Genomic DNA, 115,343 nt, shown 5'->3' with positions numbered 1-115,343 from the left:
AACCGGGATATCAAAGAGGCCAAATGGATATTGCGCGAGCCCGACTCCGGTGCCCGCCACACCTTTGACCGGGCCCTGGCGGGCCTGCTGCCGGAGATCAATATCTACCGGGAGTTCAAACACAATGAGGCGATCAAAAGTGCGGTCACTTCGGGCCTGGGCATCGGCTGCCTGTCGCGGGTGGTGCTGCAGAATGATTTTCGCAATGGCGAGCTGGTGCCCCTCAAACTCGCCCGCCGGGATATGCGCCGCCGCTTTTACATTGCCCTGCCCAAAAAGCGCCACCCCAAAGCCGCCGTCGAATTCTGGATTGAGCTGTGCCGCAAGGCCGAGGCGGAACAGCTATTGAAAGAGAAAAGCTGACCGGTCCGGCTTAGCCCGCCACCATGGCAGCGCGGCCCGCTCTCACCTCAGCGTACCAGCCGGGCGGGTCTTGCAGCTCGCCATCCTCACCCAAGGGGGGATAGGCCAACCCCCGCTGCTGACAAAAGCGGGTCAGTTCGGGGTGAGCCCACTCAAAGAACAGACGCTCATAGACATCGTCGGGCAATCGTCGCTGGTCATACATGCCCGCCTTCTGCCGCTGATACTGCGCCTCGGCCAACAATATTCCCGACGCCACCGACACATTGTACGACTGCACCATGCCCACCATGGGAATGGTGATATGGGCATCGGCCAATGCCAGCGCCTCGCTGCTTACCCCGCGCTTTTCCGCGCCCAGCAAGATGGCGGTCGGCCGGGTGTAATCCACTTCACGATAATCCACCGATACCTCACTCAGGTGGGCCGCCAGCACCTGCACACCCTCGGCCTGCAGACGGGCTATCGCCCCGCTAATATCCGGGTGCCGCCGCACCTCCACCCATTGCTGGCTACCCATCGCGGTGCCGCGAAAAGCGCGGTACTCCCGTTCTTCCAGCACGCAGTGCAAGGTACTGACCCCCGCCGCATCGGCATTGCGGATTACGGCGGACAAGTTACGCCCCTTATGGACGTTGTCGGTGATCAGACTTAAATCGGGCTGGCGCCGGTCGAGCACTGCCCGCAATCGCTGGCATCGTTCGGGGGTCATGGGCGGGGAATCACTGCCATGGTCAGACGCGATACACACACTTTCTTGCCTTCTTCATTCTCCAGGGTGATTTCCCACACCTGGGTGGTACGGCCAACATGGGCCGCGGTGGCTTTGCCATAAACCCGCCCCGTCGTCACCGCGCGGATATGGTTGGCATTAATGTCCAAGCCCACACAACCAAAGCCCGGCGCACAGCACATCGACGCCGCCACACTACCCAAGGTTTCCGCCAGCGCCACTGAGGCACCGCCATGGAGAATGCCGTAAGGCTGATGCGTGCGTTTGTCCACCACCATGGAGCCAGCGATAAAATCGTCGCCGACCTCCTCAATGCGGATATCCAGGGTTTCTGCCAGGGTATTGCGCATCTGCACATTCAACTCTTCCGCGCTGCACTCCCGCCTCCAAATAGCCATAAACACTTCCTCCAACTCACTGTTATTCAATGCGTTTTTCGCATTTTTGCCGATACTGGCAAAATAAGTTTACTCTGCTAACATAAGCCAAACGACGGCAAGTATAACCCGAAGGAGTCACTTATGATCAGCATGCCCCGCACGGTTTATCAGGAGGAGCACGAACTGCTCCGGGCTTCGGTACGCAAATTCCTGGAGACCGAGGCCGCCCCCTACCACGCACAGTGGGAGAAAGACGGCCAGGTTGATCGCCAGTTGTGGAACAAGGCCGGTGAGCAGGGCTTTTTGTGCCCCAGCATAGAGGAAGAATACGGCGGCTTCGGCGGCGACTTCCGCCATCACGGCATTGTGAATGAAGAGATCGCCCGCAGTGGTTTCACCGGCATTGGCTGGGGACTGCACTCGGATATTGCCGTACCCTACATTCAGCGCTACGGCAGCGAAGAGCAGAAACACAAGTACCTGCCAAAATGCGTCAGTGGCGAAATTGTGATGGCCATTGCCATGACCGAGCCCGCCGCCGGCTCAGACCTGCAAGGCATCAAAACCACCGCCACCAAAGACGGCGACGACTATATTCTCAACGGCTCCAAAACCTTTATCACCAATGGCCAGCACGCCGACCTGGTGATTGTAGTAGCCAAGACCGACCCCAAGGGTGGCGCCAAAGGCACCAGCCTTTTTCTGGTGGAAGCGGGCACCCCGGGGTTCAGCAAGGGCACCAATCTCGAAAAAGTGGGTATGAAGGCCCAGGACACCTCTGAGCTGTTCTTTCAGGATGTGCGCCTGCCCAAGTCCCAGCTGTTGGGGGAAGAGGGCAAGGGCTTTATCTACCTGATGCAAGACCTGCCCCAGGAGCGCCTCAGCGTCGCGATGACCGGGGTGGCCACGGCCGAATCCATACTTGAGCAGACCATTGCCTACGTAAAAGAGCGGAAGGCCTTCGGCTCGCCCATCGCCGCCTTTCAAAATACCCAGTTCAAACTGGCAGAGCTGGCTACCGAGGTACAGGTTGCCCGAGTCTATCTGGACCGCTGTCTGGAGCTGCATATCGAGCACAAATTCGATTCGGTGATGGCCGCCCAGGCCAAAATGTTGTGCACCGACATGCAGTGCAAAGTGATTGACGAGTGCCTGCAGCTTCACGGCGGCTACGGCTATATGTGGGAGTACCCGGTCGCCCGGGCCTTTGCTGACGCGCGGGTGCAGCGGATTTATGCCGGCACCAACGAAATCATGAAGCTGATTGTGGGCCGGGAGCTGCTCAAATAGGGTTGTCGCGACCAGGGCTGGTCAGTTGACCTGCCCTGGCTGAGCATCTGCCGCTAGCGCCCTTTAAATACCGGCGCGCGGCGCTGGATAAATGCCTCCACACCCTCCCGGGCGTCTTCGCTGGCGGCAGCCCGTACTAAAGCCTGGGCCTCGTCTTCAAGCTGAGCATCAAAGGGTTGGCAAAAGGCGCTTGCCATTAACTTGCGCACCATGCCGAAAGCCACCGTCGGACCGTTGGCCAGTTTATTGATGTAGTCTTCCGTCACCGTCGCCAGCTGATCGTCCTCCACCACTTCGTCCACCAGACCTGCGGCGAAGGCCTGATCCGCATCAAGTACCTCGCCCAACATCAAAAAGCGTTTGGCGCGCGATACCCCCATCCGACTGGCAAGGCCGGTTGTCGCGCCGAGATCACAGGGAAACGCCACGTGGTGATAGGCGGCGCCATATTTCACCGAGCGCCCGCTCAACACCAAGTCACAGTTGGCCAGCACGGCCACCGCACCGCCCATTGCCACACCGTGAACACTAGCAATAACGGGTACATCAAGGCGCATTAAACGGGAAATGCCAATGTGCAACCCCGTCACCGAGCTGAGAATATTGTTGGGGAGATTCGCCAGATTCTTGCTGAAGGTCTTGATATCACCGCCAAGACTGAAATATTTTCCCCTAGCAGTGATCACCACCAGGCGCAGGTCTTTGATGGTCGTCAACTCATTGGCGACAAGACCAAATTCACGGCAAAAACTCTCATCCATGGTGTTGCCAGTATCCGGCTGGTTCCAGACAAGCCGAGCGACTCCCGCTGTTACCGTCAACTCGAAACTGTGATAACCCATGACACCTCCTTATACGATTATTGTTGGCTGTATTCGGGCGCGCCCCAAACACTCAGAGGATTAGGCCACATCTCACAGCCGCCTACCAATCCTTCCAACGAACGGCAGTTGGGCGCGTCCGGTGGGCATGGCATACTGCAACACAAACAGGTTCTTTGCTGTCTCAGGAGTCCCCGCAATACATGAGTGCATACGCCCCCAAGGGCTGGCTTCGCAATCCCCATGTCCAATCGGTACTGGCCTCTACCCTGCCCCGCCGTCTGCGTATTGCGCCCATGCTGCCCGCCCTGCGCCGGGCCAGCCGGCAGGTGGTACTCGACTGTGGCGACGGCCACCAATTGCTCGGTGAGTACGCCCAGCAAGCGGGCCGTAGCAAAGGCCTGATTACCCTGATTCACGGTTGGGAGGGCAGCTCCCAGTCCAGCTATATGCTCTCGGCGGGCGCGAGTTTTTTCCGGGCGGGCTACGATGTTTTTCGGTTAAACCTGCGTGACCACGGCCCCAGCCACCACCTTAACCGGGAGCTGTTTCACTCAGCCCGGCTTGAGGAAGTGATTGGCGCGATCAGGGCGATTCAATCCACCTACCCCCACGACTGGCAGTTTCTTGCCGGCTTTTCACTCGGGGGAAACTTCTGCCTGCGGGTTGCCGCCAAAGCCAGCGAAGCGGGCCTGCACTTGAATCAGACCCTGGCCGTGTGCCCGGTGCTGGACCCAGCCAAAACCATGGCTGCGCTGGAGAATGGGTGGTGGGTTTACGAGCGCTACTTTGTGCGCAAGTGGAAGGCGTCTTTGCAGAAAAAACTCGACCTGTACCCCGAGCTCAACTACCGGGAACAGCTTCTGGGAATGAACTCATTGCAGGCAATGAACCGCTACTTTGTGCCCGCCTTTACCCCCTATGCCAATGAGGAAGACTACTTCCGCGCCTATGCCCTTACTGGCGAGGTGCTGGCGCCACTGGACACCCCCGCCCATATCATCACCAGCAAAGATGACCCGATGATTCTGGCAGAAGATCTCAACCGTCTGGCCAGCAACCCTCACCTCACTGTCGAACTCACCGATTTTGGCGGGCACTGCGGCTATTTGAGCAACTACCGGCTGGACAGCTGGCTGGACCACCACCTGGTCAATCTGACCAACGCCTGCCGTTACCCCCATCAGCAATCGGCCTGACACCCACTGGCAACAGGGCAATCAGATCAGGCCGATGGCCCGACCAATATCCATCACCCGCTGGGCCTCTTCCACGTGAAGGGACTCGACCAGTTTACCGTCCACCAGCACCACCCCTTTGCCCGCTTGGCGAGCCTGATCCCAGGCGGCAACAATTTTTTCTGCCCGGGCAAGCTGCTCAGCAGAAGGTGAGAAATACTGGTTGGCCGGGGCGATCTGCTTGGGGTGAATCAGGGTCTTGCCGTCAAAACCCAGTTCGACGCCTTGTTGGCAGGAGCGCGCAAAACCGGCTTCGTCATCCAGGTCCAAATGGACACCATCAAACACATCCAGACCTTCGGCCCGGGCCGCAGCAACGCAGCGGCTGAGGGAAAACAGCAGTCCCTCACGGCTTGGGGTATGCGGCACCCGCAGGTCTTTGGCGAGGTCAGAAGTGCCGAGCACCAACGCGGCCATTCGCGGATGGGCGGCGGCCACCTCTTCCACCCGCAGTATGCCCCGAGGGGTTTCCGCCATGGCCCACAATTTCAGCTCACTGGGCGCGCCAGCGCTCTGCAGCACCTGCACCACCGCATGCACTTCCGCCGCGCTCTCCACCTTGGGGAGACACAAGGCACTCACTGGCAGGGTTGCAAAGGCCTGAATATCCGCCCGGCCCCAGGGGGTATCAAAGCCATTCACCCGCACCACCAATTGGCGCTTGCCATAGCCACCCTCCAGCACTGCGGCTTTCACCTGCTCCCGGGCAGCCTCTTTCTGGTCCGGCGCAACGGCGTCTTCCAGGTCAAGAATCAACACGTCGGCATCCAGCGAGCGGGCTTTTTCCAGCGCCCGCGCATTGGAACCGGGCATATACAAAACGGAGCGACGTGGTGTATAGGGCATGATGGCTTTCCTGACAAAAGCGGAATACTAACACGGCGCTGATCACTGGCGAGGCGGCGGAAAAAGATGCGCCCATTAATTGCGAACAATTCTCAATAAAACTAGAATGCGGCTAACGCTTTTGCCAGTCTCGGCCACGGCCACTTCGGAGAACACTATGCCGTCAGCTTCATCCCTGTTCCGCCACCTTCGCTATATCGGGATCGCCTGTGCGGCCATCCTCTGGGGCGGACCGGTGCTTGCCGCTTCACCCGCCAAAGCGGTGCCCAGCGAGACCGCCGTCATCGAGCACTATGCCGATCTTGCGGCAGCCATTTTTGGTGATGCCCACCAGGAGGCACTTTCCCTGCAACAGGCGGTGCTGGCCTTTTTGAAGACCCCCTCCGCCGAGACCCTGACCACCGCAAAGGCCGCCTGGCGCCGGGCCCGGGTGCCCTACATGCAAACCGAGGTGTTTCGCTTTGGTAATCCGGTGGTGGACGACTGGGAGGGCCAGCTGAACGCGTGGCCACTGGACGAGGGCCTGATTGACTACGTCAGCAACGACTATACCTTCGCCCTCGGTAATATCGGCGCCACGCTGAATATTATTGCCAACCCGGTGATTGAGCTCGGCGGTGCCCGCCTGGATACCACGACCCTTTCGCCCGCGGTGATCGCCGACCTCAACGAGCTGGGCGGCTCGGAAGCCAACGTCGCCACCGGCTATCACGCCATTGAGTTTTTGCTGTGGGGCCAGGACCTGCACGGCCACGCCCTCGGCGCGGGTGAGCGACCCTACACCGATTATGTCGAAGGCGACGGCTGCACCCACGGCAACTGCGACCGGCGCCGCCAATACCTCGCCGCCGCCACCCAGTTGCTGGTCGATGATTTGCAATACATGGCCGGTCAGTGGCAGCCCGGCGACAATGACAACTATCGGGAAACCTTCCTGTCGCTGGCCCCCAGCCAGGCCCTGGCCCGCATTTTTTACGGCATGGGCTCCCTGTCATTGGGCGAGCTGGGCGGCGAGCGGATCAAAGTCGCGCTGGAGGCCAACTCCACTGAAGACGAGCACGACTGCTTTAGCGACAACACCCACTGGTCTCACTACTACAACGGCCTGGGCATTGAGAATATTTTCCTCGGCCGATACCTGCGCGCCGACAACAGCGTGCTCAGTGGCCCCTCCCTGCAGGGCCTCGTTGCTGCCAAAAATGCGGCGGCCAGTAAGGCCACCATTGCCGCATTGGCCGACTCAATGGCGGCGCTAAAGAAACTGACCGACGTGGCTGAAGCACAACAGCAACCCCAGAAATTCGACATGCTGGTTGCCGAGGGCAATGAAGAAGGCCATCAGCTGCTGGCGGATATTCTGGCCGCGCTGGTGACCCAGACCCGCAGCCTGGAACAGGCCGCCGCAGCCATCGACATCGATCCCAATCAGCTCGGTTACTAGAGCTCGCGATTTTGCCCTTGCGCCACCGTATGCCCGCCAGCGCCAAACACATTCTCCTCGTCAGCGCGCTGGCGGTGGGGTTGGTCGGCTGCAGTGGCAAGCCCCCCCCGCCCTTGCCCGAGGGCTATGGCATCGCCAGCCGGGATAGCAATGTGCTCAGTCGCCCCCGCCCCGGCTTAACGCCGGAGCAGCGCCTGGAGTGGAGTGTTGGCCGCAGCTTTGCTGTACAGCCCTGGGTTGCTCCGCCGAGCACCACCACCGCCCGCGACGGTCTGGGCCCGCTGTTTAATGCCAACAGCTGCGCCGCCTGCCATCGCCACAATGGCCAGGGTCAGCTTCCCGAGCAGGGGCCGGGGATGATCCTGGTCTTGCGCAGCCCTGCCGCCACCCCCGACACCAATCTCAACCTAGGCGATCAGTTGCAGGACCGGGCACTGCCGGGCTGGCCAACCGAGGGTGAAATCCACTGGCGGGTACAAGGCGTTACTGTGGGTGAGCAATCCCTCGAGGCCAAACACTATTTTATTACCCAACACCCTCAGCGCCCGGTGTCGGCCAGACTGGCACCGGCGCTGGTGGGAATGGGCTTACTGGACCATGTCAGTGACGACACGCTAATCGCAATGAGCGACCCCGATGACACCGACGAAGACGGCATCTCCGGCCGGGTCAACACCGTCTGGGATGTTCAGCAAAAGCGATTTCGGCCCGGCCGCTTTGGCTGGAAGGCCAGCCAGCCCAGCCTGCGCCAGCAGTCGGCCCTGGCTTTTGCCCAAGATATCGGCGTGCGCTCCTCCCTCTACCCGCACCCGCTCTGCCCCGACAATGGCAACTGCGCCGCCGAGGTCGGCGTGGAGATCAACGACAAACTCCTGGGAGCGGTGTCTGACTATATTGCCAACCTGGCCATTCCCACCCCCGGCGATCACCAAGGTGATCCGGCGCTGGCCGCCGGTCGCGCCCAGTTTGATGATCTCGGTTGCGGCCAGTGTCATCGCCCCTACCTCAGTGCCGACCTGCCGGGTCGGGGAAGCGTGGAATTTCAAGCCTTCACCGACCTGTTACTCCATGACATGGGCCCGGGCCTGGCCGACACCATAGCCGCCTTCGCCGCCGAAGGCGCCGAGTGGCGTACCGCGCCCCTGTGGGGGCTTGGCCTACGCACCAGAGAAGCAGACAATACCCGCCTGCTTCACGATGGCCGGGCCGGGTCCATCCACGAGGCCATTCTTTGGCACGACGGTGAGGCCCAGCGCAGTCGACAGCGCTACCAAGCGCTCACCGACGCCCAACAACACATCCTCCAGCAATTTCTGCAGGCGCTTTAATGACCCAAATTAATATCCGTTTTGTCACCTTCCTCGTGTTTTTAACGCTGGCGCTCAGCGCCTGTTCGCCGCCGCCCGAGGAACAATTGCTGGCAGACACCACCCGGCTGAGCATCCTGCCAGCCTATCGGGATTTCCTGGCCGCCAGCCGCCAGCTGCGCGAAGCCACCACCACCTTTTGCAGCGCAACTGAACAGTCCACCGATACCTATACCGTGGTGCGCAGTGCATGGCGCAATACCGCCACCACCTGGGCGGGCATACAAAGTCTCCAGTTTGGTCCGCTGCTGGTCGACAACCAGGCCTGGAAAGTCCAGTTCTGGCCGGACCGCAAAAATTTGATTGCCAGAAAAGTGGAAGCCCTGATCAAGGAAGACGAACCCATCGATGTCGCCCGGGTTGAAAAAGCCAGTGTAGTGGTTCAGGGACTGTCAGCGCTGGAGTACTTACTGTTTGACGATATCGCCGGACAGCTAAGCCGCTATCAGCAAGCCGACAGCCAGCGCCGCTGTGACCTGCTCATTGCCGCCAGCGCCCATCTCGAGGGGGTCGCTATTTTTCTGCACACCGCCTGGCAAAGTGACGGCGGCAACTACGCGGCTACCTTCAGCCAACCCGGCAGCAACAATCAGGAATACCCCGAAGCCAAGGTAGCGATCGGCACCTTGCTCGACAGCCTGGTATACGGTTTAGAGTTGATCAAACGAGACAAGCTGGAGCGCCCCTTGGGGCTCGCCGAGACCGGAACGCAAATATATCTGCTCGAATGGTGGCGCGCGCGTTACAGCCGGGCCGCCATTGTCGCCAACCTCAGCGCCCTGCATCAGCTGTTTAGCGCCGGCGAAGGCTTTGGCCTGGATGATTATCTACAACAGGTTGTCGATGGCACCGACCTGGCGAAGGCCATTGACCAGGGTTTCAGACACGTCATCAGCCAGGCCAGCGAGATTGAGACGCCGCTTTTTGACGCCCCCAACTCGCCAGAAACGCTGGCCCAGGCAAAAGCACTGAGCGACACGATTACCGAACTGGAAGTGCGCATCAAAAAGGAGATTCCGCCCTTGCTGGGCATCACCCTCAGCTTTAACTCCAGTGACGGCGACTAACCCCGTGGGACAGATGAAGATGAAACGCCGGGATTTTCTGTTTGCCAGCGGTATGCTGCTCGCCCTGCCTACCCCCCTATGGGGCCGCAACAGCGAGCGCTATTCGCCGGTGATCAGCGCCGCCCGACTGGGCAAAGGCGAGTACCGGATCGGCCGATGGGATCAGAATCACTGGACGGCTGCCGCCGATATTGGCCATCGGGGGCACGACAGCCAGTTCCATCGCCAGCGCAATGAGCTGCTGTTTTTCTCCCGCCGCCCCGGCCGGGAGATTTTCATTATTGATGGCGCCAGCGGTCAGTTGAAACGGCAGGTCGAGGCTAGCGAGGGTTACCACTATTACGGTCACGGCTGCCTGAGCGCCGATGGCCGTTATCTCTATACCACCGAAAATCACGTCGCCGGTGACGGCCAGGGTGCGATTGGCGTTTACGACTGCGTCAATGATTACGCGTTAGTCAGACACCTGGACTGCGCCGGCATCGGCCCTCACCAGATTGCGCTGATGCCAGATCAGCAGACCCTGGTTGTCGCAATGGGCAGCATCAAGACCTTGCCCGACAGCGGCCGGGTCACTCTGAATTTTGACGCCATGGCACCGGCGCTGCACTACATCGACCGGCACAGCGGTATTCTGCTCGAGGCGGTCCCCTCTCCTCACCAACACCTGAGCCTGCGCCACCTGGATGTCAGCCCCACAGGCACCGTGGTAGTGGGCGGCCAATTCCAGGCCGAACTGCCGACGCCGCTGCCGTTGGTGTATCAACACCGCCGCGGCGGTGAGCTCCAGGCCCTGGCGCTGGGTGACGTTCCCCTGGTCTTGGACAGCAGCTACGTTGCCAGCGTGAGTATTGATGACCAGGGAAAATTTGCTGTCACCACCTGCCCCCGGGATGATGTGGTGTGCCTGTGGAATTTGGCAGAGGGTCATCTGGCGAGCAGCTATCGCCTGCCCGACGTGGCCGGGACCGTTTATGATGCCCGCCACCAACAATTCATTCTCAGCAATGGCGGCGGCCAACTGATGGGCCTGCGCCCCGGTTCGCCCCGTTTGTTCGCCCTGGATTACGCCAGCGGCGTTCACTGGGACAACCATCTGCGGCTAGCCTAGGAGCCATCATGCGACGTCGCGACTTTGTCACTTCCGCCCTTGTGGGAGCCCTGGGCAGCGGCCTGCCACGCTTTACCCTGGCCATGAGCTCTGCCGATCAGGCCGGGCGCAACAAAACCCACTATAAACTGACCGCCGAGCTCGCCACGGGCGAGATCGTCCCGGGACAGCAGACCACCATATTTGGCTACAACGGCCAGTTTCCCGCGCCAGTGATTCGCGCGCGACAAGGCGAAGTCCTGCGGGTGGAGTTTCACAACAAGCTCACCCAGGCCACCACCATCCACTGGCATGGCATCCGCTTGCCCAATGCCATGGATGGCGTCCCCGGCTTGACCCAGGCCCCCATTGAACCCGGCGAGCGCTTTGTCTACGAGTTTACGCCGCCTGATGCCGGCACGTTTTGGTACCACCCCCACATTCACAGCATTGAACAGCTCGGCAAAGGCCTGGTCGGCGCGCTGATCGTCGAGGAGCAACAGCCCCAACCCTATCACGATGTCATCATTGGTCTTAAAGACTGGCGGCTGAACCCAGACGGTAGTTACCTGCCCCTTTCACTGCCCCGGGAGGCATTTCGGGCCGGCACACTGGGCACCGTGGCGACGGTGAACGGCCAACAACAGCCGACAATCGATGTGCCTGCAGGAAAGGTGCTGCGACTGCGCTTTTTGAATATGGATAACACTCGGGTCTTTAATTTGAGCCTCGGCAAGCAGCCCGCCCAGATCATCGCCATTGACGGCAGTCCCGTGGCTGCGCCGCGAACCTTCGACCAGTTTGCCGCCGGCGCCGGCATGCGTCTGGATCTGGCGGTGCACAGCCCCAACGAGATTGGCAAAGAGATTCCAGTGTTCGATATGAAGGGGCGCTTTGGCCGCGAGATCGCCCGCCTGCGCACCGTGGACGGCGCCACAGCGCCCACACCTAACCACTCGATACAGGCGCTGCCCACCAACCCCATCGCCAAGCCCGACCTGGCTGACGCCGAGACACTAAACTTTGTTTTTGAATGGCAGGGCGCCTTGTCGCCGAGCAACCGACATGGCGATGTCGATCACAGCTTTTGGCTGATAAACCGCCGAGCCTGGGAAGGCGAGCACGGCGCGGGACCGTTGCCCGAGCCGCTGGCGCGGCTGACACTGGGCAAGAGTTATGTGGTCAACCTGCACAACGCCACTCCTCATCATCACCCCATCCACCTGCATGGGCTGATTTTTACCGTGTTGCAATCAGACAAGCGACACATAACGCCCTATGAGACCGACACGATATTGATGGAAAAAAATGAGCGTGCGCAGATCGCTTTTGTGGCGGATAACCCGGGGAAATGGATGTTTCACTGCCATGTGATTGAGCATATGAAAACCGGGTTTATGGGCTATATCGAAATCAGCTGACGGGGCCCGTAGCACTGGGCGCTATCCGTGCAGGATACATCATCGCTTAACCCTTTTCCCCGGTACTGCCGCTCGCCCTGCTATTTGTGCATCGCCACAACATTGGCGACACTCGCGTCGGCCGTACTGGCCTGATCCACCGCGGCATCACCGCTATTGCTGCGAACTACCGACGCTGCGGCCGCTTTACGCCGACGGGCAGACTCCCCGGTCAGCACCGGCTTGGTCAGCAGGCTCATCAACTCTTTGAAGGATTTATCCAGGCAGGCTTGATACAGCTCGGGATCGGGCATGGCATCCCGGTTGGCCAACACGGTAACCGAGGCTTTGCCCTGGGCAGTGTAAATCAGGTGGTTCAGGCCGATACCTGGTGTTAATGAACCAAGGCCATAGAAGCGCGTCAGACTGGCTCCGGCGCAGAACAAGGGAAATTGCGGTCCCGTTACATGGGACACATAGGTAGCCACCCCCATCGAAAAGCGATTGCTCAGGCGACGAACATAACCCTGGCTGATCGGCCGGCCAAATACCGGCGGCAATAACCCGGGGAGATAGCGCGCTTCCGACAAGGGCGACGAGGTCGCAAAATGACGCGCCTCCAGGTGGCTTTCATGAATTTCCGCCAGGCGCTCGGCGGGATCGCCAATTTCGGTGTGCAGGGCCATCAAGGCCATGCCCCCCCGGCCACCCTGGGAGCGAAAGCGGCGCCCGGCCGATGAAGCAGGCACCAGGGTTGTCAGGCTTTCATCCGGCAGCTCCTCGTGCACGGTTAAATAATGCCGCAATGCGCCAGAGACCAGTGCCAGTAAGACATCATCGGCTTCCACACTGTAGATCCGCGCCAGCTTGTTGACTTCATCCAGGGGAATGTCCGCGGTAACCATCGAACGATTAGGCCCCACGCGGGAGTTAAAGCGGGTGCGCGGCGCGGACAGCGGCGGCAGATTGAGTTCTTTCTGTTGAAGTTCAAGGGCGGTTTTGCCCAAGCCCTTAAGCAAATCAAAGCTCCCCTTCCACAATTTGGCCGAGTTGCTCAACGAGTTGGTCAGCGCGCGCATTACCAGGCTCGACGATGACGGCGGCACCTGTCTGGCCCGACGCGGCGCGGGGGTTACCGACTCGGGGTTGGGTTCGAGATCGTGAATAACCGCCATAATAGAATTACTGCCAGCGCCTTCTACCAGCGCGTGGTGCATCTTGGTGTAGACCGCAAAGGCGCCTTTGGGCAGCCCCGGAATATTATCCAAGCCTTCAATGATGTAACTGACCCACAGGGGTTTGGCCATATCCAAGGGCTGGGCATGAAGCCGCGCGATCAGAATACACAGCTGACGCCAATCACCCGGTTTGGGCAGGGCCACATGGCGGAGGTGAAACTCGATATCGAAATTGGGATCGAGGGACCAGTAGGGATGATCCAGGTCGCCTGGCACACGCAGCAGACGGGAGCGAAAAATCGTGTGCTTTTGTAGCCGCTTCTCAAAGTTACTGATGATGCCAGTAAAGCGCACTTTTGCACCCGGCGCAGAGGCGGGGTCATAGATACCCAACCCGCCGACATGCTGTGGCGTATCCGGGTGCTCCATGTTGATATAGGCACTGTCGAAAATTCCCAACTGCTTCATTAGCCCCGTCCTCTTTTTATCACCCGCGTTTCGCCGACTATTAGGGTCCAACTGGAAAAAGACATTTTTCATAAAAGTGTCAATCACCAGATAGTAGCCGAATCCCACCACGACGCCAGTAAAACCTTGCCAAAGACGAAAAATACCCGGCCGCCGTGGCAAATTATGTTATCGCCTACGCAGATTCCAGGTTTTAAGCCGGTTGTCAGACGACCGCAGGGCATAACGCTATTCAAGCAGGGGAAGGCAATACAGAACAGAGGGCCCGCTGCGATTTCGCACCGGGCCTTGATATTACTCAGAATTTTCTAATTTGTGCTCTAGCTGCGCTGGCGGGCCGGGGGCTCGGCACCCACGTGGGCAACATTGCGCTGCCGGGCCAACTCGACTTGTTTTTGCCGGTCGCGAAAGCGCTGCCGCTGGCTGTCGGTAAGATTGTCGTGGCAGGCCGGACAGCTTACCCCCTCCTCATACAGCGGGCTGCGCTTTTCTTCTTCGCCAATCGGCTCCCGGCAACCGTGACACAACTCATAACTGCCGGGGTTCAAGCCGTGTCCGACCGAGACGCGGTTATCGAAGACAAAACATTCACCCTGCCAGAGGCTATCGTCGGCGGGCACCTCTTCCAGATATTTGAGAATACCGCCCTCGAGGTGGTACACCTCGGCAAAACCCTCCTGGCGCATAAACGAGGAGGCCTTCTCGCAGCGAATACCGCCGGTACAAAACATGGCGACTTTCTTGTGCTGCTGCGGGTTATAGTGGCTGCGCACATACTCGGGAAACTCGCGGAAGCTTTGGGTATCCGGGTTCACCGCGCCTTTAAAGCTGCCAATTTTCACTTCGTAGTCGTTGCGGGTGTCTATCACCAACACGTCCGGGTCAGAGATCAAGGCGTTCCAGTCGGCGGGTTTCACATACTGGCCCACCACCTCATTGGGGTCGATACCGGCCACCCCCATGGTGACGATTTCCTTCTTCAACTTGACCTTCATGCGGTAAAACGGCTGGGCAGTGTCGAAGGATTCTTTGTGACTCAAGTCGGCCAATCGCGGGTCCTGCCGCAGGTAGGTCAACACCCGGTCGATCCCCTCTCGGGAACCCGCAATGGTGCCGTTTATCCCTTCGGCCGCCAGGAGCAGGGTACCCTTCACACCGGCATCCAGGCAGGTCTGCAGCAGGTCTTCACGCAGGTCTTTGTAGTCCGGCAAGGAGACAAACTTGTACAGCGCAGCGACAACAAACTCGCTCATCTCAGTGTTTACTCCTCTCAGGGACCGGCCTTGTCGTGTTTGCTGCCACCCAGGCAATTGGGGGAGTCCGGCACGCTGCCGTTTTTTTCCTGCCACTCGCCCGGGGTGTAGGTGTGCAGCGCAAGGGCATGAACCGGGCCTTTCAGCTCGTCTGCCAATATTTGATACATCCGCTGATGCCGGGCAACCTTGCGCTGGCCATCAAAGGCATCGGCGACGATGGCAACCTTGAAGTGGGTCTCCGAGTTGGCCGGCACATTGTGCATATGGCTCTCATTTACCACCTCCAGATACCGTGGCGACAGGGCCGCCTCCAGCTTGCGTTGAATCGTGTCCTGAACTGACATGAAGATCACCAAATTACCGGAAGACAAAAATCAGGGGCGGCATTATACCCCAAGGACTCAGGATTTGGCCCGGCCATACAGGGCCGCACCAAAGGCGCGATTGGCCCAGTAGCGCAGCGCCTCGGGGTCGTCCATGGCCTCCTCCGGCGCCTGGTAATAGCTGAGATTGATTTGACGCTCGCCGCGACTGTAGCTAAACGGCACCAGCCCCATGGCTTCAAATTCTGCCTGCAGCGGCGCGTCGACTTTCAGGTACAGCACGTTGTCGAAGACGATGGCGAACATCAAGCCCTCCAGAAAATAGCCATGACCGCCAAACATCCGCCGCCGCTCCACCGGCCCCACCAGTTGGAGCTGATCGAGCAGAAATTCAACAAAATCAGGCGTTGACGGCATGGCGGTCAGTAACGGATTCCCACGCCAGAGGGGACACCACCAGTGAGTCGGCCAGCGCGGCCAGACGGATAAACAGGGCGTCTTCGTCGGCGGCCAGCCCCCAGCGCACAACCCCCTGCTCGCCCCAGTGATACACCCTCACCGACAAGCCAAAGGAATAGCAGCGCTGCTGAAGCGCCAAGGCAAAACCTAGCGAAAACACCTGGGAAATAAACAAAGGCGTAATCACTGTGCCGGCCACCTCGCCAAACACCTGACCGATGCGCGCCCCCTGTCGCTGAGCCGCCTGTTGCAGGTGGGTACGCATATGGCCGTGCCACTGCTGATCGGCCAACATCCGCGCACCCGCCGCCTGGGCAAGACTGTTCACTGCCCAGGGGCCCTGCGCCTCCTCGAGCTGCGCAAGCAGGGTTGGCGCGCCGAGCACAAAGCCCAACCGCAGTCCCGGCAGGCCAAAAAATTTACCCGTGGAACGCAGCACTGTCACTCCGGCATTCACCAGGGTGGCACAGTCGCCATTGTCGTCCAGCACATCAGCGTAAGCCTGGTCGACCAACAGCATATTGTTTGCCGGCAGCTGCTGACGCCAGCGCAATATATCGCGGGTGGAATAACGACATCCGGTGGGGTTGTTAGGGCTAACCAGCACAAGGTGGTCCAACTCGCCGCGGCCAATCAGGTCATCTACCTGGGCAACCTGGTCGTGGTCAAAAAAGCGGCAGTGGTGCCCGGCCCCCTGCCAGCGATAGGCATGTTCTTCGTAGGCTGGCCCCGGGAGCGCAACCCTCCCCGGCGAAACCCATTGGGGCAGCAGCTGAATCGGCGTCTGACTGCCCGACGTCGCTAACAGCTGGGTTGGCAATACCCGGTAATACGCTGCCGCCGCCTGCTGGAGCTTACGATCAAAATAGGGGAGCTTGTCGAGGCTGCCCAGACAATCAGCGGGCACCGGCCACGGCCAGGGGTTTATCCCTGTGGCCAGATCCAGCATGGGCCCCCATGCGGATTCGGCGGGCACCTGCTGGGGATTGCCCCCATGCTCGGGGCGGGGAAGCGACTCACTCATTTGTCCTGTTACCCATTTATCGCTGAATACAAACCGCCCAACACCAATAGCACCGCAAGCCACAGGGTAAAGACACCAAACACCAACTTCATCGCCCGCCCGACATCGGCCGGCTCGGGGCTGCGCCCCGCGCCGAGCGCCGGACGAATAACCTGCTGGTCATGATAGCGCGCCGCCCCACCCAACTCTATGCCGAGGGCAGCCGCGCCAGCGGCCATCACCGAGCCCGCGTTGATACTCTTCCAATGCCAGCCCTGGCGCCACCAGCATTGCCAAACTACCCGCTTGGCCGACAGCAGCGCAAAGCTGCCGGCGGTTAGCTGGGCGGGAATAAAATTCAACACATCATCGACCCGGGCAGACCAGTGCCCAAAGTGCAGGAAGCGGGCGCTGCGATAGCCCCACATGGCATCCAGTGTATTGCTCAGTCGATGCAGCACCACCCCAGCCGGCCCCGCCACAGCGCACCAAAACAAGGAGGCAAAAAACGCATCGCTGCAATTCTCCAGGGTAGTTTCCAGGGTGGCGGTCAAAATCTGGGCTGCGGTCAGCTCTTGGGTATCCCGGCTGACAATGTAGCCCAATCGCCGCCGAGCCTCCTCAAGGTCTTGGCCTGACAGCGCCACCACAATAGGAATCACATGTTCGGCCATGCTGCGCCAGGCAATCGCCAGATAGAGAACCAACACCGAAAATCCCCAGAACAGCCACAGCGACTGCGCTGCCAGGAAGCTGCCGATCCAGTGGGTGAGTAACACCGGCGGCAGTACCATCACGCACCAGGCCACTATCCCAGCCACCATCCCAGCCAATGTCACATACCGTTTAGACGGACCTGAATTTAGTCGTTTTTCCAACCAGCCTGCCAACCGACCAAATCCGGCAAGGGGGTGAAAGCATGGCGTCTCACCCAGCAATTGGTCCAGGCAAAAGGCCACGAGCCAAAGACCGGCAAGCAAACCGAAGGGGTAAAAATCAGACATGCGGAAATCATTCCTAGGGGCAGATCAGGCGGCCACCGCGCTGCATACAGACCGGTACAGATGGTTTGACTCGCGGAAGGTAGCCCGGCGATGCGCCGGGCAATCTGCAATCAGACAGCCAGCTTGTAAAACGAGGCCGCATTATCCCACAAAACCCGCTTGGCACTACTGTCGCCAAGGGCACTGCCGATAATCTCAATATCAACCGAGTGGAACGGCCGGGGGGCCCGGGTGGAAGGAAGATCGGTGCCGAACATCAGCGCGTCGGGGTTGATGTCGTACAGGCGCTTGATGGCCTGACTCACAGCGAAATCCACCCGGCCAAAGCCGGTGGCCTTCACTCGAATGCCGCTCTCGGCCAGACGGTAAAGCATGGGCAGCCCTTCTTTGGACAGGCCCAAATGGTCAATACTGACCGCGGGCAAGGTCCGCAGCATTGCCTCAATTTCGGCCAGACTCTTGCTGTCGGCATAAATCTCGATATGCCAACCAAGCAGCTCGAAAATCCGCCAGGCGAAATCGGCCATGTACTCCACGCAGTCGAAACCACCACGACGCAGGTTGAAGCGCACCGCACGCACGCCGCCATCGGCGAGTTCAAATAACTCTTTGTCGGAAATGGTCGGCTTAACCTGAGTAACCCCCACAAAACCGGGGCCCAGCTGGCGCAGCGCCGTGAGCAAATATTGCTGGTCATAACTTTGAAAGGAGCCAGCAACCACCGCGCCACCGGCAATGCCCAGATCCGCGGTGCGGCCCACATAGTCGTCAACGGTGAAAGGATCAGGCGCATAGCCATCATTGGGCTCGACCGGAAAACCGGGATCCACGATATGCAGATGGGCATCAAAAATCATGTGTTTCATGAACAACCACCTCCCGAGTGTGCTGGGTGGTGGACTAACCCGCTTTACAACAACCGCCCAAGAACGGGGCGAAATAGGAGGCCAGTCCAGACTTCTTATTGTTTTCTTGCTGAAACCTGAACACCAAAAATCGCAGATTTGCTATATGAATGCAAACGCTAAATTACGGCTGGGCGTCGTTAGTGTGTCGTAGCGCAGAGTTTTTCGCTTCAATCCATTGGGACATAAACTTTTCACTGCGCAGGCGCTGTTGACGAATCATCAAGCCATAAAAAAATTGTTGCCTATGGGCTTCCACGTCTTGGCTTATTGCCTTGATTTTATTAGCAAGCTCCTCTGCGAACCCATCCATCGCAAAAGCCGATTTCAGCAGTATCATCCCTTTGGCAGCGCTGTCTCGCCAGGCGGTCTCATTCATGTACAACTCAACGGCGCTGTCAATAAAGTCCGGCAAGGTATCAGCGACCCGCCCCGGCCAGTGCGCTGCCGATGCCATGCCCTCCGCCCCGATGGAGGTCGTTACCGAGGGCGTAGCGCATTCCATGGCTTCCAGCAGCTTCCCTTTTTGCCCGGCGCCAAACCGTAATGGCGCGAGGCAAAGGCGCGCCTTTGCCACCACTTCGGCGGCATTCTCCGCCCACCCTTTCAACAAAAAGCCAAGCTTGTCACTGTGCAATTGCTGGGCCTTTGGCGGCTGATAGGCGCCATAAATATGACACTGCACCTGACCACCCAGGCGTTGCCGCAGGGCCGGCCATATTTGATTTCGCAACAGCGTCAGGGCATCCCAGTTGGGTTCGTGGCGAAAATTGCCCAACATGATGCAGTGCTCCCGCTGGCAATAGCTGCGGCGATTAACAGACACGGGACCGGCCTGACTCAATAGCGGCAAGTAGGTCAATAAACGCCGGTCTACCGCAAAGTGCTCGACCAGCAGAGCAATTTCCGCTGGCGAAATCATAATGCTCAGATCGCTGCGCCAGATGGCGGCGATTTCCCGCAGGGCAATATCGCTGTTGAAGTTAAGGGCATGGGTGGGCAACGCTGCCGCCAGATCCGCTGCCCTATCGGCTGGCAGGGATTTGATTTTTTGCTGCCGAGCCGCACGCAGGCAGTGCAGGTCCTCGGTATCGATAATCCGCGCGGCCGCGGGCCAACTGCGCTCGACTCGCCAGCCAAATTGCTCCTCGCACAGAAAGCGATCAAACACCACCGCGTCGGGCTGAAGCTGGCGCACCTGCTCATCAAAGCTGCTGCAATTGAGCTTGATCGGCAGCGAAGTCACCCCGAGCGCAGCGAGATCAGCGGGGTTTTGTCCGGGCTCAGCCGCGCAAGCAAAAGTGACGCGCGCACCCATGTGCTGAAACAGAGAAATCAAATCCAGGATTCGGCGGCCGGCAGCCGACGAACGGGGCTCGGGCCAGACATAGCCCACAAACAAAACGGTGTTCAACAGAGTGCCTACCCGCAGCTGGTTAAACCGGCATTATCCCCGCCCGCGGTCGTCAATCAAAGGTGTTGTAGGGAATGGGCGGCTCTGGGGGCGACGGTACCCGCTGCCAGCGATCCTGGAAGGTATAGCGCAGATACAGCACAAAATGATTGGGCTCATAGAAATCGGCGCGCTGGATATCCGCCGCCAGGCCGATGTACCAGTGGCGGCCAACCCTGCGCTCAATGGCCGCTTCCAAGGTATAGCCAAAGCCACCGCCATTGCTGCCATCACCGCCCAGCTTGTAGGGCGCATCCTCCTGACTCACCGACTGGGACACCGACGCCCCCAGCAAATAAGACCAGTTTGGCCCCCAGCGTCCGTAGTAGCGAACGGGCAAAGACACGGAGAAATAACTCTGGGGACTGAAATAGCCGCCGTGCCCGAGGGTAAACTCCTCCAGGTTTTTATCGTATTGCAGGTGGGTAACGTTCACGCCGAGACGGAGGTTGCGGTCCTCCTCGGCAATTACCCGCCAATACACCCCGCCCAATAACCCCAGGCGCTGATTGTCCTCCACGCGATTACCCTGCAACAGGTGGGCCTGGAGGCTGCCCCAATACCCCAGCGCGCCGCCCTGGTCGTAACTGAGGCCCAACTTTGCGCCGCTGCGCAGCACACCGCCCCACTCAGTGCCAGCACCGGTCACCGCACTGTCCGGCACTTCCATGCCGCCATAGGAGAGGGTCGTGCCAAGCTCCGGTCTGCGCGACAGGGTCAACCGCCAACCGACATCCCCCACATCACCCGTGGTGCTAAAGCCCCCCACCCAACTACTCTCGCGCAAGCCAATGGGCGTGGTGCCAATATCAGCCTCCCAGGTATCTGCCTGCCAGCCAATCCCAAGGGCAAAGCCAGAGGCCTTTTCCGAGAAGGGAATCCGGCTGCGAATCGTGGGGTCAACCGGGTCGGGGTCAAGGTAATCAACCCGACCAGAACTCAGGCTCACGTAGTCAGCCCGCAGCAGCAGGTGGCCCTCCAGATCGGGCACCGGAATCCGCGCCTCAATGGGTACCTGGCCGGTTTTCTCGCGACCTTCCCGAACACTGTGATCAAAGCCAATAATAATGTGGCCATCGCGCCGGTCCCGATATCGATCAATGCTGGCTTTAACGCTGCGAGTCAGCCAGTTGTCTCCGGCCTGGCGGTACAGTCGCTGCTGTTCAGCCTCGTCTTCTGATCCAGGCTGCTCGGCAACTCGGTCAAGCACCGACTGGCCGCCGCCTGCAGACTGCCCTGAAGTGCCGGCGCCATCCACCGGCGCGGCGGCATCCCGGGCCAGGGCCAGATAGGCAAACTCCTCCGCACTTTCCCAGCGCTCGGCGGATTCGGCCAGCACCATGGCATTACGCAGATCCAACGACGAGGCGTCTTCGCGGCCCTTCAACTGGGCTAATGCCCGGTCGCGACCCGGCTCATCGCCGCTGTCGTGCAAGGCCTGGGCTAAGTCCATCAACGCCGATGGCCACAGGCTATCGCCCTGGGCCAGCAACGCCGTTGCCTGCTCCTGATAACTCTGTTCCTCGCCGATTCGGCGGCTGTTGCGCATGGCGCCCAGGCGGGCAGTGATCTGGTGGCTGCCCTCTATCTGGGCGGACTGATGGAAGAGCGAATAGGCCACGACATATTTTTCGTCGGCCTCAAAGGACTCCGCCCGGGCGAGCTGATACCGGGCCCGCTGCTGGTTGAACTGGCGTTGCTCGTCTTCGCTCAGCGCTTCGCGAACCACCCCTGCCTCCAGCTCGGCGTAGCGATCAAACTCCCCCAGCTTGATCAGAATGTCGCCATAGGCGAGCCGACGGCTGGTTGGCCAGTCTCGCTGGGGTGACATTGCATCGATCACGTCTTTGGCCGCAGCCTCCTCACCGACTTCGGTGTAAAGGTCCGCCACTCGTAGCATTGCGTCCGGATCGTCCCGATATTCGTTGGCCAGTTGATCGAGGCGCTGAACGAAGGCGTCGGTATCCGCCCCGACACCGCCCTCACCTGCAGCATCAAGGTCTTGCAGGTCACTGGCGATTCGCCAACGCAACAGGCTGCTTTCCATCGCCGCCGAACGCTGGGATGGGGGCACCTGCAATAACTGCGCTTGCGCCGCATCGGTTTGGCCTTGACGAGACAGAAACAGCGAATAAGCGAATCGCATTTCCGGGTCGGGATTGCGCCGGGTCCAGCTGGCCATCAGCGAGTGGGCCTTTTCGCTCTCGCCCAGACTGACATAACCATCGGCAATATCAGCCCGCAGCCAGGGCGAGGTGGGCTCCGGATTCAGCGCCTGTTCCAGGGCTGCACGCAGCTGGTTGCGATTGCCGCTGCGCTGGGCGTCGGCCAACAACGCGGCATTGTGATCGGCCCGCAGCCCTCGGCTGCGACTGGCAATTTGCCGTTGTTGGGCAGGACTGAGACCGTCAACAAACGCCAGTGCTTGCTGGCGGCCATAGCGCTGCTCGCGCAGGGCAACCCGTGCCCACAGCGCTGCCGCATCCAGCGGGTCACGATTGAGCGCCTGCTGATAGTAATAATCGGCCCGAGCGTAGCGGCGCTGGGCCAATTCCAGATCGCCATAGCTGACATAGGCCCGGGGCAGATCTACCCGCAGTTGGGTGGCCAGGTTCAGGCGCTCTTCCGCCTCGTTAAACCGGCCCTTGGCGATGAGGGCATCAGCCTCCTTTACCCACGCCCAGTAACTGCTGGTGTCGATCAAAGCCTGCCATTTGCCGCGCAGATCGGGGTTGCTGTTATTGGCCAATGCTTTGCGAAAATACGGCAGTGCCCGGCTCTGCTGTCCGCGACGCAGGTGGATTACCCCCAACCCGCCAAGCACTTCCTCGTCATTTGGCCGACCGATCAGCGCATAGCGCAGGCGCTGCTCAGCCCGGGTGTTTGATTCCTGCTCCAATAGGGCCAAGCCCTCGCGCATCGCCCGGTAATAAGGGTCGCGCATGCGCTCACGCTCTTCAGCGATCATCCGCTGGGCCTGGCGATAGCGATCCTGAATATCCGAGTCCGAGGGGTAGCGCCGGGCCAGCTCCGCATATTCTGCCAGGGTAGCGGCATTGTAAGGACGCCGGGCCAACGACCTCAGCCAGGCATCGGCTGCCTGGCGCCCCAGGTCGGGGCCATTGGCCATCTGTCGGTACAGCGCCAACACATCTGGATCGGCTGGATAGCGGCTGGCAATGTGATTTGCCAATGCCAACTGCACTGGCGGCATCTCGGGGTAGCGCTCGTTCAGGGTCTCCAGCGCCCGCCGAGTGGGCAGCCAGCCATCATTGCGCTGGCCGGCAATGGCAAGATAATCCAGCTGCATGCGCAAAGTGGGCATGCCCTCCGGGAACAGCTCGGCGAATATCGCCAGCGCATCGTCGTATCGCCCGGCTGTGGCAAACAGGCGAGCTTGTTGCAATTCGCTACGCCGGGCGGTAGTGGCATCGAAATAACGCTGCATGGCGACGGTTCGAGCGGCACCGGGGTAGCGCGATTGCATCGTGCTCAGGCTCGCCTCAGCGGCACCCACCTCATCATTCATTAAATGCAGATAAGTTTGATAGAACAGGGTGTAAATGCCCTGGGGTGCCAGCGCCCGCAAGCGCGCAACACTAGCCGTCATTAAATCTGGTCGCGAGGCGGCATCGGCCAATTGGGCGCGCCGCAGAAAGGGCATGATCTCTTCAAGGCCCGGCGACGGCTCACTGGCCTGCGGCGTATCCTCAATGGGCTCAAGCAAGGAAATAGACTGTGCGGTCTCGGATTGCTCGGGAGCCGACGAGGGGAAAAAATACCAGACCAGAGCGCCAATCAGCACGAGCGGCAGCACCCGAACGAGCGACATAAAACTTAGCCGCACTCGCTTGCCTCCCAAGCGGGTAACAGGCGACCCTGCCGGTCAAAGCGATACTGCTTATCCAACCAGCCAAGACCAAACAAACTCAGCATTTGATTGTAGTAGGCGCCGCCACCGCCAGCCGCTGCGGCGCCCTGTAGCGCCCGCTGATGTTGGCTGTTTAGCAAGGCAGGCTGCTCCAACACTGCCAGCATCGGCAATAACGCGGCGGAAAAGCCAAAGGGGCCATTGCCTTTGACTGCGCCGGTAGCGACATTGACATGCTCAGGGGGAGCCGAGCGGCCAGACTTCAGCGCAGCAACCATACCGCCCTGTGATGCCAGCAATTCGGCCCTGGCGGGGTGTTGTGAATCCAACATACCGGTCCACAAATAGGTGCGGATGGCATCGTAACTGCCGGTGTTGTCGCCCGCGCCAGCCACAACGGCGCCCTTTTCGAGCACGAGCCAATCGGGCAACAGGCCGCCGCGAGCCGCTCCGCGCAGGACGTGCAGACCACCGGCACCCAACTCACTCCAGGGCTGCACCGGATAATGGCTGGCCAGCGCGTCGAACAGCTGGAGAGCCAGATAACTGGGATTCAAACGAAACCGGTCGTCACCCTGACGAAAACCGGTGACACCCGGCAGCAAATGGCGCCGCCCTTTGCTATCGATGACGGTTTCCTCAGCAATGATGCGTCGGGCGAGCAGGTAACCCAGGCTCGCGTAGCGATGATTGCCCCATAGGCGCCCTGCTTCAGCTAACGAATAGGCAATCCACACATCGGCATCAGAGGCGGAATTGGCATCAAGAATGCGCCATTGCCCCTGGCCATCGCGCCCCCACAGCCAGGCGGGCAACTGGCCGGTTAAGTCGCCCTCAGCCAGATGTTGCTCGGTCCAGTCGAGCATGTCGGCAAAGGCGGCCTTGTCATTGGCAACGAGGGCAAAAAACATCCCGTAGGATTGCCCCTCCGATGTCGTAATAAGGCGAGCGTCACTGTCATCGATGACCCGACCATCAACCAGGTAATCGCGCTTGAAGTGCTGCCACAGGGGCCAGTCGCAGGTATTTGCGAGACCGGCCAGTGGCAGCCACAGCACTAATGCCAGGGCAAGCCTCACTTATCCTCGTCTCCTACACGAACCCGCTTAGCGGCAAAGCGAGTGAGCAACCGCCAGATGGCAATACTGATCAACACAATCAGCAATAGGGCGCAAAACGCAAGGAAGAAGGGATGCTGGGAAAAGTGGTACCAGATCAATTGGGTCAGCGGCAGGCGCCCGACGAAATAGGAATCGCCCACTTGATAACTGGCCACCTTATCGCCCCGGAAAGTGATTACCGAGCCGTGCATAAAGGGAAGCTTGCCAGAGTCGCGAAGGCTCGCGGTAATCAATGACAGGTCTTTGGTACTCGCCCCCAGCAACGCGACAACGCTGCGGTCCTTGGTCAGCGGTGACTCTGCCCCCAGCAGAGCAGCAAACCCGCCGCCAGCACTGATATTGACGGTTTCCGCCACCGCCCGGGATTTTGCGGCACTCCAGTCACCAAAATTACCCGCCCGCTTCGGCGAGCGCACTGGCCGATCCAGAATTCGTTCGGAGCGATCGAGGATCAGCGCGAGTTTGTCGCCGTCCGGCATGGATTTGGACAGGGCATCATCCACTGCAATCACCACCACATCGCGATCGCGCAGTTTCGCCTTGTCCCACTGGTCAGTCACGCTCAGGGCAAAGCCGGGGTAACCGCTGCTCGCCCCCATAAACCCAGCCAGATTCAGCAAGGTCTCGACTTCGGCTGTTCCTGGAGAGGGCGACAGAACAAAGGTGGTTTCCGACAGGTCGGCCATGCGGGTAAAGGGATACCCGGCCGTAACAAAGGCATGCAGGTTGGGCATTTCCAGGTAATGGGGGAAACCGGTGAAATCGACGGTGGAGTCGGCCTCCACCACCGCCCGATAGTCATTGGCAGGAATGGTCCGGCAAGCGCCCTCGCTGGTCGCCGCAAAGGCAAACTGGAAGGACATCTGGTTCTTCGCACCCACCCGGAAGGCGGGAATACGCACCCGGTTGCTGGAGTCGAGCAAGCCACCATCAAGCAGCGGCACCCTCACTCTTTTGAGTTCGCCATTCTCCCCGCTGGTAGTCAGGCTAAAGGCCTCAACGAACTGATCGTTGATGGCAAAGCTCATCTTGGAACCGGAATTATCGTCAGTGGGCGGGGTATAGCGATAGCGCAGGTCCAGGGGGATACCTCGACTCTGCCAGGTGAACAAATCCGGCGGTAACTGCATGGACACATTGATCGGCGCGGCAAGACGACCGCGCACTTCCAGCTGGTTCAGATCGTCGACCATTTCTCCCAGGCGCATGGGCCGATCGGTACGCACCCAGTTTGGGGCGTCGTAGGGCTTGCGCGGCCGCCGCTGACTGACCTCGTTAATGACCGCGATCTGTCCGCTCAATAGCGCATTGCCCAGGGCGAGACCTTCAACGGCGGTGAACAACTGTGCCTCGTCTTTACCCTGAATCAACAGCAGTTTAACCGCTGGCTTTTCTGGATGACTGATAATCTGCAGGGTGGGCTTTTCCACCAGGGGAAAATCTTCCAAAAAGTTTGGGCGGTTATCGTTGGTCACCATCACCAATGCGTGGCGCTCTGGCAGGCGATTGACCAGCAGCGGAAAGGACGCCGAGCGCCAGTCTGCCAGGGAGCCAAAGTAAGACGCGGCAAGGGCTGCCGCCTTGGCGGTACCCAGCGCATATTGAGGACCAAAGACCACAGGCAGGGTTAGCGTAGAAAAATCCCGCTCATCATAGAACGGCGCGGGCAGCAAACTCAGGTCGTTACTCAGGCGAAGCGAGCGCTTGCGCAACACCAGTTCGCTGTTCTGACTGATCTCCGCCCAGATACTGGGCTCGTCGGGATTCCAGCACTCCCGATCCAGATAGCCAATCAGCTCGACCCGAAGCTGGTTATAGTCGCTGAGATAACGGGGGTCGAGGTTAACCCTCACCTCACGCAACTCGCCCACTTCATCGTCCCTGACGGCAATCACACGCTGCAGCTCGTTGTTCAGCGAGATTTTCAGCTGCGACAATTTCTCCACCAGCGCCGGCGAAGCGGTGTAGCGCAAGATCAGGGTTGCGCCGACGACTTCTTCGTCCAGCCGGGAGCCAAACCCAAGGAAGATACTACTTTCGCTACCCTGCAACTCCAGTGAGCGATTGAAGCCCAGGTCGGCGAGGCTGTCCCGGGTCTCAAACTCAGGTTCCGGCAGGAGTTTGCTGCCCGGTATGGCATTGTCCTGGGAAGGAGCGGCCACCAGCGGCGCGGCGAAGCACCAAAGGGCTGCCGTCAGACAGGATGCTATCGTTAGCTTTAATCCGTTGTGCAAAACCAACTCCTTATCGTTGAACCAGGACACCCTGCGCCACCTTGTGTGGGCGCAGGCTGCCAAACCATGCCAAAGTCTTCACTATTAGATTCGTCAACTGGGGAAGCGGCCAAGGCCCCAAGTTCAGCAGCCGCTTGAAACCATTGATCCCCGCTTCAGACACCTGGCCAAAACTCACACCGGGCCGATCTTCTTCGTAGCCGCGCTGCCAGGTCACCCAGTTGTCTGCTCTGGCGAAGGTACACTGTACATAGTCCACCAGGGCTTGTTTGGATTGCTCCTGCAGACGCAGGCCCACAATTTTTCCGCTTCTAAACACCACCGAGGTCTTGAAGAGGAAGGAGTGGTTCGCCCGCTGCAGCATTACCTGCAGGGACGTTTCATCACCAATCATACCGGCTTCAGGCAGCTCGATGCGCATCCCTCCCAGAGAGAAATCGCGCAGGCTGGCCTGGTAAATCCGCCCCGACGACAGACGCAGGCTCACCGGGATGTCCACCTCCACCCGGGGCGCAGACCGCTGTTGCTTCATTTCACCGGCAACCGCCACCGCCGCGCCGAGAATCAGCAGGTTGTATCCTGTCCAGGCCATGTTGATCACGACCGCCCAAAATTCTTCCTGGGGCCCGGAAACCAGCCGTGCACACCCCCAGATGATACCCAGTACGTTGAGGCTCACCAGCAGCACATAGGGCTTTGAGATCACCCAGTCAAAATAGAAACTGTCCACCTTGCCACCTTTGGCGGTGACATTAAATTTGCCCTTGTGTGGTGCAAACAAGGCAACGGTGGTCGGGCGCGCCACATACCAGGACAGCACCGACTCATAAACCTCGCCCCAGAATGAGTAGCGATACTTGCCCTGCAAAATCGAGTTCACCACCGAGGCATGAAACATGTGCGGTATGACATACAGCAATAACATCGCGGCCGGCGCATAAATAATGTACGTATGCAGCAATAAAAAGACCAAGGGCGCGGTGAGAAATACCATCCTCGGAATGCCCGAAAGAAAGTGCAGCATGGCATTGAAGTAGCACAACCGCTGCTGCCACTTCAGACCCGAGCCCGTGAGCGGGTTATCCAGTCGCAATATCTGCGCCATCCCCCGAGCCCAACGTATGCGCTGACCAACGTGGGCCGACAGGGTTTCTGTTGCCAGACCGGCAGAGATCGGCGCCCGCAGATAGGCTGAGCGATACCCCAGCCGGTGGAGACGCAGGGAGGTGTGGGCGTCCTCGGTGACGGTTTCCACAGCAATACCGCCCACCTCCAACAGTGCTGTCCGCCGAATGACCGCGCAGGAACCACAGAAGAAGGTCGCGTTCCACAGGTCATTGCCGTCCTGAATCAAGCCGTAAAACAGGTTGCCTTCATTGGGAATTTTGCGGAAGTTCGACAGGTTTCGCTCGAAGGGGTCAGGGGAATAAAAATGGTGGGGCGTCTGCACCAGGGCTAACTTCGGGTCGGTCAGGAAGGACCCCATACACACCTGCAGGAAGGCCCGCACTGGGATATGGTCGCAGTCAAAAATAGCAACATATTCGCCGTGGGTGTGTTTCAAGGCATAGTTGATATTGCCCGCCTTGGCATGTTCATTGGTGGGCCGGCGGATGTAATGCACCCCCACTGAGGCGGCAAAATCCTTAAAACTGTCGCGCTTGCCGTCATCCAGAATGTAGATATTGAGCTTATCCGCTGGCCAGTCCAGCCCCAGACAGGCATACACCGTCGCTTGCACCACGCTCAGGTCTTCGTTGTAAGACGGCACAAATAGATCAACACTCGGCCAGGCGTCGCGATTGTCCGGCAGCGCGGTGGGCCGGCGATTAAGCGGCCAGATATTCTGAAAATAACCGAGCACCAGCACCAGCCAGGCAAAGGCCTCAGCCATTAGCAGGATCAACCCAAGAAACAGGCCAAGGCCATCATCCCAGTTCAACGTCGAGGTAGTTCGCCACCAGATATACCGACAGGAAACCACAAGAGACAGAATGATCATCAGCATTGACGGAAAGCGACCCGGGATTTGGCGCAGCACCAATGTGGTGATCGCCAGCGCCGCAACAAAGGCTGCCTGCGCCTCCAGACTAAAGGGAACGGTGATACACAGGCCGGCCAAGGCGGCAACCAGAATCACTAACAACACATCTCGCCAACGAAGCAGGCCAAGAATACGAGGCCCTGCCGCCTCAGGCGGGCCATCCTGAATTTTACGCGCCCTGCGCTCCAGACGTATTACCTGCAGGCGCAGCAGCGCGATAAATTTGAATAACACTTTTTTGGACCGCAGATCGGCAATCCGATACACCTGCTTTACCCGGTGCGCCCGATCTGCCCGGTCTTGGACAAACAGCAGCCACAGGGTCTGGATGGCAAAGCGCAGCAGGTCGCCCGGTACCGGACGACTGAAATTGATCTGTGGGAACAGCCGCGGCAACCATTGCCAGGACTCAACACTCTTAATGGTCGGCTGCAGAAATATATCCGCCAGCACCAGCCAATAACCGACCAACAATCGGCCAAACAGATTAGGCACCACCCCCTCTTTCTCGAAATAGCGAAAACGGCGCTCATACCGGCCCAATTGTTCCGGCTTTAACACCAGCCGCCAACCAATCAGACGTTGCCGCCGCTCCACTACTCCGCCTCCGCCAACTCAGCGCTCACCCAGATTGCCAGGCTGCGAAAATCGGCTGCTGCCTGAGTGAAGGGTGAATACGCCATGACCGCTTTCAAACATGCCAAGCTCTCGGGTAATGCCGGGTCACGATGAATATGCAGGGGGGCAAGCTGCTCCCCGTACTCATGCTTGTAGGTGAGCAGCATGTCGTTACACAGCTTGCGCTCCGGCGCAAAATTATTGATCAATAACGCAGCTGGCTCGGCCAGGAAAGGACTGCTTTCTCGCCGACGCAGGCGGATATAGGTTGCAGGGTTAGTATCCGCAACTCGCAATTCGAAATCGGCGAGGGCCCGTAAGCCTTCCAACAGGGTCGGGTTATTCGACGCATTGCGAAAGGGCAAGTCGATAATCAGCCAATCGCACTGGGAGGTAACGGCTTCCGAACGCACCAGGTTCTTGGCCAGGGTAAGAACCGCGCTGGAGTCGAAGGGCTTTTCAGCATATCCGTAGGGCAATACCAAACGGCCATCAGCGGAACGGAACACCCCTTCCCCAACAGCCTCACCCGCTGCCATTCGGGCTGCCCAGCCATCCTCTGCCAGGGGCTCCAGGCCATAGTGCAGACCGAGAATATTGGCCGGATCAAGATCCACCGAGAAAGAGGGCTGCCCCATCGACTGCAAAGCCGCTGCCAGATTGGCCGCTACCGTTGTCGCCCCAGCGCCCCCAGACAACCCGCTGACCAAAACACACTTCAAGCCTTGGATTCCTTTTCAGCGTCAGTGGCAGGTTGCTCACCGGCAGTCGACATTGCTGTCGTCTCCCGCGTTGTCATCAGTCGCAGGAACGGCCAATGCTGCTGAGCCTGGCGATAGCGCACCTGCTCAACAACCTCGTGGTAAGGCAAATCGCTGTGCCCAAAGGAGCGATACACTGCCCGCACATCTTCACTGATGTCACTCATCTGTCGTCCTGCTGCTCTTTGAAACACGAAGAATAGGTTGCACCTAGTCGACTGAAGCCGAATCGACTACTATGCTGCTGAGCTCAAATGATCCGCGCAACGCCGTATCATCGTAACATCGCTGCTGTTGTAGGCCAGCCCCAAGTACCATCAGGCGTATTCAGACACTATTGGGTAAGGTTCTCGGCAGCACCCTAAACAGCCTTCCAGGGAAGATCAGCCGCGCAATGTCAGGAATACTAGCACTGCCGAAAGAGTCTGCGAAACTGCGTCAGGGCGAAATGTATCTCTGTTTTGCCCAATCCACCAGCGACATCGCCCTGCTGCTTCAGAATATCTGGCACGATGACAACCCGGGTGTGTTGATCTGCTCGTACACGCAGGAGTTTCTGTTTCAATCATTGTCCCCAGGCCTCCATAACCGTTTACACGGACAGCTGAGCAAGGCGCCCCACCACGTCCACTTCTGGCGACCCAAGAAAAGTCGCCCGATGCGAGCCAACTTGAACCGCATCCTGGTCGATGCCAAGCGACTCCATCTCCCCAGGGGCACTCGCGTCACCGTGTCGTTGCAGGACAACACTATTGGACGTGCCTCAAGCCAGAACTTACGCCGAAAACTCAGCGCCTGGCAGCGCTGGGCCAGCGAGGAAGCGCTGCGCCTACAGGTACTGATCCACGGTGATGCTGCGCTGTTGCGGCCAGCAGTAATGCAACATAACGACCTGTTTGCCGGAGTCAGCAGCCTCCAACGCCTCAGCGAATGTCACTACCACTACACCATCCAGTATTGGCGCGGTCCGCAGTCGGTGGTTGCCAGCGAGGAGTACAGCCTGATTATCGGCGAGGATGGGCGACTCGGTGTCAACAACCACGTCGAGACCAAAACTGGCGCCCCTGAACTGACCCAGCCCAAAAATTATGGCGACGAGCAATGCATATATGCCTGCCGCGAGGCGCTCTATGACGCGGGCTCCGTCGACTCCATTGAGAAAGACTTTGCCCGAATTGTGCCCAGCAATGCGGCACTGATTGAGCAAATCGAGATCGCCGATGCGGCGACTTTCGTGTTTTCCTGTGGCACGACCGACGAAGTGCGCGACCTGGCCGGCGCCATCTATGTGTTACGCAAACGCTTCGGTGGCGGTGTAAAACTGCTGGTTCGGGAAACGCGAGATTGCCTGCGCTACTCTGATGAGCAGTTTTTATGCCGGGCCGGTGCCAACCTGGTTATCCCCTATAACCTGGTTTTTTCGGTCTTCATGAATCAACTGGAGGCCCTGCAGGGGCAGTATTTCGGCCGCCAGTTACCCGCCACCCTCGAAGCGCTCATGGATAACTGGCCCTACCGAGGACTGCAGGGATACTTCGAGCCCGCCGATTTTGCTCGTCACGGCATGGAGATCATCGATGACAGCTCGCAGAATGATATTGATGATCTTCTGGTCCAGTTGCGGCCGGCCAAGGGCATTCCCGCCGAACATTGCCTCAGTTTGTGCACCATTCGTCGCGACGGCGACCTGATTACCACTGCCGATGACGATTTGTTTATGCTGCTCCCTGCCTGTCGTCTCAATGATGTAAAGGCAGCGCTGCACAGCTGCTTTGCCTTGCCGGCGGAAGAAATTTTTGCCTCGCAACAGGTGTACCACACGCGTAACGACATCGAGGCACAGTTTGTCAGTTTGATGGCAGCGCAGCATTTTGTACCGGCTGATTGGGGCCGCCGGATGTTACGAGAGGCGCCCAACACACAGCCAGAGGATGCTAGCAATCTATTCGAAGATTCCCTGTCTCTGGCCAAGCCCGCTCCCCTGCAGATTAGGGTGTGAATCATGGATATAGAAAGTTTTGCCACCACACTAAGCGCTGGCCTACTGATCGGGTTTTTACTCGGGCTATACAGCCGGCTGGCGTATCGCAAAGTCCGGGAGCTATTGTTCCGGGTTTACGCAACGCCAAAACACCTCCGCCCCTTCGAGCCATCGAAGATCACTACCACTGCCACTGATTCCTCTGCCGCGGAGTAGTAACTTGGTCACTGAGTCCACCCCCACGCCCCCACCGGTTCAGACCCGCCAGATGACCTTAGGCTGGTGGAACCTGTATTTTCTGATCAAACTCGGACTCTATTATCAAGGCACTATCGATTTTCACTTGCTGGAGAATCTGTGTTTTCTGTGCCTACTGCTCATCCCCCTCGAAAAAAGCGCATTTCGCATCATCAGGGGCATCGTCGCGGTGCCGATCGCGCTTTGGCTACTGCATTTTGATTCCTACCTGCCGCCACTCAGCCGCCTGACCTCGCAGCTGGACCAACTACTGACCTTCGAGATCGGCTATATCTTCGAGCTGCTGCTGCGCTTTATTCCTACCAATGCCTTATTGCCATTGGCCGTGCTTATTGTTGGCTACTACTTTTTGTCACGTATTTTCCGCATCACCAGCATTGTGCTGGTGTTGATACTGATCACCGGTATCAGCAAGCTACCGCCGGAGTCAGCGCCCCGGACCGGCATCACCGATGCGCCCCAAAATACCGCGCGAGTGAGTCGCGACAACGCCGGCCCCGAGAGCCTGACAGATCAACTCGATCAGTTCTTTGCCGCAGAAACGGCCCGCCACGTTGAGTTGCCATCGGAGCTGGGCAGTCGCCAGCAGTTCGACATTCTCCTGCTAAGCATTTGCTCCTTGTCCTGGGATGACATGCAGGTAGCCGACCTGGCTGATCACCCATTCTTCCAGGATTTCGATCTGGTTTTTGAGCAATTCAACTCGGCCACCTCCTACAGCGGGCCCGCCCTGCTGAGGTTAACCCGGGCAAATTGCGGCCAACCCGCCCACAACGCCCTGTACCAGCAGGTCGACAGCCGCTGCCTGCTGTTTGAGCAACTCAAGGCACGGGGCTACGACGAAGCCCTGGTGATGAACCACGACGGCAAGTTCGACAATATGCTGGAGCGAACCCGCCGTTTTGGCGGCGTAGATGTCGATTTGGTGTCCCAGGGCGGGCTTGAACCCCGCCAAAAAGCCTTTGCCGGCTCGCCAGTTTTCGGTGATCTGGCCATGTTACAACGCTGGTGGAGCCAGCGCCTGGACAACAGCAAACCGGTGATCGCCCTGTACAACTCTGCCACCCTTCACGACGGCAACCGCCTGATCGATAATCCGGGGTTGAAGGGCCTGACCAGTTACAAAACGCGGGCGCGGGAATTGCTCGACGACCTACAGGCATTCAAACAAACACTGCGCGACTCGGGTAGACCCGTGGTCATGGTGCTGATACCCGAGCACGGCGCCGGGCTTCGCGGTGACAAAATGCAGATCGCTGGCATGCGTGAAATCCCTTCACCTGCAATTACCCACGTGCCCATGGCGGTCAAGCTGCTCGGCAAGGAGGTGCAACGCACCGGCAACACCGCCCGGGTGGCCACACCGACCAGTCATTTAGCACTGACCCAAGTGCTGCGCAACATTGTTGTCGCAGACATCTATGGGGGCAAAGGCCAATTTTCTGCCGCCAGTCTGGCGGCAAATATCCCCGACACGCGGATGGTGTCCCAGAATGAGGGCAGCACCGTGATGGCCTCCAAGGGGGATTACTTCATTCGCCTCGATGGCGGCGAATGGACCCAGTACCCCACCCAGAATCAGTAACCGAAGGGCGACACCGGCGGCGGGACATGGAATTTAAGCAACTGCGAGATATCAAGAGCTGGAGCATTTACTTCATTGTAAAGCTGCTGCTGTTCGTCCAGGGCCTGCTCGGCTTTCACCTGCTCGCCAATCTTGGTCTGGTGCTGATCCTACTGCTGCGCCTGGAATCCAATACCTTCCATCGGCTTCGCCATGCCAGTGCGGTGCTGCTCGCAGCAGGTCTGCTGTATCTTGACGCCCAGGCCGTCCATGGCGACAGCCTGCTCAACGGCGAGCTCCTTTACTCGGCCAGCCTGACCACTGCCCTGATCAGTTTTGTGTACTACTACAGCCGCCGTTTTATCGAGACCAGCATCTTCGTGTTGTGTGGCTTTTTGTTGGTCGGCCTTAAACAAGCCGGGGTCCCATTATGGCCAGGCATGAACACCCAGCTGGCAAAACAGCAAGTGGCCGTCGATGCTGGGAAAAGTCTCGACGAAACATTGCAAACCACCCTGGACCAGTTTTTTAAAACCGCCGCCAGCCGCCACCATGGATACAATCCGCCCGCCAAGCCAGACTTTGATATTGTATTTCTCAGTATCTGCTCAATGGCCTGGCGCGACCTGGAAGTGACCGGCCTAGACCGCCACCCGCTGCTCGAACGCTTCGACATTTATTTTGATCATTTCAATTCAGCTACCTCTTACAGCGGCCCGGCGCTTATCCGCCTGCTGCGTGCCGACTGCGGGCAGCAGCCCCACGAGTCGCTGTTCAATACCGCCGGCGCGGGAAGCGGTCTGGCCCGCTGCGAGATGTTTCGCAATCTGAGCAGTCTGGGCTTTGACGAGAAGCTGGTCATGAATCACGACGGTGAGTTCGGCGGCTTTCTGCGCCAGCTGCGAGAAAATGGCGGCATTGATGCCCCGTTGACTGCCCAGCAAAATTTGAAGGTGGCGCAAAAGTCCTTTGACGGCACGCCAATCTATGACGATGGCGCCGCGCTGGACCACTGGCTGTCTCAACGCAGTCGCGCGCCCGACACGCCCCAATTGGTGCTCTACAACACCGTTACCCTCCACGACGGCAACCGCTTGTTAAATCAGAAGAACGTCGTCGGTTTAGAAGGTTATGAGTTCCGCGCCCGTCATCTGCTCGATCAACTGCAAGTGTTTATCGCCAAGCTCGAGGCAAGCCAACGCAAGACGCTGTTGGTATTGATTCCCGAACACGGCGCGGGGCTCCAGGGCGATAAAATGCAGCTCTCCGGGATGCGCGAAATCCCCTCCCCCTCCATCACCCACATTCCGGTGGCGGTGAAACTTATCGGCGCCAATCGCCAGGGTAACGAGGCGCGCGTGACGGCCGACAGCAGCTATTTTGCCCTGTCGTCTCTCATTCAGCGGATTACTGAGCGTGACGCGTTTAACAGCAGCGGCTATTCGCCAGCCCAGTTAATTGATGGCCTGCCCACTACCCAGCCCGTAGCGCAAAATGAGGGCAGCACAGTGATGCGCTTCAAGGGCATTTACCATGTATCCCTCGATGGCGGTCGGCGCTGGTCTCCCTACCCGGGAAGCCGCTGAGCGCGCTAACCACGGAAAAGACTAGTGTTGATATCGCTCACCTGACGGTTAAGGGTCCAGTAGTCGTAGATGATTCCCAGCAGAAAGACCCCGCCTGTGAGCAGGTAGAGAATGCCTGTGAGCCATTTACCCAGATAGAAACGGTGCAGGCCGAAGATGCCGAGAAAGGTGAGTAACACCCAGGCCACCGTGTAACTGGTGCTACCCGAGGTCCAGCGCTTGTCGGCCTCAGCATCCATCCCGGGTATCAGAAACAGGTCAACCAGCCAGCCGATCAAAAACAGACCCAGCGTAAAAAAGTAAATCGTCCCGCTAATGGGGCGCCCGAAGTAAAAGCGATGGGCGCCCATAAAGCCAAATACCCACAGTAAATAGCCCACGACCTTGTTGTGTGTGTTACCCATTAGTCCATGCCCTTTCCAATTCAAAAATAATGGATGCCGGCCGGCTCCCGGCTGATCTGGCAGGCTCGCGCACCCCTCCGAGGCGGAGGCCCACCCGCAAGAACAACGCGAACCAGTCACTTAACGTGCGGTAATACCAGGGATGCGGATCGGTAAATGCCAGATCAAAGCCCGCCCAAGATCCTTCTCGCCAACCGGACTGATAATCCTCGCCATACCCGCAGAAGGCCGGATGAAGTGTCTGAATCAGACAGCGACCTTGCGCCGTTAACACCTTGGCAACCGCCGCCAGCGCGGCTTCACACTCGCCTTCACCTAACAGCGAAAAATTAAACACCGCCAGGTCCACCGGTTGGCGCCAGCCACCAGCGCCAAACTCGGCATAGGTCATAGTGGAAAACTCGCCGCCGCCAAGCGCTGCAGCGCGCTCGACCAAGGCGGGAACGCCATCGATCCCAAAGCCTCGAATACCGTCAGCGGCGAGGGCGCGCAACAACCACCCCTCGCCACATCCCACATCAAGGACAGTGGCCGGGCTGAGTGCCCGAACTGCATCGACAATCGCCCGATTGGTGACCTCGCGGCGGCTGGCGATTTGCTCCTCTCGCACGGCGGTACACCAAGGATCTACGTTTTTCTGCCACGAGCGCAATATCTGGTCATCCACTTTCCGCCACCCTCCTTCAAAACCGTCGACACGCGCCGAATTCGTCTCGACTGCACAAGGGAACTGTACCGCCGCATTGCTAATAGAGGCGCAAAACCGGATCATCTAGGACTAGTCGTAGAAATGAAAGTGCAGCGGGATGACAAAGATACTTTTTAAGGGGGCCAGCCTAGACTGTGGTGCAGACCAGAACTTGCTCGACTGCCTGCTCGACAGCGGATACGCCCTTCCCCATGGTTGCCGGGCGGGCGCCTGCCAATCCTGTCTATTGCAGTTGAAATCAGGAAACATCGATAAATCTGCGCAAACGGGTCTGAGTATCCCCGATCGCAACCGGGGCCTGCTATTGGCCTGCCAGTGTTATCCCACCGAGACACTCGAGGTCAGCCCCATTGCGGCGTCAGCACTGCGCACCAACGCCACCCTCATCAGCCGAGAGCAGCTGAGTGAATCCGTCTATGTTTTGAAACTCAGCAGTCGTATCACCTGGAAAGCTGGTCAGTACATTAATCTCTGGCTGCCGGGAAAAGAGCAAACCCGCAGCTACTCCATTGCGAATCTCGCCAGTGAGGATCTGTATGCCGAGCTTCATGTACGGCGTCACCCCGGCGGCTATCTCAGCGAAGCCCTGACCCAAGAGATTAACCTTGGCGACAGCCTGCAAATCCAGGGACCTTTGGGCGAGTTCGGCCATCGCAGTGAACTCCTGGACGATAAATTCCTGATGCTCGCCGAGGGAACGGGGCTTGCCCCTCTCCTTGCGATTGCCAGGGAAATTGAAGGGGGGCTCCCCGGCAGTCAGGTGGATTTCTTGTGTACCAGCCGGTCACACAACTACTACGGTCAACCGGTGTTGGCCCAGGCCCGCGAACGCTTTAGCCATTGGCAGTATGAAAGTTATCGCAGTGGCAATGATGAAGCCCCTTACGAGGAAATCACTCAGGGCATACGTCAGCGCTTTGCGTCCCTGCGGGGACACAATATCTATGTCTGCGGCAGCGAGGAGTTTGTGTCGGCAATGAAGCGCTGCTGTTTTTTGGCGGGCGCCCCCAGCAGTCAGATTATTTGCGAGACCTTTGTTGATTTCACCGCGCCGGGTCAGTCTCGTGCACAACCAATGTAGCGGGCCAAGAACTCGTCTTTGCCACGGCTGAGAAAATGGCTAAAGCTCCAATCCCAGGGCGCGAGCTGAGCGATGAACGCATCGTGCCACACATAGCACTGTGCTTCGATGAGGCGCCCCGACGCTGAGACCACCGTCACGGGCTTTCTCAGGTAGCAGTCTCCCTCGAAGGCGTCGAGACGGTTTAGTGCGGCACTACTCACACCGGTATAGAGAACCCCTTCTACTGAACGGTCATTCTCAACCACCGCGCCCGGGTAGTGCTCTCCAACAACAGCATAGCGGCGGTAACCATGTAGCGTTGCTGACACCCCAACCACCGTCAAGCCGGTCACTGCCGACATGATATCGGCGCACATCAGACTACCGTAGGTAAAGATCGTCTCCACTGCTGTCTCTGTCCTCGCGAAAGGCAATATCTGCAAGCAGAATACACCCGTCGTCGAGCAAAGTACCCAATGTCTGACAAAGCTGTCCGGTGCGCAAATCCCGATATGGCGATGATATGGAATGGCGGCGGTGCTGAATTTCACCCGCAGCCAGAATTTGGTGGAAATACGGCCGCATGGACCAGTTCAAGCCCCGATTTTCCGGCATGCAAGCCCAACCACCGCCGTCACGATGGAAGCTTTCATAATTGGGCGACAGCTGGTCTCCGCTGCGATGGCAAAGGTACGCACGCAAAAATCCCTCCGGAGGAACCGGCAGGTTTACCAGGTCGACAGCGGGCGCTCGCAGGGCCGATTCGATTTCGCTGAAAAACGCCGACATCCCCGCATGGTAGGATTCCCGGGCCTGCAAATGCCCGATTTTGCGCTGGACATACTCAGCCAGCAACGCCGTCAGCATCGCCTGCGGGTAATCGGGTGTAATCAACTCTGCCGAGGGGGGATAAAAAAAGTAGCCCTGAACAAACCGCGCATTGCAGTCCAGGGCAAAGAAGAATTCTTCTTTTGTTTCCACCCCTTCGCACAACAAGTGACAGCCTGAGCGGCGGGCGAGCTCACCCAGCGATTTCACCACCTCCTGGGACAAGCCTCCCGCCATCCCTCGTTTGAAAAAGCTCATGTCCATTTTGATGAAATCGGGCTCAAGGGTGATCAGACGGTCAATATGGGAGTGGCCCGCACCAAAATCATCTATGGCAATGCGCATGCCGGCATCCCGGTACCGCCCTACCAGCTCCTGCATTTTCGGTGTCTCACCCACTGCTTCGATAAATTCGATAAGAATTCGCTCCGGCGCCAGACCGCACTCCTGGGCCATGGCAATGGTAGGCACCTGAGCATCTTCGGGCAAATCGCTCATCCATTCCGGGAGCAGGTTTAGCGACAGAAATACATCGTCAGATACACCGGCAAATCGCGCCATCGCCTGACGGCGGATGCAACGATCAATATCCAGCAAGTACTGCCGATCTACCGACGCGTCGCTGAACAGCGGCCCGATTGAACTGATGGTTCCGGCGGACGAACGGGTTCGTCCCAAGGCTTCGTAGCCCACGATTGATTTGCGACCAACATCAATAATGGGCTGAAAGTAGGGAAAAAACTGTTGCTCAAGCGAGGGGCGCATAGCCAATCCAAGTGACAAACCAGTGAATCCTGTCATTCAAAATTATAGGCTATTGTCCCACATCAGTTTTCCAGTGCCATCAGTAAGATAACCTAGGGCCCTCTAGTGGCCGCAAGGGCCTTGACCCACACCGGTATTGCAACCAAGCTTATATTTATCGCGGGGCAACCTATATTCTGGAAAGCCGTGCTAACGACCCACTAAAAGGCTAGGGAAATCGCCGTGGAACAACATGAGCCTTTGTACGACTTGTACCTGACCGGCGGATTGGTCGCCGGCCAGAATAGTGACAGCGCCACCGAGGGGCTGGCGCGCCTGTTCAAGCAACCTTTGGCAAAAGTTCGCCCCCTGCTGTGCGGCAAGGCCTATTGCGTGAAACGCGGGCTGACCTTGGCGCAAAGTCAGCGTTACCAACAGGCCTTGACCGGCATCGGCGTGGAAACTCGCCTGCTGCCGGCATCAGCCCAGCCAGCCGCGCCAAGCAGCAAGCCAGAGCCCCTCACTAAACCAGAGCCCCCCACCAAAACAGACACTACCGATTCCGGCTCCAGTGCAGGCCTGCACCTGACCCCGCCAGGTACACCGGTGCTAAGCGATAAGGAGCGGGAGAAGCCGCCCATCCCCGAGGTTGATACCGGCAATATGTTGCTGGCAGCCCCAGGGGAGCCCCTGAACCCAATGGATGCCCCGCCGCCCGCCATCCAACCCGATGTAGACCACCTCACCCTGGCTGCGGTTGGCAGCACGATTGGCCAGCCAACCCAAGCGACAGTGCCACCCCACCTGATCGATCCCGGCAAAGGCGTAACCTTGGCAGATCCCGGCGCCTCACTGACCACCACTGAGCGGCCTGCACCACCACCCTCACCGGACACCAGCCATCTAAACCTTGCACCCTAACCCTGACGCATCTGGGTCATCGGTCCAGTTAAGATGCCGCCGGCGCGACAGGCAACTCAGGTGAATTACTGTGGCGGCTCCAGCGGCAATGTCACTCGCACTCGGAGCCCGGGATGGTTGTCGAGCAGGGCGATATCACCGCCGTGCAAATTCACCACCGCCTTGACCAGGCTCAGCCCCAGACCGTTGCCGGGCTGGCGACTGCGACTGCCCTCCACCCGGTAAAATCGCTGAAAGACGCGCTCGTACTCCTCGACGGGAATTCCCACGCCCGAGTCGGCAATATCAATTTCAACAATGTCGCTGACAGAGCGCGCCAGCACGGTGATCTCGCCACCATCGGGGGTGTATTTAATGGCGTTGTCACACAGATTCGCAAAGGCCTGAAACAACAGATTGCGATCGCCAAAGTAGCTGCCCAGCGAGCCAATTTCGACATTGAACTGCAGCCCCTTATCCGCCGCCAAAGGCTCATACAGCTCGGCAACATCGGCAAGCAGCATCGCCAGGTCCACCTCGGCATAGCCCGAGCGCCGATTGCCGGATTCCACTTGAGCTATACGGAGCAGCGCATTGAAGGTGCCGAGCAGCTCGTCGGCCTCGTCCAACATTTCCTGTACCCGTTCCCCCGACGCGGGATCAAGGTCCGCTTGCAAGTCACTCAAGCGACCGCGCAATCGGGTCAGCGGGGTACGCAGATCGTGGGCGATATTGTCCGACACCTGTCTGACCCCATTCATTAGGACTTCGATTCGGTCGAGCATCTTGTTGACGTTCTCACAAAGCCGACGCAAATCCCCGGCCTTATCCATCAAATCGATCCGCTCGCTGAAATCACCCTGCATTATTTTTCGCAAACTGCGGTTAACCAGCTCCACCCGCCGCAATGTCAGCGCCGAAACCACCGCACCACCGAGCGTCCCAAGCACAATCGTGGCCAGCATGCTGCGGGTCAATGCCCCCGCCACCAGCTTGGTGCTATTGATCACATCGCCATAATGACGCGCCACCACGACATACTCGCCCCCGGCAAGCTGCTTGGAGCGCACAATAAACTCGTCGCCAACCGGCTTGAGGAAATCCGTCAGCGACTCAAGTTTAAAATCCTGCCAGCTTCGCCCCTGACTGGCATCCCCCGGCCAGGTTTCCAAATTGCCAGCCACTTTCTGTTTGTTGGCATCAGTGACCAGGTAGAAAAAGCGGATCGCCCGATCGGGGCTACTGTGATGCCGGATCAGACGATCAACGCCAGCGGCACGACTCCCCTGATAAGCCTCGCTTAGGTGCTGCACTTCCTGCTCTAGAGACTGCTGTACATCATTAAAGAAGCCGTAGGCGATGAAGGCGTAGATCAACGACAACACCAGAAAAACGGATATACCGAGCCAGGCCACATAGGCGACCAAAAAGCGGAAGGTGAAACTGGTAAAAATCTTACTCAGTATCATCCAACAGGTATCCTGTGCCGCGCACGGTGTTCAACAGCTGTTTGTCGAAGCCTTTATCGATCTTCTGGCGAAGCCGGCTGATATGCACATCGATAACGTTGGTTTGGGGGTCAAAATGATAGTCCCAGACGTTTTCCAGCAGCATGGTCCGGGTAACAACCTGCCCGGCGTTGCGCATCAGGTATTCCAGCAGCTTGTATTCTCGCGGCTGTAAGTTCAGCGGCTCGCCACCCCGAGTCGCTTTATGAGCCAGCAAATCCAGCTCCAGATCAGCGACGCGCAATTTGGTCACGGCAGCACTGGATTCGCGCCGTCGCAGCAGCACTTCCATCCGCGCCAATAGTTCGGCAAAGGCAAAGGGCTTGACCAGGTAGTCGTCACCGCCCGCCTTCAGGCCCTTGACCCGGTCGTCAACCTCACCCAATGCGCTCAGTATCAGCACGGGCATATCGTTAGCCTGGTCGCGCAATGCCTTAACAATACTTAATCCGTCCAGGGTGGGCAGCATGCGGTCGACCACCATCATGTCAAAGCTGCCCTCGCGAGCGAGAGCAAGTCCCTCGCTACCGTCAGCGACATGGGTGACCTCATAATGACTGTCACGTAAGCCCTTCACGATGAAGTCGGCGACCTCCTGGTCATCTTCAATCAGTAAAACCCGCAATTTCTCAGACATTTTCGATTCCGAATCAAAAGTGTGAACCACAGCACGCGAGCTCGTGGTAACTCACATCGCGCTGGGGTAGATGTACTTATTTTAGCCTGCTGCACCCCGGGATAGCCTGTAAACACTGGCTTTCAGCCAAACAGTTTTTCCTAGAGGGCAGCGGAAATGAGCGACATAACAACAAAATCAGCTTGGAAAATTTTGCTTAAACAGATCGCCATCGCCGTTGCGTGCGGTCTTTTTATTTCGCCAGCCCTCGCCCAAACCTTTGAAGCTGACTCGCGCTACCAGGGACATACTTTGCCACAGGCCTCCTATGCTGGCTATCAACCGAGCATCCAGGTCTTTGTCGAGCAGGATGCCTCAGGGCAATTCCATGCAATCAATGCCGAACACGCTCGCTTTAATCGGGTGTGGATGGATCAGGATCGCGCCAGAGTTGGCAACGACGCCGTGAAAGCGCTGCTGAAAATGGCCGTTAAGCATCTGTATCGCCTAGCCTATCAACGCGGCGGCGCCGACCGCTTTTACCTGCCCAATGAAGAGGGCCGAATTTCTCTGCGGGGCGACGACGGAATGGACCTGGATTATCGCCTGCACCTGAGCAGCAACGAGGTGATGGTTGGCTTCGAGATGAACTTCTAACCCTACCTTTTCCGCTATTGGTTTGTGCTCTGCTACAATCGGCCTTTTTCGCAGAGCCACAACATGCCCGCCAAGCCCAAGGCCGCTACTCAACCCGACACTGAATCAACCACAGCCCAGCCCGCCGAGCCCACCAATGCAGGCGTGATACGGCGCTTGGTTGCGATGGTCTACGACGGCCTGCTGTTGTTTGCCGTCCTGTTCATTGCCACCTTAATCCCTGCCCTGATTTTCAGTCCCGAGCACATCGAGAATTCTCCTCAGACCAATGCGGTGGTTCACGAGCTCAATCAGCCGCTGGATGGCTGGCTATTCAGGATTTACCTGGTATTGGTGATCATTTTATTTAATGGCATGTTCTGGCGCCGACAGGGCCAGACCCTGGGAATGCAGGCCTGGCGACTGAAGCTGGTTTCCCAAAGCGGTGGCACGCCGTCCTGGGGCCAGTGCGCTATCAGAGTGCTGGCCAGCATGGTCTCGCTGGCTTGCGGCGGTCTGGGGTATTTCTGGGCCTGGATCGACAAACGCAGCCTAACCTGGCACGACCGCCTGTCCAACACTCAGGTGCTGCAACTGCCGAAAACAGAGAAGAATAAGAAACGGTGACGGCGCTACACCCGTCGCATCAGCAGCGCGCTGCCAACCACAAAACAAATCAGGATCGGCATCAAACTGGCGTAGATCGGATCAAAGCCATAGACCAGGCTCGAGGGGCCCAGAATATCCTGCAGGGTGCGAAACACCACGCCAACCATCACCCCCACAAACACGCGAAAACCCATCGTCACATCACGCAGTGGCCCAAAGATAAAGGAGATGGCCACTAACACCATGCCGACAATCGTCAGTGGCTGCAGCAGCTTATTCCAGAAGGCAAGGCGGTATTCACCGGCATTCAAGCCCTGCCGTTGCAGGTAATTTGCGTATTGCCACAAACCGGAGATGGACAGGTCATCGGGGTCGAGCACGAGAATGTTCAACAGGGTTGGGGTGAGCCCGGAGTCCCAGGCTTCGGTAGCGTGAACGGTACGCAACGCGCCTTCATCGGTCAGGGTGATCTTGCGGGTATCCTCAAGCAACCAGCCATCACCGAGATAACTGGCTCGCTCGGCAAAGGTGCTCGCCGTCAAACGCCGGTCGTCATCAAACTCAAACACGCTGACGCCGTAGAGCACACCATTGGCCTGCACCGCGTTGAAGTGCATGAAGCTGTTTCCCTCGCGGTGCCACATGCCGTACTTGGAGTTCAGACTGGTGGACTTTTGCAGGGCCACCGCCCGCTGACTCTCGGCAATTTGCTGGGACACCGGCGCCACAAATTCGGCCACCGCCAACCCGATCAGTGTGATGAGCAAGGTGGGCCGCATGATTGCCCAAATCAGCCTGCCGGTAGATACCCCCGCCGCCCGCATGGCAACAAGCTCACTGCTACTAGCCAGCATTCCCAAGCCCGCCAGACACCCCACCAGGGCAGCAAAGGGAAGATATTCATAGAGGCTGCCGGGGGCGACCAGGGCGATGTAGGTCAGCACCGAGATAAATTGGTAGTCGCCGCGAATCTCTTTGATTTCTTCGATCAGCACCGACAGCAGGTCGATACCGACAATCACCACCAGTACTAAAACGATGGCCGACGCCACCGTGCTGCCAATGTAACGATCAATCCTATGCACGACCTCGCCTCCAGGCCAGCCACCAGTGGCGGGTCATACTGTCCCAGTACAACAGCAATAGACCGAGTACCAAAAATACGGCGTGAATAATCCACATCCCGGGCAATGTCGGCCACTGACCCTTGGCGATCGCATCACGAGCTGCGTTCAAGCTGACCAGGTAGATCATGTAGAGCAAAAAGGCGGGAAACATTTTGCTGTAGCGGCCTCGCCGATGATTGGTTTTGCTCAGCGATACCGCAATTAACGCAGCGATGGGCACAAGTAAGGCCAGGGAGAATCGCCATTGCAGTGCGGCGATATCCTCGGAATTTGGCGAGCCCAGCAGGGCGACGGTATCCATGCCATCCAGCTCCTGCCGGTAGGTTTTCACCTCCGGATCGCTGAGCAGCTGGCGCAGCAGATCAAAGCGAGTGACTTGATAGTCCATGTGGCCGGGCTCGCCGATGTAGCGTACCCCCTTGTCCAGCACCAGATAGCGCTGCCCCGTGGCGTCGTCCACCTGAAAACGCCCTCGGTCTGCGGTCACCACCGAGATCAGGGCCCGGTCATCGTCACCGGACACTTCCGGCTGGGCAACAAAAACCCCTTGCATGGTTTGGTCTTCCCGGTCTGCACTCTCGATATACGTGACCCGACCGCTGGATTTATCAACCCGAAAACGGCCTTCCACCGCGGCCTTCACACCAATATCGGCGCGACTCTTTGCCAGCAGGTCAACATAGGCCTGAATGCCGGTTGGGGTCACCCACAAACTGACCCAGGCAACCACTGCCGCCACGGCGGTCGCCGGCACCAGGGTATAGATCATCAGCCGGCGCCGACTCATGCCACAAGCACTCATTACCGTCATTTCGCTGTCAACGTATAGCCGCCCGTATGACAGCAGGATGCCGATAAACACCCCCAATGGCAGCACCACCTCGAGGAAGTTGGGTAGGCGATAAAGCATGACCATAAACAGTACATCGGGCGCAAAATCACCCGAGGCAACCTGCGCCAGATACTTAACAAAGCGACCGCTCATAATGATCAGCAGCAGGGTTACCGTCACCGCTACCACGGTTTTCAGCATCTCGCCTGCCAAGTATCTGAAAAGAATCAAAAGCGCCCCTCGCGGCCATTCTCTGGGAGTTTAAAGGCCGAATGATACCCTTTACACTAGTTGCGGGTCACTGTCCGCCGCCGCGCCTTGGTCGTGCCGCGCCAGCCCCGCTCAATTCAAGAAAACGCCGTATTATCAATAAAGCGCCCATAGACCGCGAGAGTCCCGATGCAAATCAGCTTAAAAAACGTAAAAAACATTGCCACCACCGCCAGCGACTGCTTGATCATGACGGTGAATCCCTCACTCAGCGGCCCGTTGGCCCAGCAACTCGATAGCGCCTGTGGCGGGGCGATTGGCAAAATCCTCAAGGTCGGCGACTTTCAAGGCAAGCTTGCCGAAACCGTCATGCTCCCCATCTGCGACGGAGTGAAGGCCACGCGCATCATGCTGGTCGGTACGGGCGACGCCCCGTTGACCGTCAGTGACTACGACAAAATCATCAAAGCGACCGTAACCGCTTTGAACCGGACCCGCTGCAAAAGTGCCTTGTGGTGCGCAGAGAATCTCGCGATCAGCGACCGGGCCGATACCTGGGTACTCCAGCGCCTGGCACAGCAAATGACTCTGGCCAGCTACCAATACCGCAAGACGCTCAGCAATCCCAAGCCGGGCATGTCGCTGCAGCGGTTGTCGGTGGCGGCGCCGGTGACTGCCGCTAACAAAGCCGCGATCGCAGCGGGCAGTGCCATTGGCGAAGGTACCAACCTGGCCCGGGAGCTGGGCAACCTGCCAGCGAATATCTGCACCCCCACCTACCTGGCTGAACAAGCGCAGGCATTGAACAAGAAATACCCGGCACTGAAGGTGACTGTGCTGGAAGAGAAGAAAATGCAACAACTGGGAATGGGTGCGCTGCTGTCGGTCTCGGCGGGTAGTGATCAACCCGCCAAGCTCATTGTGATGGAATACACCGGCACCACGAAATCAACCGCGCCCCATGTGCTGGTGGGCAAAGGCATCACCTTCGACACCGGGGGTATCAGCCTCAAGCCCGGTGCAAAAATGGACGAAATGAAATTTGACATGTGTGGTGCCGCCAGCGTGTTTGGCACCATGGAAACCATCTGCCAGTTGGGCCCAAAGGTCAACGTGGTTGGCATCGTCGCCGCGTCAGAGAACATGCCCTCGGGCCGGGCCACCAAACCCGGCGATGTGGTAACGAGCATGTCGGGCCAAACCATTGAAATTCTCAACACCGACGCCGAGGGCCGCCTGGTGCTGTGTGATGCGCTGACCTTTGCTGCCAAATTCAAGCCTGCATCGATCATCGACATTGCCACTCTGACCGGGGCCTGCGTTGTCGCCCTGGGCAAGCATGCAGCGGGCCTGTTCAGCAATAGCGATGACTTTGCGCAGGAGCTGCTCAGCGCGGGTCAGGCTGCCCAGGACCGGGCGTGGCATATGCCGCTGTGGGATGATTACCAAACCCAGTTGGACAGCAATTTTGCCGACATGGCGAACATTGGTGGACCAGAGGCCGGCAGTGTTACCGCCGCTTGCTTCCTGTCCCGCTTCACCAAAGATCAGCGCTGGGCGCACCTGGATATCGCCGGGGCGGCCTGGGATGGCGGCGCGGCAAAAGGCGCCACCGGTCGGCCGGTTGCCTTGTTAAGCCAGTATCTGCTGAGCAAAGCCGGTCAATAGCGATGACCCGGGTCGACTTTTACATTCTGGACAGTAGCGACCCCGATGAGGTGCTGCGCTACTGTTGCCGACTGGTCGACAAGGCCTACCGTCAGGGTCATCGCATCTGCATTGTTGCCTCAGATGAACCGCAGCTGAAACGGCTGGACGACATGCTGTGGATGGTTCGCCCGGAATCCTTCCTGCCCCACAGTGAGGATACCGGCGATCAGGTCACACTGTGTCTCGGCGACCAGGTGGGTGATCACTGTGATGTATTGATCAACCTCACCCCCGGTGTCCCGGCCACATTTAGCCGATTCGAGCGTCTGGCAGAAATTGTCTGTCAGGAGGCCCAGCGACTTGCCGCCTCCCGAGAGCGCTACAGCTACTACAAGCACCGGGGCTATCCCCTTCACACCCACCCGATAGCGGCCTGACGACCATGTCCGACTTCAACACTCCCGAATCGATGCGCAAACGCGCTGAACTGCTCGACGAATTGAAAGCCCTGCAGGCCACCTTGCACCTGGAGAACCGTCTGGACCCCAGCAAAATTCCGTTGCTGGAGGAAGTGATTGAGGAAGAGGTCGAAACCATCGCAGACATCGCGCCGGTGTCAGCACCGCAAGACGCCGCCCCAAACTCCCCGCCGTCGCACTCGGCAACGGCTTCAGGCCAACCCTACCGCGAATCCGACAACTTTGATCGCGAGATTTTTCTGCAACAGGTGATCGACGCAATGATGCCCGAAATCGAGGCTGAACTGCGCCGACGGATGCTCGCCCTGGACGAGGAAATCCTGTACCGCTGGTATCAACAACACCTCGGCGACAGCTAAACCCAAGCCGTCATCCCGCTTTGCCCTGCCCCGGCAAAACTCAGTATACTTGACGCCTTTTTTCGACCTCCCGCTGGGCATCGCACCGTTGCCCACCGGCGCCCTTCCCGCCCGGTTGGTCAGATCCGCACTCGATAGATTGGAAATCCATGGACAAAACGTATCAACCAGCTGAGCTGGAGCAAAAGTGGTATCAGAAGTGGGAGCAGAATGGCTATTTCTCCCCCCGGGGGAACGCCGCCCCCTATAGCATTATGATCCCACCGCCCAACGTGACCGGCAGCCTGCACATGGGGCACGCCTTCCAGGACTCCATCATGGACGCCCTGATCCGCTACCAGCGGATGAAAGGCCATAAAACCCTCTGGCAAGTCGGTACCGATCACGCGGGTATCGCGACCCAGATGGTGGTCGAGCGCAAACTCGCGGCGGAATCCGGCCAAAGCCGTCACGACCTCGGCCGCGACGCGTTCCTGGAAAAAGTCTGGCAGTGGAAAGAAGAATCCGGCGGCACTATTACTCGTCAACTACGCCGCTTGGGCGCCTCGGTAGACTGGGATCATGAACGCTTCACCATGGACGACGGCTTCTACAAAGCGGTCCAGGAAGTCTTTGTTCGCCTGTATGACGAGCGGCTCATTTATCGTGGCAAGCGTCTGGTCAACTGGGACCCAAAACTGCACACCGCAATCTCTGACCTGGAAGTAGAAAACAAAGACGAACAGGGCAGCATGTGGCACTTCCGCTATCCATTGGCCGACGGCGCAACCACCACTGAGGGCAACAGCTACCTGGTGGTGGCCACCACCCGTCCGGAAACCATGCTGGGCGACACCGCCGTCGCGGTAAACCCCAAGGATGAGCGCTACACCTCCCTGATTGGCAAGTTCGTCGAGCTGCCCCTGGTAAATCGCCGTATTCCGATCGTGGCGGATGACTATGTCGACCGGGAATTTGGCACCGGGTGCGTGAAGATCACCCCGGCCCACGATTTTAATGACTACGCCGTGGGCCAGCGTCACAAGCTCCCCATGATCAACGTGATGGACCAGAACGCGGCCATTCGCGCCACCGCCGAAGTGTTCAACAGTGACAGCTCTGCCAACACAGACATTGACCCAAGGCTGCCCGAAGACTTGGCCGGCCTCGATCGCTATGAGGCCCGCAAGGCCATCGTTGCCGAATTTGAGCAACTGGGCTTGCTGGAAAAAATTGATCCCCATGCCTTGAAGGTTCCCCGTGGCGATCGCTCCGGCCTGGTGATTGAACCCATGCTAACCGACCAATGGTTTGTCGCCACCCAGGCCCTGGCCAAGCCCGCCATCGAGGCGGTGGAAGATGGCCGCATCAAATTTGTCCCCCAGCAATACGAGAACATGTATTTCAGCTGGATGCGCGATATCCAGGATTGGTGTATTTCCCGACAGCTGTGGTGGGGCCACCGTATTCCCGCCTGGTACGACGACGAGGGCAACATCTATGTCGCCCGCAACGAAGAAGAAGTGCGCAGCAAATATCAGCTCGGCAGCGACATCACCCTGCACCAGGATGAAGATGTGCTAGACACCTGGTTCAGCTCGGCACTGTGGACCTTCGGCACCCTCGGCTGGCCCGAGTCCACCGAGCGCCTGAAGGATTTCCACCCCACCGATGTGCTGGTCACCGGCTTTGACATCATCTTTTTCTGGGTTGCCCGGATGATCATGATGACCATGCACCTGATCAAGGATGAGAATGGCGACGCCCAGGTGCCTTTCAAGACGGTCTATGTCACTGGCCTGATCCGCGACGAGCAGGGGCAGAAAATGTCCAAGTCGAAGGGCAACGTGCTCGACCCCCTCGACATGATTGACGGCATTTCGCTAGAGGCATTGCTGGAAAAGCGCACCGGCAACATGATGCAGCCGCAACTGGCGGAGAAAATCGGTAAGGCCACCCGCAAAGCGTTCCCCGAAGGGATCAACGCCCACGGCACCGACGCGCTGCGTTTCACCCTGTATTCGCTCGCCTCCACCGGCAGAGACATCAACTGGGACATGAAGCGCCTTGAGGGCTACCGCAACTTCTGTAACAAAATCTGGAACGCTGCCCGCTATGTGCTGATGAACACCGAGGGCGAAGATTGCGGTGAGGGTGAAGTTAGCCTCAGCCTGGCAGATCGCTGGATTCGGACTCGCCTCACCGAAACCATCCTCAGCGTCGACAAAGCAATGGCGGCCTATCGCTTCGACCACGCCTCCCAGGCGCTGTACGAATTCATCTGGAATGAGTATTGCGATTGGTACCTTGAGCTGTCCAAACCGGTCCTCTGGGATGAGCAGGCCAGCGCAGAGGCCAAACGCGGGACTCGCCAAACGCTGATTCAGGTTTTGGAAACCGTCCTGCGCCTTGCCCACCCGTTTATGCCCTTTATCACAGAGGAAATCTGGCAACGCATTGCCCCCATCGCGGGTGTCAGCGGCGACACCATTATGTTGTCAGCTTTGCCGGAGGCGAGTGAGCAAGATATCGACGCCAGTGCCATTGCGGATGTCGAATGGCTGAAAGGCCTTATTGTTGCAGTGCGCAATATTCGCGGTGAAATGAATGTTCCCCCCGGCAAAGCCCTGTCTGTACTGCTGCGCAATGCCAGCCCGGATGACCATCGGCGCCTCGAGGCCAACCGCACCTTCCTAATCAAGCTCGCAAAACTGGATAGCGTCGAAGCCCTCGCCGACGGGGACACCGCTCCGCTGTCGGCCACTCAACTGCTAGGCAATCTGGAAATACTGGTGCCAATGGCAGGCCTCATCGATAAAGAGGTCGAACTCAAGCGCCTGCAGAAAGAGCAACAGAAACTCGAAGGCGAAGTGAAGCGTTTGCAAGGCAAGCTCGGCAATGAAGGTTTTATTGCCAAGGCGCCCGCCGCTGTGGTGGCCAAAGAGCAGGAAAAGCTGGCGGCCCAAGTCAGTGCAATCGACAAGCTCCGTGAGCAAATCGAGACCATAAAGGCCCTCTAGGGCCTCGCTTTTCATTATTTTTTGATGAAACCCACACTGGGGCATGGCGCAATGCCTGTCCCAGAGGCTATATTCGGAGCCACGAAGGCCTAACGAGCACCGCCCTCAGTGACTGTTAAATGGATGTTTCTGCCCCCTGGTCCCCATTTTTCTCCCATCCCAGGTCCCGCCGCCCCCATTTTTTGTCATGTTTTTCAGCCAACATGCCCGAGTCCGGCCCGTTGGTTGCATGCCGGATGCTTAATTGCCAAGGATTTACCCATGGATCTCGATGCTAGAGAGGATGAGCAATGAGTGAGCGTGTCACCGGGACCGTAAAGTGGTTCAACAACGCGAAAGGATTTGGATTTATCACCCGCACCGAGGGAGAGGACGTCTTCGTCCACTTCCGTTCAATAAGAGGGGACGGCTACCGTACACTCGATGAAGGCCAGGCTGTGGAGTTTAACCTGGTAGAGGGCCCCAAGGGCCTGCAGGCGGAAGACGTACTCAAACTCTAAGACGCGCCCCTCCACACCAGTCTCAATGAGTCCCTGGTGTGGTGCCTCACTGCCCTTCCACCAGTTGTGTTTTCAGCGCCGCTAGTCCGCCCAATAATGCCGATGGCAGCAAGGGGTTGGTGAACACCTGATTTCCGACGGCACCCTTTTGCTCGCCACGGGGGCGTGGCACCAGTAACAAGCGCGCAGTCGGACTTCCCTGGCCCACCGTATCCGTCACCAGTAGTACTTCTGGCGCGGCCCTGCTCCACTGGCAGCTCTCCCCCTGGGCGACGGTCACATCATATCCGCCGTGGGCAAGGATAGCCTCGACCGAATCCCGCAGGGATTCATTGGTAATTTGCAGCAGCACCGGCCGCTGATTCGCCGCCTGCACTCCTGGCACCCACTGTAGGGGCAAACTTACCCGGGCCTCAGTAAACCGCCCCATTTCGCTATCAATTGAAATATCACCATCGAGCAGCTTCACCAGACGTTCACAAATCGCCAGGCCCAGGCCGCTGCCACCGAAACGCCGCCCACGGCCACTCTCGCCCTGGGCAAAAGGTTTAAACAGATTCCGGCGTATCTCGGCGGGAATGCCGATCCCATTGTCCCACACCCGAAAACGCAAATTGCAGGCATTGCCAACCTGCTCGATGTCCTCTGCCTCAAGCCAGATTTTAACCACACCACGGGGCTTGCTGGCCCGGGAAAACTTCAAGGCATTATCGATCAGCTTGCCAAATATCTGGGACATTCGGGCCGGATCACCAATCACCACAGCGGGCAGGTTCTTTGCGGGATAGAAGAAGATATGCTGGTTCCCCGATTGCCGGCAATAGCGCGCCAGAATATCGTCGATAAGCGCCACCAGGTCGACGCGCTGCCAGTCAAGCGTCAGGGTGTTGCTGTGCAGAGCGCCAAAGTCGATCAGGTCATCCAAAACCGATAGCAGGTTGCCAGAAGACTCGTGAATGATGTCGGCCATCATCCGCTGCTCAGCGTTCAGCGGTGTTTTTATCAACATATCCGTCATGCCAAGCAGGCCATTCATGGGCGTGCGTATCTCATGCCCAAGCACACTCAGAAACTGAGTATCTCCAGATGGGGACGACTGGCCGGATTGGTCCGCCTGATTCTGAAGCAGATTCTCCAACTGGCGGTTGATGGCGAAGGCATCCTGCTCACGACGCTTGATATCGGTGATATCTGAGTGGGTGCCAACTACTCTCACGATATGACCTTTGCTGTCCCGTTCAACACTGGCCCGACAGATCACAGTGAGAATCCGCCCATCGCGATGCAGCAAACGATGCTCAAAGCGAAATTGCATGCCATCGCTGCGCACAAATCGGCGGACCTTGCGGCGAAAGCTCGGCAAATCCTCTTTGGGGATGACTAGCTCCAGCACAGCGCGATCGTCATTAGTCAGCTCCCTGGCGGATAAACCCAACATCGCGCGCCAACTTTGACTGAAGAAGACTCGCCTCTTGGTTAGATCCCAATCCCACATGCCGTCCCGGGTCGCCGCCACCGCCAATTCAAAGCGACGCTGGCTGCTGCGAAGCTGATTTTGCAGATACTGCTGCTCACGCAAGTCTCGCACCGTCAACACCAGATAAGACCGCCCACTGATGGCCACCGAGCTACCACTGACCTCAACCGGAACCTCACTGCCTGTGCGGCAAATCAATACCAATTCCCGGGCCATCCCACCGCGATCCGTACCACTCAAAACAGCCTGGAAAAAATCGGCAAAATGCGGGAGGAATTGGGCCGGCAACAAGGTACTGAAAAGCTGCCCCTCGAGGGATGAGGGCGCGTAGTCCAACAGCGTCATCACACCGCGATTGGCGCGGACAATTCGTCCACTGCCGTCCAGCACAACGGCCATTTCCGGAATGGCATTAAATACCAGGCGCCCTTGAAGAAGATGGCGTCTGGTGCGCACCAGCGCAGACTGAGTACTGGTGGCATAGAAAATAACAATGGCCAAAGGCACCAGCCCAAGTACCAATAGGAACAGGTTGACCCGATAAAAATAGTGTTCCAATTCCTGCACGCTGTACACGATCAGCTCGATCTGGCGACCGGTAGCCACATGGGCCCGATGGAGGTCTTGCAGCAAACTGAGCATAATCTGGCTGTCGGACGCGGGCGAAATGGCCACGCTGGCCGAGATCGGATCCATCGTGAGATACAGCTCCAATAAGCGGTGGAGCTTATCGATCAGCTCTGCCACTTCCGGCGCACGCCAATTCCTCAGTTCCGATCTCGCGAGCAGGCGCTGGGCTTCGCGCAGGCGACGCTCAAACAGCGCCGCCTGGCCTGAGCGGGCCTTCTCACCAAAGCCGGTGACCAGACTTTCCGACACGGCTGAATTACTGAGCACAACTCCCCGCTGCAATAGCTTGTCGAGCTCAAGCAGGAGGTCACTGCGGGAGAGAAACTGGTTGGTTTGGGTATTGAATTTATCGACGAGAAAATCACGGCGCTCGGCAAACTGCCAATACCCAAACAAGGCTAAAAACAGCAATGAGACCAGAAACACATACGCGAAATACAGGAGGCCCCTGCCGCTTTCGGGCCCATAGGGCGATTCCTGAAATATCTCAGACCTTAGTGTCGGCATGAACCACTTCCCAGGCAATGGGGTAGGGAGTTTGGGGAAAATGAGCGATTGGGAGCCGGGTAAAGCGGGAAGCGCCGTTTACATTCCCTCCGGCAAAAACACCAGCTACTCTCCATAGTAGGGCTTTGATGAACATTTTGATCGACCGGGGGAAACGAGCATATGCGTATTTCCCCGTAGCAGAGACCCTCAGGGTACGGGCAATATGCCGCAAACGAGCCAGTGGTGGACCACATTCAGTACCCCGACTGCGTTCGTTCAATTCCCACAACACCGAAAAGAGCCGAATGCCATGATTGATGAAAAAATCGCGCTAATCACCGGATGCTCCAGCGGGCTTGGCTATGCGCTGGCGAAGGAGGCCCTTGATCGCGGCTTTCACGTGATCGCCACCGCCCGCGATCCCCAGGACATAACCCTGAACCATCCCCGCCTGCATCCCCGGGCGCTAGACCTCGGCTGCGAGCCCCGCATTACCGAGTTCGCGGCAACAATTAAGGAAGAGTTCCCCCACTGCGATTTGCTCATCAATAACGCCGGCTACGGGCTCATGGCCCCGCTGCTCGACCTGAATGCCAGCGCGCTGCAGGAGCAATTTCAAACCAATTGCATCGCTCCGGTCACCTTACTGCGCGCCACCATGTCGATGCTCAACCCCGGCGCCACGGTGGTCAACATTGGCAGTGTCTCAGCGCGGCTGGTTACCCCGTTTGCTGGAAGCTATTGCGCCAGCAAAGCCGCCCTGCACGCCCTGAACGAGGCAATGCGAATGGAGTTGGCGCCCTTTGGCGTTCGGGTACTATTGATCCGCGCCGGCGCAATCAAGTCAAAATTCGGCCAACGGGCAAGCCGCGAACTTGGGGCCCTGGCACGACCCGATTCCCGCTACGCTAGCATCGCCGGAGCAATGCGCCGCCGAGCCAGTCTTTCGCAAACTCGCGCCGCTGCCCCCGATAAGGTAGCTCACCAGATTATTGATGCCGCCGAGTCTACTCGCTGCCCCAGGGAGCTGGGGGTAGCCAAGGGCAACCGGCTGCTGGCACTGTTCAGCCACCTGCCCCGGCGAATCAAGGATCCCTTGCTGAGCCGGCAATTCGATCTTCACGCCTTACGCCGCGACCTCGGCAACGACTAGTGCTACAATCGGCCTCGACCGATTTCCCTCTCGGAAAATCAATAAATTAGACGCTTTATGTCATTAGGATGACACGGCTGAGAGCCGTTGTTTTGTGACTGGCAGCGCTGTTTGAATATCGCTACTTTTGCTTTTGGATTGATATGTTACTTGCTATTCGACTTCTGTTTATTGCGCTGATTAGCGCCGCACACCTCGCCGTCTTCCAATGGGGATTGGGATTCCAAGTTCTCGCCCCCGCCCCGGTGATTACGGTGGTATTGCTGACCCTGGTCGCCGTAATCATTGCGCCATTCCTGCCCTTCGCACTGGAAAAAATGCGCAAACAAAAAGAACGCGGCGTGGTGAAGTGGTTTAACGTGACAAAAGGCTACGGCTTCATCACGCGGGATGCCGGCGGCGATGTCTTTGTTCACTTTCGCTCTATTCGTGGCCAGGGCAAGGAGCGAAAGAGCCTTGCAGAGGGGCAACAGGTCGAGTTCGTTCTGTCCCAGGGCGAAAAAGGTCCCCAGGCCGAAAACGTCTATATCATCTCTTGATGATTATCGGTTCTGCCCGCCTCAGTAATGCGGCGGGCGCTCCTGTTCGCCGCCTGACTGGGGAAGACTGTCAGCCAACTTGACGTAGTTTTCCTGCAGCGCCAGCAGCATCCGCTTGAGGCGGTCCAGCTCTTTATCTTGCTCCACCACTCGCTCATTCAACGCCGACAGCAAATCCTCCTGAAACGCGAACTGGGTTTGCAGCTCCATCAATTGATGTTGCACGTCGTCACTCACTTTTCATCTCCGATTTCTCCACACCACCGGCATCGCCGGAACCACGGGGCGCAATTATAATGACTCGAACCCAAATAGGAGACCTAAATGACCAGATTAGTGTATTCCACCGACAAGGGCAGGCTGTGCCCGGACTGCAGTCAACCGCAGGATCATTGCCAGTGCAAACAACAGGCGTTTACCCCCAGCGGTGATGGCATCGTTCGCATACGGCGGGAAACCAAGGGCCGCAAAGGCAAAGGTGTCAGCATTGTTGCTGGCATTCAGCTTCCCGAGGACGAGCTCAAGACCCTGGCCAAAGACCTCAAGAAAAAGCTCAGTATTGGTGGCAGCGTAAAAGCGGGGGAAATTGAGTTTCAGGGTGATCAGCGAACGGCCCTGAAAACCCTGCTCGAAGCGAAGGGATTCACGGTAAAACTCGCAGGGGGCTAGGGCCTGAATGAATCAGCGCGATTCGATGCCCAGCTTGCGCATCTTTTCAATCAGGGTGGTGCGCCGCAGTCCCAGATGGGGCGCCGCCCGGCTCACCACCCCCTCATGCAAGGCAAGCGCCTCTTCAATCAAGGCACGCTCCATCGCCTGGAGACTCCCCTTTAAATCTACCCCCTGCCCGTCCTCTGCCTCTGGCACCAGTTCCGGGGTATCGTCTTCCGGTCGATACCGCGCCGGCAATTCCGCCACCCCGATCAGCTCGCCACCATGAAGAATGGCGAGCCGCTCCAGCAGATTCCCCAGCTCGCGAATATTACCCGGCCAGGGCGCACTGCATAGCGCCGCAACAGCAGCCTGAGTCAGGCGCAGTTTCCCCAGGCCATCGCGCTCCAACTCAATAGCAAGCTGATTGATTAGCAGGGGGATATCCTCACGTCGCTGCGCCAGCGGCGGCACCTCAAGGGGGAAAACATTCAGCCGATAATACAGGTCTTCTCTAAACTCACCTCTGGCAATCATTCCCTCAAGGTCCCGGTGAGTAGCCGCCACCACCCGAACATCGGCCTGCCGGGTCTGGCTGGAGCCCACCCGTTCAAACTGGCGCTCCTGCAGCACACGTAGAATTTTGACCTGCATCTCCAGGGGCATATCGCCAATTTCATCGAGGAATAAGGTGCCTCCTTCGGCGAGTTCAAAGCGGCCCGACCGGGCCGATATCGCCCCAGTAAAGGCTCCTTTTTCATGGCCAAACAACTCACTTTCCAGGAGCTCTCTGGGAATAGCCCCGCAATTTACTGGAACAAAAGGCCCATCAGCGCGCGGAGACAGGGCATGTAAGCGACGGGCGATCAGTTCTTTTCCCGACCCCGAAGGGCCGGTGACCAGCACGGTGACATCCTTTCCGGCAACCCGCTCTAGCAGATGGGACAAGGTTCGCATCGCCTGACTGCGCCCCGGCAAGGCCAATTCCCCGGCACCTGCGCCAGCGACTCCTGAGCGACGTTCAACGGCCGTGTTGTCCGTGCGCCGGGACGCGATGCCATACAGAATGTCTAGCAGTTTCTGATAATCCAGCGACGCCGGGAGGGTGTACTCCGTCACCGCCCCGCCCTCACCACTCAGGTCCGCTGAGTCATGGTCCGTCACCACACGAATAAGGGGAAGGTGGGAGAATGATTTGACCAAATGTTCATGATGCTCCCCTGGCCCGGCAAGCAAAATCGCATCGGGCCCGCCGGTACTTTCTGCGACGGGCAGATCAACAGGAAACATCGCCTCCTCCCCCAGCGAACCCAACACCGCCGCAACCCGCGGTGCCCATTCGGGACTGGCTATCACTAAAATCTGCACCCGGTTATGCTTCCTCTCGAGGGATCGCCTGGCAATCTGACTGACGTATTTTTGACTCGAAATACCGAATTGTTAGCGCGCAGAGGCTAACTGTCAATATTTCGACGCCGAGATACCCGCCATGAACCACCTTGCGCCTTGCCCGCCCCCCCCGCCATGATTCACAATCCGCCCTTCGAAATGCTTGCTACCGGAAAATGCCATGTCAGAAGCCACACCTGTCTACTACCTCACCTGGGATGAATTTCATCGCGACAGCAGAACTCTTGCGAGGCAACTGGTGGGCGGCAACTGGAAGGGCATCATCTGTATCGCCCGCGGTGGCCTGATTCCCGGTGGCATTCTCGCTCGAGAGCTTAACCTGCGTGTGGTCGACACCCTGTGTATCGCCAGCTACGACCACGACCAGCAAGGGCAAATCAATGTTCTGAAAAGTGTCGCCGGGGATGGCGATGGCTATATCTTGGTCGACGATCTGGTCGATACCGGCAAAACCGCAGAGATTGCCCGAGAGCTGCTGCCCAAAGCTCGGTTTGTAACCGTCTACGCCAAACCCAAGGCCATGGCCTTGGCCGATATCTTTATCCGGGAGTTTTCTCAAGATACCTGGATTCACTTCCCTTGGGATATCCAACACAGCTACAGCAAACCGCTGATTAGCTAAGCCCTGCGACAAAGCCCGCTCATTTCAACTACTTGTGCCTAACTGCTTGTAACTACTACAATTGCAGCCCGCAAAACTTGGCTACTACGCCAATCGCCATCATGCCCCGGTGGCACAGCTGGATAGCGCAGCCCCCTCCTAAGGGGCAGGTCGCAGGTTCGAATCCTGCCCGGGGCACCACTTTCCCTCCCATGCCAAATTTGCTTAGCCCCTCGGTACACACAATCGCCACCTTCTTACAGGCCGAAAAACCCAGCTCACATCCGCCCGCAATGAGACATATGTCTCAACACTAACATTCAGCCGCCAACCACTATTACAAATCGTTAGAAAGCGGATTAACCTGACGATGGCGGCTAAAACATTTCAGGCACAATGTGTGCATACCATTGCACGCACCAAATGCGCTTGAGATTGCGACAGGATGAAGACTCAGGCCGCGGCAAGTGACTTGCCCGCTCCCGATGAGCTTGAGAATCGGGAAATATTTAGGTCAGTTAGGATTACTAGGCCCACTAACAACGTTGGAAAGGGAGGTTTCGAACACGCTTTTGAGGTTTTCGCATGTTGATCATTGCCGCATTTTTCACTCTCTTGGCGACCCTGCTTCGCTGGGCCGGCCATAGCGCCATACTCGCAGGACTCACCTACGGCATCTATGCCCAAATTATCGATAGCGTCGCCATCGCGACACTCACCCTCCTCGCCCTTGCCGTGCTGACGCTGTTTGTGCAGCTGCTCGCCAATGGTTTGAGTCACATTGCCAGCGCCAGCGCGCCGATCGGTAGCGACGCAAGACGCTACTAACTGACAAAATTTGGTTTTTGGGACAGAGAATCCCTGTTAGCTAAGCAATGACTGAGACAGACTGGCACCAGTAGCCAAGCCGAAAAGGAAGGCGCTTTACACAGGAAAAACTTGCGATCATGAGGCCATATAGGCCCATAGAAGGGGAAAGTTGGCGGACCGGACGGGACTCGAACCCGCGACCTCCGGCGTGACAGGCCGGCATTCTAACCAACTGAACTACCGGTCCGCATACTTTCATACACTTACGTGTTCACGTAAAACCACACCTAAGTGTGCACTTGAATGGTGGGTGGTGACGGGATCGAACCGCCGACCCTCTGCTTGTAAGGCAGATGCTCTCCCAGCTGAGCTAACCACCCTGCGTTCAAGTGAGGCGCATTCTACAGTAAACCGAATGCTTGTCAAACCCTGGGCCGCATTTTTTTGAATTTTTTGTTAAATTGCTATCTTGCTGATTTTGCTCAATTTTTAACCAGCAATCTAACTCAGGTTGCCCAGCCTCCCCCAACGGCTCCCGTCGCCTCCTATCAGGCCTGTACAGGGCAATGACAGCTGATTACCATTAGCGCCAAATTTGCCAAGGAGGCCCCTCTTTGGCGGTGCGAGAGATCAAAGCATTGGAAATCTATAAAGAGTTCACCTTCGAGGCAGCCCATCGTCTTCCCAACCTGCCTGAAAATCACAAGTGTCGACGCCTTCATGGCCACAGCTTTATGGTACGGCTGTACGTGAGTGGCGAAATTGATCCCCACACCGGTTGGCTGATGGACTTCTCTGACATCAAGCGAGCCTTCGCGCCGATTTACGAGCAATTAGACCACCACTACCTGAATGACATCCCGGGACTCGAGAACCCCACTAGCGAGGTGTTAACGAAGTGGATCTGGAAAGCAACAAAACCTCGCTTGCCTGCCCTATCAGGGGTCGAAATCCGAGAGACTTGTACCAGCGGCTGCATATTCCGCGGCGTTGCGGATGAGTGAATCGCACCACCACCGAGCAAGTCCCGCCCCAGGATAAATCATCCGTGCAATTTGGTAACAGGTTACACCACGAAGGACTTGACGTAACACTTATTCACAGATAAGGCCACCCACCTCAAGTTTCTTCGCTTAGCAACAAAAAGTAACAACAAACATTATGAAAAATAGCTAACTTGTTGTTTATATTGAAAATAACACAAGTGACTAAATTTTGAACAATTTGTTACACCCCCGATAAACTCTCATTTAGCAGGCCAAACTGACAACTTGTCCACCAACTTATCCACAGATACTGTGGAAAACAACTTGTCACCTAATAAATATCGTTATAACCATTTTCCCCATAGGCACTGGCCATAACGCATTGGCTAATGCGCTCATTACGTTACACACGCTTTCAAATGAGCAAATATGCGGCAATTTCAAGCGGCCGCCCCACATTTGTCATCTAATCTTCATATTGTCATATTTATGTCACATTTCTGTCACAGAATGGCCGCACGCAGAGGGCGAGAAAGCGCCACCGGCTTGATTTACTGATAACGAGGGGAACTGTATGCCGCTTACGAAACTGACCAGACCAAAATCACTACTTCTCGCCATGACATCAACACTCGCGCTTGGCACAAGTGGTATCGCGGTTGCTGAAGGTCCTACCAGCCTGGAGCTCTATGTCGACACCACCACCAAACAGGTGTTTACCGAGCCCGGTCCCGGCCGGACCAAACTGGGGAATTTTCAGGCGGTTGGCGCAGGCAGCACAGCAACCACCCCCACCCTATCAATGGATAAGAAAGGTCTCGGCGTAAGCTCCAGCGACGGCAATTTTGAAATTAGCCTGGGCGGCAGATTGCATATCGATGCCAGTACCCAAAGCGGCGACGATAACCTGACAAAAGACGCCACTGCCGGCACCGAAATTCGTCGCAGCCGGCTCGCCTTGAAAGGAAAGGTTTATAACGACTACAAATTTCACTTAGAAATGGACTTTGCTGACGATGCCGTTGCCATGAAAGATGCGATGGTGACCTTCACTGGCATTGACGGTATTGAGCTGACTGTCGGCAACCAGAAGCACGCTATCAGCATGGAAATGGAAGAGAGCTCAAACGATATTATGTTTGTCGAGCGCTCATTGCTCAGCGCCTTGACCACACCCCACTTTGATCGGGCCATCGGCGTCAACCTGAAAGCTAAGGGGGACAACTGGTCTTTGCAGGGCGGCCTATATGGTGATGCGGTGGCGTCCGATAGCAAGAATAACGACGAGGGACACGGTGTGGCGATTCGCGGTACCTACACACCGCTGATGACAGCGACCGAGGTATTGCACTTCGGCGCGAGTGCCGGTCAGCGCAAGGCCACCGACGACAATACCTTGTCAAACAACAAGAGCCCGCGGTTCCGCTATGAAACCACCCATATCTCCGATTTGTATCTGAGCGACACCGGTGTGATCGCCGACTTTGAGGATATTACCTTCGCCGGGTTGGAAGCGGCCTATATGGCCGGCCCCTTTTCCATCCAGAGCGAGATGGGTAAAGCCTATATCAACCGCGCCAACGGCGCCGAGCTTGAGTTCGATGCATACTATGTTCAGGCCGCCTGGACACTGACCGGCGAATCCCGCAGCTATAAGGGCTCTGACGGCGAATTCAAGCGCTTGAAACCAGCAGCGAACTTTGACCTCAATCAGGGGACGTGGGGCGCATGGGAACTGGCACTGCGTCTGGACGAGTTAAACCTGACTGATGAGGATATTGGCGGCGGCGAGCAGCAGCGCTTCACGCTTGCACTTAACTGGTACCTCAATGAAAACCTGAGAATCATGCTCGACTACAGCCGCGCCTTCGACGTGACTGATGGGCCAGTAACCCATACTGATGGCAGCGACGCAGACGACCTGGATACCATCCAGCTGCGCACCCAGTTTGCCTTTTAAGATATACGGAAATTAACAAGCCGCCCGCGGGTTGCACCGCGGGCGGCTTTTCAGTTCCTCAACCCGCTGCCATCGCGGACAAGCTTCCTGCTTCCCCTGCCTCGGCCCGGTCTAGGGCTATCGCGGCCGCTCGCAGCGCATCAATGCGAGCATTGAAAACACCATCACCCGGCAAACCGCCGTTCATCTTTTCGAGCGTCTGCCGAACGGTGCCATTAAGACCGATCAAGTAGAGCGATTTGCCACTAATACTGGCGTCAGTCGCGATATTTTCCACGGCTACCACTGCCGAGACATCCAGCGAGGGGACCCGGGAGAAATCGAGTAAAAGCACTTGGCTGCCCGGTTCACAGTGTTCCCGCACATGGTGGCCCAAATCGGCGGCAGCACCGAAGCTCAGCGGGCCAGAAAATTCGAACAGCAAGGTCCGGTGACCGAGGCGTTCCAACAGACCACGCTCTTCCTCGGAATCCAAGTGCTCTGGCAAATAGCGCAGGTTTTCGATCTGCAGCTTGGCGATCTGGCGCACAAAGCTCAGCGCCGCGAGCACCACCCCAGCCGCTACGGCAGTGATCAAATCCACAAATACCGTTAACCCGAGAACCAGCCCCATCAGCGCCAAGTCCCAACGGGGGCCCTGGTGGGCGCGCTTGATATAGCTCCAGTCGACAATATCCAGACCGACCTTTACAAGGATACCCGCCAGCACTGCCAACGGAATATTCGATGCCAGTGGCCCCATGCCGAGAACAATCGCCAACAACACCAGAGCATGGACCGCACCCGAGATACGAGTCTTGCCGCCTGAGCGGATGTTAACCACTGTCCGCATGGTCGCGCCTGCGCCAGCGATACCGCCGAGCAACCCAGACACCGTGTTGCCCAGCCCCTGACCGACCAGCTCCCGATTACTGTCGTGGCGACTGCGGGTCATATTGTCGGCAACCAATGAGGTCAACAGGCTGTCGATGGAGCCCAGCAGGGCCAAAATAAAGGCCGCCTCAATCACCAATAACCACAGGCTCTGATCGGGAATTACCGGCAGGTTAAACGTCGGCAAGCCGGTCGGAATGTCGCCAAGCACAGGCACGTCGAGCAGCAGATAGGCAAGCACCCCGCCGATGATCAGCGCCGCCAAGGGTGCCGGCAGGTACTTACCGACCTTGGCGGGCCAGCTGTACACCAGCGCCAGGGTACCCAGGCCCAATGCCAGGTTGGCGACATGAATATCAGCTAACGCTGTGGGCAAGTGTCCCAGTGCCCCCAGAGTTCCGCTAGGTGCCTCATGCCCAAGCAGGGGGCTCAGCTGGAGAATAATAATGATGACACCGATACCGGTCATAAACCCCGATATCACCGGATAGGGCACCAAGCGAATATAGGCTCCCAGCCCCAGCACACCAAAGACAATCTGCAACAGCCCGGCGAGCACCACCGCGGTGAAGATCAGCGCGGCATCCCCGGAGAGACTGGCAAACAGCCCCGCCAGGACCACCACCATGGGTCCGGTCGGACCAGAGATTTGCGATTCGGTACCGCCAAACAGGGCCGCAAAAAAGCCAACGCAGATCGCGCCGTACAGCCCAGCCATCGGACCCAGCCCCGAAGCCACGCCCAGGGCCAGCGCGAGGGGTAACGCCACCACACCGGCGGTAATCCCGCCGGTAATGTCCCCTCTCAAATGAGAGAAATCCAGCTTCATCCCGCTGCGCCTCCACAGTTATGCAATCCCGCCTCGTTCAACAGGCTGCTGTAACGCTCGTCCATGACTTCGAACTCGCCCGACGCATCGTTGTAGCACAGCACCTCGCCGCTGCCGATGTTGTACACCCAACCGTGCAGGGTGACCCGGCCGTTGGCCAGCTTGGCCGCGACCGCAGGGTGAGTGCGCAGGTGCTGCAGCTGCAGCAGGACGTTTTCCTGGGTCAGTTCATCCAAGTGCTCTGCGCCGATACAACCGTGCCGCTCTTTGACCACCGCAGTGGCAGCACTGCAGTGCCCGAGCCATTCCCGAACATGGGGCATCTCAGTGAGCTTTTCCGGCGCGATTGCGCCTTTGATCGCACCGCAATCGGTGTGCCCACACACCACAATGTGGCTGACACCCAAACCGGCAACGGCAAATTCGATCGACGCCGTCATCCCACCGGTTTGATTGGTCCGGGGTGGCACTACGTTGCCGGCGTTGCGACAGATAAACAGCTCGCCGGGCTGGGTCTGGGTCACCAGGCTTGGATCCACCCGGGAGTCAGAACAGGTGATGAACAATACTTCCGGGCTCTGCCCGCCGGCCAGTTTTTGAAAATCTGCTTCTCGCTCAGGGTAAATTTCTTTCTGAAATTTAGCGACGCCGGAAATAAGCTGTTCCACGATAACATCCTCGTATTGACTGTGAGTGAAATGTGGAACAGATTATCAATTGATAGTTTTATAGAAGCATACAATAGCTGCTAATTAGTTTTAGTTATCAGGAGATCTGCCTTTCATGGCTAGAAAAATGCCCAGCATTGCCCAAATCCGCTATTTCGTCTCGGTCGCGGATCTCGCCAATTATCGAAAAGCCGCTGACGAACTGGGCATCAGTCAACCGGCGTTAACCACCCAAATCAGCGCCATGGAAACCACCCTTGGTGTCGCGCTATTCGAGCGTTCAAGGGCGGGCACACAGCTGTCGCCGGCGGGCCGGGAACTGCTGCCGGCGGCCCGGCAAATCCTGCTGTCCATGCAAGGATTTCAGGAGCAGGCCAATATGCTTTCAAGTGGCCATCAGGCAACCTATAAGCTCGGCATCCCGCCCACAGTGGGCCCCTACCTGCTGCCGCATGTGCTGCCCGACTTACACCAAAAGCATCAGGATTTGAAACTCCACGTGCGCGAGGCCGCTCACCGCATCCTGCTCAATGAGCTTGAAAAAGGCAGCTATGACCTAGTGTTAGTCCCACTCCCATTGCCCGTCTCATTGTCCCACTTTTCCATCGAGCCCCTGTTCACCGAATCGTTGAAATTTGTGGTGCCCAGCGATCATCGCTTTGCCGGCACAGAGCGGATAACACCAGCCAAACTACGCGGGGAAAAGGTGCTGACCCTGGAAGAACAGCACCATTTTCACCAGCAAATTCAGGAAATTTGCGAGAAGTCCGGGGCGATCATCCAGCCGGACTACGCCGGTACGAGTTTGGACACTTTGCGGCAGATGGTCGTGATGGGAATGGGAGTGGCGTTTCTGCCAGCACTGTATGTGCATTCAGAATTACACCACCCCAAAGCGCTACATGTTTGCGAGCTACAAAACAACCCGATCACTCGCCAGCATGGCCTGGTTTGGCGCTCGGCCGCACCCAACAGGGTATTTTATCGACGTATTGCAGCGGACATCCGCGACATTATCAAACGCCGCCTGGGCAAAGTTCAGGGTATCGAAAGCAGTTAGCCGAGAGGCGCAGGCGCCCGTCAGCTGTAGCGCCGATCTCGGTCTTTGAAGCCGGTTTTCTGGTTATAGAAGCGGTAGATTTCCTGGATATCAGCCTCAAAATCACCCGAGGGGTGGAAGATGCCGCCGACACCCGCCTCACGTCGAGAGGTGTCGACAAACCCCAGATAGATAGGCACACCCGCGCCCACCGCAATGTGATAAAAGCCCGCCTTCCATTGGGCCACTCGGCTGCGGGTACCTTCGGGGGTAATCAATACCAACAGCTCGTCACGCTGCTGATACTGCTCGACCATCTGATCGACCGTGTTGTTGGTCTTGCTACGATCAATGGAAATACCACCAAACCAGCGCATCACGGCGCCGAGAGGCCCCTTGGGAAAAAGGGAGTCCTTGCCCATCCAGTGAATATCCAGGCGCAACACAAACGCCGCCACCATCATGGTGGGAAAATCCCAGTTGCTGGTATGCGGCGCCGCGATAAGAACGCATTTTTTGTGTTCCGGCCGCATGCCGACAATCCGCCAGCCTATCAGCCGGGTCGTTGCCATAAACAGCAGCCGAAAGAAGCCACTGACGACCGGCGTTTTAAAGATTGTTCTGTTTTGCATGTCGGTACTGCTACTCCACCCGAAAAGGCGTTCAGTCCTTATAACAGGGCGGTTCGCCGCTGCGCATCGCCCCCATTGCCGTGTGAAGATCTTCCCGACTCAGCATCGCCGCGTTCCAGGTGGCAACGTGATCCAACGCCGCATCGATACCGTGATCGCGAACAAACAGCAGCGCCTGCTTACAGCCCCGCATCGCAAGCGGGGACTTGCGGGCAATGTCCTGCGCCACATCACTCACGTGTTCGATCAACGCCTGATAACTGTCAAAGCGACGATTCACCAGACCGATTTTCTCGGCCTCGACAGGACTTACCATCCGCCCGGTAAACGCCAGCTCCCGCATGATGCCCTCGGGAATCAGCTTGGGAAGGCGCTGCAATGTGCCCACATCCGCGACAATGGCCAAATCGATTTCTTTCACCGAAAACACCGCGCCGTCGCTGCAATAACGCATGTCACAGGCGGAAATCAGATCAACCCCGCCACCGATGCAACTGCCGTGAATTGCGGCGATAACGGGCTTGCGGCAGCGCTCTATCGCGGTGATATTGCCCTGCAAACGCAGCACAATCTGACGAAAGCGCTCGGCCACCCGAGCGTCGTCAAGCTCACTATCGGGGTTCTCGGGCAGCAACTCGGCGAACATCGCCAGGTCAATCCCCGCACAGAAATGCTTACCTTCACCACACAGCACCACGACCCGCACCTGGGGCTCCGCATCCAGCCATTCAAAGGCCTCTTGCATCTCTCGCCACATCGTCGGATTCAGCGCATTCGCTTTGTCGGGACGATTGAGCGCCAACCAGGCCACATGCCCCTCCATACGCAGCGCCATGGTCTCATAGCTTGGTGTTGTTATCGTTTTCATTCGCCAGTTCCCCAGTGCTTTACAAAGTGAGTTGTTTTTATCTCAGGTAACAATTTTCTGCCACCCTCTCGAGTGCCCAGATACAGGAAGCCGATAATCTCCTCCGTCGCCGCCAGGCCCAAACCGCCCTTCACCATCTCGTCGTAAGCGTTGTCGCCAGTACGCCAGATACCGGCAAAGCCCATTGCCTCCGCCGCAAGTAAAATGCCTTGTGCCGCACAGCCCACCGTGAGCTTTTGTTCGATGGCAGGGACCTTGTCGTGGGGCACGACTTGAGCATAGACCACGATGACCACAGGGGCGCGAAGCGGCTGGCGCCGAAATTTTTCCAACGCAGCGTCGTCCAGACCGGGCTGACGACGGAGGGCAGCCGCAGCAAAGAGCTCACCCAATTTATGTCGGGCATCGCCGTTGACCACCAGAAAGCGATACGGGCGTAACCAGGCGTGATCCGGCGCGCGGCAGGCCGCCGCAAACATGGTTTGCAATTGGGCATCAGAGGGAGCGGGATCACAAAGTTTTGGCGCAGAATTACGCTGCAACAGTAATTCAATGGCATTCATTTCACTAGATTCCTATATCTTGCGGCGGAACCCACCAGCAAGTCATTCGAGCAGTCAGGGTATCAAAGGCGTTTGTGCTTTTCGGGCCACATTCAAACACGAAAGCCGCAGTGTGTCTTGGCCCCGCCACCGCACCAGGCCATCGGCAAGCGTCGATACTTGCACCCCAGCAAAATACGAAGCGCAGAATGAATTCAAGAAAGGTTAACCGGTCCAGCGGTCACATAACGAAGGAGACCGACGAGGGCCTCAACAAGGAAGAAGCGGAACAAACGATTGATGGCCGGGAATCAGCCTAGAGGAAACTGCCGATCGAATTCCTCCGCATGTCGGGCGATCCATTCTTTGGCGGCCTGCTCGCCATCCATAAACCGTCCTTCAGACAACTCCATCTCGCGGCGAAAATGCTCAATCTGGCTCAGCTGTTCCACGAGCCGGGCCTGAAAACGGTCACGACGACTCAAAAACTGTATACCCACCTGGAAATTCTCCGACGCGGGCTCACACCACACCACCACGCCGCGGCCTGTAAAACCGCTGCACAGGGAGGGCACGGCAAACTCAACCTGACTACCTTCCCGGATCGGTCTGGCGACACGACAACAAACCCCGCCCGCACCAACATCTTTCAGTTGGGCAAGGCGCAGCTCGGACTCCCGAAGGATCTTGACATCGACGGGAATATCGCTGGGATGACGTAAAAACTCCCGCATACCTGCCTCGTGAACCGCGTGACTTCACCCTCAGTAGGCCACAGCCCCACCCGTTGGCACATCCGTAATTTCCGCGTCAGTGCGCAACACCGAGCAACCGGCAGGCGCCGGTCGCGCTTACTCCTCTAGCCAGGAGGTATAGGGGGATGTCTTGGGTAGCTCGACCCGGGTCTGCCAGCTGCTCAGCTGAATTTCATCCCGATTCATACTGACGTCGTCGCCGCCCATCACGTTGTTGTCAAAATGGTAAATAGCGTCGGGCTGCCCGGCACAGGCGGCCTCGTCGTAGGCTTCGGCCTTGGCAATCGCGGCCTCACGCTTTTCCAAATAGGCCTGCCAGACCGCCTTGCCGTGCCGACCGCGCAACATTTTTTCGCTGATATTTGGCGAGAGCACCGCCGCTGACGCGTTATTGCCGCCAAAGCCTTTGGAGTTGAGAATGGCCAAATCCATAGCATCGCCGTCCAGTTGCAAATGGGCCGCCTGCAACTGCAAGTTGCTGTCGTGAACGTCATCGGCGATGTGATCAATGGTCGCAATACCGGCCAAAATATTGGTCTTCCATACCCCAAGGCTAGCAATCAGCTGGTCTCCCGACGCCGCGCCAATACTGTGCCCGAGGTAGGCCTTAATCGCGCCAACCGGCCATTTCTCGATTCCGAACAGCTTGGCCGCCTCATTGAGAATATGCGATTCGGTTACCCGGTTCTGCGGGGTACTGGTGCCGTGGGCCTGCACGAAACTGCGCTGGCGGATCGCCTGCGTGCCGAGAATTGCTTCAGCCGAGGCCAGCGCCTTGGCCACGGTCAAGTAGTTGCCCACACCGGGGCCGGAAATCGACTTTTTAAAGCCGTCGGCATTCACAAACACCTCGGGCACCGAGCCGTGCACCTGGGCACCCAGCTCCAGCGCAAGCGCATCATCAAACAGCACGATAAACTGGGAGGAGTCGGCAATAGTAAACCCGCAATTGCTGCTGAACGGCCGACTTGCCCGGCGGTAATCCGGCTCGGTCAGCCCCTTGGCCGCATCGAGCTTCAATAGCTCGGCATCCGAGGCCAATGCCCCCATCGTGCCGTAACCATCCATCACCCGGGGCTCAACACCGGCCTCGGCCACCCCCACCACGGCGACGCGAACGTGGCCGGATTTAATATCGTTGATTGCCAGGCGCAGGTTGTAAAAAAAGGTGGCACAGGCGCCCAGACTGGGGGCCGTGGTGCCAACGTTACCCAGCACGTAGGCGCTGACAAAATCTCCCGGCATATCGGCCAGGCCCAGAGCCAGGTTTTTGGAACTGACTCGACGGCCATCATTACGAGCCCCTAGCAATCCGCCAAACCCGTTCTCATCGAGCTGGGCCATCGCCGAACTGGCATACACGCCGATCTGGTCAGGACGCACTGTATCCATCACCGTCTGCCACTCGATCCCCATTGAGCGCAGGGCATCGGAGGCGCCGTAAATCGCCATTTGCAAGCCTTTAGGGTGGCTGCGCGACGGATAACAGGCACCAGGATCAAAGCCGGTCGGCAGCTGGCCTGCGCTGGAGATATCGTTGTGCTTGTGGGTCGGTAGTAGAATATCGCAGCCTTCGGCAATGCTGACCTTGACCTTGCCGCCGCCCAAGTCGGTCACCGCCCAGTTATCAGGAATCACATCGGGCAACTGACGAGCGCGCGTCACAAAAGACAACTCGCCTTCCTGACCGGATATGGACATCTTCTTGTTCCAGGCCACCTTCTCCACATCAAACAGACCCGGTTCAATTCGACGGATCAGGGTGTGATCGAGAATGTATTGGCGCTGCTCCTGGCTCAGTGCGCCGTCTCCGCACTTGATCCCCATCAATGCCGCCAGACTGCGGTAGGTTCGCTCCGCCGTTGCGGAATCGAGGGCATCAATCACGAGCCGCCGGTAGCCATGATGGAACGAACTGCGCCCCGCAGAATTAACTCCACCAAACCCGACAATCACTGGCAAACGACTCACGGCAACTCCTTAAAAGCACTGACTTTATGCTGGCAGAGTCTAGCCCTCGGCTTTTCATAAAGATATTACATAACCGCCAATTTATATGGCATTATCGCCACATGAAAAAAATTTCACTTTTGGCATTTCACGACGCACTGGCCACCAGCATCAGCCTGCCGATGGAGCTGTTTAACGCGGTCAACAGCGTCTCCCGATTGATGTCCCGCAAACCCTGCCTGAGCATCGAGCTTATCGGACTGGAGCCCGGGCCCTTGACCCTGTCTGGCGGGCTGCCGGTACAACCGAGCCGCCAGTTCGATCCGAGCATGCACTTTGATGTGGTGATCATTCCCAGTCGCTGGCGCCACCCACACCTGGGCGCCGCCACCAATGCAGACGTGCAGCAATGGTTGCGCAACCTGGCGGCCGCCGGCAGCGACCTCTGCGCGGTAGGTAATGGCAGCTACCTACTCGGTGAAGCCGGCCTGCTCGACCGGCGAGCAGCCACAACCCACTGGCATTACTTTGAGGATTTCGCCCAACGCTACCCCGACGCACAGCTGCAGCGGGACTATTTGATCACCCAAGCTGATAATCTCTATTGCACCGGCAGCGTGAATGCCGCCGCGGATTTGATAATCCACCTGATTGACCGCTACTGGGGTGCAATGACAGCAAGGCGGGTATCCCAGCAGTTCTCCCCCGAAAGTCGCCGCCCCTTTGCCAGAAATGCCTACCGGATTGACCGCGCCGATCTTCATGGCGATGAAACCATCGCGCTGCTTCAGGAGTGGCTGGTACGCAACATGAATAAAAGCCTGCGCCTCAAAGACCTGACCGACCAGAGCGGCCTCACTGAACGCAGCCTGCTGCGCCGGTTTCGTCAGGCCACCGGCCAAAGCCCGCTGAGTTACCTGCAACGACTGAGAATGGATCTGGCCGAGGACTTGTTGAAAAACAGCAACTTGAGCATTGAAGAAATCAGCCAACAGTGCGGCTATCAGGACAGCAGTTACTTTGGCAAATTATTTAAGGAACATGCCGCCACGCAACCGGCGGCCTATCGTAAATCGGTTCGGCGCAAATTGTTTGCGGTCAAGGGTCGCCACTAGGGGCCAGCATCAGGTAGAGTGCGCCGCAACCCAATCTTGAGGAGTCGCCGCCATGCCAGAGGTCGGTCGTTGTAACACCCTGACCATCACCCGGATCACCAGCGCCGGCGCGCTCCTGGATGGCGGCCCGCTAGGTGAAATTTTTATTTCCCGGCGCCAATTGACCCAGGAACCGGAAACCGGCACGACCCTGGATGTATTCCTCTTCCCGGACGCCGACGGCAGCATCGCCGCCAGCACCACGCTGCCCCGCGCGGAGCTTGGCCAGGTCGCCCTGTTACGGGTCGCTGATGTTAACGACACAGGCGCTTTTCTGGACTGGGGGCTGGAAAAAGACCTGCTGCTGCCCTACGCAGAGCACGTGGGCACATTAAAAGCGGGCCAATCGGTCCTGGTGATGATTTACCAGGATCCCCGGGGGCGTCTCGTCGCCTCAATGAAGCTGGACGAGTTCATCGACGATATCGGTCCAGAAATGCCAGCGGGCACCCCCGTCACGGTGATTGTCGGCAACAAAACCGAGCTGGGCTACAAAGCCGTTATTGATCATCGCCGCTGGGGCCTACTCTACGACAGCGACCTGCTGAAACCTCTGCGCCGGGGCGACACGGTCCAAGCCTATGTAAAGAAAACCCGACCTGACCAGCGTATTGACCTGACCCTCACACCACCAAAACGCATCGCAGTACCCGACTTGAGCCAGCAGATCTTGGCCATGCTCGACGATAATGATGGCTTTCTGGCCCTGGGTGACAAAAGCCCTCCAGAAGTCATTTACCGCCTGTTTGGTCAAAGTAAAAAGGCCTTTAAACAAGCCATCGGCCGCCTGTACAAGCAAGGTGAAATCGCCATTGAAAGCGGCGGCATCCGGCGCAAATTGCGCTAACCAACAGGGGGAGCGGTTGCCTCCCGGCCAACCGCTCGCACATCCAGTGGCAGGCGCAAATCGAAGGTGGCACCCTCGCCCTCTTTACTGATCACCGAAATGCTGCCCTTCAACTGCTGGCGGACAATGTTGTAGACCAGATGCAGGCCCAAACCGGTCCCGCCGGCACCGCGGCGGGTCGTGTAGAAAGGGTCAAATATCCGCTTGACGGCCTCAGGAGCAATCCCCACCCCGTTATCAGAAATCAGCAGCTGCACCCCTTCCCCGCTGGGCCGAACGCGAATCCAGACTTCGCCAACCTGCCCCTCGGGGAAGGCATGCACCAGGCTGTTACCAATGATATTAATGACCACCTGGGTCAGTCCGCCCGGCACGGTACAAATCTGCAAATCCGCCGGGCAATCCAGCTTCACCTGATGCGGAGTCCCGCGGTAGACCGGAGAAAAGTTGGTCAATATCTCATCGAGATAGCTGGCCAGCGAGATGTTTCGCTCCTCTCCGGTGGACTGATCCACCGACACCGTCTTAAAGCTACTGATCATGCTGCCCGCCCGCTGGGCATTGGCCAGCACAATGGCCGAAGCCTCACGGACTCGCGCCAATAGCAAACGAACGCGATCGGGGTCCGCGTTACCCTGAAAGCTTTCCTGCAACTCCTCCAGATCCCGCTGCAAAGTCGATTCCCCAGTGATGACAACTCCTAAAGGGGTATTCAACTCATGGGCAAAGCCGGCCACCATGCCGCCCAATGAGGCCATCTTTTCCGACTCGACCAGTTGTGACTGAGCGTCGTTAAGCCGGCCCAGCATCATCCGCAGCTCCTCACCCGCTTCGTCAGAGCGGTGCTTTTGCCCGGTGACGACAAGCACGAACATGCCGAGCAATCCGGTAAACAGCATGCCCGATGCCATTACCGCCCAAGGCATGACCGAGCGAGCCCCCGCGAGAAATCGCTGGTCCGCAGTGATAAACAGGTCCCACTGTTTATCGGCAAAGTCGACCACTCGGCGACTCTGAAACAGCACTTCCGTCGCTTTATCTGCCGCCGCCATCGACGAAAACAGCAACTGCCCTCCCTCATTTGGTGCTTGACTCGCGCCGTTAAACACGCTGGCAGCAACCCCAGGCAAGGCCAGGGGCGCATACACTTCGTTGATCAAATCTCCCAAGCGAAACACCCCGGCAACAAACCCCCAATTGCCGTTCTGCTCACCCGCACTGTGTCCCACCGGCAGGTAGATCACCGCTCCAAGCTCATCCTCCGGCTCCTGAATCAGCTTGACCGGATCGGTCGCCGCGGCCCCGCCCTGCTGGCGGGCTCGATGCAACGCATCCTCAGGTGCTGCCGCCGAGCTGATCGCGTAGCCCAGCGCAGCGGTATTGCCCGCCATAGGCGAAATAAAACGGATCACCACCTCAGGCCGATCACTACTCAAGGGCAACTTTTCACCCTGGGGCCCACGCCTGAAAATCGTCACCGGAAGACCGGTCTCTATTCCCACCACCCGCTCATACTCCCCCCGCTGGGACGGTGGGACCCAAATATTCCACGCAACGGCTTTAAACCCGGGCAAGCGTCGGCGAATGACCGCCGCGTAGGTCTGGAAGTCGTCGAAGGAAACGTGGTTTGATGATTGAAAGAAGGCGCGCAGGCTATAAATGCTATCAATATAGCGATCAATCTCCGCCTGAATCTGCTGGTGCAAGCGATCGCTATGGCGATCAAAATCCGCGCGCTGACGTGAGATCTCCCACCGGCTGACCATCAGGTAGCCAAACACGATAAGGCAGCATGTCAGCCCCATGAGCGGCAGTACCGTGCTGCGACGGCTACACCAAAGCTCGGCAGGGCGCCCTAAAAAGACAAAGCCGAGAATACTGCCGATCATCACCCCCAACCCATCACCCACCCACCAGGTAAACCAGTGAAAGAGCGCGTTTTCCAGGGACAGTTTGCCAGCATAAATCAGTATGCCGGTGGCAAGGCTTGCATTGATCAGGCACCCCACCCCGCAGGCGAGCGCGATAAACAACCCGACGCTGCGCACATCGTCCAAACGCAAGGGGTAAGCGATAAAGCGGCGTACCAGGGTGACGCTTAAGGCCGCCTGCGCCGCCGCCCCTAAACCAATCAGGGCAGGAATCGACGCCTCGACCAACACTTGATCTATCGGGCCGAGAAAATCGATGGCGCGGCTATTGACCAGAAACGAGCCAATGGCCACCGCAGGCCACAGACCACGCCCCCCCATCAGCAGTGCGGCGAGAGAAAAGCCGGCGGGCAACCAGATACCCACGGCATATCCGGGCGGCACGGCCAACTGCAGCGACAAGGCACCGGTTAGCCAGTACAGGGCCACCGTGAGTCCCGCCCACTGCCAATACCGTTTTCTCATTGTTGTTCCTGAGCAGTGAAAGTCACTTTGTCGCGACACCGACCCAGGGCTCGAAGACACCCGCAGGCTGGGGACGAAACCCGCTGAGTCTAGTGTGCACTAGCGCCCCCGAGCCATAAGTAAATTTGCCTAAACCCCCTATCTCTCAGCGGCCTGCAGCAGAATCCACCCACCACTATCATCTAAAAAAATAGCTCGTATCAGCCTAATTTATATACAGTTTTTTTTACTCCCGACATCTATTAAAAGACCTCAAATGTCGCTTATTTGAGCCCGATGTAATATCCTACGCCGCTTTGACTGGAGGGTCAGCGGTTCCAATTGACTGATTCGGAGCAGAGCAGCTGAGTGGTGTTCACAAGCCACCCGCGAAGTAACTTGCCCGAATTAATTGATTGTTATTGCTGCTAATTTTAACAACCACGGATCATTACAAATGCTCATAGGAATTCCCAAAGAACTCGCTGCGGGGGAAAATCGCGTTGCGATTATCCCAGCAGATGCCAAGAAGCTCATCCGGGCCGGTGCCGAGATTCAGATTGAAGCTGGCCTTGGGCTGGGCTCGGGTTTCAGTGACGAGGAGTACAAGGAAGCGGGTGCAACAATTGCGGACAGCCGTGACAACGTGCTCGGCGCCGCTGATATCGTGTTGCGCATCAGCAAACCCACCCCTAACGAAATCGGCAGATTGAAGAAGGGCGCTATTCACGTTAGCTACCTAGACCCCTTCAATGAGCACGGCCTGATCAAAGCCTTTCGCGACCAGGGCGTGACTGCTATCAGCATGGAAATGATCCCCCGCTCGACCCGCAGCCAGAAAATGGATGCCTTGAGTTCACAGGCTTCGCTGGCCGGTTACGTGATGGTGCTGCTGGCCACCACCAAGTTGCCCCGCATTCTGCCCATGATGATGACCCCGGCCGGTACGCTGAAGCCCGCCACAGTGTTCATTATCGGTGCCGGTGTGGCCGGTCTGCAGGCGATCGCCACCGCCAAACGTCTGGGCGCCAAAGTGGTTGCCTTTGACACCCGCACCGTAGTGGCCGAGCAGGTTCGCTCTCTGGGCGGCAAGTTCCTGGAAATCGATCTGGGTGAAACCGGTCAGACCAAAGACGGCTACGCCGTTGAACTGACCGAAGAGCAGCGTCAGCTGCAGCTGGAAGGTCAGAAAAAGCAAATTGCTGAATCCGACATTGTGATCACTACCGCCCAGGTATTCGGTCGCAAACCGCCGGTTCTGGTTACCAAGGACATGGTTGCTGGCATGAAGCCGGGCAGCGTGATTGTAGACATGGCAGCAGAAACCGGCGGCAACGTCGAAGGCTCTGTTGCCGGCGAGACCGTCGTGGTCGATGGCGTCACCATCATCGGCAACGGCAACTGGGCCAACTATGTTTCTCGTGACGCCAGCCAAATGTACTCGTCCAACCTGTTTAACTTGGTAGACGAAGGCTGGGACGGCGAGAAAAAAGCCATGGTCATCGATTTCGAAAACGATATTCTACAGGGCTGTGTGATTACCCACGGCGGCGAGATCGTTAACGAAACCATTAAAAACCTGATCAACTAGGAGACGAAGATGGAAATTGTATTCCTGGCCTTCATCCTGATGTTGTCGATCTTCCTTGGCTTTGAGCTGATCAACAAGGTACCGGCAACCCTGCACACTCCCCTGATGTCCGGCTCCAACGCGATCTCCGGCATCACCCTGGTAGGTGCACTCACCTCCGCTGGCGCCGAGCACACTGTGCTGGCTACCGTGCTGGGCACCATCGCCGTCACCATGGCTACCATCAACGTGATCGGCGGCTATATGGTGACCGACCGCATGCTGGCCATGTTCAAGAAGAAAGAGGGAGCGTCTAAGTAATGGGTATCGATCTTCTGGTCAATCTGTCCTATGTGGCAGCGGCCGTACTGTTTATTTTTGGCCTCAAAATGCTGGGCTCCCCGGCAACAGCGCGTAAAGGCAACCTGGTGTCTGCACTGGGTATGTTTATCGCCGTGGTCATCACCCTGCTCCACCACAGCATTATCGACTACAAGTGGATTGCCCTCGGGGTCGTTCTGGGCGCCGTCATCGGTGCGGTAGTCGCCCGCTCCGTGGCCATGACCTCCATGCCGGAGATGGTCGCCCTGTTCAACGGCACCGGCGGTATCGCCAGCTTGCTGGTTGGCTGGGCCGCGCTGTACGGCTTTGAAGCCAACACCTTTGAGATGATCACCATCATCCTGTCGATTCTGATCGGTGGTGTGACCTTCACTGGGTCGCTGATTGCCTACGGCAAACTGAGCGAAAAAATTCCGGGGCGCCCGCTGGTATTTGGTGGTCAACGCTTTTTCAATATTGCCCTGATCATCGGCATTGTGGTGTTCTCGGTGCTGTTCGCCCTTAACCCCGCCACGCAAATGTACCTGTACATTATTGTTGCCCTGTCGCTGCTGCTGGGCGTGATGCTGGTCATCCCCATTGGCGGCGCCGACATGCCGGTGGTCATCTCCCTGCTGAACAGCTACTCCGGTCTGGCCGCCTGTGCCGCCGGTTTCGCGATCAACAACATCATTCTGATCGTGGCTGGTTCGCTGGTTGGTGCCAGCGGTATCATCCTGACCCAGATTATGTGTAAGGCCATGAACCGCTCCCTGAGCAACGTACTGTTCAGCGGTTTCTCTGCGGTTGCCGGTGGCGGCGCGGCTGCCAAGATCGAAGGCGAAGCCAAGGCCATGTCTGCTGATGATGCCTACTATGTATTGGAAGCTGCCACCAGCGTAGTGATTGTGCCCGGTTACGGTATGGCGGTTGCCCAGGCCCAGCACGTGGTCAAAGAACTGCAGGAAATCCTGGAGAAAAACGGCGCCGAAGTGGTTTACGCCATTCACCCGGTTGCCGGTCGGATGCCTGGCCACATGAACGTACTGCTGGCCGAAGCTGACGTGTCCTATGACCTGCTGCTAGAAATGGACGCCGTTAACCCGCGCATGGACACCTTCGACGTGGCCATTGTTATCGGCGCCAACGACGTGGTTAACCCCGCCGCCCGAGAGATGGAAGGCAGCCCGATCTACGGCATGCCGGTTATCAACGTGGACATGGCCCGCAACGTCTTCGTATTGAAGCGTTCTATGGCCTCGGGGTTTGCCGGCATCGACAACCCGCTGTTCTTCAAGGACAACACCCGCATGCTGTTTGGCGACGCCAAAGAAATGCTGAGCAACATTATCAAAGCCTTTGCCTGATAACTGCCTCGCTGCAGCACTGCAAAAAAGGGCGCCATTGGCGCCCTTTTTTTATTTTGGGAGACGGGAGACGGGAGACGGGAGACGGGAGACGGGAGACGCAAAGAGCTTGATACCCTCGATACGCATCAAACAATGTCTAGCATCTAGCCCTCACAGCGCGTCCCGTAACTTCGGCAGCAATTTGTCCAGCAGCACTTTCAGCTGGGCGAACTCCTCAGCCTCCTGCCCTCCGATGCGGCCAATCAGCTCACCGGGAATACACTGACACTGATTCTCCAGAGCCCTGCCCGCCGCCGTCAGGTTGATATTCACCTGACGCTCATCCGCGGCATCCCGTTGACGGCTAATCAAACCCTGCTGCTCCAGGCGCTTTAGCAGCGGCGTCAGGGTATTGCTATTGAGCATCGCCCGCTCGCCCAGCCGAGACACCGAGCAGGGCGCCTCTTCCCACAAAATCATGAGCGCAACATACTGGGGGTAGGTTATCCCGAGCGGCGCTAACTTATCGTGGTAGAGACGCGTGACCAGCCGCGAGGCAGCGTAGAGCGGAAAACACAACTGCTGGTCCAGGCGCAGCACTTCCCCTGAATCAGGCCTGTTCACCTCAGGCATTCAGGGCCGCCTCAATATCCTTGGCCAGGCTTTCAGGTTTGGTTGTGGGCGCAAAGCGCTTCACCGTTTTACCGTCTTTACCGACCAGAAACTTGGTGAAATTCCACTTGATACGCTGACCCAGCATTCCCGGCGCCTGCGCCTTCAAATAAGCAAACAGAGGGTGCGTGTTCTTGCCATTCACTTCGAGCTTTTCGGTAATCGGAAAGTCCACCCCGTAGTTAATCAGGCAGGTGCTCTGAATGGTTTCACCGTCACCGGGCTCCTGATTGCCAAACTGGTTACAGGGCGCGCCGAGAATCACCAGGCCCTTGTCTTTGTATCGGGAGTACAGGTCCTGCAACCCTTCATATTGAGGCGTAAAACCGCATTTGCTGGCTGTATTAACCACCAGGACGACTTTACCTTTGTAGTCAGCCAAATCCAGATCCTTACCTTGCAAATTGTGCAGCTTAAAATCGTAAACCGTGGTCATCTCTACCCTCCAAAATGTCGACCAAGATTAAATCGTGCGCGATCTATATTCCCGTAAACCGTCGCTCATAGCAAGGCAGAAATTCACATTCTGCCTGCTCACTCAACGCTAATAGTGATCGCGAATGTCGCCAGTTTCCCGGGCGCCGTGATCGGTCAGCCGATCATACTCGGCATCCCGGTACTTCAACTCCTCAATCAGCGCCGCAGCGATTCGGCTGGCCTCGGCGTCCACCTCCGCGCAGTTAACCGCAGCAGGAATCGCCATGATCTGAACCTCCCCCTCCCTCGCAACGGCGATGGCATTGTCACCATGATTCAACTCATGCTGCTTTAGCGCCCAGAACCATTCGCTCCACACGCCGCGAATTCGAAAATTGCGACTGTCTGTCTGCAATCTGGGAAGGGTATATACAATTTGCACCTGAGAATCGACCCGACTAATGCGGCAGCGGCCGTCCTCCCGAATCCACCACCATTTCCAATTCACCTGGCTTTCGGTAAAGCCGTGGTACACCCTGTCGCCACGACGCATCGGAGAGGCCGCTTCCACGGCCGCCTGCATACCTTCGAGGCGGTGAACCACCACGGGATAGTAGCGAAACTGCGTTTCAACCTCGGGCTCGGCCAAGCCCGTTTGCGCCAGTAACAAAAGTCCACCACACACGAATCGCCTCGTCCGAACGATACACCGAGGGCTTTTGATTCCGGCGAGAATCTGGAGGATGATGTCGACCAAGATCATTTATTATTGCCTGCCACTAGCCCGCTACATTCAAAACGGAGAAGAAAAAATGATAACGGTATACGGCCTGCCCAGATCACGTTCAACGCGAGTGCTTTGGGCACTGGAAGAATGTAACCAAGCCTACACCTTCATGCCGCTTAACTTTGCCGAGGGGCAGCAGCGCACCGATCATTATTTAAGCTTGAACCCGGGGGCAAAGGTGCCAACCCTTGTTGACGGCGACCTGGTGCTGACCGAATCTGGCGCTATCGTTAACTACGTTGCTAACCGTTATGGCGATCATCTCGCTCCCTCAACCCCAGCCGACCGGGCCCATTATGACCGCTGGTGTTATTTTGCACTGACCGAGCTGGAGCAGCCGCTGTGGACCATGGGCAAACACCGCTTTGCCCTTCCGGCAGAGCAGCGGGTGGCCGCGATCATGCCCACCGCCACCTGGGAGCACCAAAAAGCACTAAACCTCTTCAGCCAGGGCTTGGACGACAAACCCTACATTCTTGGCGACCAATTCAGCGGCGCCGACATTCTTCTGGGCCACACCCTGATGTGGGGCATCGCCTTCAAACAGCCCCTAGAACAAGCCAACCTGCAAGCCTATCTGGATCGCATTGCTCAGCGCCCCGCACTGCAGCGCGCCCAAGCGGCAGAGGCAGCTGGATAAGCCCCCACAACATGCCCTGGGCTAGTGAAGAAAACTGCTCACCAGGCCGATGACGCTGATGCTGAGCAGCGCCCCGCCCATAATCTGAAAAAAGCGGGGCGTTTCTGCCTTGAGCATATAGTCGTGGAACCTCAGACCCAGCACGTGGCCCACTGCCGCGCAAGGTAACAGCCAGAGATTGTGGATCAACTGCAGATCAACACCGGCGTAGATGAACGCGGCCATTTTGATCGACACCAGAATAAACCAGAGCGCCAGCAGCGTGTCGCGCAGGCGCTCCTTCGCCACATACTGGGCTGCCACCGCAATGATCAGCGGTGCGCCGATCAGTGAGGTGCCACTAATATAGCCGCCTAACATCAGAAAAATAACATCGACGGTTTTGCTGTTGCTGCGAAAGGGACGGTTGAGCAAATAGCTCAGCGAGTAGACCGAAATAATCGCAAAAATAATCACGCTGAGAATATGGCTTGGCAGCGTGATCAGCCCAAATACCCCAATCAACTTTGGCACAATCATGATCGGCAGAATCCGCCACAGATACTGCCAGTCAACGGTGCTTTGCCGGGCCCCACCCTGACCGCCTGCCTCATTCTCCGAAGCACGCCCCCGATTGTTCATCACGATGGTGAGGGTCGAGAAGAACAGAAGATGCACTGAAATGATGGGCAGATACACCAGCGGCGCGTTATAAATCAGCAGCAGGAAGGGTAACGACAACACCGATCCGCCAAAGCCCAGACCCGAGCGCACAAAGCCGCTCCAGACAAAGCAGAGGGCAATCAGAAGATATTGGTAGAGGGCCAGATCGGTCATGAAACAAACAACAAAGAAAGGACGCTTATTGTAGCTGCTCCGGCGAACAAACCCCACACCGGGATCAACCGCCGATAGGCAAGCTGTGTCACAATAGCGCCACACCAACCCCCTGTTTCGGAGCGTTTTTTATGCATCAAGCGATACGTCCTCTGTCAACGCTGCCTGTTTTTACTTTGCTGCTCACCTTGCTCTGCATGTCATTGCCAAGCTATGGCGAATCGGCCCTGACCGCTCTCCAGGTATATAAAAACCCCCAGTGCGGCTGCTGCGGAAAATGGGTTGACCACATCCAAGCAGCAGGCTTCGACACCAAGGTCACTGACCGGGATGATTTGAGCCAACTGAAGTCAGAGCTTGGGGTTGGCAATCAGTACCAGTCTTGCCATACCGCCACTGACGGTAAATACGTTTTCGAGGGGCACATTCCCGCCTCGGCAATGAAACGCTTTCTTGCCGCACCGCCGGAAGGAGCCATTGGCTTAGCAGTACCGGGTATGCCCGTGGGCAGCCCCGGAATGGAAATGGGCGATCGCCACCAGGACTACAACGTATTGCTGCTGATGGAAGACGGTACGGCCAGTGTGTTCGAAGAAATCCGTCAATAGGCCACGTCGTCAAAACTTAAAAACCTATTGACCTTACCATGATGGGAAGCTCGACACTGGCTTTACTCACCGTATTTTGCGGGGAGCAAAAGGGGGGAGTCCCATCAATGTCATCAACCAAGCAAGCTCAAATTTTCGTCTCCGGGATGCGCTGCGGCTCCTGCGTCAGTCGAGTGGAGCGGGCGCTGAATGCCGTGCCTGGCGTCAGGCGGGCCAATGTCAATCTGGCCAGCGAGCAGGCCTCTATCGACTTCGACGAGAACGCTTCCTGGCCCGCCGTTGATCAAGCCTTAGCCCAAGTCGGCTATCACCCAGCACGACAAACCATCACCCTGCAAATATCCGGCATGCGCTGTGCGTCCTGTGTTGGCCGCATCGAAAACACCCTGCGCGGGCTGGCGGGGGTCATCTCGGCTGACGTCAACCTGGCCAGCAGTCGCGCCACCGTCACGGTATTGCGGGGCGCGATCACCGCCGATGACCTACTTCAACAATTAACGCAAGCGGGTTACCCAGGACACGTCGCAACTGGCGCCTTTCATGCTGACACCGCCGGGGCATCCGCCAGCATGCCGGGCTTAACCGAAGCGCAAACACTCCTGCTGGCCGGCTTGCTGTCGGCGCCTCTGATGGTGCCCATGCTGCTCTGGCCCTTTGGCATCCATTGGATGCTGCCCGGCTGGGTGCAATGGCTGCTGGCTACCCCAGTGCAGTTCTATGTGGGCCTCGGCTTTTATCGCGGCGCCCTGTCCGCATTGAGAGCCAAAACCGGCAATATGGATTTACTGGTCGCCCTCGGCACCAGCACCGCCTACGGTTTAAGCGTGTTTGAGTTATTGCGACCGATGGCGGGCGGCGCTGCCGGGCACGTCTATTTTGAGGCGGCCGCGGTCGTCATTACCCTTGTTCGCTTAGGCAAGTGGCTGGAAAACCGGGCTAAATCCCAGACCAACGACGCCATCCGCGCCTTGCAGTCGTTGCGGCCCGATACAGCGCGCCTGCTGCGCGACGGCAAGGAAACTCGCGTTCCCCTGGCCGAGGTTCAGGTCGGCGACCGGGTAAAAGTGCTGCCAGGCGAGCAGATCCCGGTGGACGGCAAAATTATCCACGGCGCCAGCCACATCGACGAGGCAATGATCAGCGGCGAAAGTCTGCCAGTGAGTAAGGGCCAGGGAGATCCGGTGATCGGCGGCACCCTCAACGGCGACGGAATGATAGCATTAGACGTCACCGCCATCGGCAGTGAATCCACACTGGCAAAAATTATCGCCATGGTGGAATCCGCCCAGGCCGCCAAGGCCGAAATCCAACGCCTGGTGGACCGTGTCAGCGCGGTGTTCGTGCCAATAGTTGTGGTCGTGTCGCTGGCAACCCTTGGCGCCTGGCTCGCCCTGGGTGCGAGCCCGGAAACCGCGATTCTCAATGCCATTGCGGTATTGGTTATCGCCTGTCCCTGCGCCCTCGGTCTGGCGACCCCCGCCGCAATTATGGTTGGCACCGGGGTCGCCGCACGGCAGGGCATTTTGATTCGCGACGCCCATACCCTGGAGCAGGCCGAAGGGATCAGCACGGTTATTTTCGACAAAACTGGCACCCTCACCCAGGGCAAACCTCAGCTTCAAGACACGTCGGCGGTGGCTATCAGTCAGGAGCGCGCATTGACCTTGGCGGCAAGTCTGCAGACCAGCAGCAACCACCCTCTAGCTATCGCCACCCTTGCTGCCGCCCGGCAACGACAACTCGCCATTCCCGAAGTGAGCGAGGCGCGCACCCTCCCCGGCCTAGGAATTGAAGGCAAGGTCAACGGCGAGAATTTCGCGCTGGGCAATCGACAATTAATGACGGAGTACCACATCGATCTGAGCGCGCTGCGCGAGCGCGCCGACATCCTGGAGGCCCAAGGCAAAACCCTCTGCTTTCTCGCTCGCCGGGACGATCAGCCCGCCGCGCTGGCGATGTTCAGCTTTGGCGACACCGTCAAAGCCGACGCCGGCAACACCATCACCCGTCTTCACCGCCGAGGCATCACCACTGTGATGATTACCGGCGACAACGAGGGCAGCGCCCGGCATGTGGCACAGCGGTTAGGCATCGACCAAATTCGCGCCAACGTGTTGCCCGCGCACAAAGCCGATGCGGTGGCCGAATTTCGCCAGCGAGGACAACGGGTAGCCATGGTCGGCGACGGCATCAATGATGCGCCCGCCCTCGCCGCAGCAGATATCGGTATCGCCATGGCCTCGGGCAGTGATGTTGCCATGCACAGCGCCGGCATTACCCTGATGAACAATCAACCGGCCCGGGTCGTCGATGCGATCGATATCGCCCGACGCTGTTACCGTAAAATCCGCCAAAATCTCTTTTGGGCGTTTATCTATAATATCGTCGGCATTCCCCTGGCCGCCGCCGGACTTCTTAACCCGGTACTAGCCGCCACCGCGATGGCTCTCAGTAGCGTCAGCGTGCTTGGAAATGCGCTCTTATTGCGACGCTGGCACCCTTCAAGGGAGACACCAAAATGATCACTATTGGTCAGGCCGCCAAACGTAGCGGCATCTCGGCAAAAATGATTCGGCACTACGAATCCAGAGGGCTGCTGCCACCCTGTGAGCGCAGCCCCACGGGATACCGGCTCTACAACAAAGAGGACCTGCACAGCCTGCGTTTTATCAAGCAGGCCCGGTCGCTGGGCTTTTCCCTCGATCAGATCGACCAGCTTCTATCACTGTGGCGCGATCGCCAGCGAACCAGCGCCGACGTCAAATCACTGGCATTGACGCACATCGATGAACTGGACAAAAAGATTCAGGATTTGCAGGCAATGCGGAATTTACTCATGCAGCTCGCCGCTAGCTGCCACGGGGACCAGCGGCCCGACTGCCCTATTCTGGCGGGATTGGCACTCGGCCAGACCGATCGGCCATGACCGCGCCCACCGCCGGACCGGGCTGGGTCAACCTGGCTACCCGTTGAGGAGGGTAGGCGCACGCGATCTAAACCGTTGAATCCTTTTCTTGCAAATAGGAGGCTGCCCCGGTAAGAAAATCTGCTGCGGCTCGCTCTATCGCCGGCATCAGCTGCTGCACATACGCTTCCGCGGAGTGGGACTGTTCTGCATCCCGGGCCAAAGCGCTGAGGTGGCTGGCTCCCAGTTGGGCACTGGTTCCCTTCAAGCGGTGCGCGAAGGACATAACGCTGGTCAAGTCACCCGCTTCGGCGGCACTGTGTAACTCCGCGACTTGCTGGGGTAGGGTATCAAGAGCGAGGCGCAACAGCTTGCGTAACAGCAGTTCGTTTCCCCCAATTTGCGCAAGTAACGTATCGGCCTGCCAGCCCCCCGAAATCTCAGCCCGCGCGGCTGGCGCCTCGGCAGCGCGGGTTGATGTCAACTCGATTGACCGAACCTGAGGCGAAGGGGAAATGCTCGCGCTCCACTGACCAACTTTCTCAATCAGCTCGTCAGGATTCACCGGCTTTGTCAAAAAGTCGTTCATCCCTGCCGCCAGACATTGCTCCCGATCGCCCTGCAATACGGCGGCGGTAATCGCGATAATGGGCACCGCTGCCACGCTATTACCCGCCTGCCCACTGCGAATCGCCTTCGCGCAAGCCAAGCCATCCATCTGCGGCATATGCCGATCCATCAACACCACATCGGGCAACAATCCCTCTCGCAGCGCGTGAAGCGCCGACTCGCCGTCGAACACCGCCGTCACTTCCGCACCCGATTCTTGCAGCAGGCAGCGAGCCACCTCAACATTCACCTGCTGGTCGTCGACGACAAGCACTTTCACCCCGTCAAGACCCAAGGCTTGTGTTTCCACGGTAGGGAGTTTTGACACCGGAGAGCCCGTACCATCCGATGTCAGCACGGGATAAAGGGAATAGGGTGTCACCGGACGCTCCACCGTGCTGACATTGGGCATGGCCAGCAGCTCGCCCAAACCTCTACTAGTGACATTGCCCAAAATAATCAACAGGTGTGTGCCACTCCATCGCTCAACCAAATCGAGAAGTTGCTTGGGGTGTTGCTCAGCATAGTCAGCCCACACCACCAGGGTGTGGGGCACCTGGATCGAGCCAGCCGAACCGGCCGCCAGCAACGCGTCCAGCGAGAGGGTCTCAATCCGCGAGAAACGGCGCTGCAACAACCCAAGCAATGGTCGATTGCCGCGCGATTCGGGCATAACCACCACCGCGCACGCATCAATGGCAGTCAGGTCATACTGGGCACCCGGTGTAGCACTCGGCGCTAATTGCACACAGGCGCGAAAAGCGCTGCCCTCCCCCTCTTGGCTCTCAACCTGAATTTCACCTCCCATCAATCGGCAAAGCTGGCTGCAAATACTTAACCCCAGCCCGGTGCCGCCGTACTCGCTGTGAATCGCCGCACTGCCCTGCTCGAAGGCCTGGAACAGGCGCGCCAAGGCATCCTCTGCAATACCAATTCCGGTATCGCTAACGGTCACCGTCAACTCGACGGCACTCCCGACACGCCGAGTCGCCAAGGCAATTTCTATATAACCCTTTTCGGTAAATTTGAGGGCATTGGACAGCAGGTTAACCAGAATCTGGCGAATCCGGGTTTCATCACCACGACAAAAGGGGTGGGTAACCGCAGCCAGGTCGACGATCAACTCCACCTCAGTGCCGGGCCGGGCAATGATATGGGGCGCCACGCAACTGTGCGCCAGTTTGATCAGATCGATGTCACGCTCATCCAGCTCAAGCTTGCCAGCCTCAACCTTGGAAAAGTCGAGGATGTCATTGATCAAGCTGGTCAATGTCGACGCACTGGATTCCGCCATCTCCAGATAATATCGTTGACGCTCAGTAAGAGCATCGCGCTTCAGCAAGGCCAGCATGCCGAAGAAGCCGTTCATCGGCGTGCGAATCTCATGACTCATATTGGCGAGAAAATGCGACTTGGCGGCGCTCATTGCATCGGCCTCGTCTTTGGCCCGGCGCAACTCGCTTTCCAGATTGATCTGCGCGCTCACATCCTGACAGACCCCTATAAAGGTAGTCGCATCGCTGCGATTCACCAGAATGCGCATTTTTATATGACGGGGTGCGGCCAGATCAGAAACGATCCGGTAGCGCTCCTCAATAATAGCGTGATGAGACCCAGGGGTTTGCAGTAAGTTGGCAATTCGCGCGGCGTCCTCCGGATCCATCTGCGCAAACCATTCGGACAGGCCCACCTGATCGGACAAACCACCGGGCAATTGGTGAATCGCAAACATTCGCGTATTCCAGCTGGCATTGGTCTCGCCGATCGCCAGCCGCCAAATACCCAGCTCGGCCACCTCCGCTGCCACCTCCAACTGTACCTTGCTGTGCTCCAATTGCAGGGTCCGCGAATCGACGATGTCTTCCAGATTTTCCTTATATTCCTGTAAAGCGGCCTCAGAGCGTCGCCGCCGAGCCAGCTCTTGCAACACTAGTTCTTTGGAGTGGTTTATCGCCGCGACAACCTGATCAATTTCATCACCCCGCCCCGGACTGCGACCGGACCGGCGCAATATCACGGGCAGCTCCGGACGCCCCTCATGGGTGGCAAGCTGCTGGGCAATTTTCGCCAAGGGGTAAACGATGCTCCGGTGTAGCATCAGCATCAGTATCAGTAGGTTCGCCAACAGCGCCAGCCCCACCGTGATGGCCAGTTGAGTCGCCCGGTTGCGCGCTGCGAGCAGAATTTCTCCATCGCCAAGCTCTACCTGCAGCTCACCAAGCTCGAAGCGGCGATCGCCCACCGAGTGGATCAGTGGAAAGCGCTCGGTTGCCAGTATCTCGCCCCGGGTTTTCCCCGCCTCAAAACGATGCCCCTGATCATCCACCAGGGAAACCCGGCCAACGTGACTAAGACTGGCGATCGATTCAAGACTGCTGGCGATAGCCTGGGGATTTACCTCCCAGAGGCGGTTCTTTAATTCAGGGAGGTGGCTGTGACGAATGTCATCAAAGCGGGATTGGGCCGCCTCCCGATCCTGGCTCTTCACCACACCAAGCTGAATCAGCCCGAGTACCAGCGCAACCAGCAGGGTGACCGCGATCGAGGCCGTGGCCAACCTCAGCGCAAGGCCAGCGTGCAAACTGCTACGGTGAGGCGCGCCTTCCGTCATCGCGCCTCCCCAGGTCGAAACCAAAAGTCGTCGGCCAATTCAGGTGGCGGCGGAATTTGTTCAGGCAACTGCAGTTGCACGATCCGCCGACGAAGCAGGCCTGCCAGCGCGATGTCCTCACCAAAATACTGATAAAACAGGCGTTTTAAAGCGCCGTCCTCAGTGGCCTTGCGGAGACAGGACGTCAACGCGGCGGCCAGTGCGGTGTTGCGGCGGTTAACAAAAAAATACAATTGCTCAGGGTAATGAAGCGCCACCCCGCTTGCCACCGCCAACCCCAAGCCGGGGCGAGTGGACAGCTCCGGCCAAATTTCGGATACCGATCGGGGAAAATAGTCGATGTGCCCTCTGGCCAACATGGCAAAAAGCCCCTCGTAGGTACTGCTACCTTGAGCAGCAAACCCATTGGCTCGCAGCACCGCCAGGTCGGGCCAATCATGGCCCTGACCGGCAATCTTTTCAGACAGCCCGGCCTGCCCCAGCGAAGCAAACTGTTCCTGCTCACCTTGCCGAACCAACAGCAAGCGCCAGCCAATCAAGCCACGATCAATGGGGATTCTGACCGGTAACAATTTTTGTTCCCGTGCCACCGTCGACACCGTCCACAAAATATCCAGCTCGCCCTGCTCAAGCAGCAACAGATTGCGCTGCTGTTGCGCCAGTAGGCCACTGGCACGAAATTCGTAGTCCCCGTGCAAGTAATCCTGACACATATTCAAGACCGCCAATGGATAACTGCGCCGGGCGTCGGCGGAAGACTCCGCGCCGGGGTAGAAAACCCGCTGCCCGGCATGGGATAGGACAGGAGACAGCACGCCACCCGCCAGAATACCCAGCAGGAGCAGCCTCCTAAGAATCCTGTGCATGTTCAGATGCCTACCAGCGATAGCGCAGCGAAAGCTGAGCGGTGCGGCCAGGCAACGCCCGGGCCGCGTGCCCGCTTCCTTCAACTTCCGTGTAGGCCAGAACATTGCCGATATTATTCACTGACAGGGTCACACTCCAATTGTCGTCGAATTGCCATTTTGCAAAGCCACTGGCCAGTTGGTAGCCCGCCAGCTTGATAGCGTTGTGATCATCCCCCCAGGCGCCACTGCTACCCAGAACCGACAAACCGATTTCACCCCAGGGCAAACGATAAACGGGCTGAAGCAGGTAGGTCCAACGCGACTGACGCCGGGGTCTGTTTCCCTCTAAGCTGGGATCTTCCGCTCGCTCGATTTCCGCATTGATGTAGGTCGCCCCCAACATGAGGTCAAACTGCCCCCAGGTGATCCCCGCCTCCAACTCCAGGCCTTCAGCCCGGTAACGACGCTGGGTAAAACGCTGGGTGGTCGCCTCATAATTTGACTCATTGGTCACCGCGCCAAAGGCCGTCAGCACACCGCGCCAGGGGCCCTCTCGCCACCGCAGTCCCAGCTCCCGCTGACGAACCCGGTTCACCGGAATTGCCCCGCTGCCATCCAGCGGGAAACCACCAAACAAATTTCGATCAGCATTGAAACCATAGGCGTCGCTGAGACCACCGTACACCGCCAGTTGCTCTGTCAGTTGGTGGGCCACACCGAGGGAGAGCCCGGTCTCATCAACCGCATAATCCACTCTTTCGAAGTCGTTTTTGTCATAGCGCTGGGCCTGCGCCATGGCGGCAAACCCATCAGCCTCCTGGGATTCTCGACGAACGCCAATATCAACGCTGGTATCCTGCCGGGACCAGGCCAAGGCAAGATAGGGCGCCTGGGTGCGATAGCGAATATCAAAGGCCCGGTTGCAACATCCACCCCATACATCGGTGCCACTGGCCAGCAGCCATGATACCTCTGCAGAGGTATCATGGCTGCCAATCAACGGTGCATGTCGCTCCACCAGGCCCAGCAAATACTGATTAAACTGCCAGGTAAGCGCCACATCCTGAACACCGTAAAAGTACCCCAGCGTGGCACTGACTTCGTCACCATTACCCAAGGTCCAGTGCTTTTCCAGGCTGAGGTCATTCGCCCTATTCGACACATCGTCGATACTGACGTTGAAGACGGTGGCGGTGAACACCTCGCCGGCGTAGTCCGCCCCTGAATTCGGGCCGGACGCCTCAACGAAGGGGCCGGCATCATAGCCATTATCGGCAGGAAACACGGCAATAAATCGACCATCGGTATCAGCAATACGGCTGCGATTGCGCAGCGTCAGGGTCGGTGTCGGCGATACACTGAAACTGCCACCCAGCACCGCAGACGTCACCGTCAAGCCATCGCTCACCTCGTGGCGGCGATTGGTGTTATTTCGATCAAAGGTGGCGTCACTTCCCCAGTTGCGCGAGTAGAAATTGGCCTGGCGCGGATCGATTCCCGGCAGGGTCTCAATTCGGCCACCGGACACCTTAACCGGCACCGGCATGTCCATCGGCACCTGATCATCCAGATACCGGCCATAGAGCTGGGCCTCGCCCTGCTCCCAAAAGTAGTTCACCCCAAAGCGAAGCTGCCCGCCCTGGGCCGGGCTGTCCCCTTCAGCCCGCGGGCCGTCGCTGCGCCGATAGAATCCTGCAAGCGATGCACTCAGGCCCGGCAGCAATTCTCCGCTGTACTGATTTAAATCCAGGCGCTGGTGGTCATGCCCCAAACCCTGACTCAGTTTCAGCGCGCCGCCAGCCGTCCCATCATTGCCGGCACCGATACGGTCGATAATGTTGATTACCCCCCCGGGCGCATTACTGGCCAAGGTTGCCGCAGAACCGCCGCGCACCACCTCAATGCGCTCAACACCCTCATCAAAACGCACAAACTGGTCGGCGGTGGCAAAGGCAATATCGCCAAACTGGAGCACCGGCAGACCATTTTCCTGAATCTGGAGGTAGCGGGCGCCACCAGCAGAAATGGGTAAGCCCCTCAGGGTCAAATTGGCATTGCCCTCGCCACCGCTGGCCTCTGCACGCACACCGGGCACGAAACGCAGCAATTCGGCAAAATTGGCGGAACCGTTCAAGTCGATTTGGCTGGGTAATACGTCACTGGTGGCGATACTGGCCTGGAAGCGCTGACGCCCCTCTACACTGGCCGTCACGATCATCTCTTCCAGACAGATAAAGCCCTGGCATTGCTGGGCGCTTAGCCGGTCTGTCGCAAACAATCCCACTGCAAGAGTCGCGCTTACCGTCAAACCCGCTGTCAGCCTCACAGGTTAATCACCTCATACCACTGTTTTATTTTTGTCATAAGGTAAGCGCATCAGTAAATGGCCGGATGACGCGCCCACCGGATGGCAGCACCGGCCCAAAACTCACCATACGGTGGCACCGACATTAGCTTTATTCGGAATTCTACTGACACTCGGTGTTTCAGTGTGCCCGTGACTGATCATCCCGCCTCCCCAACCCAACCGCCTGGCTTTCACCCGATTTTCATAAAACCGCCATCAAAACATAACGAGCCTGCAATAGAACACGCGGAAGCTGCTGGCAGCATTTTGCAAACTGTAGGAGATCGTTATGATTATTAGAAAAACCACCATCGCAGCCGGTATCACCGCCGCCTTGCTGGCGATGGCCGGCTGCGACGGGGATGATGGAGATCGGGGTGCAACCGGCGCCCAGGGCCCTCAAGGTGAGCAGGGTCAACAGGGCACACCGGGTACACCCGGCAGCCAGGGTCCCCAGGGCCCGGCCGGTGAAAACGCGACCGACACCAATATCGTGCTGTCTTTCATGGGCCGCTTTGAAACGGGTCAATTTGACGAGTCAGCGGCGGAGATTGTTGATTTCGATCCCGCTACTGACCGCGCCTTTGTGGTCAATGCCCAGTCTGGCAAGGTCGATGTACTCAACGCCACCGATCCGGCAGCGCCCGCGCTGATCAGCTCGCTGAATGTGGCCGCGGATGTGGCTGGCGCCGTTGAAGGCATCGACACCGACGATCTAGGCGCCGCTAACAGTGTGTCTGTCTACGATGGCTTTCTGGCTGTGGCCATTGAAGCCAGCCCGAAAACCCAGCCCGGTTACGTTGCCTTTTATCAGACTGACGGCACCTTCGTCACCGCCCTTCAGGCCGGTGCACTGCCCGATATGCTGACCTTCACCCCCGATGGCAGCAAAGTGGTTGTCGCCAACGAAGGCGAGCCCAATGGCGATTACTCTATCGACCCGGAAGGCACCGTGACCGTGATCGATGTCTCTGGTGGTATCACCAATGTAACGGCCGCCAACGTGACTCAGATTAGCCTTGGCACTGCTGCGCTAACGGGCCCGGTGCGCATCTCGTCCAAATCGGCCTCTCAGGGCGCCGACCTGGAGCCGGAATACGTGGTGGTCAGCGCCGATAGCCAAACCGCCTACGTAATGCTGCAAGAAAACAACGCCGTGGCCGAAATCAATCTGGCCGATAATACCGTGGCCAGCATTACTGGCCTGGGCTTCAAGGACTTCTCGATTCCCGGCAACGAACTCGACGCGAGCAACGACGACGGTGCGATCAATATTCGCAACTGGCCGGTGTTTGGTGTGTACATGCCTGACAGCGCCGAAATCATTGAAGTCGCCGGCAAAACCTACCTGCTGACCGCCAACGAAGGCGATGGTCGCGAATACCTGACTGGCGCGGCTGATGAAGCCGATTGTACCGCTCAGGGCGGATTCGACTTTGACGACGGCGACTGCTTCCACTACCTGGATGAAGTGCGCATCAAAGATATCGAAGATGATGGCGCCACGTTCTCCGCTGACCTGTTGGCCCGTCTGCCTGCCGGCTTTGACGAGGACGAACAATTGGGTCGTCTGAAAGTGGTTGCCAACCTTGGTACCACCGGCGCCTGTGCATCACTGGCGACAACCGGTTTACCTGAGGCCGATTGCAGCTACGAAGGTCTGTACAGCTACGGTGCCCGCTCCTTCTCAATCTGGGATGCGAGCACCATGCAGCGGGTGTATGACTCTGGCAGCGACTTTGAAGTCATTACTGCCAACCGTCTGGGCTTGTTCGGCTTCAATGCCAGCAACGATGACAACGAAGGTGACGATCGCTCCGACGACAAAGGTCCCGAGCCTGAGGCCATTGAAGTGGGTGTGGTTGCCGGTAAGACCTACGCCTTTATCGGTCTGGAGCGGGTCGGTGGCGTCATGGTGTACAACATCAGCAACCCCGAATCGCCCCGTTTCGTTCAGTACATCAACCCACGGGACTTCACTCTGGCTGATGTCGAAGACGATCTGGACCTGGTTGGCGATCTCGGCCCCGAGTCCATCAAGTTTGTCAGCGCCGAAGACAGCCCCACCAGCCGTCCCATGCTGATTGTGGGCAACGAAGTGAGCGGCACCACCGCCTTCTTTGATATCGAGATCGTCAACTAAGGCAATCCGGCCCTCAGCAATACCAATAAGCCCGCTTCAGCGGGCTTTTTTGTGCCCGAAAGGGCTGGCCATTAGCGGTGAAAACCCGCCTTGGTTCGTACCCACACCGACGCTCTGAGTGTGACCTTATTTGCCGCAGGGACCACCAGAGCAGCCCTTTTGCTCTCGTCAACGTGCTTATCAAATAAAAAAAGGCCCACAGGGTTGTGGGCCAGGCGGGTGATATTCTTTACCCGGCGGCAAATGCCGCCGGCAAATCGGATTGGCTAAAAACGCAAGGTGAACTCCACACCATAGGTAGCCGGCGTGCCGTATTGCTGTAGCATTGCTGCGCTCTGGGCCAATACCTGGACCAGGTATTCCTCATCAGTCACATTGTTGGCATAGACAGCAATCTCGTAACGCTCATCCTGAGGCGCCCAGCTAAGCCGCACATTCAGCAAGCCGTAGGCATCCTGATGGGTGTCATTGGCGGCATCAAAATAGAACTTTGATGAGTAGTAATAACTGGCGTTGAAGCGCGCCATGCCACTGGCGACGGGATGCTGGTACTGCATCGATACATTGGCGGTCACCTCTGGAGTTCTCAGCAGCTCATTACCTGTCGCATCCACATCAGCCGTCACATAGGGATCGCCAGGAAACCCTGTACCAACATAGGCAGGCGCGTTTTCAAAATCGTCGTATTCAGAATGGGTATAGGCCAAGCCGAGGTCAAAGCGCAGGTCAGCCGTGGCCGCATAACCTATTTGGGTATCCAGGCCGTAAATCGTCGCTTCTGCCGCGTTGACCAGGATGGACCCTGCATCAACAAAGCGATTCACCTGTAGCTCGGCATAGTCATAGTAAAAGCCGGCAACATCAGCACTCCACTGCCCGGTCTGGGTTTTATAGCCAATCTCGTAGGCGGTGATTTCCTCGGGTTCCACGGGCACAGTGCTAAAACCGGCGGCATTGAAGACACCCGACTTGTAGCCTCGGGTGACCGAGGCATACACCGAACTGTTTTCATCCAGGCTGTAACGAAGCACCGCACGGGGCGAAAAGTCCTCAAACTGCTCGTCTGCCTCGGTGTAGGGAACACCGTTGGCCGCGCTTTCAAAATTAACGGTCATTTTATCCACGCTGTAGCGACCGCCCAAGGTAAGTGTCAAGCGATCAGTCAGGTCGTAACTTCCGTCAAGAAAGGCTGCCCAGCTCTTGGTCTTCTGCCCATTGGCAAAGGCCGGCGCCACTTCGAAACCGGTGGCGACCAGATTAAAAAACGGAAACTGGTTGTCGTTCTCGAAGTAATACAAGCCCGCTACCCACTGCAATGGACCGGGGCCCGTGGAGGTCAAGTTAAACTCCTGGGAGAAGGAGTCATCATCCACCTGAAACTTACCGTGGAAAATCGGCAAGGTGGTGACATCGTAGTCCTGCTCGTAAACCACCACTTCATCGTGATAGCCGGTGTAGGATGTGAAAACAAGGTCGCCTAAATCCCATTCCACCTTCAAGGCAATGTCGTCGCTTTCGGAAGTGAACCCCAGGGGCGCGTCCGACGAAATTTTGCCGCGACGTGTATGAATAGTAATCGGGTCGCCATCGTTGTGCACCGGATCGACTGACGGGTGGCTTGGATCATTCGCAACCGCTCTGCCTTCGTATGCATTCAAGCCGTTCGGTGAGCCGTCGTCCCGCTCACTGTGGGCATAGGTCAGCAGTACACTCAACGCGTCGGTGGGTTCGTATAGCCCCTTTAATCGGCCGCCCCAGTTATTCATGCTGTCGACCTTTTCACCATTGGCGGTATTGGTGACAAAGCCGTCATTTTCATGCAGGTATGCCGCCATGCCTACCGCTACCGTGTCGCTCAGGCCGGTCGAGCCGCGCACCTGCAATCGGCTGTCGTTGTAGCGGCCGTAGGCGTATTTCAGCTCCGCGTCCGGCTCATAGGTCGGGGTTTCGGTGGTTACGATGATCGCGCCGCCGGTAGCGTTGCGACCAAAGAGGGTGCCCTGGGGGCCCTTCAAGACCTGTACAGAGGCAATATCAGACATTTCAAAGGCGCCAGTTAGCGCACTAGACCGATAAATCCCATCCACATAAGTCGCAACCGAAGCACTCAAGCCCGGTCCGGCCACCGAGCTACCCACCCCGCGCAGGGTGGGCTGAGAGAAGCCACCTGACAAGTCGAGGCGCAAACCCGGTACCGTCTGGGCCAGGTCCTGGGTGTTGGTGATCCCCGCGTTTGCCAGCTCCTCACCGGTTGAGGAGTCAATTGAGATCGGTACATCCACGTTACGCTCCGCCCGCTTTTGGGCAGTCACGACGACTTCTTCAATAACAACCTCGGCGGCTAACAAGGGTTGCGATAAAGCGGCCAACGCCAAGGTATATCCCAGTGATGGAAGCCGAAAAGATGCGACCGTGCGGGCAATGCGGGTCTGCCTCGGGGTGTTTGTCATGATAATACTCCGTGCTGTTGCTTTTATATTTGTGGACTTTGCTATTTAGCGTTTCTTATTTAACTGGGAGTTAATTTAACTAACGACAGTAGTTTTATGTTGAAGGAGTCTCCGCTCCGCCCATATAGGGATAAACACCTATACCGTTAAGAAATGTTAACTGACGTCAAAAAGCCGGCTGCCACGCGGCTCACGATGAAGCGCGATCCGCGTCCCGCAGAATAATATCCGCAGCACGCCAGGCCATGGCCATGGTGGGGCCATTGGTATTGCCCGAGGGAATCTGGGGAATGACGGAGGTATCCATCACCCGCAGCCCGCTCACCCCGCGCACTCGAAGCGCCGGGTCCACCACGGACTTTTCGTCAGCGCCCATGCGACAGGAACCCACCGCGTGATAGCCGCAGACACCGTACTTATCATAGGCAGCGAGGATATCTTCAGCGGATTGGCACTCTGGCCCGGGGTACGTCTCAGCGTCGATCATTTGCTTCAGCGGTGACTGAGCGGCATAGCGACGGGCAATCTCAACCGTCTTGACCATCAAATTAATATCATGGTCAGTCGTCCGGTAGTTAGGCTCGAGCGTGGGGTACGCCGCCGGATCGGTAGTATTGATATGGATTTGACCAGGAGAGGTTGGCCGCAGGGGGTAGGCCACCACGGTCATACCCGGCCAAGTCTCCAGTTTCTCGCGGTTAGACGCAAGATCAAAGCTAAACGGGGCCACCAGGAATTGCACATCTGGCCGGGCTACCTCCGCAGAGGATTTAAACCACGCCCCCACTTCGTAGGCGCCCGAGGCCATCGGCCCCGACCCATTCACAAAGTATTTGAGTACATTCTTGATCAGGCGCCAACCGACATATTCCTTGTTATCTGACAAATCCACGTTCAGGCGCCACTGAGCGATCAATGCCCGGTGCTCCAACAAATTACAGCCAACTTCCGCGCTGTCCGCGATCAAGGGAATCCCCAGACGGCTAAGTAAATCGGCGGGGCCAATACCGGAACGTTGAAGGATGCCGGGCGAGGCCATTGCCCCGCCACAGATAATGACTTCCTTTCGCGCAGTAAAGCGCCGGGAGCGCGGCTGCTTGCCACCCATTTGCACCTGAACACCAGTGGCGCGCTGGCCATCAAACACTACTTTATCGACCAGCGCCTCGGTCACAATGGTCAGGTTACTGCGCGAGCGGATGGGGTCAATAAAGGCCTTGGAAGCGCTCATCCGCCGCCCCTTGTAGATGGTCCGGGAGGCATAGCCAACACACTCACCATCGTGGGGCGCGTTCACGTCTTCATACTCGGGGAGACCCATTTCAACACCGGCGGCGACAAAGGCATCGGTCAGGGCATTGCGACGATTTGCCACCGTCACTCGGAGCGGGCCCTGAGCACCACGTGTTTCGCCAGCACCAAGTTCATGGTTTTCCAGCGCCTGATAGGCTTTTCCTATGTGTTCCCAGGACCAGTCTTCACTCGATTGAGCAGCAATCTCATTGAAGTCGGAAGGCTGACCACGCACATACATCAGGCCGTTGGTGGAACTTGATCCGCCCATCACCCTGCCCCGCGCCCACACTTCATTGTCAGCAAAGCCATTGCCGGCTTCGGCATCAGCAGGATACAACCACATATACTTCGGGTCGCTGATCAGTTTGCCAAGCCCCTTTGGCATGTGGATCAAGGGATGCTTATCCTCGCCACCCGCCTCCAACAGCAGCACTGACAGCGCGGGGTTCTCGGAGAGACGGTGGGCAAGCACACAGCCCGCAGCCCCCGCTCCGGCAATAATGTAATCGAATTCTTCCACAGCCTGTTTTCCTTTCGCGGTCATTGCCGCTGTTATTTTTAGTCGTTGAGAAGCTCGCAAATAGCAGCACAAACTGCTCGTATTAACATTGACAGTGAGCCCGACATTTAATCTAATGTATTTAGATTTAAGGGCGCAGTCAAGGCTGACGCCGAGATAAAAAAGCGAGAAATCAATCCATGGTCAATGTTGTTTTCAGAACCCATTCCGGCGAAGAAACCGCCGTCGACATTCCCGAAGAGGGCAACCTAATGGAGGCTGCGGTAGCGAATAATATTTCCGGTATCGCCGCCGATTGCGGTGGCTCCATGGTGTGCGGCACCTGCCACGTGATGGTCGCGCCCGAGTGGCAGGAAAAACTGCCGGAACAAAGCGAAATGGAGAAAGACATCCTCTCCTACGTACCAGAACCCCAGCCCAGCAGTCGACTCACCTGCCAGATTCCGGTGACCGCCGAACTTGAGGGAATTGTGTTGCAGCTGCCCGAGCATCAGCACTAAATCTCCCGGCCGTATTTGCCGTCATTCGCCGAAAACGAGGGGCGCACTGCCCCTCTCTTTACTTGCTAGCAGGGCACCGGGTCGGCAGTTAGAAAGGACTCCACGGCCTCATGAAAGGGCCCAATCATTTCCTCCAGTCCGCCGAAGAACACCCGCTCAATCGCACCGCTGGATAACCCCTCTTGCTGCAGTTGAGCTGCACGAAAATCCTCGCCACCAAAGACCTCGTCAATCAACTGGTAAGAGCGCGCATACAGGTCGTCTGCCTTGGGATTATCCGGCGCGGATTTAACCATCATGTAGTAATCCACCACCGTCCGATCTGTCGCCGTCGGTAGTAACACCATCACACTGATATAGTAGGGGCTCGTTACCACCACCGTATTGGGAAACACCAGGTAAGCATGGGTGATGTATTTGTGCAGGTTATCGATATTGCCCTGCAGTATCGCCGGATCGAAATTGGCCTTGCCCGAACACTGGCGCTGATGCGGGCCAAGCATGCGAATAACATTGGGGGCGTCGACAAACATCTTGGCAATGGAATTCGCGTGCAGTCGCTGGATGTGGTACGGCTCCAGAAAGGGTTCTACCACCAATTTCCAGTTCGCCTTGAGATCGTATCGGCGACGGCCATAAACATGCATCTTGTGCAGACCAAAGGCCTCCAGATCCGCACAAATCTGCGCACTGCCCTCCACCATCGACGGTGATTTTTCCGGGTCAAGGCACACCCAAATATAACCGCCGGATTCATGGGTAGACAGGGCGACCAAGCCCAGGTCGCATTTTTTTAACGACGGAAAGGTTTCCTGCCGCGGCACCCCGATCAAATCTCCGTTCATCCCATAAGTCCAGGCATGGTAAGGACAAGACAAACGGGCAGATTTCACCGGCTCATCACTCTCCACCAATTTCGAGCCTCGGTGACGACAGGCGTTGATAAAACAACGGGCTTGCCCCTCGCGATCCCGGGTGACCAACACCGGTACACCACTACACTCTATCGCCAATGCCATACCCGGCTCCGGCAGATAGGAAGACATCGTCGCCACCATCGGCAACGAGGTGAAAATATCCTTCATTTCCTCATCAAAGCGCGCCTGGCTCAGATAGACGTCACTCGGCCGATTCGCTTCGTCAGTCGGGATTCGGGTTTCCTCATGGCAGGTCAACTCAGTGATCGCCTGCCATTGTGAGTCTGTCAGCCCGGCAGGTGCCGCCTGGCTTTGGGGTTCTTGCATCGCCATCTTATTCTCTAGCCTCACTATTCAGCTTGTGGGAGCGCCGCTGCAGAAACCGCATTTTCTGCGCTCCAACTCAGCTAGTAGGGTAGAAAAGCAATAATCTAATTGCAATAGGTTTATTGTCCGAACATTACAATCTCGAGAGTTTTGAGATGCGTGTTTACAAAACTAATGTCGCTAGATATTATTTCGAAAAACAGCCGAAGGACGACGACTGCAGGCTTCCCTGTCCCGCATTCAGGTCATCCTCGGAAAATAAAATTTGCTCAAGCATCTCGCCTACGGGCCGCACGGGAGAAGACACATGCAATCCGTTTCATTACCAGACCACGTCCCGGCACACGTGCCATCCAACCTTGTGTTTGACTACGACTACCACGGCGACCGCTACCACGGCGAAGGCGGCGCTGAGGCTCGCGTCCATGATAGCTTGCAGCGTTTGCACAACGACGCACCGGAAATTTTCTACACCCCAAAAAACGGCGGCCACTGGGTGGTGCGCAGTTTCAACCGCATCGCCGATGTGGTTCAAGATCCAGAGCACTTCTCAGCTAAGGAAATGCAGATTCCGCGGATCGAGAATCCCCCTTACTTCATTCCGCTTAATGTCGATCCGCCAAACAACCTGCCCTACCGCCAAGCGCTGATGCCGGCGTTCTCGCCCCGGGCGATTCGCGATCTGGAAGAGAAAATCCGCTTCTGGGCCGCAAAGATTATTGATGATGCGCTGGCAAAAGGTGACGACGTCGATTTTATGGCGGAGATTTCGTCGATCTTTCCAGTGAGCGTGTTTATGGAATTGATGGGCATGCCCATGGAGCGCCTGCGGGAATTCAGAGGCTTGTCAGATGCTTTCTTCTCAACCAATGACCAAAACCGCATTCACGAATTGAGTGCACAGATCATCGGCATCATGACTGAGATATTGATGGAGAAAAAGGAGCATCCACAAGATGATCTGATGAGCCACATTCTCAACATCAAAATTAAAGGTGAGCCCATCAGCCTGGAAGAAATGCAGAATATGTGTTTCCTGCTCTTCCTCGGCGGCATGGATACCGTAACCAATGTCACTGGCTTCAGCTTCCGCCAGCTTGCCAGCATGCCCGAGCTGCAACAACGCCTGGCGGAAAACCCGGAGGATATCAGCAAGTTCACCGACGAAGGGGTTCGCTGCTTCGGCGTGATCAGCAACCCACGCATCGTCGCCAAAGACTGCGAGATGTTCGGCATCCAGTTCAAAAAAGACGACATGGTATTGTGCCTGCTGCCCATCTCCGGGCGCGATGAGAGCGTTAACAAAAATGCCGCCGACTTTGATATCGACCGGCCCAAAGAAGACGCCCAGACGCTGACCTTCTCCAAAGGCCCCCATTTGTGCATCGGTCACTTCTTGGCCCGGACCGAAATTCGGGTGCTGACCGAGGAGTGGTTCAAGCGGGTCAAATCCTTCGAGCTGGTGCCGGGCACCGAGCTGAACTTCCGTGCCGGATTTGCCCTGGCCTACAACGCCCTGCCCCTAAGGCTGACAAAGCGATAACACCGGTAACAGCCACGCCGCCGAGCCGGAGTGGCTGTTCTGTTGACTTACCTCTTCGTCGAACGCCACCGGCTTTGATATCGAGCGTGCTCAAGCGCGCTCAACTGACTCGCCCCACTGCAGACAACTGGGGGGGGGAGGTTCACCGCCCTCGGCGAAGGCGCCACTGAATAAAAATGCCCTCTCAACCCGGAGGTTGACATGAAAGGATTGGGTGCCGATCAACCCTACTGGCAAGGCCTCGAAAAAGGCGAACTTCATATTCAGCAATGCCCCCAATGCGAAACCTGGCACGTGCCCGCGGTCTGGCGCTGCGGCGAGTGCGGCAACTGGGATTTGCAGTGGCAGCAAAAGGCCATTGCCGGTGTGATCTACAGCTGGACACGGACCTGGCACAACTTTGGCGCACCAGCAGAAATCGAACTGCCCTACCTGTCTGTGGTGGTAGAAATCGACAATGCCGGGGGTCGGCGCATGATGGGCGTGCTTGATGGCGATGCGCAAACCCCGGTTGCCATTGGTGATCGAGTCAGTGGCAGCGTTTACACCGTGACGGTGGACGGCGAATCGGTTCCCGCCCTGCGTTGGCAGCGTTGTGTCGGTAACGGTGCGGGAGAATCATTATGACAGCAACACTCAAAGGCCAGGTATCCGTGGCCGGCGTCGGCCTGCAGCAATATAAACGCGGCACTGCGCCCATGCAGGAGCAAGGTGTCCTGGTGCGGGCGATTGTAGACGCCTGCGAGGACGCGGGTTTTGATCCGAAAGACATCGACGGCTTTGTCTCCTACGGCGACGACAAGAATGAGCCCGTGCGGCTGATGTCCGACCTCGGCTTGAAGAATCTCTACTTTAATTCCCAGGTTTTCGGTGGTGGCGGCGGCGGCATTGCCGCTGCCTTCGGCCACGCTGCCTCGGCCATTGCCACCGGACAAGCCAGCGCGGTGATCGTCTTTCGGGCATTAGTGCAAAGTAATAGCGGCCGCATGTCAGCCGCGGTAATGCGCCACCACCTGAACGACCACATCATCGGCGCCGGTCTGGTCGCACCAGCACAAATCTGCGCCTTGCGGGCACAGCGCATGTTCGAGTACCACGGTGTGCCCCGCTCGGTCACAGAGGAGCTGGTGAAAGCCTCTTATTACCACGGTAGCCGCAACCCCGAGGCCGTGTCCTACGGCTCGGAACTGGACCTTGAAGCCTTTCGGACCAGTCGCTGGGTCGCCGAGCCCTTCCGCCTGTTCGACTGCAGCCGAGAAAACGACGGCGCCGGTGCGTTGTTATTGGTCTCAAGGGAGCGCGCTCGAGATTTGAAAAAGCCGCCAGTGCAAATTCTCGGCGTCGCCAACGGCACCGAAAAGGGCTGGGGCGACCTGCTCGAGAACGACGTGACCTACGCCACGGCCGGCTTTGCGCCGGTGGCCCGCCGACTGTGGCAGCAAACCGGCCTGACCCCGGCAGACATCGACGTGGTCCAGTTGTACGAGAACTTCAGCGCTCAGGGCATTGCCTCATTAATCGATCACGGCTTTTGCAACTATGAGAATGTCGCTGAGGTAGTAAAATTTGAAAATTTGATTGCCCCCTCGGGCAAACTGCCGGTCAACACCTCCGGAGGCAACTTTGCTCAGGGATTTATCCACGGTATCGGCACCGCCGTTGAATCAATCCGGGTGCTGCGTGGTGAGTCGGCCAACCCTGTACCCGGCGCAAAAACCTGCTTGCTGGCGGGTGGACCAGGGGCGCCCACCGTAAGCTCAGCACTGTTCGCGGTCGATTCACTGTAACGCGCCACGAGCGCGCTAACCGCATCCTATGCACTACACTGATAAATTGAAATCCGCCTCGCCCGCGCTTCGGCGCGGCGCCACAACCGCAGGACGACCCGATGAACTTTACTGACATCGCCATCGACATCGAAGATGGCGTGGGCATTCTGAAACTCAATGCGCCGGACACCCTCAACGCTCTCACCGCCAACATGGTTGCCGAAATCAGTGAGGCCGTAGGCTATCTCGAAAAGAACTGTCGGGCGATGGTCATTACCGGCGAAGGACGATTTTTCTGCTCTGGCGCGTCACTCGACCCAGACAACCCTCTCGCCCCTCACCAACCCGATCGCAGCATCCGGGATATCGGCCAAGTATTGGAGCACACCCTCAACCCGCTGATGCTCACTCTGCGCGATTTTGATATTCCGTGGATATCGGCAGTAAAAGGCGGCGCCGCCGGCTTTGGCGCCTCGCTGGCACTGGCCGCCGACCTGGTTATCGCTGCCGAGAAATCCTATTTCGCCCAGGTATTCGCGCTGATCGGCCTGATCCCGGATGGCGGTTCAACCCACCTACTGGTGCGTAATATCGGCCGAGTCAGAGCCATGGAACTGATGCTGCTTGGCGATCGCTTACCAGCAGAGCAGGCATTGCAATATGGCCTGATCAACCGGGTTACCCCTGAGCATGAAACCCTCTCCACCGCGGTCACCCTGGCCAAGCGGCTTGCCGCCGGCCCCACGATCGCCCTGGGCTTAATTCGAAAGGCCGCCTGGGAAGCCGTTGACGAGAGCTTCGCTGACAGCCTGGCGCGGGAACGGAAACAGCAACTCATCGCTGGCAGAACCCTCGATTTTGAAGAAGGCGTCAGCGCCTTTGTCGAAAAGCGCAAAGCCCAATTTAAAGGCGAATAATGCCGCGAGCCTGCGAGATAACCATGTCGAACACCCTGCTTTACTCCGTCGAAAATCATATCGCCACCATCACCTTCAATCGGCCGGAGGCATTGAATGCCTTCAACGCCGAGATGAACCGGGAGCTCCTGGCACTGCTCGACCTCATCGACGAGGACGACGAGGTTCGCGCCGTCGTCTTCACCGGCAGCGGGCGGGCATTTTGCGCTGGCGCCGATCTCGCCGGCGGCGGCGATACCTTTGACGTGAGTGGTGGTGACGACGCCCACAACGAAGACGGCTCTATCAATTACAGCGCCGACTCCATTCGCGACCTCGGCGGGCGCCTTACCTTGCGGATGTACCAGTGTAAGAAGCCACTGATCGCAGCGATCAATGGCGCTGCCGTCGGGGTAGGCATCACCATGACCCTGGCCATGGATATTCGCCTGGCCAGCGACAAGGCCAAGGTTGGCTTTGTATTCACGCGCCGCGGCATCGTCCCCGAAGCGGCGTCGAGCTATTTTCTGCCCCGCGTGGTTGGCATCTCCCGGGCCCTAGAAATGTGCTACAGCGGTCGGGTGTATCCCGCCACCGAGCTGGCCGACTCAGGCCTGTTTCGCAAAGTGGTGAGCAGCGATGCCCTATTGCCGGAAGCCTATGAAATTGCCCGGGAGATAGTCGAAAACACCGCCCCCGTGTCGATCGCCCTGACCCGACAGATGCTCTGGCGCGGCCTGGATATGTCCCATCCGATGGAAGCTCACATTGTCGACAGCCGGACCGTACTCAGCCGCGGTATGAGCAGTGATGCCCAGGAGGGAGTCAATGCGTTTCTTGAAAAACGACCGGCCGAATTCAAAGATCGGGTCAGCAAAGACCTGCCCGATTTCTTCCCCTGGTGGGAGGAACCCAAATATCGTTGATTCCGACGGTTGGCCATCTGTTTTAGCAAGGTATATTATTCCCCAGTCCTGAATTCAGCACAAAAATTAACTATTACTATTAGAAAAGAGACAGGAAATCATGAGTAATGAACATTGCGTAATTGTTGGTGGCAGTCATGCCGCAGCCTCCCTGGCTGCAGCGCTGCGCAGTGAAGGCTGGGAAGGTGCTATTTCCATCATTGGTGACGAGCCCCACCTGCCCTATCACCGGCCGCCACTGTCAAAGGCCTATTTTTGCGGCGAAAAATCCGACGCTGAAATTCTGATTCGGCCGGAAACCTTCTACCAACAAAACAATATCGATCTGGTGCTGGGTTCCCGGGTTGAAGATATTGATACCGAGGCCAAAACCGTCACTCTCCACGACGGTGCCACCATCAGCTACACCAAGCTTGCCCTGACCACCGGTGCCAAAGTGCGCAAAATTCCGATTCCTGGTAGCGATTTAAAAGGGGTCTATTACCTGCGTGACCTCGGTGATGTGGATCAAATCAAAAAATACGTGGTCACCGGTAAACGCGCTGTGATTGTCGGCGGCGGTTATATCGGCCTGGAAACTGCCGCATCGCTGCGCAAGCTGGGCATGGAAGTCACCGTCCTCGAAGCGCTGCCACGGGTCCTTCAGCGGGTCACGGCCCCAGAAGTCTCAGCGTTTTATACCCGGGTCCACCGAGAAGAAGGTGTCGACCTGCGCACAGAAGTTGCCATTGAAGGTATCGTTGGCGACGGCAAAGTGGGCGCCGTGAAGTTGGCCGACGGCACCGAGATCGACTGCAATCTGGTGGTGATTGGCGTCGGTGTGATTCCCGAAACCGAGCTGGCCGAAAAAGCGGGGCTAAAAATCGACAACGGCATTGTCGTCAATGAACACGCGGTAACCAGTAACCCCGACATTGTTGCCGCCGGTGACTGCACCCAGCATTACAACCCGATTTACCAAACCCACCTGCGTCTAGAGTCGGTTCAAAATGCCACTGATCAAGCGAAAATCGCTGCAAAATCCCTCTGTGGCAAGCCGCTGGTATATAATGCGCTGCCTTGGTTTTGGTCAGACCAGTACGATCTGAAGTTACAGATCGCCGGTCTCTCTCAGGGCTTCGATCAGGTCGTTGTCAGAGGCGATACCGAATCGGGGCGCAGCTTTGCCGCGTTCTATTACAAAGCTGGTCGGTTAATTGCCGTCGATGCAGTCAATCGTCCGAAAGAGTTTATGATGACCAAGCGCGCCCTCACCGAGGGAAAAAATGCTGACCCGGCACTGGTTCGGGATGAATCCGTCGATGTGAAAGACATCTTTACCGCTTGATTAGGTTTGATAGGAAACACTATGCCCTCGATTAAATTTATTACTCATGATGGCAACGAGTACGATGTAGAAGCTGAATCCGGTACCAGCGTCATGCAGGCGGCGCTGGACAACGGCATCGACGCAGTACTGGCAGAGTGCGGCGGCGCCTGTAGCTGCGCAACCTGCCATTGCTACATCGATGAAAACTGGACCGACAAAGTCGGTGCTGCCGAAGATATCGAAAAGGACATGTTGTCCTGCGTGCTGGACCCTCAGGACAACAGCCGCCTGAGCTGCCAAGTGAAAGTCACTGATGAGCTGGACGGCCTGGTGGTACGCCTGCCCGAATCGCAGTACTAAGCATCATTGTCACAGTAAAAGGCCCCTAGGGGCCTTTTTTGTTGGACGAAGCGATAAGGGAAGCACCCATATTTTCTCAAAGAACGAGGACTCTGCCCTTATCGGGCTTATGCTACTATTCCGCAATAAATAAGATCGAATTAGACCGGCTTAAGCTCCAACCTTTGAGCAAGCCACGACCGTAAGAAGTGTTTGCCAAACTATGACAACATTGCCAACGCCGGAAAGTGACCGGGACCCTGCGCCGCGAAAGCGACGAAAAAATGCCAAAGAGGTATTGCTTCAGGCTGCCAGTGACTTGTTAAAGGCGCGCCACGCTATCGATATTTCCTTCAGTGAAATTGCCGAGGCATCGGGCTTGAATTCAGCCCTGATCAAATACCACTTTGGCAACAAAGACGGCTTGCTCCTTGCACTGGTCGAACGCGACGCGGCAAAAACCATGGCCACCATGGAACAACTGGTCGCAATGGATATTTCACCAAGGGAAAAGATTCGCCTGCACATTGCCGGGGTGATCAACACCTACGCCAAACACCCGTACTTGAATCGCCTGATTCACACCCTGATGGATAGCAAAAGCAGCAGCGTGTCCCAGGAAATGGTCGAGTTTTTTGTCAAACCATTGATGGATGCCGAAACACAGATTTTAAAAGAGGGCGTTGCCAAAGGGGATTTTCGGGAGGTGGATCCAACCCTGTTCTACTACTCAGTGGTCGGCGCCTGCGATTATATTTTTTATGCCCGCCACTCCCGCAAGTTACTGACTGGCGCCACCAACCTCACCCCGGCCGTCCGAGATAACTACATTGAGTTTGTCTCGGAGATGGTTTTGAAAATGCTGGACCCGAAGTAATCACCCCCACCCGACGGCGGTTAGCGCAGCATCAACCCGCCATCTACCACCAGGCTTTGCCCAACAATGTAGCTGGCATTCTCACTGGCTAAAAACAGCACCGCGGTAGCAATTTCGTCAGGACGACCAAATCGCCGGGCGGGAATCGCCCGCTTGGCGCCGTCACTGGCTGCAGGATTGTCAGCCACACTCTGAATGATACGGGTTTCCACAAAGCCCGGCGCCAACATATTGACCCGCACCCCATCGCCAATCCATTCATCAGCGATGGCGCGGGTAAAACCCAACAGGGCCGCTTTACTCGCGGTATAGGCGGGTTGCCGGCGAATGCCGAGGAAGCTGGCACAGGAGCCAATATTGACGATGGCGCCCTTGGTACTCGCCAGCAAAGGCTTTAACTGAAAACAAATATCTGCCACCGCATTGAGATTGACGTCCATCACCCGATGAAAACCCGACATGGTGTACTCATCATCCGACGCCATCCCCGCATTGTTGATAAGGATATCGAGTGCAGCGAATCGCTCACACACCTCCCGGCGCTCCTCCTCACTCTGCAAGCGCAGTCGGTGATAGTGCAGCCCACTAAGGTCACCCTCGTAGTCCTCAGAAGACTCGCGGGTGCCAGTGATGTGTACCTCAGCGCCAGCCTGGGCTAAGCGCCGGGCAATGGCCAGACCAATCCCTTGACTGCCGCCGGTAACCAACGCGGTGCGCCCAGAAAAGTTAAACTCAATCATGTTTTTGGCTCCCTAGATCAAATCTCGATTTATGCGTCAGGGAAGAGCGAGAAAGGCGTTGGCGTTGCACCGCGACCAGAGAGAACGGCGGGATTACAAATTCCAGAAAATTCGACTTATCGCTTTCGTTATAACGCAAAATCATTTGTCGCTAAATCTTATGATGTTAGAATAAGGTATCTCTAATTAATTTCAAACATAACCAGGAGAATTCTAATGATAAAAAATCGCTCTGCTCTCGCGCCGCTGGTGCTCGCTACCGCCAGCATTGGCTTCACCGCAATCGCCCAAGCACAGGTGCCAAATCTTTCGGCGTTTGTTCCTGCTGACCTGGTGACTACCGTCACCCAGTTGGGGGTGGAACAGGGTCTGCCGATTATTGGAAGCCAGTTGGCGGGCAACCCCGTTGCCGAAATTGTGTTTGATAATTTTGGTCAGGCTGCGCCGCTGACCGATATCGTTTTAGGTGGCGATACCACCAAGGGGTTCAGCGAGTTTTACGGGCCACTCGACGCCTTGCTTGGCCCGGTTGTTGATTTGACCAGCGGCTCGCCCGGTGGCTCTCTGCCCGGCCTGGACAGCCTGCCAATGTAAAATCGCTGCAATAAAATCGGCACGAAAAGGACGCTTTATGCGTCCTTTTTTTTCGCCCTTGGTACTCATCCTGACGTTTAAAGGCCTGGTGTGATAAACACACAGTGCCGATAAATAAACAACGCGCTCAAATAAAAAAGCCCCGGCTCCTTAGCCGGGGCTTCACATTGCCAGCTCAACTAGACCTTAGTAATCCCAGTTTACCCGCAAGCCCACCGTTGCTGGCGGAGCGAGATAATCCTGCCGCCCCGCATCCGTGTGGAACTGGGAGTAGGTATATCGGGCGTCGTTGATATTCTTGCCGAACGCCGTTACGCGCAAATTAGTATCGTAGTGGAGGAAGCTCAAGGCCGCATCGACCACATAGTAATCCTCTTCATAAGACACATCTGAGTTTTGCGCCAGATAGTAAAAACCATCGTTATAGTAAACACTGGCATTCAACTCAAACTCACCGAATTCAAAGGGAGCCCACACCTGGTTGAGGCCAAAGCTACCACTAAACTCTGGTGTTCTCGTCACCCGATTGCCCGTAAAGTCACCATTGCGGAAGTTGTACAAGCCGTCGCCTTCGTTATAGCCAGAACCGTTGACGTAGGAAGTGTACTCAGAATCCAGGAAGGAGCCGGTCAGCGCCAACACCAGGCCAGGGTTCAACTCAGGCATTGGCACCCACTGAATATCGAAATCCAGCCCCTGGATTTCAGCACCGCCAGCGTTCTCCAGAGAAACCGCGCCACCACTCAACAGGGAGATGAACTGCACTTGCAGGTCTTCGATTTCATTTTGGAAAATCGCCGCATTAAAAGTCAGGGCGCGATCAAACCATTGGGATTTAATCCCCAGTTCATAGGTAGTGACGACCTCGGGTTCGACGTACTCAGGCTGGTCATACACGTTTACAGTGTTGAAGGTACCGCTCTTATAACCCTGAGTATAAGTTGCATAAAGCAATACATCGTCCGACGGGTTTATACCAATAGTGACCTTCGGAGAAAAGTTATTGTCTTCCGCGCGGGGTCGGTCAAATTGAATCGCTTCTGTGGTTGAACCGTCAGTATTGGCTGCCGAAATACTCGACTCCACCACATAACGATCTTCTTCCTGGTAGCGGCCGCCTAGAGTCAAATCCAGCCAGTCATTAATATGAAAGGTCGTTTGCGCGAAATAGGCCGTCGACTCTGTACCCAATTTCGACACCAAACCCAGCGAAACCCCATCGGGGATTGAGATCAGGTCGCCGACGTTGTTGTACAGGTCGAGAATACTCTGGGGTAGAGGAATACCAAGAAATGCGCCATCATTAAGGTCAAGACCCAGAGCAGACAGGCGGTTAAGCGGGAAGCCGGATTCCTGATTCAAATGAAAGGCACCCACAATCCACTCTATCCAGGACGGTGCACTTTCGTTGGACAGAAACTGGATTTCCTGGGTTTTCACATCGGCAAACTGGCCCCTTGCATCGAAGGTGATAAAAGGGGTAGCAGAGCCGTCAAAGTCATAAACATTGTCGGTAACGATGTCCTGTTTGCTGGCCAGCACCTTCATATCAAACCATTCGGTGCGCCACTCGATGTTGCCGTACAACACTTCATTATCCAGGGAGAAGTAACTCGGCACATCTACGGCAACTTCATGATCGCGTTTTTCGGCGGTAATACCCAGGCTTTGGGAGATGGCACTCGGCGCCACATTGGGCATCGCCGTAGAACTCACGCCATACTGTTCGTACTTGATGTAGGCCAGGTTGACATCAACGCTTTCTAGAGGAGATATCCGCGCCTTGTAACGGATGCCCTCCGCTTCTTCTTTGGGAAAGGGTTCAAAGCCACCTTCTCCATCACCACGGACACCGTCGTAATAGTTATCCGCTTCTTGCTTGGTATAGGAGACGCTTGCCGCCCCCCACTCAGTGATTGGGACACTGAGATAACCACGCACCTTGGCATCTTCAAAGCGGGGCGCGTAAATACCTTGAAACGAGGCCTCCACTTCTTCGCCAGGATCCTTGGTGATGATGTTAATGGCACCGCCGGTGGAGTTCCGGCCAAACAAGGTCCCCTGTGGACCCTTTAGTACCTCTACCCGCTCAACGGCGCCAAATGACTGGGACTGGCCATTGGCAAAGGGGTAATAAATGCCGTCGATGTAGGTGGCAACACTGGGATCGGAATCCGGCAGAAAAGCGTCGCTACCCACCCCACGAATATAAATCACCGCAAAGTTAACCGTTTGACCGTAGTACATCCCGGGCGTGAACTGAGCCAGGGCCTTGGGATCGTCAATGCCTTTGGCATCCAGCGCATCGGCCGAAAAGGCAGCCAAAGCGATGGGTACATCCTGGGCGTTTTCAGTGCGCTTCTGCGCCATAACAACAACTTCTTCAATAAGCCGGTTGGCACCCCGCTGGCGCTCAGGCTTGGCCTCCGCGCCCTCCGACTGGGCAACACTAACGGCGGGACAAAGCGCCAGAGCAATGCTGGCCGCGAGAATTTTTTTCGATGAACGAAAGGAGGTCTGGCCTCCATCAAAGAGATTATGAGCGGTCATTATCGATTCACACCTTCACCGTTTTATTTAATTATTGTTCAGGACTTCTCGCCCCAAATGATACATAATTTATAATACGTATCACCGCGACGGTCAACATTTAACTAACCGATTAATAAAATTTGTGACTTGCGCCGAATTCTATCTGCTTTGGCAATCCTCGATTGCCACCTTCGCCCAAAGATAGCGACGCCGTAAGCCTCTAAAATAGAGTTCATTCTCAATGGCAAAACAACATTCCACCCGTCACGAGAGCGCCTCCAACCCAGTTGATGACAAGACCGTCGCTATCATGCGTGCCATCACCCGTTGTATTGAGCGCCAAGGCCTTAAAAAAACCCGGATGGACGACATCGCTGCCGAGGCCAATCTCAGCCGCATTACCCTTTATCGGGAGTACGGCAACCGCGATAGCCTGATCAACGCCTTTCTCGCCTTCCGCTCGGCTAATTTTAATTCCCGCATCAAAAGCAAACTCGATGCGTGCAAGACGATTGACGACGCCCTTGAGTGTTACCTTGTTGATGCCGCCCTTATTGCCGCAACCGACACCAGCATTCGAGAACTGGTCATCGTTCATCAAATTTTTCAATCCGCGTTGAACGATGACGACTCCCCTCTCAAATCAGGGCTTCGCGAATTATGGGTGCCCCTGGTGAAAAAACTTTGCGCCACCGATGCAAAGGTTCATTCACTCCCCCCAGACGACATAGTCGACTGGCTACTGATCGTCCAATCCTATCTCGTCATCATTGTTATTGAGTCCGCCTGGAGCGAGCAAAAACTGCGCGCTCTGGTGCGGAATTTTATTTCTCCGGCGTTCTCGACGCCGACCCGGCGCGACTAATCTAACCGCCAGGCTATTGTTTGTTATTCTAAAATAGCTACCCCACTGACGCTCAGCGGGTCCACCACCCTATTTCCGAGCTGGCCCTTCTCTCCGTTTTCCCGAACAGGCGAGATATTACCGGCCAACAACGATATTTATCTATAGCTGATAGTTTTATTAATTGCAAATTAAAAGCCACACCACATCAAAGGGATTGGGTCAGGTGGCCGCCATCTACCGGCAGAGCGATGCCACTGATAAAAGCCCCCGCATCACTGCACAACATCAGCAGGGGAATATTGAGCTCATCGAGCTGCCCCAAGCGTTGCGGCGGAATTTTTTTCAGGTACTGCGAGCCTTTATCTGACTGAAAAAAGTCACTGTTTAATTCAGTCTCGAAATAGCCCGGGCACAGCGCATTCACCCGGATATTCTGCCGCCACAGTTCGAGGGCGCTGTTGCGGGTCAACTGCACCACTCCCGCTTTGGCCGTGGCGTACAAGCTGTTATCCAGCCCGGGTTGCAGACCGAGGATGGAGGCAATATTGACGATACTGCCTGACCTTTTCGCCGCCACCATGCGTGCCGAGGCCTCCCGGGAGACACGCCATACCGCCCGCAGATTGGTGTCGACTACAAAGCTCCATTGCTCCTCCGTGCTGCGCACAAACTTGCTCGGCGCGGCCACCCCGGCGTTGTTAACGACAATATCCACCACCCCGAAGCGATGCTCAATCTCATCAAAGGCGGCAACAACCGAGCCACTCTCCGTCACATCCAGGGTTACCGCCATTGCCGTGCCACCCTCGGCGGCAATGTCTGCTACCAGCGCAGTCAGTCGGTCAGTGCGCCGGGCGCCGGCAACGACCTTGGCACCCGCCCGTGCCAGAACCCTGGCGAAGTGCGCACCAAATCCGCTGGAGGCGCCGGTGACCAGGGCCACGCGGCCGCTCAGGTCGAGACTTTGAACAAGGGAAGAGTCCATACGCTATCCATCTTTATTAAACATTGCGGCTGTCAGTTACTGCGGCGCCCTAGGCGCCTCGCTCAGCCAAATCGATCCCCATTTGCGCCAGCGGTTTGGCCAGGGCGCCGTAATCCATTGCTTTTTGGCTGGATGCATTGCCGTCGAGGGCACGTTTGTAGACCCCTTGCAGGATGGCGCTGAGACGGAAAAAGGAAAACGCGACATAGAATGTCCAATTCTCAATCTGACCGATGCCCCGACGCTGACAATACTGCTCAACATATTCTTCTTCAGTGGGTATCCCCAGAGCACTGCGGTCAACACTGCCCAGCCCCGGAATGGCCGCATCACCCGGTATGCGCCACTGCATACATTGGTAGGCCAGATCGGCATAGGGGTGACCCAGCGTCGATAACTCCCAATCCAGCAACCCAATCACCTGAGTGCTGTCTTTGGCGAACATCATGTTGTCCAGACGGAAATCGCCATGGGCCAGGCACACCTGGCCATCGTCCGGTGGCAGGTTGGCCTCGAGCCAAATAATCAGCGCCTCCATGGCGTCCACGGTTTCGGTTTCACTGGCCCGGTATTGTTTGGTCCAGCGGCTGAGTTGGCGCTCAAAATAATTGCCGGGTTTACCGTAGTTTTCCAGTCCCGCCGCGTAGACATCCACATTGTGCAGGTCGGCTAACACCCGGTTCATCGCATCGTAGATTTCAGCCCGTTCAGCGCGGCTCTGCTCGGGCAGGGAGGCATCCCAAAAAATGCGCCCGTCGAGAAAATCCATCACATAGAACATCGAGCCAATAACACTCTCGTCTTCGCATAACAGGCGCATTGTCGGCACGGGCACCGGCGTCGGCGCCAGGGCTTTCATCACCCGGTATTCCCGGTCGACGGCGTGGGCAGACTTGAGCAGATTGCCCGGCGGCTTGCGCCGCAGCACATAGCGGCCGCTCTCGGCCTCCAGCAGATAAGTGGGGTTGGACTGGCCGCCGGCAAATTTCTCCGCGGCGTGCAAGGCCCTGAAGCCCTCGATATTGGCGTTGAGGTACCGACCCAACGTGGCAAGATCCAAATCAAAGTTCGACATCATTCACTCCGCTGCAAACCGGTCGATAATCTGTTTACCCAGGGCCATCTGGTGCACTTGATCCGGGCCATCGGCCTGACGGCACCAGCGGGCATAATTAAAGCCCTCGGCCATCATATAGTCCTCAGTCAGCCCCCCTGCGCCGTGCATCTGCATGCAGCGGTCGATCACGGTTTGCACCAGCAGCGGCACGGTGGTTTTGGTCGCGGCAATCATGTCGGTGGTCTGCATGGGCCCCTGCTCATCAATCAATTTGCAGGTTTTTAATACCAGCAAGCGCGCCATTTCAATTTCGGAAAAGGACCGGGAAATTTCCTCCCGCACCGACTGGTGTTTACTGAGTGGACGGCCAAAGGTGGTACGCGAGACCGCACGCTTGCAGGCCAGCTCCAGGGCCCGTTGGGCGGTGCCAATCAAGCGCATGCAATGGTGCATTCGGCCGGGCGCCAAGCGGCCCTGGGCGATTTCAAAACCACGCCCTTCACCGAGCAATACATTTTCCAGCGGCACCCGCACATTATCGAATACCAGCTCGGCATGACCGATAGGTGCGTCGTCGTAGCCCAAGGTGGTCAACGGCCGAATAATATTAAGCCCAGGCGTGTTTTTGGGCACCAGCACCTGGGTTTGCTGCTTGTGCCGACTCGGGTTTTCGGGGTCCGATTTGCCCATCACGATAAATATCTGGGTACGCTCATTCATGGCGCCAGTGATGAACCATTTA

General features: G+C 57.4%; 102 protein-coding genes and 3 tRNA genes (2 of these 105 only partly in view). 51 read left to right on the top strand and 54 right to left on the bottom strand.

Annotated features, from left to right (window positions below):
• On the top strand, positions 1–363 hold the 3' end of the coding sequence (locus tag NCG89_RS15615; RefSeq protein WP_251087488.1) for a LysR family transcriptional regulator. The gene continues 546 nt to the left of window position 1, outside the view; the window shows 363 of its 909 coding nt (coding positions 547–909); the start codon falls outside the window, past its left edge; it ends in the stop codon at positions 361–363.
• Between the two features lie 10 nt (positions 364–373).
• Here NCG89_RS15615 and trmH read toward each other — a convergent pair whose 3' ends face one another.
• Both trmH and NCG89_RS15605 read right to left on the bottom strand, forming a co-directional pair.
• Positions 374–1,075 carry a tRNA (guanosine(18)-2'-O)-methyltransferase TrmH gene (trmH, locus tag NCG89_RS15610; RefSeq protein ID WP_251087487.1) on the bottom strand — a complete coding sequence of 234 codons (702 nt, stop codon included), beginning with the start codon at positions 1,073–1,075 and terminating at the stop codon, positions 374–376.
• The gene (locus NCG89_RS15605; protein WP_251087486.1) at positions 1,072–1,494 is read right to left on the bottom strand and encodes a hotdog fold thioesterase; all 423 of its coding nucleotides are present in this window, start codon (positions 1,492–1,494) and stop codon (positions 1,072–1,074) included. The genes trmH and NCG89_RS15605 overlap by 4 nt, the downstream gene beginning before the upstream one ends.
• A gap of 123 nt (positions 1,495–1,617) precedes the next feature.
• Between NCG89_RS15605 and NCG89_RS15600 the strand changes: the two genes are divergently transcribed.
• Entirely contained in the window at positions 1,618–2,766 is a 1,149-nt protein-coding gene (locus tag NCG89_RS15600) for an acyl-CoA dehydrogenase family protein (protein WP_251087485.1), read from the top strand.
• A gap of 53 nt (positions 2,767–2,819) precedes the next feature.
• Here NCG89_RS15600 and NCG89_RS15595 read toward each other — a convergent pair whose 3' ends face one another.
• The gene (locus NCG89_RS15595; protein WP_251087484.1) at positions 2,820–3,608 is read right to left on the bottom strand and encodes an enoyl-CoA hydratase/isomerase family protein; all 789 of its coding nucleotides are present in this window, start codon (positions 3,606–3,608) and stop codon (positions 2,820–2,822) included.
• A gap of 182 nt (positions 3,609–3,790) precedes the next feature.
• Between NCG89_RS15595 and NCG89_RS15590 the strand changes: the two genes are divergently transcribed.
• Entirely contained in the window at positions 3,791–4,786 is a 996-nt protein-coding gene (locus tag NCG89_RS15590; protein WP_251087483.1) for a YheT family hydrolase, read from the top strand.
• Between the two features lie 21 nt (positions 4,787–4,807).
• On the opposite strand, the gene NCG89_RS15585 is transcribed toward NCG89_RS15590, so the two are convergent.
• Entirely contained in the window at positions 4,808–5,671 is an 864-nt protein-coding gene (locus NCG89_RS15585) for an HpcH/HpaI aldolase/citrate lyase family protein (protein ID WP_251087482.1), read from the bottom strand.
• Between the two features lie 157 nt (positions 5,672–5,828).
• On the opposite strand from NCG89_RS15585, the gene NCG89_RS15580 reads away from it, so the two are divergent.
• The 5 genes from NCG89_RS15580 to NCG89_RS15560 are packed head-to-tail and all read left to right on the top strand — an operon-like array spanning position 5,829 to position 12,057.
• Entirely contained in the window at positions 5,829–7,112 is a 1,284-nt protein-coding gene (locus tag NCG89_RS15580; RefSeq protein WP_251087481.1) for an imelysin family protein, read from the top strand.
• A gap of 17 nt (positions 7,113–7,129) precedes the next feature.
• Complete coding sequence (locus NCG89_RS15575) at positions 7,130–8,440, top strand: di-heme oxidoredictase family protein (RefSeq protein ID WP_251087480.1); 1,311 nt, start codon at positions 7,130–7,132, stop codon at positions 8,438–8,440.
• Positions 8,440–9,546, top strand: coding sequence for an imelysin family protein (locus tag NCG89_RS15570; RefSeq protein ID WP_251087479.1), 1,107 nt, complete (start codon positions 8,440–8,442; stop codon positions 9,544–9,546). Before NCG89_RS15575 ends, NCG89_RS15570 begins: the two co-directional genes overlap by 1 nt.
• A 13-nt stretch (positions 9,547–9,559) precedes the next feature.
• Complete coding sequence (locus NCG89_RS15565) at positions 9,560–10,657, top strand: DUF1513 domain-containing protein (RefSeq protein ID WP_251087478.1); 1,098 nt, start codon at positions 9,560–9,562, stop codon at positions 10,655–10,657.
• Between the two features lie 8 nt (positions 10,658–10,665).
• Positions 10,666–12,057, top strand: a complete 1,392-nt coding sequence (locus NCG89_RS15560; RefSeq protein WP_251087477.1) for a multicopper oxidase family protein — start codon at positions 10,666–10,668, stop codon at positions 12,055–12,057.
• An 80-nt stretch (positions 12,058–12,137) separates the two neighbouring features.
• On the opposite strand, the gene NCG89_RS15555 is transcribed toward NCG89_RS15560, so the two are convergent.
• From NCG89_RS15555 to bcsR, 14 genes are all read right to left on the bottom strand, one after another.
• Positions 12,138–13,682: a wax ester/triacylglycerol synthase family O-acyltransferase gene (locus tag NCG89_RS15555; RefSeq protein WP_251087476.1), complete on the bottom strand. Its 1,545-nt coding sequence runs from the start codon at positions 13,680–13,682 to the stop codon at positions 12,138–12,140.
• A gap of 320 nt (positions 13,683–14,002) precedes the next feature.
• The gene (gene trhO, locus NCG89_RS15550) at positions 14,003–14,935 is read right to left on the bottom strand and encodes an oxygen-dependent tRNA uridine(34) hydroxylase TrhO (RefSeq protein ID WP_251087475.1); all 933 of its coding nucleotides are present in this window, start codon (positions 14,933–14,935) and stop codon (positions 14,003–14,005) included.
• Positions 14,936–14,952: 17 nt separating this feature from the next.
• On the bottom strand, positions 14,953–15,282 hold the full coding sequence (locus tag NCG89_RS15545) for a BolA family protein (protein ID WP_251087474.1): 330 nt from the start codon (positions 15,280–15,282) through the stop codon (positions 14,953–14,955).
• Positions 15,283–15,339: 57 nt separating this feature from the next.
• Entirely contained in the window at positions 15,340–15,678 is a 339-nt protein-coding gene (locus NCG89_RS15540) for a TfoX/Sxy family protein (RefSeq protein WP_251087473.1), read from the bottom strand.
• Positions 15,662–16,744: an aminotransferase class I/II-fold pyridoxal phosphate-dependent enzyme gene (locus NCG89_RS15535; protein WP_251087472.1), complete on the bottom strand. Its 1,083-nt coding sequence runs from the start codon at positions 16,742–16,744 to the stop codon at positions 15,662–15,664. Before NCG89_RS15535 ends, NCG89_RS15540 begins: the two co-directional genes overlap by 17 nt.
• Before the next feature lie 8 nt (positions 16,745–16,752).
• Complete coding sequence (gene cbiB / locus NCG89_RS15530; protein ID WP_251087471.1) at positions 16,753–17,727, bottom strand: adenosylcobinamide-phosphate synthase CbiB; 975 nt, start codon at positions 17,725–17,727, stop codon at positions 16,753–16,755.
• A gap of 110 nt (positions 17,728–17,837) precedes the next feature.
• Positions 17,838–18,593: an amidohydrolase family protein gene (locus NCG89_RS15525; protein ID WP_251087470.1), complete on the bottom strand. Its 756-nt coding sequence runs from the start codon at positions 18,591–18,593 to the stop codon at positions 17,838–17,840.
• A 163-nt stretch (positions 18,594–18,756) separates the two neighbouring features.
• Positions 18,757–20,046: a glycosyltransferase gene (locus tag NCG89_RS15520; RefSeq protein ID WP_251087469.1), complete on the bottom strand. Its 1,290-nt coding sequence runs from the start codon at positions 20,044–20,046 to the stop codon at positions 18,757–18,759.
• Between the two features lie 52 nt (positions 20,047–20,098).
• Positions 20,099–23,932 carry a cellulose synthase subunit BcsC-related outer membrane protein gene (locus NCG89_RS15515; protein ID WP_251087468.1) on the bottom strand — a complete coding sequence of 1,278 codons (3,834 nt, stop codon included), beginning with the start codon at positions 23,930–23,932 and terminating at the stop codon, positions 20,099–20,101.
• Positions 23,923–25,035, bottom strand: a complete 1,113-nt coding sequence (gene bcsZ, locus NCG89_RS15510) for a cellulose synthase complex periplasmic endoglucanase BcsZ (RefSeq protein WP_251087467.1) — start codon at positions 25,033–25,035, stop codon at positions 23,923–23,925. The genes NCG89_RS15515 and bcsZ overlap by 10 nt, the downstream gene beginning before the upstream one ends.
• Positions 25,032–27,311: a cellulose biosynthesis cyclic di-GMP-binding regulatory protein BcsB gene (gene bcsB / locus NCG89_RS15505; RefSeq protein ID WP_251087466.1), complete on the bottom strand. Its 2,280-nt coding sequence runs from the start codon at positions 27,309–27,311 to the stop codon at positions 25,032–25,034. Before bcsB ends, bcsZ begins: the two co-directional genes overlap by 4 nt.
• Before the next feature lie 10 nt (positions 27,312–27,321).
• The gene (bcsA, locus tag NCG89_RS15500) at positions 27,322–29,952 is read right to left on the bottom strand and encodes a UDP-forming cellulose synthase catalytic subunit (protein WP_251087465.1); all 2,631 of its coding nucleotides are present in this window, start codon (positions 29,950–29,952) and stop codon (positions 27,322–27,324) included.
• Entirely contained in the window at positions 29,952–30,695 is a 744-nt protein-coding gene (gene bcsQ, locus NCG89_RS15495; protein ID WP_251087464.1) for a cellulose biosynthesis protein BcsQ, read from the bottom strand. Before bcsQ ends, bcsA begins: the two co-directional genes overlap by 1 nt.
• Positions 30,692–30,901, bottom strand: a complete 210-nt coding sequence (gene bcsR, locus NCG89_RS15490) for a BcsR/BcsP family cellulose biosynthesis protein (protein WP_251087463.1) — start codon at positions 30,899–30,901, stop codon at positions 30,692–30,694. Before bcsR ends, bcsQ begins: the two co-directional genes overlap by 4 nt.
• Positions 30,902–31,128: 227 nt before the next feature.
• On the opposite strand from bcsR, the gene bcsE reads away from it, so the two are divergent.
• The 4 genes from bcsE to bcsG (NCG89_RS15470) are packed head-to-tail and all read left to right on the top strand — an operon-like array spanning position 31,129 to position 36,123.
• Positions 31,129–32,733, top strand: a complete 1,605-nt coding sequence (bcsE, locus tag NCG89_RS15485; protein WP_251087462.1) for a cellulose biosynthesis protein BcsE — start codon at positions 31,129–31,131, stop codon at positions 32,731–32,733.
• Positions 32,734–32,736: 3 nt separating this feature from the next.
• On the top strand, positions 32,737–32,931 hold the full coding sequence (locus tag NCG89_RS15480; RefSeq protein ID WP_251087461.1) for a hypothetical protein: 195 nt from the start codon (positions 32,737–32,739) through the stop codon (positions 32,929–32,931).
• 4 nt (positions 32,932–32,935) lie between these two features.
• Positions 32,936–34,558, top strand: coding sequence for a cellulose biosynthesis protein BcsG (gene bcsG / locus NCG89_RS15475; protein WP_251087460.1), 1,623 nt, complete (start codon positions 32,936–32,938; stop codon positions 34,556–34,558).
• Positions 34,559–34,584: 26 nt separating this feature from the next.
• Positions 34,585–36,123 (top strand): cellulose biosynthesis protein BcsG, encoded by a 1,539-nt coding sequence (gene bcsG / locus NCG89_RS15470; protein ID WP_251087459.1) that lies wholly within the window; start codon positions 34,585–34,587, stop codon positions 36,121–36,123.
• 5 nt (positions 36,124–36,128) lie between these two features.
• On the opposite strand, the gene NCG89_RS15465 is transcribed toward bcsG (NCG89_RS15470), so the two are convergent.
• Both NCG89_RS15465 and NCG89_RS15460 read right to left on the bottom strand, forming a co-directional pair.
• Positions 36,129–36,527: a TM2 domain-containing protein gene (locus tag NCG89_RS15465; RefSeq protein WP_251087458.1), complete on the bottom strand. Its 399-nt coding sequence runs from the start codon at positions 36,525–36,527 to the stop codon at positions 36,129–36,131.
• Entirely contained in the window at positions 36,520–37,137 is a 618-nt protein-coding gene (locus NCG89_RS15460) for a class I SAM-dependent methyltransferase (RefSeq protein WP_251087457.1), read from the bottom strand. The genes NCG89_RS15465 and NCG89_RS15460 overlap by 8 nt, the downstream gene beginning before the upstream one ends.
• A gap of 196 nt (positions 37,138–37,333) precedes the next feature.
• On the opposite strand from NCG89_RS15460, the gene NCG89_RS15455 reads away from it, so the two are divergent.
• Positions 37,334–38,317: an FAD-binding oxidoreductase gene (locus NCG89_RS15455; RefSeq protein WP_251087456.1), complete on the top strand. Its 984-nt coding sequence runs from the start codon at positions 37,334–37,336 to the stop codon at positions 38,315–38,317.
• Here NCG89_RS15455 and NCG89_RS15450 read toward each other — a convergent pair.
• Together NCG89_RS15450 and NCG89_RS15445 are read right to left on the bottom strand one after the other, a co-directional pair.
• A complete protein-coding gene (locus NCG89_RS15450; RefSeq protein ID WP_251087455.1) occupies positions 38,293–38,706 on the bottom strand; it encodes a gamma-glutamylcyclotransferase family protein in 414 nt (137 codons plus the stop codon). The two genes, NCG89_RS15455 and NCG89_RS15450, sit on opposite strands and share 25 nt — an antisense overlap.
• Positions 38,681–39,892, bottom strand: coding sequence for an EAL domain-containing protein (locus NCG89_RS15445; RefSeq protein WP_251087454.1), 1,212 nt, complete (start codon positions 39,890–39,892; stop codon positions 38,681–38,683). Before NCG89_RS15445 ends, NCG89_RS15450 begins: the two co-directional genes overlap by 26 nt.
• 222 nt (positions 39,893–40,114) lie before the next feature.
• Between NCG89_RS15445 and NCG89_RS15440 the strand changes: the two genes are divergently transcribed.
• Positions 40,115–40,792 (top strand): hypothetical protein, encoded by a 678-nt coding sequence (locus NCG89_RS15440; protein ID WP_251087453.1) that lies wholly within the window; start codon positions 40,115–40,117, stop codon positions 40,790–40,792.
• A gap of 65 nt (positions 40,793–40,857) precedes the next feature.
• On the opposite strand, the gene NCG89_RS15435 is transcribed toward NCG89_RS15440, so the two are convergent.
• Both NCG89_RS15435 and NCG89_RS15430 read right to left on the bottom strand, forming a co-directional pair.
• Positions 40,858–42,240 (bottom strand): sensor histidine kinase, encoded by a 1,383-nt coding sequence (locus tag NCG89_RS15435; RefSeq protein WP_251087452.1) that lies wholly within the window; start codon positions 42,238–42,240, stop codon positions 40,858–40,860.
• Positions 42,227–42,916: a response regulator transcription factor gene (locus NCG89_RS15430; RefSeq protein ID WP_285236382.1), complete on the bottom strand. Its 690-nt coding sequence runs from the start codon at positions 42,914–42,916 to the stop codon at positions 42,227–42,229. The genes NCG89_RS15435 and NCG89_RS15430 overlap by 14 nt, the downstream gene beginning before the upstream one ends.
• Positions 42,917–43,108: 192 nt before the next feature.
• On the opposite strand from NCG89_RS15430, the gene NCG89_RS15425 reads away from it, so the two are divergent.
• Both NCG89_RS15425 and NCG89_RS15420 read left to right on the top strand, forming a co-directional pair.
• Entirely contained in the window at positions 43,109–43,552 is a 444-nt protein-coding gene (locus NCG89_RS15425) for a hypothetical protein (protein ID WP_251087451.1), read from the top strand.
• 63 nt (positions 43,553–43,615) lie between these two features.
• Positions 43,616–44,158, top strand: coding sequence for an RDD family protein (locus tag NCG89_RS15420; RefSeq protein WP_251087450.1), 543 nt, complete (start codon positions 43,616–43,618; stop codon positions 44,156–44,158).
• Between the two features lie 5 nt (positions 44,159–44,163).
• On the opposite strand, the gene lptG is transcribed toward NCG89_RS15420, so the two are convergent.
• Together lptG and lptF are read right to left on the bottom strand one after the other, a co-directional pair.
• On the bottom strand, positions 44,164–45,225 hold the full coding sequence (gene lptG, locus NCG89_RS15415) for an LPS export ABC transporter permease LptG (protein WP_251087449.1): 1,062 nt from the start codon (positions 45,223–45,225) through the stop codon (positions 44,164–44,166).
• Complete coding sequence (gene lptF / locus NCG89_RS15410; protein WP_251087448.1) at positions 45,218–46,330, bottom strand: LPS export ABC transporter permease LptF; 1,113 nt, start codon at positions 46,328–46,330, stop codon at positions 45,218–45,220. The genes lptG and lptF overlap by 8 nt, the downstream gene beginning before the upstream one ends.
• Before the next feature lie 168 nt (positions 46,331–46,498).
• Here lptF and NCG89_RS15405 point away from each other — a divergent pair, with 168 nt between their 5' ends.
• From NCG89_RS15405 to NCG89_RS15385, 5 genes are all read left to right on the top strand, one after another.
• The gene (locus NCG89_RS15405) at positions 46,499–47,977 is read left to right on the top strand and encodes a leucyl aminopeptidase (protein ID WP_251087447.1); all 1,479 of its coding nucleotides are present in this window, start codon (positions 46,499–46,501) and stop codon (positions 47,975–47,977) included.
• 2 nt (positions 47,978–47,979) lie between these two features.
• A complete protein-coding gene (locus tag NCG89_RS15400) occupies positions 47,980–48,396 on the top strand; it encodes a DNA polymerase III subunit chi (protein WP_251087446.1) in 417 nt (138 codons plus the stop codon).
• Positions 48,397–48,401: 5 nt separating this feature from the next.
• Entirely contained in the window at positions 48,402–48,797 is a 396-nt protein-coding gene (locus tag NCG89_RS15395; RefSeq protein ID WP_251087445.1) for a hypothetical protein, read from the top strand.
• A gap of 149 nt (positions 48,798–48,946) precedes the next feature.
• A complete protein-coding gene (locus tag NCG89_RS15390; protein WP_251087444.1) occupies positions 48,947–51,796 on the top strand; it encodes a valine--tRNA ligase in 2,850 nt (949 codons plus the stop codon).
• Between the two features lie 290 nt (positions 51,797–52,086).
• Positions 52,087–52,296, top strand: a complete 210-nt coding sequence (locus tag NCG89_RS15385) for a cold-shock protein (protein WP_251087443.1) — start codon at positions 52,087–52,089, stop codon at positions 52,294–52,296.
• Between the two features lie 46 nt (positions 52,297–52,342).
• Here NCG89_RS15385 and NCG89_RS15380 read toward each other — a convergent pair whose 3' ends face one another.
• A complete protein-coding gene (locus tag NCG89_RS15380) occupies positions 52,343–54,910 on the bottom strand; it encodes a PAS domain-containing sensor histidine kinase (RefSeq protein WP_251087442.1) in 2,568 nt (855 codons plus the stop codon).
• A gap of 292 nt (positions 54,911–55,202) precedes the next feature.
• Here NCG89_RS15380 and NCG89_RS15375 point away from each other — a divergent pair, with 292 nt between their 5' ends.
• Together NCG89_RS15375 and NCG89_RS15370 are read left to right on the top strand one after the other, a co-directional pair.
• The gene (locus NCG89_RS15375; protein WP_251087441.1) at positions 55,203–56,045 is read left to right on the top strand and encodes an SDR family NAD(P)-dependent oxidoreductase; all 843 of its coding nucleotides are present in this window, start codon (positions 55,203–55,205) and stop codon (positions 56,043–56,045) included.
• A 317-nt stretch (positions 56,046–56,362) separates the two neighbouring features.
• On the top strand, positions 56,363–56,584 hold the full coding sequence (locus NCG89_RS15370) for a cold-shock protein (protein WP_251089384.1): 222 nt from the start codon (positions 56,363–56,365) through the stop codon (positions 56,582–56,584).
• Positions 56,585–56,605: 21 nt separating this feature from the next.
• Here NCG89_RS15370 and NCG89_RS15365 read toward each other — a convergent pair whose 3' ends face one another.
• Positions 56,606–56,821 (bottom strand): SlyX family protein, encoded by a 216-nt coding sequence (locus NCG89_RS15365; protein WP_251087440.1) that lies wholly within the window; start codon positions 56,819–56,821, stop codon positions 56,606–56,608.
• Positions 56,822–56,908: 87 nt separating this feature from the next.
• Between NCG89_RS15365 and NCG89_RS15360 the strand changes: the two genes are divergently transcribed.
• Positions 56,909–57,253 (top strand): translation initiation factor Sui1, encoded by a 345-nt coding sequence (locus NCG89_RS15360; protein ID WP_251087439.1) that lies wholly within the window; start codon positions 56,909–56,911, stop codon positions 57,251–57,253.
• A gap of 12 nt (positions 57,254–57,265) precedes the next feature.
• Here the strand turns inward: NCG89_RS15360 and NCG89_RS15355 are convergent, their stop codons facing one another.
• Positions 57,266–58,591, bottom strand: a complete 1,326-nt coding sequence (locus NCG89_RS15355) for a sigma-54 interaction domain-containing protein (protein ID WP_285236381.1) — start codon at positions 58,589–58,591, stop codon at positions 57,266–57,268.
• 214 nt (positions 58,592–58,805) lie between these two features.
• On the opposite strand from NCG89_RS15355, the gene gpt reads away from it, so the two are divergent.
• The 3 genes from gpt (at position 58,806) to NCG89_RS15340 (ending at position 60,074) form a co-directional block, all read left to right on the top strand.
• Positions 58,806–59,267 (top strand): xanthine phosphoribosyltransferase, encoded by a 462-nt coding sequence (gene gpt / locus NCG89_RS15350; RefSeq protein WP_251087438.1) that lies wholly within the window; start codon positions 58,806–58,808, stop codon positions 59,265–59,267.
• A 103-nt stretch (positions 59,268–59,370) separates the two neighbouring features.
• Positions 59,371–59,447, top strand: a tRNA-Arg gene (locus tag NCG89_RS15345).
• A 384-nt stretch (positions 59,448–59,831) separates the two neighbouring features.
• Positions 59,832–60,074, top strand: a complete 243-nt coding sequence (locus NCG89_RS15340; protein WP_251087437.1) for a hypothetical protein — start codon at positions 59,832–59,834, stop codon at positions 60,072–60,074.
• 152 nt (positions 60,075–60,226) lie between these two features.
• Here NCG89_RS15340 and NCG89_RS15335 read toward each other — a convergent pair.
• Both NCG89_RS15335 and NCG89_RS15330 read right to left on the bottom strand, forming a co-directional pair.
• A tRNA-Asp gene (locus NCG89_RS15335) sits at positions 60,227–60,303 on the bottom strand.
• 57 nt (positions 60,304–60,360) lie between these two features.
• A tRNA-Val gene (locus NCG89_RS15330) sits at positions 60,361–60,436 on the bottom strand.
• Positions 60,437–60,694: 258 nt separating this feature from the next.
• On the opposite strand from NCG89_RS15330, the gene queD reads away from it, so the two are divergent.
• Together queD and NCG89_RS15320 are read left to right on the top strand one after the other, a co-directional pair.
• Positions 60,695–61,060 (top strand): 6-carboxytetrahydropterin synthase QueD, encoded by a 366-nt coding sequence (gene queD, locus NCG89_RS15325; RefSeq protein ID WP_251089383.1) that lies wholly within the window; start codon positions 60,695–60,697, stop codon positions 61,058–61,060.
• 556 nt (positions 61,061–61,616) lie between these two features.
• On the top strand, positions 61,617–63,002 hold the full coding sequence (locus NCG89_RS15320; protein ID WP_251087436.1) for an OprO/OprP family phosphate-selective porin: 1,386 nt from the start codon (positions 61,617–61,619) through the stop codon (positions 63,000–63,002).
• 58 nt (positions 63,003–63,060) lie between these two features.
• On the opposite strand, the gene NCG89_RS15315 is transcribed toward NCG89_RS15320, so the two are convergent.
• Together NCG89_RS15315 and NCG89_RS15310 are read right to left on the bottom strand one after the other, a co-directional pair.
• Entirely contained in the window at positions 63,061–64,704 is a 1,644-nt protein-coding gene (locus NCG89_RS15315; protein ID WP_251087435.1) for a SulP family inorganic anion transporter, read from the bottom strand.
• Positions 64,701–65,372 (bottom strand): carbonic anhydrase, encoded by a 672-nt coding sequence (locus NCG89_RS15310; protein ID WP_251087434.1) that lies wholly within the window; start codon positions 65,370–65,372, stop codon positions 64,701–64,703. Before NCG89_RS15310 ends, NCG89_RS15315 begins: the two co-directional genes overlap by 4 nt.
• Before the next feature lie 115 nt (positions 65,373–65,487).
• Here NCG89_RS15310 and NCG89_RS15305 point away from each other — a divergent pair, with 115 nt between their 5' ends.
• Complete coding sequence (locus NCG89_RS15305) at positions 65,488–66,432, top strand: hydrogen peroxide-inducible genes activator (RefSeq protein ID WP_251087433.1); 945 nt, start codon at positions 65,488–65,490, stop codon at positions 66,430–66,432.
• A 20-nt stretch (positions 66,433–66,452) separates the two neighbouring features.
• Here NCG89_RS15305 and NCG89_RS15300 read toward each other — a convergent pair whose 3' ends face one another.
• From NCG89_RS15300 to NCG89_RS15280, 5 genes are all read right to left on the bottom strand, one after another.
• Positions 66,453–67,043 carry a lysophospholipid acyltransferase family protein gene (locus tag NCG89_RS15300; RefSeq protein ID WP_251087432.1) on the bottom strand — a complete coding sequence of 197 codons (591 nt, stop codon included), beginning with the start codon at positions 67,041–67,043 and terminating at the stop codon, positions 66,453–66,455.
• Positions 67,044–67,074: 31 nt separating this feature from the next.
• The gene (locus tag NCG89_RS15295; RefSeq protein WP_251087431.1) at positions 67,075–67,911 is read right to left on the bottom strand and encodes a crotonase/enoyl-CoA hydratase family protein; all 837 of its coding nucleotides are present in this window, start codon (positions 67,909–67,911) and stop codon (positions 67,075–67,077) included.
• Positions 67,908–68,474 carry a nitroreductase family protein gene (locus NCG89_RS15290; RefSeq protein ID WP_251087430.1) on the bottom strand — a complete coding sequence of 189 codons (567 nt, stop codon included), beginning with the start codon at positions 68,472–68,474 and terminating at the stop codon, positions 67,908–67,910. The genes NCG89_RS15295 and NCG89_RS15290 overlap by 4 nt, the downstream gene beginning before the upstream one ends.
• 290 nt (positions 68,475–68,764) lie before the next feature.
• Positions 68,765–69,187 carry a PilZ domain-containing protein gene (locus NCG89_RS15285; RefSeq protein ID WP_251087429.1) on the bottom strand — a complete coding sequence of 141 codons (423 nt, stop codon included), beginning with the start codon at positions 69,185–69,187 and terminating at the stop codon, positions 68,765–68,767.
• A 117-nt stretch (positions 69,188–69,304) separates the two neighbouring features.
• The gene (locus NCG89_RS15280; RefSeq protein ID WP_251087428.1) at positions 69,305–71,179 is read right to left on the bottom strand and encodes a beta-ketoacyl synthase; all 1,875 of its coding nucleotides are present in this window, start codon (positions 71,177–71,179) and stop codon (positions 69,305–69,307) included.
• 101 nt (positions 71,180–71,280) lie between these two features.
• Here NCG89_RS15280 and NCG89_RS15275 point away from each other — a divergent pair, with 101 nt between their 5' ends.
• On the top strand, positions 71,281–72,273 hold the full coding sequence (locus tag NCG89_RS15275) for a GlxA family transcriptional regulator (protein WP_251087427.1): 993 nt from the start codon (positions 71,281–71,283) through the stop codon (positions 72,271–72,273).
• A 52-nt stretch (positions 72,274–72,325) separates the two neighbouring features.
• Entirely contained in the window at positions 72,326–73,159 is an 834-nt protein-coding gene (locus tag NCG89_RS15270) for a CvfB family protein (RefSeq protein WP_251087426.1), read from the top strand.
• On the opposite strand, the gene NCG89_RS15265 is transcribed toward NCG89_RS15270, so the two are convergent.
• Positions 73,156–75,555, bottom strand: coding sequence for a CHASE domain-containing protein (locus tag NCG89_RS15265; RefSeq protein WP_251087425.1), 2,400 nt, complete (start codon positions 75,553–75,555; stop codon positions 73,156–73,158). The genes NCG89_RS15270 and NCG89_RS15265 overlap by 4 nt on opposite strands.
• Before the next feature lie 436 nt (positions 75,556–75,991).
• Between NCG89_RS15265 and NCG89_RS15260 the strand changes: the two genes are divergently transcribed.
• The 3 genes from NCG89_RS15260 to NCG89_RS15250 are packed head-to-tail and all read left to right on the top strand — an operon-like array spanning position 75,992 to position 78,792.
• Complete coding sequence (locus tag NCG89_RS15260) at positions 75,992–77,125, top strand: Re/Si-specific NAD(P)(+) transhydrogenase subunit alpha (RefSeq protein WP_251087424.1); 1,134 nt, start codon at positions 75,992–75,994, stop codon at positions 77,123–77,125.
• Between the two features lie 9 nt (positions 77,126–77,134).
• Positions 77,135–77,425: an NAD(P) transhydrogenase subunit alpha part 2 gene (locus NCG89_RS15255; RefSeq protein ID WP_251087423.1), complete on the top strand. Its 291-nt coding sequence runs from the start codon at positions 77,135–77,137 to the stop codon at positions 77,423–77,425.
• The gene (locus tag NCG89_RS15250) at positions 77,425–78,792 is read left to right on the top strand and encodes an NAD(P)(+) transhydrogenase (Re/Si-specific) subunit beta (RefSeq protein WP_251087422.1); all 1,368 of its coding nucleotides are present in this window, start codon (positions 77,425–77,427) and stop codon (positions 78,790–78,792) included. Before NCG89_RS15255 ends, NCG89_RS15250 begins: the two co-directional genes overlap by 1 nt.
• A 153-nt stretch (positions 78,793–78,945) precedes the next feature.
• On the opposite strand, the gene NCG89_RS15245 is transcribed toward NCG89_RS15250, so the two are convergent.
• The 3 genes from NCG89_RS15245 to NCG89_RS15235 all read right to left on the bottom strand — a co-directional run bounded on the left by NCG89_RS15245 (position 78,946) and on the right by NCG89_RS15235 (position 80,533).
• Positions 78,946–79,407: a MarR family winged helix-turn-helix transcriptional regulator gene (locus NCG89_RS15245; RefSeq protein WP_251087421.1), complete on the bottom strand. Its 462-nt coding sequence runs from the start codon at positions 79,405–79,407 to the stop codon at positions 78,946–78,948.
• A complete protein-coding gene (locus tag NCG89_RS15240) occupies positions 79,400–79,882 on the bottom strand; it encodes a glutathione peroxidase (RefSeq protein ID WP_251087420.1) in 483 nt (160 codons plus the stop codon). The genes NCG89_RS15245 and NCG89_RS15240 overlap by 8 nt, the downstream gene beginning before the upstream one ends.
• A 108-nt stretch (positions 79,883–79,990) precedes the next feature.
• Positions 79,991–80,533 carry a DUF922 domain-containing Zn-dependent protease gene (locus tag NCG89_RS15235; RefSeq protein ID WP_251087419.1) on the bottom strand — a complete coding sequence of 181 codons (543 nt, stop codon included), beginning with the start codon at positions 80,531–80,533 and terminating at the stop codon, positions 79,991–79,993.
• A 142-nt stretch (positions 80,534–80,675) separates the two neighbouring features.
• Between NCG89_RS15235 and NCG89_RS15230 the strand changes: the two genes are divergently transcribed.
• Positions 80,676–81,290: a glutathione S-transferase family protein gene (locus NCG89_RS15230; RefSeq protein ID WP_251087418.1), complete on the top strand. Its 615-nt coding sequence runs from the start codon at positions 80,676–80,678 to the stop codon at positions 81,288–81,290.
• Positions 81,291–81,311: 21 nt separating this feature from the next.
• On the opposite strand, the gene NCG89_RS15225 is transcribed toward NCG89_RS15230, so the two are convergent.
• A complete protein-coding gene (locus NCG89_RS15225) occupies positions 81,312–82,106 on the bottom strand; it encodes a sulfite exporter TauE/SafE family protein (protein ID WP_251087417.1) in 795 nt (264 codons plus the stop codon).
• Positions 82,107–82,237: 131 nt separating this feature from the next.
• On the opposite strand from NCG89_RS15225, the gene NCG89_RS15220 reads away from it, so the two are divergent.
• The 3 genes from NCG89_RS15220 to cueR all read left to right on the top strand — a co-directional run bounded on the left by NCG89_RS15220 (position 82,238) and on the right by cueR (position 85,640).
• Positions 82,238–82,714 carry a DUF411 domain-containing protein gene (locus NCG89_RS15220; protein WP_251087416.1) on the top strand — a complete coding sequence of 159 codons (477 nt, stop codon included), beginning with the start codon at positions 82,238–82,240 and terminating at the stop codon, positions 82,712–82,714.
• Positions 82,715–82,821: 107 nt separating this feature from the next.
• Positions 82,822–85,236 (top strand): heavy metal translocating P-type ATPase, encoded by a 2,415-nt coding sequence (locus NCG89_RS15215; RefSeq protein WP_251087415.1) that lies wholly within the window; start codon positions 82,822–82,824, stop codon positions 85,234–85,236.
• The gene (gene cueR / locus NCG89_RS15210; protein WP_349631921.1) at positions 85,233–85,640 is read left to right on the top strand and encodes a Cu(I)-responsive transcriptional regulator; all 408 of its coding nucleotides are present in this window, start codon (positions 85,233–85,235) and stop codon (positions 85,638–85,640) included. The genes NCG89_RS15215 and cueR overlap by 4 nt, the downstream gene beginning before the upstream one ends.
• Before the next feature lie 67 nt (positions 85,641–85,707).
• Here cueR and NCG89_RS15205 read toward each other — a convergent pair whose 3' ends face one another.
• The 3 genes from NCG89_RS15205 to NCG89_RS15195 are packed head-to-tail and all read right to left on the bottom strand — an operon-like array spanning position 85,708 to position 92,013.
• The gene (locus NCG89_RS15205) at positions 85,708–88,839 is read right to left on the bottom strand and encodes an ATP-binding protein (RefSeq protein WP_251087414.1); all 3,132 of its coding nucleotides are present in this window, start codon (positions 88,837–88,839) and stop codon (positions 85,708–85,710) included.
• Entirely contained in the window at positions 88,836–89,705 is an 870-nt protein-coding gene (locus NCG89_RS15200; protein ID WP_251087413.1) for a substrate-binding periplasmic protein, read from the bottom strand. The genes NCG89_RS15205 and NCG89_RS15200 overlap by 4 nt, the downstream gene beginning before the upstream one ends.
• A 10-nt stretch (positions 89,706–89,715) precedes the next feature.
• The gene (locus NCG89_RS15195; RefSeq protein ID WP_251087412.1) at positions 89,716–92,013 is read right to left on the bottom strand and encodes a TonB-dependent receptor domain-containing protein; all 2,298 of its coding nucleotides are present in this window, start codon (positions 92,011–92,013) and stop codon (positions 89,716–89,718) included.
• Between the two features lie 310 nt (positions 92,014–92,323).
• Between NCG89_RS15195 and NCG89_RS15190 the strand changes: the two genes are divergently transcribed.
• Positions 92,324–94,177 carry a choice-of-anchor I family protein gene (locus NCG89_RS15190; protein WP_285236380.1) on the top strand — a complete coding sequence of 618 codons (1,854 nt, stop codon included), beginning with the start codon at positions 92,324–92,326 and terminating at the stop codon, positions 94,175–94,177.
• Between the two features lie 266 nt (positions 94,178–94,443).
• On the opposite strand, the gene NCG89_RS15185 is transcribed toward NCG89_RS15190, so the two are convergent.
• The gene (locus tag NCG89_RS15185; RefSeq protein WP_251087411.1) at positions 94,444–96,627 is read right to left on the bottom strand and encodes a TonB-dependent receptor; all 2,184 of its coding nucleotides are present in this window, start codon (positions 96,625–96,627) and stop codon (positions 94,444–94,446) included.
• Positions 96,628–96,817: 190 nt separating this feature from the next.
• Complete coding sequence (locus NCG89_RS15180) at positions 96,818–98,443, bottom strand: GMC family oxidoreductase (RefSeq protein ID WP_251087410.1); 1,626 nt, start codon at positions 98,441–98,443, stop codon at positions 96,818–96,820.
• A gap of 179 nt (positions 98,444–98,622) precedes the next feature.
• Between NCG89_RS15180 and NCG89_RS15175 the strand changes: the two genes are divergently transcribed.
• A complete protein-coding gene (locus NCG89_RS15175; RefSeq protein ID WP_251087409.1) occupies positions 98,623–98,943 on the top strand; it encodes a 2Fe-2S iron-sulfur cluster-binding protein in 321 nt (106 codons plus the stop codon).
• A 65-nt stretch (positions 98,944–99,008) separates the two neighbouring features.
• Here the strand turns inward: NCG89_RS15175 and NCG89_RS15170 are convergent, their stop codons facing one another.
• A complete protein-coding gene (locus NCG89_RS15170; RefSeq protein WP_251087408.1) occupies positions 99,009–100,193 on the bottom strand; it encodes an aromatic ring-hydroxylating oxygenase subunit alpha in 1,185 nt (394 codons plus the stop codon).
• A 301-nt stretch (positions 100,194–100,494) separates the two neighbouring features.
• Between NCG89_RS15170 and NCG89_RS15165 the strand changes: the two genes are divergently transcribed.
• The 8 genes from NCG89_RS15165 (at position 100,495) to NCG89_RS15130 (ending at position 107,846) form a co-directional block, all read left to right on the top strand.
• On the top strand, positions 100,495–101,730 hold the full coding sequence (locus NCG89_RS15165; RefSeq protein WP_251087407.1) for a cytochrome P450: 1,236 nt from the start codon (positions 100,495–100,497) through the stop codon (positions 101,728–101,730).
• A 201-nt stretch (positions 101,731–101,931) separates the two neighbouring features.
• Positions 101,932–102,357, top strand: a complete 426-nt coding sequence (locus NCG89_RS15160; RefSeq protein ID WP_251087406.1) for a Zn-ribbon domain-containing OB-fold protein — start codon at positions 101,932–101,934, stop codon at positions 102,355–102,357.
• Positions 102,354–103,517 (top strand): thiolase C-terminal domain-containing protein, encoded by a 1,164-nt coding sequence (locus tag NCG89_RS15155; RefSeq protein ID WP_251087405.1) that lies wholly within the window; start codon positions 102,354–102,356, stop codon positions 103,515–103,517. Before NCG89_RS15160 ends, NCG89_RS15155 begins: the two co-directional genes overlap by 4 nt.
• A gap of 101 nt (positions 103,518–103,618) precedes the next feature.
• On the top strand, positions 103,619–104,416 hold the full coding sequence (locus NCG89_RS15150; protein WP_251087404.1) for an enoyl-CoA hydratase-related protein: 798 nt from the start codon (positions 103,619–103,621) through the stop codon (positions 104,414–104,416).
• A gap of 23 nt (positions 104,417–104,439) precedes the next feature.
• Positions 104,440–105,321, top strand: coding sequence for a crotonase/enoyl-CoA hydratase family protein (locus NCG89_RS15145; RefSeq protein ID WP_251087403.1), 882 nt, complete (start codon positions 104,440–104,442; stop codon positions 105,319–105,321).
• A gap of 100 nt (positions 105,322–105,421) precedes the next feature.
• Positions 105,422–106,648, top strand: coding sequence for an NAD(P)/FAD-dependent oxidoreductase (locus tag NCG89_RS15140; protein WP_251087402.1), 1,227 nt, complete (start codon positions 105,422–105,424; stop codon positions 106,646–106,648).
• A 21-nt stretch (positions 106,649–106,669) separates the two neighbouring features.
• Complete coding sequence (locus tag NCG89_RS15135) at positions 106,670–106,990, top strand: 2Fe-2S iron-sulfur cluster-binding protein (RefSeq protein WP_251087401.1); 321 nt, start codon at positions 106,670–106,672, stop codon at positions 106,988–106,990.
• A gap of 202 nt (positions 106,991–107,192) precedes the next feature.
• Positions 107,193–107,846, top strand: a complete 654-nt coding sequence (locus NCG89_RS15130) for a TetR family transcriptional regulator (RefSeq protein ID WP_251087400.1) — start codon at positions 107,193–107,195, stop codon at positions 107,844–107,846.
• A gap of 20 nt (positions 107,847–107,866) precedes the next feature.
• Here NCG89_RS15130 and NCG89_RS15125 read toward each other — a convergent pair whose 3' ends face one another.
• Positions 107,867–108,586, bottom strand: coding sequence for an SDR family NAD(P)-dependent oxidoreductase (locus NCG89_RS15125; RefSeq protein ID WP_251087399.1), 720 nt, complete (start codon positions 108,584–108,586; stop codon positions 107,867–107,869).
• 216 nt (positions 108,587–108,802) lie between these two features.
• Between NCG89_RS15125 and NCG89_RS15120 the strand changes: the two genes are divergently transcribed.
• The gene (locus NCG89_RS15120; RefSeq protein WP_251087398.1) at positions 108,803–109,180 is read left to right on the top strand and encodes a hypothetical protein; all 378 of its coding nucleotides are present in this window, start codon (positions 108,803–108,805) and stop codon (positions 109,178–109,180) included.
• A gap of 186 nt (positions 109,181–109,366) precedes the next feature.
• Here the strand turns inward: NCG89_RS15120 and NCG89_RS15115 are convergent, their stop codons facing one another.
• Positions 109,367–111,730, bottom strand: coding sequence for a TonB-dependent receptor (locus tag NCG89_RS15115; protein ID WP_251087397.1), 2,364 nt, complete (start codon positions 111,728–111,730; stop codon positions 109,367–109,369).
• Between the two features lie 223 nt (positions 111,731–111,953).
• Between NCG89_RS15115 and NCG89_RS15110 the strand changes: the two genes are divergently transcribed.
• Positions 111,954–112,577 (top strand): TetR/AcrR family transcriptional regulator, encoded by a 624-nt coding sequence (locus tag NCG89_RS15110; RefSeq protein WP_251087396.1) that lies wholly within the window; start codon positions 111,954–111,956, stop codon positions 112,575–112,577.
• Between the two features lie 187 nt (positions 112,578–112,764).
• On the opposite strand, the gene NCG89_RS15105 is transcribed toward NCG89_RS15110, so the two are convergent.
• The 3 genes in view from NCG89_RS15105 to NCG89_RS15095 are tightly spaced (at most 49 nt apart) and all read right to left on the bottom strand, a layout consistent with a single transcriptional unit that may run on beyond the window.
• Entirely contained in the window at positions 112,765–113,544 is a 780-nt protein-coding gene (locus NCG89_RS15105) for an SDR family NAD(P)-dependent oxidoreductase (RefSeq protein WP_251087395.1), read from the bottom strand.
• Between the two features lie 49 nt (positions 113,545–113,593).
• The gene (locus NCG89_RS15100) at positions 113,594–114,622 is read right to left on the bottom strand and encodes a phosphotransferase family protein (RefSeq protein ID WP_251087394.1); all 1,029 of its coding nucleotides are present in this window, start codon (positions 114,620–114,622) and stop codon (positions 113,594–113,596) included.
• Positions 114,623–115,343 carry the 3' portion of an acyl-CoA dehydrogenase family protein gene (locus tag NCG89_RS15095; RefSeq protein WP_251087393.1) on the bottom strand. Its footprint extends 506 nt past the window's final position, so the window shows 721 of its 1,227 coding nt (coding positions 507–1,227); its start codon lies beyond the right edge, outside the window; its stop codon occupies positions 114,623–114,625.

The sequence above is a fragment of the Spongiibacter taiwanensis genome (assembly GCF_023702635.1).
In the GTDB taxonomy this organism is placed as follows: Bacteria; Pseudomonadota; Gammaproteobacteria; order Pseudomonadales; family Spongiibacteraceae; genus Spongiibacter; species Spongiibacter taiwanensis.
This window is presented reverse-complemented; position numbering and strand designations above follow the sequence as displayed.

Bases quoted from the DNA above. Each gene is read 5' to 3' on its own strand.
- trmH (WP_251087487.1), bottom strand. From the start codon at position 1,075: ATGACCCCCGAACGATGCCAGCGATTGCGGGCAGTGCTCGACCGGCGC.
- NCG89_RS15605 (WP_251087486.1), bottom strand. From the start codon at position 1,494: ATGGCTATTTGGAGGCGGGAGTGCAGCGCGGAAGAGTTGAATGTGCAG.
- NCG89_RS15600 (WP_251087485.1), top strand. From the start codon at position 1,618: ATGATCAGCATGCCCCGCACGGTTTATCAGGAGGAGCACGAACTGCTC.
- NCG89_RS15595 (WP_251087484.1), bottom strand. From the start codon at position 3,608: ATGGGTTATCACAGTTTCGAGTTGACGGTAACAGCGGGAGTCGCTCGG.
- NCG89_RS15590 (WP_251087483.1), top strand. From the start codon at position 3,791: ATGAGTGCATACGCCCCCAAGGGCTGGCTTCGCAATCCCCATGTCCAA.
- NCG89_RS15585 (WP_251087482.1), bottom strand. From the start codon at position 5,671: ATGCCCTATACACCACGTCGCTCCGTTTTGTATATGCCCGGTTCCAAT.
- NCG89_RS15580 (WP_251087481.1), top strand. From the start codon at position 5,829: ATGCCGTCAGCTTCATCCCTGTTCCGCCACCTTCGCTATATCGGGATC.
- NCG89_RS15570 (WP_251087479.1), top strand. From the start codon at position 8,440: ATGACCCAAATTAATATCCGTTTTGTCACCTTCCTCGTGTTTTTAACG.
- NCG89_RS15565 (WP_251087478.1), top strand. From the start codon at position 9,560: ATGAAGATGAAACGCCGGGATTTTCTGTTTGCCAGCGGTATGCTGCTC.
- NCG89_RS15560 (WP_251087477.1), top strand. From the start codon at position 10,666: ATGCGACGTCGCGACTTTGTCACTTCCGCCCTTGTGGGAGCCCTGGGC.
- NCG89_RS15555 (WP_251087476.1), bottom strand. From the start codon at position 13,682: ATGAAGCAGTTGGGAATTTTCGACAGTGCCTATATCAACATGGAGCAC.
- trhO (WP_251087475.1), bottom strand. From the start codon at position 14,935: ATGAGCGAGTTTGTTGTCGCTGCGCTGTACAAGTTTGTCTCCTTGCCG.
- NCG89_RS15545 (WP_251087474.1), bottom strand. From the start codon at position 15,282: ATGTCAGTTCAGGACACGATTCAACGCAAGCTGGAGGCGGCCCTGTCG.
- NCG89_RS15540 (WP_251087473.1), bottom strand. From the start codon at position 15,678: ATGCCGTCAACGCCTGATTTTGTTGAATTTCTGCTCGATCAGCTCCAA.
- NCG89_RS15535 (WP_251087472.1), bottom strand. From the start codon at position 16,744: ATGAGTGAGTCGCTTCCCCGCCCCGAGCATGGGGGCAATCCCCAGCAG.
- cbiB (WP_251087471.1), bottom strand. From the start codon at position 17,727: ATGTCTGATTTTTACCCCTTCGGTTTGCTTGCCGGTCTTTGGCTCGTG.
- NCG89_RS15525 (WP_251087470.1), bottom strand. From the start codon at position 18,593: ATGAAACACATGATTTTTGATGCCCATCTGCATATCGTGGATCCCGGT.
- bcsR (WP_251087463.1), bottom strand. From the start codon at position 30,901: ATGAGTGACATCAGTGAAGATGTGCGGGCAGTGTATCGCTCCTTTGGG.
- bcsE (WP_251087462.1), top strand. From the start codon at position 31,129: ATGTCAGGAATACTAGCACTGCCGAAAGAGTCTGCGAAACTGCGTCAG.
- NCG89_RS15480 (WP_251087461.1), top strand. From the start codon at position 32,737: ATGGATATAGAAAGTTTTGCCACCACACTAAGCGCTGGCCTACTGATC.
- bcsG (WP_251087459.1), top strand. From the start codon at position 34,585: ATGGAATTTAAGCAACTGCGAGATATCAAGAGCTGGAGCATTTACTTC.
- NCG89_RS15465 (WP_251087458.1), bottom strand. From the start codon at position 36,527: ATGGGTAACACACACAACAAGGTCGTGGGCTATTTACTGTGGGTATTT.
- NCG89_RS15455 (WP_251087456.1), top strand. From the start codon at position 37,334: ATGACAAAGATACTTTTTAAGGGGGCCAGCCTAGACTGTGGTGCAGAC.
- NCG89_RS15445 (WP_251087454.1), bottom strand. From the start codon at position 39,892: ATGCGCCCCTCGCTTGAGCAACAGTTTTTTCCCTACTTTCAGCCCATT.
- NCG89_RS15435 (WP_251087452.1), bottom strand. From the start codon at position 42,240: ATGATACTGAGTAAGATTTTTACCAGTTTCACCTTCCGCTTTTTGGTC.
- NCG89_RS15430 (WP_285236382.1), bottom strand. From the start codon at position 42,916: ATGTCTGAGAAATTGCGGGTTTTACTGATTGAAGATGACCAGGAGGTC.
- NCG89_RS15420 (WP_251087450.1), top strand. From the start codon at position 43,616: ATGCCCGCCAAGCCCAAGGCCGCTACTCAACCCGACACTGAATCAACC.
- NCG89_RS15405 (WP_251087447.1), top strand. From the start codon at position 46,499: ATGCAAATCAGCTTAAAAAACGTAAAAAACATTGCCACCACCGCCAGC.
- NCG89_RS15400 (WP_251087446.1), top strand. From the start codon at position 47,980: ATGACCCGGGTCGACTTTTACATTCTGGACAGTAGCGACCCCGATGAG.
- NCG89_RS15395 (WP_251087445.1), top strand. From the start codon at position 48,402: ATGTCCGACTTCAACACTCCCGAATCGATGCGCAAACGCGCTGAACTG.
- NCG89_RS15390 (WP_251087444.1), top strand. From the start codon at position 48,947: ATGGACAAAACGTATCAACCAGCTGAGCTGGAGCAAAAGTGGTATCAG.
- NCG89_RS15385 (WP_251087443.1), top strand. From the start codon at position 52,087: ATGAGTGAGCGTGTCACCGGGACCGTAAAGTGGTTCAACAACGCGAAA.
- NCG89_RS15380 (WP_251087442.1), bottom strand. From the start codon at position 54,910: ATGCCGACACTAAGGTCTGAGATATTTCAGGAATCGCCCTATGGGCCC.
- NCG89_RS15375 (WP_251087441.1), top strand. From the start codon at position 55,203: ATGATTGATGAAAAAATCGCGCTAATCACCGGATGCTCCAGCGGGCTT.
- NCG89_RS15370 (WP_251089384.1), top strand. From the start codon at position 56,363: ATGCGCAAACAAAAAGAACGCGGCGTGGTGAAGTGGTTTAACGTGACA.
- NCG89_RS15360 (WP_251087439.1), top strand. From the start codon at position 56,909: ATGACCAGATTAGTGTATTCCACCGACAAGGGCAGGCTGTGCCCGGAC.
- gpt (WP_251087438.1), top strand. From the start codon at position 58,806: ATGTCAGAAGCCACACCTGTCTACTACCTCACCTGGGATGAATTTCAT.
- NCG89_RS15340 (WP_251087437.1), top strand. From the start codon at position 59,832: ATGTTGATCATTGCCGCATTTTTCACTCTCTTGGCGACCCTGCTTCGC.
- NCG89_RS15320 (WP_251087436.1), top strand. From the start codon at position 61,617: ATGCCGCTTACGAAACTGACCAGACCAAAATCACTACTTCTCGCCATG.
- NCG89_RS15315 (WP_251087435.1), bottom strand. From the start codon at position 64,704: ATGAAGCTGGATTTCTCTCATTTGAGAGGGGACATTACCGGCGGGATT.
- NCG89_RS15305 (WP_251087433.1), top strand. From the start codon at position 65,488: ATGGCTAGAAAAATGCCCAGCATTGCCCAAATCCGCTATTTCGTCTCG.
- NCG89_RS15300 (WP_251087432.1), bottom strand. From the start codon at position 67,043: ATGCAAAACAGAACAATCTTTAAAACGCCGGTCGTCAGTGGCTTCTTT.
- NCG89_RS15295 (WP_251087431.1), bottom strand. From the start codon at position 67,911: ATGAAAACGATAACAACACCAAGCTATGAGACCATGGCGCTGCGTATG.
- NCG89_RS15290 (WP_251087430.1), bottom strand. From the start codon at position 68,474: ATGAATGCCATTGAATTACTGTTGCAGCGTAATTCTGCGCCAAAACTT.
- NCG89_RS15285 (WP_251087429.1), bottom strand. From the start codon at position 69,187: ATGCGGGAGTTTTTACGTCATCCCAGCGATATTCCCGTCGATGTCAAG.
- NCG89_RS15275 (WP_251087427.1), top strand. From the start codon at position 71,281: ATGAAAAAAATTTCACTTTTGGCATTTCACGACGCACTGGCCACCAGC.
- NCG89_RS15270 (WP_251087426.1), top strand. From the start codon at position 72,326: ATGCCAGAGGTCGGTCGTTGTAACACCCTGACCATCACCCGGATCACC.
- NCG89_RS15265 (WP_251087425.1), bottom strand. From the start codon at position 75,555: ATGAGAAAACGGTATTGGCAGTGGGCGGGACTCACGGTGGCCCTGTAC.
- NCG89_RS15260 (WP_251087424.1), top strand. From the start codon at position 75,992: ATGCTCATAGGAATTCCCAAAGAACTCGCTGCGGGGGAAAATCGCGTT.
- NCG89_RS15255 (WP_251087423.1), top strand. From the start codon at position 77,135: ATGGAAATTGTATTCCTGGCCTTCATCCTGATGTTGTCGATCTTCCTT.
- NCG89_RS15250 (WP_251087422.1), top strand. From the start codon at position 77,425: ATGGGTATCGATCTTCTGGTCAATCTGTCCTATGTGGCAGCGGCCGTA.
- NCG89_RS15245 (WP_251087421.1), bottom strand. From the start codon at position 79,407: ATGCCTGAGGTGAACAGGCCTGATTCAGGGGAAGTGCTGCGCCTGGAC.
- NCG89_RS15240 (WP_251087420.1), bottom strand. From the start codon at position 79,882: ATGACCACGGTTTACGATTTTAAGCTGCACAATTTGCAAGGTAAGGAT.
- NCG89_RS15230 (WP_251087418.1), top strand. From the start codon at position 80,676: ATGATAACGGTATACGGCCTGCCCAGATCACGTTCAACGCGAGTGCTT.
- NCG89_RS15225 (WP_251087417.1), bottom strand. From the start codon at position 82,106: ATGACCGATCTGGCCCTCTACCAATATCTTCTGATTGCCCTCTGCTTT.
- NCG89_RS15220 (WP_251087416.1), top strand. From the start codon at position 82,238: ATGCATCAAGCGATACGTCCTCTGTCAACGCTGCCTGTTTTTACTTTG.
- NCG89_RS15215 (WP_251087415.1), top strand. From the start codon at position 82,822: ATGTCATCAACCAAGCAAGCTCAAATTTTCGTCTCCGGGATGCGCTGC.
- cueR (WP_349631921.1), top strand. From the start codon at position 85,233: ATGATCACTATTGGTCAGGCCGCCAAACGTAGCGGCATCTCGGCAAAA.
- NCG89_RS15205 (WP_251087414.1), bottom strand. From the start codon at position 88,839: ATGACGGAAGGCGCGCCTCACCGTAGCAGTTTGCACGCTGGCCTTGCG.
- NCG89_RS15200 (WP_251087413.1), bottom strand. From the start codon at position 89,705: ATGCACAGGATTCTTAGGAGGCTGCTCCTGCTGGGTATTCTGGCGGGT.
- NCG89_RS15190 (WP_285236380.1), top strand. From the start codon at position 92,324: ATGATTATTAGAAAAACCACCATCGCAGCCGGTATCACCGCCGCCTTG.
- NCG89_RS15185 (WP_251087411.1), bottom strand. From the start codon at position 96,627: ATGACAAACACCCCGAGGCAGACCCGCATTGCCCGCACGGTCGCATCT.
- NCG89_RS15175 (WP_251087409.1), top strand. From the start codon at position 98,623: ATGGTCAATGTTGTTTTCAGAACCCATTCCGGCGAAGAAACCGCCGTC.
- NCG89_RS15170 (WP_251087408.1), bottom strand. From the start codon at position 100,193: ATGGCGATGCAAGAACCCCAAAGCCAGGCGGCACCTGCCGGGCTGACA.
- NCG89_RS15165 (WP_251087407.1), top strand. From the start codon at position 100,495: ATGCAATCCGTTTCATTACCAGACCACGTCCCGGCACACGTGCCATCC.
- NCG89_RS15160 (WP_251087406.1), top strand. From the start codon at position 101,932: ATGAAAGGATTGGGTGCCGATCAACCCTACTGGCAAGGCCTCGAAAAA.
- NCG89_RS15155 (WP_251087405.1), top strand. From the start codon at position 102,354: ATGACAGCAACACTCAAAGGCCAGGTATCCGTGGCCGGCGTCGGCCTG.
- NCG89_RS15150 (WP_251087404.1), top strand. From the start codon at position 103,619: ATGAACTTTACTGACATCGCCATCGACATCGAAGATGGCGTGGGCATT.
- NCG89_RS15145 (WP_251087403.1), top strand. From the start codon at position 104,440: ATGTCGAACACCCTGCTTTACTCCGTCGAAAATCATATCGCCACCATC.
- NCG89_RS15140 (WP_251087402.1), top strand. From the start codon at position 105,422: ATGAGTAATGAACATTGCGTAATTGTTGGTGGCAGTCATGCCGCAGCC.
- NCG89_RS15135 (WP_251087401.1), top strand. From the start codon at position 106,670: ATGCCCTCGATTAAATTTATTACTCATGATGGCAACGAGTACGATGTA.
- NCG89_RS15130 (WP_251087400.1), top strand. From the start codon at position 107,193: ATGACAACATTGCCAACGCCGGAAAGTGACCGGGACCCTGCGCCGCGA.
- NCG89_RS15125 (WP_251087399.1), bottom strand. From the start codon at position 108,586: ATGATTGAGTTTAACTTTTCTGGGCGCACCGCGTTGGTTACCGGCGGC.
- NCG89_RS15120 (WP_251087398.1), top strand. From the start codon at position 108,803: ATGATAAAAAATCGCTCTGCTCTCGCGCCGCTGGTGCTCGCTACCGCC.
- NCG89_RS15115 (WP_251087397.1), bottom strand. From the start codon at position 111,730: ATGACCGCTCATAATCTCTTTGATGGAGGCCAGACCTCCTTTCGTTCA.
- NCG89_RS15110 (WP_251087396.1), top strand. From the start codon at position 111,954: ATGGCAAAACAACATTCCACCCGTCACGAGAGCGCCTCCAACCCAGTT.
- NCG89_RS15105 (WP_251087395.1), bottom strand. From the start codon at position 113,544: ATGGACTCTTCCCTTGTTCAAAGTCTCGACCTGAGCGGCCGCGTGGCC.
- NCG89_RS15100 (WP_251087394.1), bottom strand. From the start codon at position 114,622: ATGATGTCGAACTTTGATTTGGATCTTGCCACGTTGGGTCGGTACCTC.